Raw genomic sequence first — 111337 nt, 5'->3', positions numbered from 1 at the left:
CGTCGAAAAGAGGCACGACCTCGGCCTGGTTTTCAGGCGGCATCGCGCTCGTCGCGCTCATGACGACGCTGGCGCTCTATCCCTTCGTCACCGAGGGCGGTGTCCTGCGGCAGAGCTTCGCATGGATGCCCTCGCTCGGGCTCGACCTGTCGCTGCGCCTCGACGGCCTATCCTGGATGTTCGCGGTGCTGATAACGGCGATTGGCCTGCTGGTCGTCATCTATGCGCGCTACTACATGTCGGCCGCCGATCCGGTGCCGCGCTTCTTCTCGCTGTTCCTCTCCTTCATGGGCGCGATGCTCGGCCTGGTAATGGCGGGCAACCTCATCCTGCTTGCCGTCTTCTGGGAACTGACCAGCATCGTCTCCTTCCTGCTGATCGGCTACTGGCACCAGAACGCGGCGGCCCGCGACGGCGCGCGCATGTCGCTGACGGTGACGGCGACCGGCGGCCTGTCGATGTTCCTCGGCTTCATCTTGCTCGGCCACATCGTCGGCAGCTACGATCTCGACACGGTGCTCGCCTCCGGCAGCATCATTCGTTCGCATGCGCTCTACGTGCCGGCCCTCGTGCTGATCCTGCTCGGCGCGCTGACGAAGAGCGCGCAGTTCCCCTTCCATTTCTGGCTGCCGCACGCCATGGCGGCGCCGACGCCCGTCTCCGCCTACCTGCATTCGGCGACCATGGTGAAGGCCGGCATCTTCCTGATGATCCGCCTCTGGCCGGTGATGTCGGGAACGGAAGCCTGGTTCTGGATGCTCGGGCTCGCCGGTCTCTCGACGCTGGCGCTCGGCGCCTATTTCGCCATCTTCCAGCAGGACCTCAAAGGCCTGCTCGCCTATTCGACCATCAGCCATCTCGGCCTGATCATGGCGCTCCTGTCGCTCGGCAGCCCGCTCGCCGCGGTGGCGGCGATCTTCCACACGATGAACCACGCCACCTTCAAGGCCTCGCTGTTCATGGCGGCCGGCATCATCGACCACGAGACGGGAACGCGCGACATGCGCCGGCTGGGCGGCCTCTACCGCGCCATGCCCTTCACCGCGACGCTCGCCATGGTCGCGAGCGCGGCCATGGCCGGCGTGCCGCTGCTGAACGGCTTCCTGTCGAAGGAGATGTTCTTCGCCGAGGCGATCGAGACGCACCAGCTGAACATCCTCGACAGCGTGACCCCTTACGTCGCGACGCTGGCGGGCCTCTTCGCCGTCACCTATTCGCTGCGCTTCATCCACAGCGTCTTCTTCGGCCGGCCCGCGACCGACCTGCCGAAAGCGCCGCACGAGCCGCCGCCCTTCATGCTGGCGCCGGTCGCCTTCCTGGTCTTCGCCTGCCTCGTCGTCGGCATCGTGCCGGGCCTGACGGTCGGCCCCTTCCTGCATGCCGCCGTCGTCGCCGTCCTCGGGCTCGCCACGCCCGACTACAGCCTCGCCGTCTGGCACGGCTGGAACCTGCCGCTGATCATGAGCATCGTCGCCCTCGTCGGCGGGATCGTCCTCTACCTCTTCCTGAAGCCCTATCTCGCCAACAGCGTCGAGGGCCCGCCGATCTTCCGCAAGCTGGAAGGACAGCGCATCTTCGAGCGCGTCCTCGTCACGCTGTCGTGGAAATGGGCACGCTCGATCGAGAAGCATGCCTCGACCCGCCGCCTGCAGCCGCAGATGCGGCTCCTCTTCGCCGTCGCCCTCTTCGCGGGCGCGGCACCGCTGCTGATCGCCGGCTTCCAACCGGCGCCGCTTCGGCTTGGGACGATCGATCCCGCCTTCGCGCTCCTCTGGACGGTTGGCATCCTCTGCGCCGCCGGCGCCGCCTACCAGGCGAAGTTCCACCGGCTGGTCGCCCTTGTGCTGCTCGGCGGCGCCGGGCTCTGCACCTGCCTGACCTTCGTCTGGCTGTCGGCGCCCGACCTCGCCGTCACCCAGCTCCTCGTCGAGATCGTCACCACCGTGCTGATCCTGCTCGGCCTGCGCTGGCTGCCGAAGCGCATCGAGGCCGGCGAGGAGCGGGAAAGGATGACGCTTCCGATCAGGCTCAGGCGCCTGCGCGACTTCGCGCTCGCCGTCGCCGCCGGCATCGCCACCATGCTCGTCTCCTACACGGTGATGAGCGGCGCGCGGCTCGAGACGATCTCGCGCTTCTTCCTGGAAAACGCCTACAGCAAGGGCGGCGGCACCAATACGGTGAACGTCATCCTCGTCGACTTCCGCGGCTTCGACACGCTCGGCGAGATCGCGGTTCTCTGCATCGTGGCGCTGACCGTCTTCGCGCTCCTGCGCCGCTTCCGCCCGGCGGAGGACAGCCTGCAGCTTCCGGAGCAGCAGCAGGTGCAGAACGCCTTCGACGACCGCCATCCCGACCGCAGCAAGGGCGACAGCATCGCCGAATATCTCCGCCTGCCCTCGATCATCATGCGCTGGATGTTCCCGGTCATCGCCATGCTCGCCACCTTCCTCTTCCTGCGCGGCCACGACCAGCCGGGCGGAGGCTTCGCCGCCGGCATCGCCATGTCGATCGGCTTCATCCTGCAATACATGGCCGGCGGCACGCGCTGGGTGGAGGAGCGGCTGCGCATCCATCCGCTGCGCTGGATGTCGATCGGCCTTGTGATGGCGATCGCCACCGGGCTCGGCTCCTGGCTGTTCTCGCGCCCCTTCCTGACGAGCTATTTCCGCTATGCGGAACTGCCCGTCTTCGGCAAGATTCCGGTCGCGAGCGCGCTGATCTTCGATCTCGGCGTCTTCGCCCTCGTGCTCGGGGCGACCGTCCTCATCCTGATCGCGCTCGCCCACCAGTCCGTGCGCACGCCGCGCGCCCAGGCCCGCGCGGCCCGGGCCGCCGAAAGGGAGATCGGCTGATGGAACTCATCCTCTCGATCGCGATCGGCGTCCTGACCGCGTCCGGCGTCTGGCTGCTTCTGCGTCCGCGCACCTACCAGCTCGTCATCGGCCTCGGCCTGCTCTCCTATGCCGTCAACCTGTTCATCTTCGGCATGGGCGGCCTCAGGGTCAACGCGCCGCCGGTGCTCGACAAGGACGGCACCGTCTATCCCTGGCTCTACACCGACCCCGTGCCGCAGGCGCTGGTGTTGACCGCCATCGTCATCGGCTTCGCCATGACCGCCCTCTTCCTCGTCGTGCTGCTCGCCTCGCGCGGGTTCACCGGCACCGACCATGTCGACGGGAGGGAATAGGTGCAGGGCTGGATCCAGAACCTCGTCATCGTCCCGGTGCTGCTGCCGCTCGTCGCCGGCGCGGCGATGATCCCGTTCGACGAGCGCAACCGCAACGTCAAGGGCGTCATAGGCTTCACCGCGACGGCGATCGTCTTCTTCGTGTCGCTGTTCCTCATCGCCGTCGCCTCAGCCGACGGCGCCGTCGCCACGACCGTCGGCAACTGGCCGGCGCCCTTCGGCATCGTGCTGGTCCTCGACCATTTCTCCGCCATGATGCTGGCGCTGGCGAGCCTGCTCGGGCTTGCCGCCCAGGTCTTCGCCATCGCCCGCTGGCACACGGCCGGCTATCATTTCCACTCGCTGTTCCAGCTCCTCCTCGCCGGCGTCAACGGCGCCTTCCTCACCGGCGACCTCTTCAACCTCTTCGTCTTCTTCGAGATGATGCTGGCGGCCTCCTACGGCCTGCTGCTGCACGGCTCGGGGCCGGTGCGCGTCAAGGCCGGGCTCCATTATGTCGCGATCAACCTCGCCGCGTCCTTCCTCTTCCTGATCGGCGTAAGCCTGATCTACGGGGCGACGGGAACGCTGAACATGGCCGACCTCGCCAGCAAGATCGCGGGCCTCTCGGATCGCGACCGGATGCTGATGGAGGCCGGCGCGGCCGTGCTCGGCACGGCCTTCCTGGTCAAGGCCGGCATGTGGCCGCTCGGCTTCTGGCTGCCGCCCGCCTATGCGGCGGCCACTCCGCCCTCGGCGGCGATCTTCGCGCTTTTGACCAAGGTCGGGATCTACGTCATCCTGCGCCTGTCGCTGCTGGTCTTCGGCGCGGACGCCGGCGAATCGACCGGCTTCGGCCGCGACCTCCTCTATTACGGCGGCATGCTCACCATCGCCTTCGGCGCCATCGGCGTGCTCGCCTCGCAGGCGATCGGCCGGCTCGCCGGCTATTGCGTGCTCGTGTCCTCGGGCACGCTGCTCGCCGCGATCGGCCTCGGCCAGGCCTCCATGCTCGGCGGCATCCTGTTCTACACCGTCGTCTCGACAATCACCGTCTCGGCCTTCTTCCTGCTGATCGAACTCGTCGAGCGCGGCCGCGATGCCGGTGCCGACGTTCTCGCCGTGACGATGGAGGCCTATGGTGACTTCGACGAGGACGAGCCGGAGGAGGAGGTGGGAACCCTGGTTCCCGGCACGATGGCGGTGCTCGGCCTCTGCTTCATCGCCTGCGGCATGCTGCTTTCCGGCCTGCCGCCGCTGCCCGGCTTCCTCGCCAAGTTCGCGCTGCTGCACGGGCTCTTTTCCGGCGCGCGGGCGACCGACCTCGCCTCCTATCCGCCGGGCGCGCTCGCCTATGCCGCCATGCTGATCCTCTCCGGCCTCGCCGCCATGATCGCCATGAACCGGATCGGCATCCGCACCTTCTGGGCCTCGATCGAGGGCACGATCCCGCGCGTCCGGCTGATCGAGATCACGCCGATCCTCGTCCTGATCGGCGCGACCGTCCTGCTCAGCATCAAGGCCGGGCTGGCGATCGGCTACATGGAGGCGACCGCCGCGAGCCTCGTCGATCCCTCCGCCTATATCCGCGCGGTGCTCCCGCCGGCCGCCGGCACGGAAGGGGGCTGACGATGCGCTACTGGTTTCCCCATCCGATCCTCTCCCTCTGCCTGATGATGATGTGGCTGCTGCTCAACCGGTCGCTGTCGCCGGGCCACATCGCGCTCGGCGCGACGCTCGGCACCGTCTTCGCCTGGGTCATGGTCAATCTCGAGCCGCGCACGGTCGCCTTCGGCCGCATCGCCGCCGTCTTCACGCTGGCCGGACGGGTGTTCGTCGACGTCCTCGTCTCGCATGTCAACGTCACCAAGGTGATCTTCACCGGGCGCGGCCGCGTCCCCGCCGATGGCTTCCTGACGATCAGGCTGCGGATCGAGGACGAGAACGCGCTCGCCTGCCTGTCGCTGATCCTGACGCTGACGCCGGGCACGGCCTGGCTCGAATACGACCCGCGCGACGGCACGCTGCTGATGCATGCGCTCGACCTCGAGACGTCCCGCCACATCGAGGACATGATCCATCAACGCTACGAAGGCCCGCTGCGGGAGATTTTCCAATGATGACGCTCGTGATCCTCTGGTCGATCCTCGCCGCCCAGGTCATGCTCGGCCTTGCCATGGCCTGCGCCTTCTACCGCATGCTGCGCGGGCCCCGGGCCCAGGACCGCATCCTCGGCCTCGACACCTTCTACCTCGCCGCCATGCTGATGCTCGTCGTCTTCGGCATCCGCACCTCCAATTCGATCTATTTCGAGACAGCGCTGATCATCGCCCTGCTCGGCTTCGTCGCCACCGTCGCCTTCTCGAAATTCCTGATGCGCGGCGAGGTGATCGAATGAGCCAGATCACCGATCTTCCGGCCTGGGCGGCGATCCCCGTCTGCCTGCTGCTCCTCGGCGGCGCGGCGCTGACGCTGATCGGCGCGGCGGGCCTCGTGCGCTTCGAGACCTTCTACCGGCGCCTGCACACGCCGGGCCTCGCCGCGATCGGCGGGACGGCGATGATCTGTGCCGCTTCGGCCCTCACCTTCCTGATGCTCGAAGGGCGCTGGATCGTGCACGAGATCCTGATCGTGGTGTTCGTCGCGCTGACGACGCCCGTCGCCATGGTGATGCTGGCGGCGGCGGCCCTTTACCGCGACCGCAGCGAGCGCCGCGACGACGTTCCCGCCAAGGTCGTCCGCCACGGCCCACCGGACGCCCCGACGGCGGCCGAACCGATCGATCCGCGCTGATCCATCAGTCGCGACCGCGAAAGCGCCGCTGGTAGGCGGCGTCGTAGAGCGCGCTTTCCCGGAAATCCTCCGCCGCAAGGCCGGGGCCGACGAAGATCAGCGCGGTGCGCTCGATCGGCGCGGCGGCGACCTGCGCCTCGATGTCGGCGAGCGTGCCCTTCAGCACCCGCTCGTCCGGCCAGGAGGCCTTGACGACGATCGCGACCGGGCAGTCGGCGCCGTAGAGGGGAAGAAGCTCGGCGACGATGCGCGGCAGGGCGTGGATCGCCAGATGGATCGCGAGCGTCGCGCCGGTCGCGCCGAAGCCGGAGAGCGTCTCGCCTTCTGGCATCGGCGATGCCCTGCCGGACACGCGGGTGAGAACCAGGCTCTGGGCGAGGCCCGGCAACGTCAGTTCCCGCTCCAGCGCCGCCGCTGCCGCCGCGAAGGAGGGAACGCCCGGCGTCATCGTATAGGCGATGCCGCGCGCCTTCAGCCTACGGATCTGTTCGGCGACCGCGCTCCAGACCGAGAGGTCGCCGGAGTGGAGCCGCGCCACATCCTCGCCGGCCTCCGCCGCCCGCAGATATTCCGCCTCGATCTCGTCGAGCGACATCGGCGCGGTGTCGACGATCCGCGCCCCGTCCGGGCAATAGGCAAGCAGGTCCGGCGAGACGATCGAACCGGCATAGAGGCAGACGGGAGAAGTCTCGATCAGCCGGCGGCCGCGCACGGTGATGAGATCCGCGGCCCCCGGCCCCGCGCCGATAAAATGAACCGTCATCTGTCCTCTTCCTTTCTCTCGAACATGCTCCGGTGAACACCGGATCGCCGGATAGGCTCTGTCGTCCGCTTTTCCGGCGTCTCGGCCGCAAACGCCGTCGCCCGCGGGCATGTCGCGGATCGTCCGCAGTCGCGCCCGTGCACCAGGCCCCTGTCTCGACGCCTGTCTTTCCGCAAGCGAGACATGCGTCAGAGGCCCCGCGTCCAGGACCATTGCGTCACCGGCATGGCCGGCCGCCAGCCGGTCATGCCGCCGACCGGCGCGGCGCGGGCGATGTCGATGCGGATCAGGCTGCCGCCAAGCCGTGCATGGTGGTCGAGAAGCACCGCCTCCATCTCGACCGTCACCGCATTGGCGACGACGCGCCCGCCCGGCTTCAGCGCGGCAAGAATCGCGGACATCACGCCGGGCACGCTGCCGCCGCCGCCGATGAACACGGCATCCGGCGCCTCGAGCCCGGCAAGCACGTCCGGCGCCCGGCCCTCGACCACCACGAGGCCCGGCACCCCGAAGGCGGAGGCGTTGCGGGCGATGCGGGCGGCACGCTCCGGCGCCTGCTCGACGGCGACCGCCCGCATCGCCGGATCGGCGAGAAGCCATTCGACGGCGATCGAGCCGGAGCCGGCGCCGATGTCCCAGAGCAGTTCGCCGCGCCTCGGCGCGAGCGTCGACAGCGTCACGGCGCGAACCTCGCGCTTGGTGATCTGCCCGTCATGCTCGAACAGGCCGTCGTCGCGCCCGCTTGCCAGCGGCAGGACGCGCGCATCCGCCCCGGCCGCGACCTCGACGGCACAAAGGTTCAGCGCGTGGAAGGCGATCGGCGGCAAAGTGTCGGCGCGGGCGCGGGTGATGCGCTCCTGCGGTCCGCCGAGCGCTTCGAGCACGATCAAGGCGGAGCCGCCGAAGCCGGTCCGTGTCAAAAGCGCGGAAAGCGCCGCCGGACCCGCGCCGTCCGAGGTCAGCGCGAGGATCCTTGCGCCCGGCTGGAGATTGGGGCGGATCAGGTCGTCCGGCCGGCCGTGCAGCGACACGGTCGCCACCTCCTGCAGCTGCCAGCCGAGCCGCGAAGCCGCGAGACTGAAGGCGGAGGGCGCCGGCAGGGTGAGGATTTCGGACGGATCGATCCGGCGCGACAGCGTCGCGCCGACGCCATGGAGGAAAGGGTCGCCGGAGGCGAGCACGACGGCCGTCCGCCCGCGCGCGGCGATCACCGCCGCGACGGAGCGCTCGAACGGGCTCAGCCAGGCATGGCGCTCCCCTGCGATCAGCGGCTCGGCCAGCAAGAGGTGCCGGGCGCCGCCGAAGACGATCTCGGCCGAGGCGATGCGCCGCTTGGCCTCGTCGCCCAATCCGGCTAGACCGTCCTCGCCGATGCCGACGATCGTCAGCCACGGCGGAACCGCTGCGGAGCCCTCATCCATGCGATGCCCCCTCATCCTGGTCCTCGGCGGCACGACCGAGGCACGCGCCCTCGCCGAGGCGCTGGCGGCGATGCCCGGCATAAAGGCGCGGCTGTCGCTCGCCGGCCGCACGGCCGACCCGCGCCCGCAGCCGCTGCCCGTCGTCAGCGGCGGCTTCGGCGGCGCGGAGGGTCTTGCCCGCTATCTCGCTGCGGAACGGATCGATGTCCTCATCGACGCGACCCATCCCTTCGCCGCACGCATGTCGGAAAACGCCGCCGCCGCCGCTGCCGCCCGGGGCATCCCGCTCATCGCCCTTCGCCGCCCCGAATGGCGCGCAGAGCCCGGTGACCGCTGGACGCATGTGACCGGCATGGCGGAGGCTGTGACGGCGCTCGGCGCGGCACCGCGCCGTGTCTTCCTCGCCATCGGTCGCCAGCAGGCGCCGGCCTTCGAAGCGGCACCCCAGCATCACTACCTGCTGCGCAGCGTCGATCCCGTGACGTTGGAGGTTCCCTCGATCGACTATCTTCTCGATCACGGGCCGTTCACGCTCGACGGCGAGACCGAGCTTCTCCTCGGCCACCGCATCGACGTTATCGTCACGAAGAACAGCGGCGGCACGGCGACGCAGGCGAAGCTCGTCGCAGCGCGCAGGCTCGGCCTGCCGGTGATCATGGTCGCGCGCCAGGCCCCGCCCGCGGGCGTCGCCGAGGTCGGCACGGTGGAGGAGGCGCTCGCTTGTCTGGCTCATCGGCTGGCGGGCGCGGAAAAGCGCGGCGTGTAGACGAGCGGCGACCGGCCCGGCCGCGCGACGATGCGCGTTTCCGGCGAGCCGATCATCACGCAGGTCGCCATATCGGCATCGCCCGCATCCGCCTCGGCCAGCGGGACGATGCGGATGCGTTCGTCCGGCCGTCCGGCGGCGCGGCCGAAGATCACTGGCGTCGTCGCCGGCAGGATGCCGCGCAGCAGGGCGAAGGCCTCGCCGAGCTGCCAGGGTCGCGCCTTGCTGATCGGATTGTAGAGAGCGATGACGAAGCCCGCCTCGGCCGCGAGCCGGAGCCTCCGGGTGATCACCTCCCAGGGCTTCAGATTGTCCGAGAGCGAGAGCGCGCAGAAGTCGTGGCCGAGCGGCGCGCCGATGCGGGCGGCGACCGCCAGCATGGCGGTGACGCCCGGCACGACGACGAGGTCGACCGCGCGCCAGTCGTCCGGGCCCGCCTCGATCGCCTCGCAGACGGCCGCCGCCATGGCGAAGACGCCGGGATCGCCGCCCGAGACGACGCAGACCCGCGCGCCGGCGGCGGCCTGCGCAAGCGCGGCCCGGGCGCGGCCGAGTTCCTCGCGATTGTCCGAGGCGATGCGGCGCTGGTGGGGGCCGAGCGCCAGCCGGTCGAGATAGGGGCCGTAGCCGAAGAAGACCTCGGCATCGGAAACGGCGGCGGCGGCTTCGGGCGTCATCTGGCGCGGATCGCCCGGGCCGGTGCCGATCACGGAGAGGATGCCGCTCATGCCCTGCCCTTCCAGCCGGGCACGAGGATCAGCGAGAAATAGGGTGCGGCGTCGTCCGCCTTCTCGGCGAGCGCGACCATCCCGCCGTTCGCCATCGTGCCGCGCTCGACATAGACGGCATCGGCGAGGCGGCCGGCCTCATGCAGCGCGCGGCGGATCTTCGGCAGGTTGCGGCCAACCTTCATGATCACCGCCGCTTCGGTGTCGGCGAGGCGGCGGACGAGTTCGCCCTCCTCCATCGTGCCGGGCAGGACGGAGAGCACGTCGTCGCCCTGCACGATCGGCAGTCCGGCCATCGACCAGCACCCCGACATGGCGGTCACGCCCGGAATGACCTCGGTCGGATAGAGGGCGGACAGGCGGACATGCAGATGCATGTAGGAGCCGTAGAACAGCGGATCGCCCTCGCTGAGCACCGCCACCGTCCGCCCGGCATCGAGATGGGCGGCAAGCGCCGCGGCGCTCTCGTCGTAGAAGCCGGTGATCTGGCGGCGGTATTCGTCGTCGTGCCGGTGGATTTCCGTCGTCACCGGATAATGGAGCGGATGCTCGATCGCGCCCGGCCGCACCAGGCCCTCGACGATGGCCCGGCCATTGCCGCCGCCGCCGCGCTTGGCGAACCAGGCGAGCACGTCCGTCCCGGCCAGCGCCTTCACGGCCTTGACCGTCAGAAGGCCCGGATCGCCCGGCCCCGTGCCGACGCCGATCAGCCGTCCCGTCGCGCTCAAAGGCCCGGCCTCGCCAGCGCGTTGACGGCCGCCGCCGTCATGGCGCTGCCGCCGAGGCGGCCGCGCACGACGGCATAGGGGATGCCGAACGGGTTCTCCGCCAGCGCATCTTTCGATTCCGCCGCGCCGACGAAACCGACCGGCATGCCGACGATCGCGGCCGGACGCGGCGCGCCGTCGCGGAGCATTTCGAGCAGGTAGAAGAGTGCGGTCGGGGCGTTGCCGATCGCGACGACGGCACCCTCCATCCGCGCGCCCCAGAGCTTCAGCGCCGCGGCCGAACGCGTGTTGCCGATCGCAGCGGCAAGCGACACGGTCGCGGGGTCGCGCAGCGTGCAGATCACCTCGTTCTGCGCGGGAAGCCGCGCGCGCGTGATCCCGTGCGCCACCATTTCCGCATCGCAGAAAATCGGACGGCCGGCGGCAAGGGCCGCACGGGCGGCTGCGACGAAGCCGTCGGAAAACGCGAAGGACGCCGCCGCCTCGACCATGCCGCAGGCATGGATCATCCGGATGGCGATGTCCGCTTCCTCCGGGCCGAAGCGATCGAGATCGGCCTCCGCCCGGATGATCGCGAAGGATTTCTCGTAGATCGCGTTTCCGTCGCGGATGTAGTCGTCGTCCGGCATGGTTACGTCCGTTCGGTGGCAAGGGCGGCGAGCGCCGCCGGATCAAGGCGTGTTAGGCAGGCGCGTGCCGATTCGCCAGAGCGTTTCTCGGCGGCGACGAAGGCCTCGAGCCGCGCGGCGACCCGGTCCGCCGCCGCTTCGGCGAAGATCACCAGCGGCGGAGCCGACGGTTTCGCGTCGCGCAGCAGGGCGCAGCCCTCCGGCATGCCGACAAGGACGAGATCGGCCGGCGACGGGCGGGCGCAGCCCTTGGCGCAGCCCGAGACATGCAGGCGCAGCGATCCGTCGAAGAGCACGGGCGCGGCGCGCCGGATGCGGTCGGCCAGGGCATGGGTGTCGAGATGGGCCGAGGCGCAGCCTCTCCGGCCGGCGCAGGCATCGATCCGGTTGGCGGGATCGTCGGCGTCGACGCGCAGGCCGAGCCCGGCGGCGACCGCACGAAGGGCGGCGATGTCCGTTCCCCCGCGACAGGGCACGAGCAGCGCGCGGCCGGGCGAAAGGCGGATCTCGTCGTTGCCGGAGGCCCTGACCGCTTCGGCAAGGGCCGCAAGGTCTTCGGCCGCCACTTGCCCATAGGCCGGCCCAGCCCCGAGCGCCGCGCCCCCGGCGCCGAGCGGATGCAGGCCGACCGGCTGGAACGCCGGTCCGGGACGATATTTTTCCGCCTCGATCCCCGGCAGGCCGGCAAGGACGGCGGACACCGCGGCCGGATCGAGATCGCGGCCGCGCGCGGTCGGTCCCATCGCCGAAAGGCGCAGCAGCAGCGCGACAAGCGCACGCGGTGCCATGCCGGCATCGAAGGTTCCGCCGGGGCGCGCCGTCACCGCCGTGCCGTCGATCATCAGCTGCCACGCGCCGCCCGCGCCGGCGGGCAGCGCGCGCAGGCGGAGGTCGGCGCTGACCGCATCGAGTGAAGAGAGGCCGCCGCCGTCGACGATCACGGAGAGTTTTGGTGCAAGCGTCGGGGAGAGGCCGGAAAGGGCACGGCGGAGACGCTCCGCCATTGCGAGGCTGTCGCCGGTCTCCGCCGGATCGAGCCCGGCGAGCGGCGGCGTCTCGATCGACACTCCGGCCTGGAAAGCAATGTCCTCGGCCTCGAGGAACTGGCGCAGCCTCCCGGCCGAGGCCTCCGTCAGGCCGCGGACCTGCAGGTTGCCGCGCGCCGTCACGTCGAGGAGGCCGTTTCCGAACCGACGCGCCGCGTCCGCAAGCACGCGCGTTTCCCGGACGGTGAAACCCGGCGCGGCGGGGCGAAGGCGCACGAGCAGGCCGTCGCCGGTCAACATCGGCGCGGCGAGCGAAGGGCAGGCACCCCGGCGCGATGCCACCGGGGCGGATGGCGCCGGCAGCGCGTCCTCGGGCCGTGTCGGTATCGCCCCTCCCCTCATTCCTCGAAATCCGCTCCCTTGGTCATCAGATAGATGTCCATGATCCAGCCGTGGCGCGCCCGTGCCTCGGCACGCGCCGCCAGTATCGCCCCCTTCACCTCGGCGAGCCGGCCTGACAGCGTAATCTCCATGTCGGTCCCGAGATAGGCGCCCCAGTAGATCAGGACGTCGGGATCATCGATTTCCATGAAGGCCTGGACACCGTCGAGCATCACCACCGCCGTCTGGATCCGCCCGGGAAAATTGTCGGCAAGCCGCCGCCCCGTGGTGATCTCCACCGGACGGCCGACCCGGTTCAGCGCAATGCGATGCCGGGCGGCGAGCGCCTGGATGCTGGTGATGCCGGGTACGACCGTGACCTCGAAGGCGACCCGCCCGCCCGTCTTCACCCGGTCGAGGATGCGGATCGTGCTGTCGTAGAGCATCGGATCGCCCCAGACGAGGAAGGCGCCTGTGCCGTCCTCGCCGAGTTCGTCCCGGATCAGCCGTTCGTAGATCGTTGCGATCGCCGCATGCCACTCGTCGACGCCCACCAGGTAGCCGAGATCGGAGCGGCGCACCGGCACGGCGAAATCGACCGTCCGGCTCGACGGATTGGTGACATGGCGGGCGCAAAGCGCACGGCGCTGCGCGGCAAGCGCCGCCTTTTCCTCGCCCTTGTCGGGGATGAACAGCACGTCGGCATCGTTCAGCACCCGGATCGCCTCCAGGGTGATCTGCTCGGGATGGCCGGCGCCGATGCCGACGATCGAAATTGTCCTCATGTCACCCGCACTCCCCGGCGGCAGGCTTTGACGGAAGCCATGCCCGGATGCAAGCCCTATTCGGGGGTCTCCGGCAGCCGCCAGTCGATCGGTGCAAGGCCGTTCTTCTCGAGGAAGGCGTTGGCTTTCGAAAAATGCCGGCAGCCGAAGAAGCCGTTATGGGCGGAGAGCGGCGAGGGATGCGGCGCCTTTAGCACCAGATGGCGCTTCGCATCGACGAAGGCCGCCTTCTTCTGCGCATAGGAGCCCCAGAGCAGGAAGACCGCCGGCGTCTCCTGCGCGTTGACGGCGCGGATCACCGCATCGGTGAAGGTCTCCCAGCCCTGCCCCTGATGCGAGGCGGCCTGGCCGCGCTCGACGGTGAGAACGCTGTTGAGGAGCAGCACGCCCTGCCGCGCCCAGCTTTCAAGAAAACCGTGCCGGGCCGGCGGAATGCCGAGGTCCTCCTGCATCTCCTTGTAGATATTGACGAGCGAGGGCGGGATGCGGACGCCGGGCCGGACACTGAAGCAGAGGCCATGCGCCTGCCCGTCGCCGTGATAGGGATCCTGGCCGAGGATGACGACGCGCACCGCGCCGAGCGGCGTCAGGTCGAGGGCGCGGAAATATTCCGAGCCCTTCGGGAAGATCACCCTGCCCTCCTCGCGGCGCTCCATGAGGAATGCCTTCAGCGCCGCCATGTACGGCTTCGAAAACTCCGGCGCCAGACTGGCCTTCCAGCTCTCCTCCAGCCTGATCTCCGTCATCGCCTGTCCTTTCGGTCGCTTGAATGGGCGCGACCTTGCCGCCTCGGTTGCTCGATCTCAATATATTTCTTTGAACATAGCGCTGGCGAAGGCGATGCGATCGATATATTCAGAAAAATACAACCGATCCGGCCAAGGGGAGATGACGATGCTGAGACGTGCGGTTCTTCGGGGGATTCTGGCGTGGGGGCTGCGGGCGGGCGCGCTCGCCATCGCGATGGTGGGGCTCGCCGGCCTTGCCGCGCCGGCCGTCGCCGAGCCTGTGACCGTCTTTGCCGCCGCCAGCCTCAAGAACGCGCTGGACGACATCAACGCCACCTGGAAAACGGAGAGCGGCAAGGAGGCCGTCTCCTCCTATGCCGCAAGCTCGGCGCTCGCCAAGCAGATCGAATCCGGCGCCCCGGCCGATGTCTTCATCTCCGCCGATCTCGCCTGGATGGACTATGTCGCCGAGCGCAAACTGATCAGGGACGACAGCCGCGCCGATCTCCTCGGCAATTCGATCGTCCTCGTCGGAGCACCCGACGCCAAGCCGGTCGAGATCGGCGCCGCGCTCGACCTCGCCGGCCTGCTGAACGGCGGGAGGCTGGCCATGGGCGCGGTCGATTCCGTGCCGGCCGGAAAATACGGCAAGGCGGCGCTGGAAAAGCTTGGGCTCTGGGCCTCCGTCGAAAAGCAGGTCGCCGGCGCCGAGAATGTCCGGGCCGCCCTTCTCCTCGTCTCACGCGGCGAGGCGCCGCTCGGCATCGTCTACAAGACCGATGCCGCGACCGACAAGGAGGTCGCGATCCTGGGCACCTTCCCGGACGACAGCCACCCGCCGATCGTCTATCCGGTCGCCGTCACCGCCGAAGCAAAGAGCCCGGACGCGGCGGCCTACGTCGCCTATCTGAGGACGCCGGCCGCCGCGGCCGTGTTCGAGCGATACGGCTTCACCGTGCTGAAGTGATCCGTTAACCTCCGCCGGCCCATGCTTGGGCCGGGCGGCGGAAAGGCGCGGGCAGACGGAACGGCGGATTTGGACGGGCTCACCCTCTCGGATGCGGAATGGACGGCGATCCGGCTCAGCCTGCGCGTCGCCACTGTGGCGACGATCGCGAGCCTGCCGGTCGCGATTTTTATCGCCTGGCTTCTGGCGCGCGGCCGGTTCTGGGGCAAGTCCGCGCTCAACGGTGTCGTCCACCTGCCGCTGATCCTGCCGCCCGTCGTCACCGGCTATCTGCTCCTGATCCTGTTCGGCCGGCGCGGGCCGATCGGCGCCTTCCTCGACGCGCATTTCGGCATCGTGCTTTCCTTCCGCTGGACGGGCGCGGCGCTCGCCTGCGCCATCATGGGCTTTCCGCTGATGGTACGCAGCATCCGGCTTTCGATCGAGGCGGTCGACGAGAAGCTCGAACAGGCGGCCGCGACGCTCGGCGCGGCACCCGTGCTGGTTTTCCTGACGGTGACGCTGCCGCTCGTGCTGCCGGGCATCATCGCCGGCATGATCCTCTCCTTCGCCAAGGCGATGGGAGAATTCGGCGCGACCATCACCTTCGTTTCCAACATCCCCGGCGAAACGCAGACGCTCTCGGCGGCGATCTACACCTTCACACAGGTGCCCGGCGGCGATGCCGGCGCCCTCAGGCTGACGCTGATCTCGGTCGCGCTGTCGATGGCGGCGCTGATCCTCTCGGAACTGATGGCGACGCGGGTCGCGAGACGGGTGGGCGGAGGATGAGCCTCGACGTCTCCGTGACCCACCGCCAGGGCGCCTTCACGCTTGAGGCGGCATTCTCCTCGACGGGGGGCGTCACCGCGCTCTTCGGCCGTTCCGGCTCCGGCAAGACGACGCTCGTCAACATCATCGCCGGCCTTGTCCGCCCCGCGACGGCGCGCATCGCGCTCGACGGCGACACGCTCCTCGACACCGCGCAGCGCATCGACGTCCCCGTCCATCGCCGGCGCTTCGGCTATGTCTTCCAGGAGGCACGGCTGTTCCCGCATCTCAGCGTCCGGCGCAATCTTCTCTACGGCCGCTGGCTGGCGGGCCTTGGCGGCTCGGGGCCGGAGGTCGACCGCATCGTCGACATGCTCGACATCGCACCTCTGCTCGCGCGCCGGCCGGCCGGGCTCTCCGGCGGCGAGAAGCAGCGCGTCGCCCTCGGCCGGGCGCTTCTGAGCGCGCCGCGCCTGATGCTGATGGACGAGCCGCTGGCGGCGCTCGACGAGGCGCGCAAGCAGGAGATCCTCCCCTATCTCGAACGCCTGCGCGACGAAACGGCGATCCCGATCGTCTATGTCAGCCATTCCGTGGCGGAAGTCGCGCGGCTCGCAAGCCGCGTCGTCATGATCGAGGCCGGCCGCGTCGCCGCCTCGGGCGATCCCGCCTCGGTGCTGAGCCAGCCGTCGCCCGCGATCGACCGGCGCGAGGCCGGAACGGTGCTCGACGGCGTGGCGGGCGAGCGCCATGCCGGCCTCGCCACCGTCGCAAGCGGGCCGCTCGTCTTCCGCGTTCCCGACCCGTCGCTCGACCCCGGCCGCGCCGTCCGCCTGCACATCGCCGCCCGCGACGTGATGCTGGCGATCCGCGAGCCCGAGGGACTGAGCGCGCTCAACATCTTTGCGGGACGCGTCGCCGACATCCGAATTCTGGGCGAGGAGGCCGACGTGATCGTCGACTGCGGCGGCACGATGCTCACCGCCCGGATCACCCGGCTCTCGCGCGACCTGCTGGCGCTGGTGCCGGGCCTTGCCGTGCACGCGATCGTCAAGAGCGTCGCGCTCGACCGGTAGGCCTCAGTCCGGCAGGCGGCGATGGGCTTCGAGCCAGTCGAGATCGGCGGCAAGCGCCGCGCCGGCTGCCGCCTCCATCGCACGGAAGCGCCGGATCAGGTCCTCGCCGAACGGCGTGACCGAGGCACCGCCGCCGCGGCTGCCGCCGCGCTGCGGCGCGACGACGGGCCTGGCGAACATCGTGTTGAGCGCGTTCACCAGTTGCCAGGCGCGGCGGTAGGACATGTCCATCGCCCGGCCGGCGGCGGAAATCGACCCGGTCTCGCGGATGTGCTCCAGAAGCAGGATCTTGCCCCGGCCGAGCCGGTCGGCGCCGGGAAAATCGATGCGCAGGACAGGCCGGAGATCCGGAGCGTCCGTCATCGCGTCACAGGCTCATGCCGCCGTCGATGACATGCACCTGGCCGGTCGTATAGGCGGCATGGTCGCTGCCGAGATAGACGGCGAGCGCCGCGATCTCGTCCGGCGTGCCGAGCCGGCCCATCGGCTGGCGGGCGATGAAGGCGGCGCGCGCCTCCTCATAATTGCCCTGCGCGCGCATGCGCTCCTCAAGCGACGGCGACTGCACCGTGCCCGGCGCGATCGCGTTGCAGCGGATGCCCTGCTTGATGTAGTCGGTGGCGACCGACTTGGTCAGCCCGATCACGGCCGCCTTGCTCGCCGAATAGACGAAGCGGTTGGCGACCCCCTTCGGCACGCCGGCGACCGAGGCCATGTTGACGATCGAGCCGCCGCCTTTGGCCAGCATGCCCGGCAGGAAGGCCTGGATCAGCCGCATCATCGAGCGCACGTTGAGATCGAAGGCGAAATCGAAATCGGCATCCGTGGCGTCGAGGATCGTCCCGGCATGGACGACGCCGGCGCAGTTGAACAGCACGTCGACCGGGCCGGTGCGCTCGGCGAAGGCGGCGATGTCGGCGGCGTTCAGCACGTTGAGCGTCTCGACCGCCATGCCGAGATCCGCGAGTTCGCCGAGCTTTTCCGCGTTGATGTCGGTCGCGGTGACCACCGCGCCCTCACGATGGAACGCCTCGGCCGCCGCCCGGCCGATGCCCTGCGCCGCCGCCGTGATCACCGCCCGCTTGCCGGCCAGAAGTCCCGCCATGTCATCCTCCGATGCGGCCCGCGGCCGCGTGTGTCGTTGCGTCAGGCATATCGCCGCAAAGACGGATGTCAAGCGAACGAGAGGGCTTTCCGCGCGGCGCCATTCCGCGCTAGAGAGAGTGTAGACACTTTTTCACCGGAACGCCCGCCATGCCCGGACCGCAGCTCGACCCGACAGTGACATCCTCCTCGATCCCGCCCAGCGCCGACGTCGTCATCGTCGGCGGCGGCGTGATCGGCGCGTCCACCGCGCTCTTCCTCGCCGAGCGCGGCGTCAACGTGGTGCTGTGCGAGAAGGGCGTGCTCGCCGGCGAACAATCGAGCCGCAACTGGGGCTGGGTGCGCGTCATGGGCCGCGACCCGCGCGAGATCCCGCTCGCCATGGCATCGCTGCGCCTCTGGGACGGGCTCGACACCCGCATCGGCGGGGAGACCGGCTATCGCCGCGCCGGCATCCTCTATATTTCCGAAACGCCGCAGGACGTCGCCAGCCATCGGCAATGGCTGGTTCACGCGGCGGCGAACGGCCTCGACAGCCGGGAGGTCGGCGCGGACGAGGCGCTCGGCCTGATGCCGGGCGCCACACGCCGCTATCTCGGCGGCATGGTGACGCCGAGCGACGCGCGGGCCGAGCCGCAGAAGGCCGTTCCGGCGATCGCGAAGGGGGCGATCGCGAAGGGCGCGGTGATCGTCACCGGCTGCGCCGTGCGCGGCATCGAGACGAGCGGCGGACGCGTCAGCGGCGTCGTCACGGAGAAGGGACGGATCGCCGCCTCGACCGTGGTGGTCGCCGGCGGGGCTTGGTCGCGGCTGCTGCTGAAGGGGATCGGCATCCGCCTGCCGCAGCTCAAGGTGCGCAACACCGTTTTGCGGACCGGACCGGTCGCAGGCGGACCGGAAGGCGCCGGGGCGACGGCGACCTATGCCTACCGCAAGCGCCTCGACGGCGGCTACACGATCGCCCATGGCGCGGTCAACGTGCACGGCATCGTGCCAGACAGCTTCACCTTCTTCCGCGATTTCCAGCCGGCCCGCAAGGCGCAGGGCGATGCCGTGCAACTGCGGCTGACCGCCCGCAGCCTCGAGGAACTGTTCGAGATCGGCACGGTGGCGCTCGACCGGCCCGGCGCCTTCGAGCGCCACCGCATCCTCGATCCGAAGCCGGACGGTTCGGCGCTGGCGGCGCTCAAGGCGGCGGCCGAGGTGTTCCCGATGCTGAAGGCGGCCGTGCCGCAGCAGGTCTGGGCCGGGCTCATCGACGTGACGCCGGACGCGGTGCCGGTGATCTCCACCGTCGAGGACATGCCCGGCCTCGTCGTCTCGACCGGCTATTCCGGCCACGGCTTTGGCATCGGCCCCGGCGCCGGCCATCTGACGGCCGACATCGTCACCGGCGCCGATCCGATCGTCGATCCGGCGCCGTTCCGCTATTCCCGCTTCATCGACGGCACCCCGATGACGATCGCGGCACCGGTCTCCGCCGCGGTCGGGCCTCAGCCCATCCGCTCGGACGCGTAGGAGCCGGGGCTCGCCGGGAAGACGATGGTCTTGTTGCCGTTCATGAACACCCGGTGGTGGATATGGGCGTGCACGGCGCGGGCGAGCACCTGGCTTTCCACGTCGCGGCCGATCGAGACGTAATCCTCGGACGATTGCGCATGGGTGATGCGGGCGACGTCCTGCTCGATGATCGGGCCTTCGTCGAGATCGGCGGTGACGTAGTGCGCCGTCGCGCCGATCAGCTTCACGCCGCGCTCGAAGGCCTGCTTGTAGGGGTTGGCGCCCTTGAAGGACGGCAGGAAGGAATGGTGGATGTTGATGATCCGGCCCGACATCTTCTTGCAGACGGCGTCGGAGAGGACCTGCATGTAGCGCGCGAGCACGATCAGCTCGGCGCCGGACTGCTCGACCACGTCCATCAGCCGGGCTTCCGCCTGCGGCTTGTTCTCCTTCGTCACCTTGATATGGTGGAAGGGGATGTCGTGGTTGACGACGACCTTCTGGTAGTCGAAATGATTGGAGACGACGCCGACGATCTCGATCGGCAGCGCGCCGATCTTCCAGCGGTAGAGCAGGTCGTTGAGGCAGTGGCCGAAGCGCGACACCATCAAGAGCACCTTCATCCGGTGCGCGGAATCGTGGATTTCCCAGGTCATGCCGAACCGTGTCGCGGCCGGTTCGAAGCCCGCCTTGAGCACGTCGAGCGCGATGCCTTCCTGGCTGATGAAGGTCAGCCGCATGAAGAACAGGCCGGTCTCCAGGTCGTCGAACTGCGAACTGTCGGAAATGTAGCAACCCTTCTCGGCGAGGTAACCGGTGATCGCGGCGACGATGCCGCGCGTGGACTGGCAGGAAACGGTCAGAACGTAGCTCGTCATCGGTTTGATCCCTCGTTTGAGATGCGACCCCGACGCTCTACTCTCGCGGAAAGCCGACTGTCGATCCAATCCGCGACATTCCCTAGAGCGCGGAGAGACAAATTCGGCTATTTGCCCTCAAGCGAAGGCCGCGTGTAGCGCCGGTCCTCGCGCGGCGTCAGCGAAAAGGCCTCGCGATAGGCGCGCGAGAACTGGCCGGCGCTGGAAAAGCCCGTGGCGAAGGCGATCTCGGAAATCGACAGAGGGCTCTGGCGCAGCAGCCGGCGGGCATGGTCGAGCCTTAAGGTTCGGTATTCCTTCTGGTAGGAGGAGGCGAGGTTCACGGAAAACAGCCGGTCGAGATGGCGCGTCGAAATGCCGGCGAACGCCGCCATCACCGAGCGCGGCAGCGGCGCCTCGACGGTCGCCGCCATCTTGTCGAGCACGGCGAGGAGTGCCGGATGGCGCACGCCGTAGCGTTCCGTCAGCGACGCCCGCTGCGGCGCACCGGAGCTCTCGACATGGGAATGCAGGAACCAGTCGCTGACCTTCATGGCGAAATCCGGCCCCATGCGCTCGGAAATCAGCGCATGCATGAGATCGAGCGGCGCCACGCCGCCGCCGCAGGTGATGCGGCCGGGCGCGAGCACATAGCGGGCCTGCCGCGGCTCGAGCCCGGGAAAGGCCTCGATCAGCGCCGGCGCGTGTTCCCAGTGGATGGTGAAATCCCGGCCCTCCAGCAGGCCGGCGGCCGCCATCAGGTAGGGCCCGCCGGAGATGCCGCCGATGCGGATCCCCTCGCGGGCAAGCTGGCGCAGGCAGGCAAGGACCGGCGCCACGTTCCAGTCGGACGGGCTGCCGCCGGCGCAGACGAAGACCGTGTGCAGATCGCCCGCCTTCGACGGCAGGCCTGACGCCGGCACGAGGACGCCGCCGGAGGCGGCCGCCGGCGCGCCGTCGAGCGAGAAGGCCTCGACGCGGTAGAGGTCGCGGCCCGCCAGCAGGTTCGCCGCCCGGAGCGGCTCGACGGCAGACGCATAGGACATCAGCGCGAAGCCGGGGACGAGGATGAAGCCGAACGTCTGCGACGGCGCCTGCGAAGCATTGCTCATGTCTCATGGCTATCATTGAATGTCCTTCACGCACAAGTTTTCCGCGACACACCTGTCATGATCAACTCATCGACAAGGACCGCCTCGCCATGCGCTACTCCGCATTTTCCGTCTTCCTCAACGCGCTGAAGGGCAACAGGGGCTGGGCGCCGGCCTGGCGCAGCCCGCAGCCCAAGACCCGTTACGACGTGGTGATCGTCGGCGGCGGCGGCCACGGGCTGGCGACCGCCTATTACCTCGCCAAGGACTTCGGCATCACCAACGTCGCGGTGCTGGAGAAGGGCTATATCGGCTCCGGCAATGTCGGCCGCAACACGACGATCATCCGCTCCAATTACCTGCTGCCCGGCAACAACCCCTTCTACGAACTGTCGATGAAGCTCTGGGAGGGGCTGGAGCAGGATTTCAACTACAATGCCATGGTGTCGCAGCGCGGCGTGCTCAACCTCTACCACACCGACGCGCAGCGCGACGCCTATACGCGACGCGGGAATGCCATGCGGCTGCACGGCGTCGATTCGGAGCTCCTCGACAGGGCGAAGGTGCGCGAGATGCTGCCCTTCCTCGATTTCGACAATGCCCGCTTCCCGATCCAGGGTGGTCTGTTCCAGGCCCGCGGCGGCACCGCGCGCCATGACGGGGTGGCGTGGGGCTATGCGCGCGGCGCCGACATGCGCGGCGTCGACATCATCCAGAACTGCGAGGTGACCGGCATCCGCCGCGAGCAAGGCCGCGTCACCGGCGTCGAGACCAGCCAGGGCTTTATCGCCTGCGGCAAGCTGGCGCTCGCCGCCGCCGGCCATTCGACCGTGGTTGCCGCGATGGCCGATCTTCGCCTGCCGATCGAGAGCCATGTGCTGCAGGCCTTCGTCTCGGAAGGCTTGAAACCCTTCATCGACACCGTCGTCACCTTCGGCGCCGGCCATTTCTACGTCTCCCAGTCCGACAAGGGCGGCCTCGTCTTCGGCGGCGACATCGACGGCTACAATTCCTATGCCCAGCGCGGCAATCTCGCCACCGTCGAGCATGTGGCGGAGGCGGGCGTGGCGATGATCCCGGCGCTGTCGCGCGTCCGGGTGCTGCGCGCCTGGGGCGGCGTCATGGACATGAGCGCCGACGGCTCGCCGATCATCGACAGGACGCCGGTCGAGGGGCTCTATATCAATGCCGGCTGGTGTTACGGCGGCTTCAAGGCGACGCCGGCATCGGGCTATTGCTACGCCCACCTGATCGCCCGCGACGTGGCCCAGGAAACCGCCCGCGCCTTCCGCCTCGATCGCTTCGCACGCGGGCGGATGATCGACGAAAAGGGCGTCGGCGCCCAGCACAACCTTCACTAGAGACAGTCAGGGTCATCATGAACCTGACATTCATTCGATTCTCTGTTGTCGTTTGTCTCTTCGGGATAACCGGATTCCACTTAATCCCGGACAAACTTTAAGGACCGCCCATGGCCAGCCTGATCTCCTGCCCGCATTGCGGCCCCCGCCCCAAGGAAGAATTCGGCATCCGCGGCGCGGCCGTTCTCCGTCCCGCCGCCGATGCCGCGCCGGAGGACTGGTTCGCCTATGTCTACCTGCGCGACAATCCGAGGGGGCGGCTTGCCGAATACTGGCACCATGCGTCCGGATGCCGGCGCTGGCTGGTGGTCGAGCGCGACACCGCCACCCACGAGATCCACTCCGTCCGCGACGCGGCCGCACGGGGAGACGCGGCATGACGCCCTATCGCCTCGCGACCGGCGGCCGCATCGACCGGACCGCGCCGCTTTCCTTCACCTTCGACGGTGCGCCGATGACCGGCCTTTCCGGCGACACGGTCGCCTCGGCGCTGCTTGCCAATGGCCGCCTGCTCGTCGGCCGCAGCTTCAAGTATCACCGCCCGCGCGGCATCCTGACGGCGGGCGCCGCCGAACCGAACGCGCTTCTCACCATCGGCACCGGCGGCAGGCGGGAGCCGAACACCCGCGCCACCGTCGCCGAGCTCCATGACGGGCTGGTGGCGGAAAGCCAGAACCGCTGGCCCTCGCTTGAATTCGACATCGGCGCCGTCAACGGCCTGCTGTCGCCCTTCCTCTCCGCCGGCTTCTACTACAAGACCTTCATGTGGCCCGCCGTCTTTTGGGAGCGGGTCTACGAACCCTTCATCCGCAAGGCCGCCGGCCTCGGGCGCGCGACCTACGAGGCCGACCCGGACGCCTACGACAAATGCTGGGCCCATTGCGACCTGCTCGTCGTCGGCAGCGGCCCGGCGGGCCTCGCCGCCGCGCTGACGGCGGGCCGCGCCGGTGCCCGCGTCCTCCTCGCAGACGAGGGCTTTGAAGGAGGCGGGTCGCTGCTCTGCGAGACGACGCCCATCGGCGAGACACCGGCCCCGGATCTGCTCTCCGGCATGCTTGCCGAGCTCGACACGCTGCCCAACGTCACGCGCCTCCAGCGCACCACCGTCTTCGGCTGGTACGACGACAATGTCTTCGGTGCCGTCGAGCGCGTGCAGAAGCATGTCGCGGCGATCGATCCGGACAGGCCGGTCGAGCGGCTGTGGCGCATCGCCGCCCGCCACGCGATCGTCGCGGCCGGTGCGGAGGAACGCCCGCTCGTCTTCGGCGGCAACGACATTCCCGGCGTGATGATGGCCGGCGCCATGCGCAGCTACCTGAACCGGCAGGCGATCGCCCCCGGCCGCGCCGCCGTCGTCTTCACCGCCACCGACAGCGGCTATGCGACCGCCGCCGATCTGGAGGCGCGCGGCGTCAGCGTCGAGGCGATCGTCGACAGCCGCGAGCATCCGCCGGCATGGACCGGCCGGGCGCCGGTGTTCAAGGGCGCCGTCGTCAGCGAAGCCCATGGCGGCAAGGCGTTGAAAGGCGTCACCATTTCCTGGAACGGCGGCAGCACCCGTGTCGCGGCGGACGCGCTGGCGATCTGCGGCGGCCACAGCCCGGTCATCCACCTCGCCTGCCAGCGCGGCGGCAAGCCGCAATGGTCGGACGGCGCCTCAGCCTTCCTCGCGCCCGAAGTCCGTGGCCTCACCCTCGCCGGTTCGGCCGCCGGCCTCGCGAGCATTGCCGCCTGCCTCGGCGACGGCGCGGCAAAGGCCGCGGCCGCCCTCGACGGACTCGGACTCGGCCTCGGCAAGGCCGCGCCCGCCTTCGCCGCCGTCGACGACGACACCCCTCTACGAAAGAGCATGTGGGCGGTGACCGGCAGCAGGGGCAAGGCCTTCGTCGACTTCCAGAACGACGTGCATGTCAGGGACCTGAACCTCGCCGTCGGCGAGGGCTACGGCCATGTCGAACTGGCGAAACGCTACACGACCAACGGCATGGCGACCGACCAGGGCAAGACGTCGAATGTCAACGCCATCGGCATCATCGCGGACGCGCGCCGCATCTCGCCCGCGGATGTCGGCACCACCACCTTCCGCCCCTTCTACACCCCCGTCAGTTTCGGTGCGCTGACCGGCAGCCATAAGGGAAGACACTTCCAGCCGGTGCGCCGCTCGCCGCTGCACGGCTGGGCGGAGAAGCAGGGTGCCGTCTTCGTCGAGACCGGTCTCTGGTACCGTTCCGCCTGGTTCCCGCGCGCCGGCGAGACCGGCTGGCGCGACAGCGTCGACCGCGAGGTGTTGAACGTGCGCGAAAATGCCGGGATCTGCGACGTCTCGACGCTCGGCAAGATCGAGATCTTCGGGCCCGATGCCGCCGAGTTCATCAACCGCGTCTACTGCAACGCCTTCCTGAAAATCCCCGTGGGCAAGGCGCGCTACGGCATCATGCTGCGCGAGGACGGCTTCATCTATGACGACGGCACGACGAGCCGGCTTTCCGACGACCACTTCTTCATGACGACGACCACCGCGCTCGCCGCCGGCGTGATGACGCATCTCGAATTCTGCGCCCAGGCGCTGTGGCCGGAACTCGACGTGCAGATCGCCTCCGTCACCGACCAGTGGGCGCAGATGGCGGTCGCCGGCCCGAAGGCGCGCGCGATCCTCGAAACGATCGTCGACGCGGACATCTCCGATGCCGCCTTCCCCTATCTCGCCGCCCGCGAGGTCTCGCTTGGCAGCGGCGCGCTTGAAGGGCGCCTGTTCCGCATCTCGTTCTCCGGCGAACTCGCCTACGAGCTCGCCGTCCCCGCCGGGTATGGCGAGGCGGTCGCCGATCTCATCCTTTCGGCGGGCAAGCAGCACGGCATCATGCCCTACGGCACGGAGGCGCTCGGCGTGCTCCGCATCGAGAAGGGCCATGTCACCCATGCCGAGATCAACGGCACGGTGACGCCGGGCGACCTCGGCTTCGGTCGCATGGTGTCGGCGCCGAAGACGGACTTCATCGGCAAGGCGATGCTCGCCCGCGAGGGGTTGCAGGATCCGGACCGGCCGAAACTCGTCGGCGTGCGGCCGCTAAACCCGAAGGACACGTTCCGCACCGGCGCGCATATCCTGAAGGAAGGCGCCGCCGCGACGCTCGAGAACGACCAGGGCTATGTCACCTCCAGCGCCTATTCTCCCCATGCGGGCTCGACCATCGGCCTAGCACTGGTGAAGCACGGGCCGGAACGCATCGGCGAGACGGTCGTCCTCTGGAATTCGCTGCGCGGCGAGATCGTCAGGGGCGTCCTCTGCGATCCCGTCTTCGTCGACCCTGACCATCGGAGGCTCCATGGCTGAGACCGTTCTTCATCGCCGCGCCGCCCTCGACGGCGTCCGCCACGGCGCTTTCGGCCCCGGCGGCGCGGATGGCCCGGGCGTGACGCTCGCCGCCCTGCCCGAGGGCACCGTGCTGCATGTGCTTGGAACGCGCGCGGCCGTGCCGGCGGAGATCGCCGCCCTGATGGCCGCGGAAGAGCTCGACCTGCGTGACGCAGCCCCTTCGCAATGGTTCGCCGTCGGCGACCGGCCGCTGCCGGCAGGACGTCTCGCCGCACTCAATGCGGCGCTGGCCGGACGTGCCCTGGCGATCGACCAGAGCCACGGCCGCGTGCGCATCGCGCTCGGGGGGCGCGCGGTACGGCGGACGCTCGCCAAGGGCACCGCGCTCGACCTCGATCCGGTCGCCTTCGCGACGGGCGCCTCGGCCACGACCCTTGTCGGCCATCTGACCGTTCACCTGACGCGGGTCGCCGACGAGCGCTTCGAACTGATGGTCCTGCGCGGCTTCGCCGCGAATCTCTTCGAGGATCTTTGCGGGATGGCGCGCGAATTCGGCCTTGTCGCGACGGGTGCGGAAGGCTGAGGGCCGGGGCATCCGCCCGAGGCACGTACCTCGAAAATTCCCCCGACATTTCAATCGTTTGAAGATTCGCGCCTGCGTCATTTTCGCACGCCGCGCGGTTGCCAAAGCACGGCCATGAAGTATTGTGCGGGCGGCTTCGCATGCCGGGGCCCGACGCATGGTCGCCGCGTCCCACGCGGTTCAGCGTTCATCGTCACGATTTGATCAACGGTCTGCCGCCTTGACCGGGCGGGAGACTGCGCGCACCCTCATGCCCTGCCCGCGCGGCAGGCCACAGGAATGGAGCAGGGGAGACTTCACGATGGCACTCATCACACTTCGGCAACTACTCGACCATGCGGCGGAGAACGACTACGCGCTGCCCGCGTTCAACGTGAACAACCTCGAATATATCCAGGCCGTCATGCGCGCAGCGGATGCAACCGACAGCCCGGTCATCCTGCAGGCGAGCCGCGGCGCGCGCTCCTATGCCGGCGATGCGTTCCTGCGCCACCTGATCCTCGGCGCGGCGGAAGAATATCCCCACATCCCCGTCTGCCTGCATCTCGACCATGGCGACCAGGCCTCCACCTGCATCTCGGCGATCACCAACGGTTTCACCTCCGTGATGATGGACGGCTCGCTCGAAGCCGACGGCAAGACGGTGGCGAGCTACGACTACAACGTCGCGGTCACGGCCGAAGTGGTGAAGATCGCCCATGCGGCCGGCGTCTCTGTCGAGGGCGAACTCGGTTGTCTCGGCAATCTCGAGACCGGCGCCGGCGACAAGGAGGACGGCCACGGCTTCGAGGGCAAGCTCTCGCGCGAGGATCTCCTGACCGACCCGGACCAGGCGCTGGATTTCGTCACCCGGACCGGCGTCGACGCGCTCGCGGTCGCCATCGGCACCAGCCACGGCGCCTACAAGTTCACCCGCGCCCCGGACGGCGACATCCTGTCGATCGAGACGATCGCGAAGATCCACGCCAAGCTGCCGAACACCCATCTCGTCATGCACGGTTCCTCCTCCGTGCCGCAGGACCTGCAGGACCTGTTCACCGCCAATGGCGGCCAGATGAAGCAGACCTGGGGCGTGCCGGTCGAGGAGATCCAGAAGGGCATCCCGCTCGGCGTGCGCAAGGTCAATATCGATACCGACCTGCGGCTCGCCTTCACCGGCACGATCCGCAACCACTTCCTGACCCATGCCGACAATTTCGACCCGCGCAACTATCTGAAGCCGGCGACGGCGCGCATGGTCGAGGTGTGCAAGGAGCGCTTCGTCGCCTTCCGCACCGCCGGCCAGGCCTCGAAGATCCGCGTCAAGCGCCTGCCGGACATGGCGAAAGCCTATGCCAAGGCGGCGTGACAGGCCGGCGTGATTGCCGTACATAACAGCCGGCAAGACACCGGCTGTTATGGAGGACGATCATGAAACTGCTGCGTTACGGGCCACCGGGCACGGAAAAGCCGGGGCTCCTCGACGCTGACGGCGCGATCCGCGACCTGTCCGGCGTCATCGCCGATGTCGCGGGCGACGCTATTGCCGATTTCGGCTGGGCGAACGGTCTCGACATCGCCGCCCTGCCGGTCGTCTCCGGCACTCCGCGCCTCGGCGCCTGCGTCGCCGGCACGGGCAAGTTCATCTGCATCGGGCTCAACTATGCCGACCATGCCGCCGAGAGCGGCATGGCCGTCCCGCCCGAGCCCGTCATCTTCATGAAGGCGACCTCGGCCATCGTCGGCCCGAACGACGACGTCGCCATTCCGCGCGGCTCGGTGGCGACCGACTGGGAGGTCGAACTCGGCGTCGTCATCGGCAAGACCGCCAAGTATGTCTCCGAGGCCGAGGCGCTCGGCCATGTCGCCGGCTACTGCGTCATCAACGACGTCTCCGAGCGCGACTTCCAGATCAGGCGCGCCGGCCAGTGGACCAAGGGCAAGTCCTGCGACACGTTCGGCCCGACCGGCCCCTGGCTGGTGACGACCGACGAGGTCACCGACCCGCAGAACCTGAAGATGTGGCTGACGGTCAACGGCGAGAAGAAACAGGACGGCGCGACGACCACCATGGTCTATGGCGTTGCCCATGTGGTGAGCTATCTCTCGCAGTTCATGTCGCTGCATCCGGGCGACATCATCTCGACCGGCACGCCGCCCGGCGTCGGCATGGGCTTCAAGCCGCCGCAATACCTGAAGGCCGGCGACGTCATCGAGCTCGGCATCGAGGGGCTGGGAACGCAGAGGCAGACCGTCGTCGCCGACTGAGGATCGCCGCCTAGAGCATGTCCGGTGATCACGGGATCGCCGGAGATGCTCTAAATCGTTCTTTTTGTCGCATTCTCCGACGCCGAAGCGATCACGCTTCGGCTGGAAATGCTCCAGCACGAATAAAAGAACCCGCCGGACAAGGTTCCGGCGGGTTCTTCTATTGAGGCTGTGGCGAAAGCGGATCAGAAGTCCATATCGCCCATGTCGTCCATGCCGCCGCCGGCATCCTCGGCGGCGGGTGCCTCCGTCGCGCCGGTTTCGGCGGCATTGGCCTCGTCACCGGAAAACATCCCGGCGATCGCATTGCCGAGCAGGACGCCGCCGGCGACACCCATCGCCGTCTGCGCCGCGCCGGCGAGGAAACCGCCGCCACCGCCGGAGCGCTGGAAGCCCTGCTGGGCCGCCGGCTGCTGTCCCCAGGGGCTCGCCGCGCCGACCGGCGGACGGGTGCCGGGAACGGGCCGCGGCGGCGCCGGCTGGCGGCTGCCGCCGAAGAGGCTGGAAAGCAGCCCGCCGCCGGAGGATTGCGAACGGTTGGCGGCCTCGTATTCGAGTTCCTCGATCCGCTGCTGCGCCGCGTTCAGCGCCTGTTCCTGCACGACGATGGTCTGGGCCATGTAGTAGGGGGCAGACGGCTGCCCGGCGATCCGCTCCTTGATGAAGCCCTCGGCCGCGGTGTCACGGCCGCCGCCCGATTGCCGTTCCACCTCGGAAAGCTTGCTGAACAAGCCCTCGATCGCCTGACGGTCATTGCTGTCCATGGTCTTGATGCTCCGTTTCTCGGTGTGCGGCGCGACTACTCGCGCTCGCCGGTGAAGCTCAGCAGCAGCTGGAAGATGTTGACGAAGTTCAGGTAGAGCGACAGCGCGCCGAAGACGGCCATCTTCTGCTGCGATTCCTGGTCGATGTTTTCCGCATACTGCTGCTTGATGTTCTGCGTGTCCCAGGCGGTCAGGCCGACGAAGACGACGATGCCGATGACCGAGATCGCGAACTGCAGGGCCGACGAGCCGAGGAAGATGTTGACGATCGAGGCGATGATCACGCCGATCAGGCCCATGATCATGAACGAGCCGAACTGCGCCAGATCCCGCTTCGTCACATAGCCGTAGAGGCTGGTGGCGCCGAACATGGTGGCGGCGATGAAGAAGGTGCGGGCGATGCTCGTGCCGGTGAAGACGAGGAAGACCGAGGCGAGCGACAGGCCCATCACGGCGCAGAAGGCCCAGAAGGTCGCCTGCGCGGCCGATGCCGACATGGTGTGGATGCGGAAGGAGAAGAAGAAGACGAAGGCAAGCGGCGCCAGCATCACCACCCATTTCAGCGGCGTCTGGAAGATCGGCACGTAGAGCGCCGGCGTCGAGCCGACGATGAAGGCGACGAGGCCGGTGATGACGAGGCCGGCGCCCATGTAGTTATAGACGCGCAGCATGTGCTGGCGCAGGCCCTCGTCGAAGAGCGCGGCCTGTTGCGCCGAGGCGCCGTAGCCGAAGCGCGGGTTCGTCATGTTCATTCGGAACACTCCTGTTTCAGGGTTGGTCAAAGGGTTCAGTAAAGGGTGCGGGCGAGCCGGACGGCCTCCTGGTCGAGCCGGCTCACCTGCGGTTTCGTCTCCGCCGCATCGGCCTCGTGGTCCGAGACGAGCGCATAGGCGACCTCGCCGATCTGCCAGTACACGGCGTCGACGCCGCCACTTTCGTAGTGGCTGACATTGCGCACGGCGAAGGTGCCGGGTCGCACGGCGAAGAGCGACAGCCGCCGCCCCTCCTCCGGCGTGATCGCCACCTCGACGCTCGGGCCGAAATCGGACGGGAAGATCTGCACGTCCGAGACGCGCCAGCTTTCGGGAAGATCCGGCAGCACGATCGCCGTCGCCGCGCGGATGTCGTCGGCGTCGAGCATTGCCGCCGGCGCCTGCGAGGCCATCGTGCCGCGCAGCGCCTCGGTGCGGTGGGCGCGGATCGCCTCCTCGACATAGGCCGGAACCGGCGTGGAGGCGACGACCTCCGTGGCATGGAAGGGCTGGAACGTCGCGTTCGCCACCCATCCCGCCGTCACCAGCGCCGCGACCGCCGCGATCCGCCGCAGCATCGACAGCATGCGGCCCTGCGACAGGCCGCGTTCGAGGCGCCGCGCTGCGTCGCGCGTCGCGGGCTGGACGAGGGTCGCCTGGTTGGCAAGCGCCAGGCGCAGCTCTCCGCGGATGCTCAAGTCCGCCATGACGCGCGCCGCGCCCTCCGGGTTCATCGACAGATGGGCCTCGACGGCGATGCGCCTTGCAAGGTCGAGCTGGTCGTCGACATAGGCGTCGAGGTCGCTTTCGAGGATCGGATCGGTCGCCGCGCCGGTCTCATTCCGTGTCATGCTGCGTCCCTCCGACGATTTTCAGGCGTGGCGCCATCGCCGCGCCGTCCTCGATGCTGCGCAGCCGCTGGCGCGCGCGCGAGATGCGCGACATCAGCGTCCCGACCGGGATGCCGAGCGCATCGGCCGCCTCCTGGTAGGAAAGGTCCTCGATCGCCACGAGATGCAGCGCCACGCGCTGCTCCTCTGGCAATGCATAGAAGGCCTCGCGCACCTGGGCGAGACGGACGGCGTGATCCTGTCCGGCCTCGATCGCCGCGCCCGCGAGCGCCTCGGCCGCATCGTCGTCGCGCCGGCGGTCGGCAAGGCGCTTGCGCAGCCGGTCGACATGGGTGTTGTGCAGGATCGAGAACAGCCAGGTGCGCACGCTGCCGCCTTCGCGGAAGGTCGAGCGGCGCTCATAGGCCTTGACCAGCGCATCATGCACCAGATCCTCGGCATCGTCCGGGCTGCGGACGAGCGAGCGGGCGTAACGCCGCAGCGAGGCGAGCTGGCCGATGACGTCGAACGGGCGGTCCTTCTGTTCCATGCCCCTGTATACGACGCCGCCTGCGGCTCCATTCCATCGCGCGGAAAAGTTTTTTTGCCGAAGCGCGGGCCGCCGTCGTCAGGCGGTTCCGCATCCGCGCCGGATGCGATAGCGTCGCGCCCGCGGCCGTCAACGGGAGGAAAAGGCATGCACGTACTGATCATCGGCGCGGACGGCATGCTGGGCCGCAAGCTCGCGGCGGCGCTCGCCGCCCCGGCAAGCCCGCTCGGCGCGATCGACAGGCTGAAGCTCGTCGACATTGCGAGCCCCCCGGCACCGGCCGGCCTGTCCGCCGTCACCGCGTCGGAGGCGGTGGATCTCTCCACGAAAGGCGCAACTGAGATGCTGATCGCCACCCGGCCGGATGTGATCTTCCATCTCGCCGCCGTCGTCTCCGGCGAGGCCGAGGTCGATTTCGACAAGGGCTACCGGGTCAATCTCGACGGAACCCGCGCGCTGTTCGAGGCGATCCGGCACGAGGGGCTGGAGCGCCCCTACCGCCCGCGCGTCGTCTTCGCCTCTTCCGCCGCGGTCTTCGGCGCGCCCTTTCCCGAGCGGCTCGACGACGACTGCGCCACGGCACCCCTGACGAGCTACGGTACGCAGAAGGCGATCTGCGAACTGCTGCTCGCGGATTATTCGCGACGGCGCATCCTCGACGGCATCGGCCTCAGGCTGCCGACGATCTGCATCCGGCCGGGCACGCCGAACCGGGCCGCCTCGGGCTTCTTCTCGAACATCCTGCGCGAACCGCTCGCGGGGCAGGAGGCGGTGCTGCCGGTCGCCGACGACGTGCGCCACTGGTTCGCAAGCCCGCGCGCGGCGGTCGGCTTCTTCCTCCACGCCGCGACCCTCGACCTCGAGACCGTCGGCCATCGCCGCAGCCTGATCATGCCCGGACTGTCCGCGACCGTCGGCGACGAGATCGAGGCGCTGCGGCGCCTTTCGGGCGAGGCCGCCGTCCGGCTGATCCGCCGCGAACCCGATCCGCTGATCGAGCGGATCGTCAGCGGCTGGGCGGAGCGCTTCGACGCGGGACGAGCGCTCGCCCTCGGCTTCACGGCGGAGGCGACCTTCGACGAGATTCTCCGCGTCCATGTCGAGGACGAACTCGGCGGCAGGGCGTAAGCCTTTCCCGGGCGGCGGGCGTCTCTGCGCAAAACCTTGCTGAGCGCGGCACGATGTAACCCATTTGGGTGATGCGCCGTTTCGGAGCAATGCTTAGCCTGTCCTGAAACAAGGATAGGTGAACCATGCCGCACATGGAACTGGAGGATGTCCGTCCCGGGTTCAACATTCACGGAGGCGACGCGATCGAGCAATGCGACCGGCTGACATCCGACCTTCTCGACCGCTGGCAGCCGCTGGCCGACTGGGCCCAGGCGCGGGCGGAAAGCCATCTCGATCTGAGCTTCAAATCGGCGGCGACCGGAATTGCGCCGCGCATCGCCGGCCATGACCTGCTCGGCCGGCGCATCGCCGGCCTCAATTTCGCCTCCCACGACGCGCTCGCCTTCTCCTCCGATCCGCGCGTGGTGGCGGCCTGCTGCCGGGCCGCGGAAATCCACGGCGTGCATTCCGCCGGGTCCGCCGCGCAGATGGGCCTGACCGGCATCACGCTCGAACTGGAGCGGCGGATGGCGGCGTTCCTCGGCATGGCGGAGGCGATCCTCTTTCCGACGGGATGGAGCGCCGGCCAGGGCACGCTGCGCACGCTGGTCGGGCCCGAGGACCACGTGGTGATCGACAGCCTGACGGAAGCCGGCCTGATCGACGCGGCGATGGCGGCGACGCCGAACGTCCACCGTTTCCCCCACCGCTCGAACGCGGCGGTGGAGCGCAGGCTCGAGGCGATCCGCCGCGGCCGCTCCAATGCCGGCATTCTCGTCGTCACCCAGGCGCTGTCGCCGCATGAGGGCACAAGCCCGGACGTCGCGGCGCTGCAGGCGATCTGCCGGCGCCACGGCGCCATTCTCCTCGTCGACGTCGCCCACGATCTCGGCTCGCTCGGCGAGACGGGGCGCGGCGTACTGGAGGAACAGGGAATGGTCGGCAAGGTCGACGTGGTCATCGGAACGCTGTCGCGCGCCTTTGCCTCCAATGGTGGCTTCGCCGCGAGCAACCATCCCGGTCTCAAGGCGGCGCTGAAGGTGCATGCCTGGCCGATCGCCGCGAGTTCGGCGCTGGCGCCGATGCAGGCCGCCGCCGCCGTCCAGTCCCTGGCGATCGCCGCAAGCGCGGAGGGCCGGACATTGCGCGAACGGCTGAGGATCAATGCGGTTCGCCTGCGCGAGGGATTGATCGGCCACGGGTTCAAGGTGCTTGGCCGTCCGGCCGCGACGATCCCGGTCGTCCTCGGCGACAATGCGCTGGCGCGGCAGATGACGAGCACGCTGGTGGCGAACGGCGGCATCATCAACCTGCTCGAAGCGCCGGCGGTGCCGCGCGACAAGGCGCGCTGGGTGATCCAGATGATGGCGAGCCACGAGGATGCGGACATCGACCAGTTCGTCGCCCTTGCCGTCGAGGCCCGCGCCCATGCGCAGATGAAGGTTTTCGGGCGCCTCGGCTATCTGCGGTAGCCGGCCGCGCGCCTCAGCCCTCCTCCCGGCGCAGCGCCGGGTGCACCACGGGTTCCTTGCGACGGAAGGCAAAGGCGCGTGCGATCTCGAAATAGTTGCGGAACACGTAGCCGCCGCTCATCGCCCGCCACTCCTGCCGCCGCTCGGCATAAAGCGCCGGCAGCCGGTACCAGGGGGCCGCCGGCATCCGGTGATGCACCAGATGCAGGTTGTTGTTGAGGAAGAGCAGCGCCAACGGCGAGCGCTCGACGATGATCGTCCGCCCGTCCGGACGCTCCGACCACTGGTGCTCGCAATAGGAGCGGACGGCGATCAGCGACAGGCCCCAATAGGCGGCCGTCAGCGCGTAGAGCCAGACGGGAACGCCGAAGAGGGCGTGGACGAGGAACACCACCACCGCAAGCCCGGCGAGATGCAGGAGCCAGGCGCGCCGCACGGCACGATCCCGCGCGATGAGCGGCAGGTCGTTGACGAGGAACCCGACGACGCTTAGCGCCGGGCCGACGACGAGCCGTCCGACGAAGGTGTTGTTGACCTCCAGGAGGCGCTTCAACGTCTCCGGCAGCAGCGCGTGGTCGCCGAGCGCCCTGTAATAGCTCTCCGGATCGTCATAAGGATCGGTCAGCCGCTCGTCGGCGTGGTGTTTCAGGTGCAGCACCTTGTAGCGGCGATAGGGATAGAACAGCCCGATCGGCAGGCCGACCAGCATCTCGTTGAGATGGCGGTTGCGGGTCGGATGGCCGTGCAGCGCCTCGTGCTGCAGCGAGGAATGCAAGGCGATGGCGACGGCGAAGAGCGCCATCGCCAATAGCGGCTCGACCGGATAGACGACGAGCCCGGCGAGAAACCACAGCGCATAGCAGGCGGCGATGAGGCCGAGCGTCGGCCATTCGATCGCCCACCGTTTCCGCCGTCGCGCGCCTTGCCTCACCGTCGTCGTCCCATCCATCTGATTCCCGTGCGCCGAGCCTTGCAAGGCGCGGCGCGCGGCGGCAAGGCGACAATGGAGAGATTCTGTTGATCTTGATCATCAAACACTGCATGTGATGATGATTGTCACCATCGGGGTGAAACATGGACAAGCGCGAACTTTCCCGACGTTTCCAGCAACGGCTGAAAACCCTGCTCCTGCGCGACGGCACCAGCCAGTCGGCCTTCGCATCCGCCGTCGGCATCGACCGGTCGGCGCTGTCACAGCTTCTTGCCGGCCCCTCGGCGCGCTTGCCGCGCGTCGAGACGCTGCTCAACATCGCCGAGCATCACGGCGTCTCCCTCGACTGGCTGCTGGGATTGAGCGAAGACGAGGGCGTCACGGGAAAACTGCGGCCGAGCTTCGAGATCGAGGAGGTCGAGCAGTCCGCCCTCGGCGAAACGCTGCTGATGACATGGCATGCCGAGGCGGAAGGATCGAAGATCCGCTACGTGCCGCAACGCATCCCCGACCTCGTGCGCACGGAAGAGACGATCACCTATGAGACCCGCCTCGCCGGGCGCAAGCCGGACGCGCAGCGCAACGAAACCGCCTTCCGCCTCGACTACAACCGTCAGCCGGGAACGGACATGGAGGTCTGCATGCCCGTGCAGACGCTGGAGGATTTCGCCGCCGGCAACAACATCTGGGGCGGCATGTCGCGGGAAAGCCGCCGCCGGCAGCTTCGCCACATGGCGGCCCTGGTCGACGAACTCTATCCCTCCTTCCGCCTCTACCTCTTCGACGGGCGGCAGCGCTTCTCGATCCCCTATACGGTCTTCGGCCCCTATCGTGCCGCGATCTTTGCCGGGGAGATGTATCTCGTGCTGAACGCCAAGGAATCGGTCATGTCCATGCAGCGGCATTTCGACGGCCTCATCCGCGTCGCCACCGTGAATGCGCACGAGACGGCGGGCTTCACGGCATCGCTCGCCGAGCGGCTCTGACCATCGATCGCTCGGGCAAGACGGAAAGGGCCGGCGCGGAAAACCCGCGCCGGCCCTGGAAGAACGGGGAAGAGAAAGGACGCTACTCCGTGCCGAACTTCTTCACTTCCATGAAATTGACGGCCGTGCCGCTGAAGCGGCCCGTGTCCATCGTCGCCGGGCCGGAGGAGAAACCCGCGGCATAGACCGTCGTCGGCGCGGCGCGCATCGAGCGGCTGACGAAGCGCGGCGCCTTGACCGGCTTCGACAGGCTGGCCATCCGGCCGGTCGAGAGCGCCCATTCCGAAATGATCTTCTCGGTCAGCACCGGTTCGGCCGTGCGCGCCGTAGCCGGCGCCGTCGCGGCGGCATCCTTGCCCGTCGGACGCGTCGCCTTGGTCACGGCCTTGCGGCCGGTGTCGAAGGCATCGTCGAAGACCATCGCGCGGGCATCGGCGCTCTTCTGCGGCGCGAAAGACGCCATTTCGACCGGCGGGGTGAAGCGCTCGCGCGGCTTCTCGACAGGAGTGGCGAGCGCCACGCGGGTCGAGGCGGCCGTCGGCTGGGCCGCGGGCTCGTCGGCGACGGCAACCGCGGTCGGGTCCGGGGAAAGATCGGCGGCGGCCGTCGCGGCGGAGCGGTCGGCGAAGGAAGGGATCGCCACGTTCGCCTCGGCGACGGCGAGCAACGTTGCCTCCGCCACCGGCCGCATCGCCGGCACCGGAACATGGGCAAGCTCGGCGGCAGCCTCGGGAACGACGGCGGGCATGGCCTCCGGCGTCAGCGCGGCGGTCTCCACAGCGGTTCCGAGCGTCTCGACGCGACGATCGCGCAGCGAGGGCACGGGAATGGCCGAGGTCGCGACGCCGTTGAACTGCTGTTCCATGGCGGAGGTCTGCGGCAGGGCCGCGGCGATCGCCTCGGCGGCGGCATTGCGCCGCTGCTCGACAAGCGCCACTTCGGTCGGCGTGTCGGCCGGCAGGGCCCGTGCGGTCAGCACCGGACGGTTCGCCGGAACGGGCGCGGCGAAGGACGGCGTTTCGGCGGGCGCGACGGCGGCGACCACCGGCTCGGCCTCGGCCTGCCGGATCGTCGCGCGGTTGCGCGGTGCGGGCTTCTCGGCGACGACGGTTTCGCCGCTCGAGATCGCATTGGGCTCCTCGTCCTCGTCGCCACCGGCGCCGAAGAGCATGGCGAAGAGGTTCGGACGCTTCTTCTCGACGTCGCCCGGACCCTTGGCGCCGCCGCCGGCAACCTGGATCGCATCGGCGCCGACGCGGCGCTTGTAGTCGGCCACCGCCTGGTCATAACCCGGCAGCGGCTTGCCGTCGGAGGGAAGATGCAGCGTCTTGCCGTCCGGGAAGAGCCGGACGAGTTCGGTGCGGCTCATGCGCGGCCAGGCACGAACACCGCCGACATCCATGTGCACGAAGGGCGAGCCGGAGGTCGGATAATAGCCGACGCCGCCCACCTGGAACTTCATGCCGATCTCGCGCAGCGTCTTCAGCTTGACGTCGGGAATGTAGAAATCCATCGCCTTGCCGAGCATGTGCTGGCTCTTCTTGGCGACGCCCTTCGAGCGCGAGCGCAGCATGCCGTTCGTCTCGGGCGACCGGTAGGCGGAGACGACGTGGATGTAATCGCGCGAGCCGCTCTTCTGGTAGACCTCCCAGACGAGATCGAGCAGGCGCGGGTCCATGCGGGTCGGCTCGTTGCGGCGCCAGTCGCGCAGGAACTGGCCGATCTGCTGCAGACCCTTCTGGTCGTAGCGGCCGTTGCGCTTGAAGGTGATCGCCGCCTTCTCGCGCGTGTGGATGAAGTAGAGCTTGAGGGTGCGGGTCTGTCCCGCGGCCTCCGCCGGCGGGGCCACCGGCGGCAGCACCGCCGTCAGCGCGATGAGAAGGGATGCGAGAAATCTCGGCACCTTGCGAACCAGTGCGGCCCGACCGGTATCACGACCGTGGCCGCCTGCGTTTTTCAGTCCGAACAATGTTTGCAACTCTATCCCCGTCCGATGGTCGACATCGCGTGCCGCCCCAATGACCGTCAATTGCGGTAACACAATGACATTTATGCCACAGTCGCTGCCTTTCCTTATAATATAGTGAACAGCTCACTAACAAGGTCTAAACGACACGCGGCACCAAACGGGGAGTTTGGGGCAAGTTTCAGGCTTTTCGGCGGTATTTCCCTCGGATCATGGCGGCAATCAGGCGGCATCGCGCAAAGGATCGTCGGGATCGATCCCGTAATCCTTCAGCTTGCGATAGAGGGTCGAGCGGCCGATTCCGAGCTTGCGCGCCACCTGGCTCATCTGCCCGCGATAGAGCTTCAGCGCGAAACGGATCAGTTCCTCCTCGACATCGGCGATCGTTCGCACGTCGCCCTCCTCGCCGATCGTGGCGATGGCCATGTCGACATGGGGTGCCGCGCGCTGAGCCGGGCTCGCGGCGGGCGGCGGCGCAACCGCCTCGGGAACCGGCGGCACGAGAACCGGACCCGACGGGACGGCCGCCGCCTCCGCCGTGTCGTTCCAGACGATCTGGTCGCGGCCGGCGCTGGCAAAGCCCGGCACCTGGGCCGCGATCTGCGGGAAATCCTTGACCGTCAGTTCCGGCCCGTCGGCAAGGATGACGGCGCGGAACAGGGCGTTCTCGAGCTGGCGGATGTTGCCCGGCCAGTCATAGGCGGTCAGAAGCGCCATCGCGCCGTTCGAGACGCCGACCGGCCCGGCCATGCGCTGCTCGGCGGCGAAGCGCTCGACGAAGGAGCGCACGAGCACGGGAATGTCCTCCTTGCGCCGGCGCAGCGCCGGGATGGCGATCGGGTAGACATTGAGGCGGTAATAGAGGTCCTCGCGGAAGCGGCCCTCCCGCACCTCGTTGATCAGGTCCTTGTTGGTGGCCGAGATCAGCCGCACGTTGACCTTCACCGCATGGCGGGCGCCGATCGTCTCGATCTCGCCCTGCTGGACGGCGCGCAGGAGCTTCACCTGCACGTCGAGCGGCAGGTCGCCGATCTCGTCGAGGAACAGCGTGCCGCCGTCGGCCTCGGCGAACTTGCCGGTGTGCTTCTCCGTCGCCCCGGTGAACGCACCCTTTTCGTGGCCGAACAGGATGCTTTCGACCAGATTGTGCGGGATCGCCCCGCAGTTGACCGTGACGAAGGGCCGGCTCGACCGTTCGCTCGCCGACTGGATCGCACGCGCCACCATTTCCTTGCCGACGCCCGATTCGCCCTCGAGCACGACCGGTATGTTCGATTGCGACGCGCGCCGGGCGAGGTCGATGACGCGGATCATCGCTGGGCTCGCCGAGACGATGTCGTCGAAGCCGGTGGAGGCGGAGCGGGCGCGGCGCGGCGCGCGCAGGCGCCCCTCGCGCTGCTCGAGCTTCAGCGCATTGCCGATGGCGACCGAGAGCCGTTCGGGCGAGACCGGCTTGACGACGAAATCGAAGGCGCCGGCCTGCATCGCCCGCACCACCGTCTCGATGCCGCCCTGACCGGTCTGGACGATGGCCGGCGTCTCGATCTGCCGTTCGGCCAGCGCCTCCAGGAAAGCGTGGCCGTTCATCTCCGGCATCATCAGGTCGAGCAGGATGACGCTGATCAGTCCCGGCCGGCGCTCGAGCATGTCGAGGCCCAGGCGCCCGTTCTCGGCGGCATGGGGCACATGGCCGAGACGCTCGATCATGTTCGTCAGCAGACGGCGCTGCACCGGATCGTCATCGATGACGAGAATATGGGATCCCATGTAGCCTCCTGCTTGAATGCTGCCCATGCTCCACCATTTCGAAGCGGACCATGCCGATGATTCCTGTCACGAAGGCCTGAAAATCCTCTTTTGAGAAAGACTTGCATTTTACGCTTTCTCAACGTTACCAGAGGACGGGGATGCGGATGCCGCAAGGCACGGCCGGTCCCAAAGGAGATGCCGATGTTCCGTTCCTGCCCGCCGCCCGATCGTTTCACGCCCGTTTCCGCTCCGGCGGCGGAGGGCGCGTCCACTGCCGCGCTCGGCGAACTGCCGGTCTGGCGCCTTGACGATCTCTATCCCGCCCCGGATTCCGCCGCGTTCCGCGACGATCTCGCGACGGCCGAGGAGGAGGCCCGCGCCTTCGAGGCGCGCTGGAAGGGGTGGCTTGCGGAGGCTGCGACGCGGATCGGCGAGGAGGGCCTCGGCGCGGCGATCCGCGCCTTCGAGGCGCTGGAGGACCGGACCGGGCGGATCGCCTCCTTCGCCGGCCTCACCTATTTCTCCAACACGGCCGACCCCGCGAACGGCAAGTTCTACGGCGACGTCCAGGCAAGACTTACGGATCTGTCGAGCCACCTCCTGTTCTTCGCGCTGGAACTCAACAGGATCGAGGATGCGCTGATCGAGGCCGCCGTCGCGAACGATCCGCTGGTCGCCCATTACCGGCCGTGGATCGCCGATCTCCGGCTCGAGAAACCCTATCAGCTCGACGACCGCATCGAGCAGCTCTTCCTCGAGAAGTCGATGACGGGGGCCGCCGCCTTCAACCGGCTGTTCGACGAAACGCTCGCCGCGCTCACCTTCGAGGTCGACGACAGGACCCTCGGCCTCGAACAGACGCTGAACCTGCTGCAGGATGCGGCCCCCGCGACGCGCAGGACCGCGGCAATGGCGCTGGCGAAAACCTTCCGCGCGAATGCGCGCATCTTCACGCTGGTCACCAACACGCTCGCCAAGGACAAGGAAATCTTCGACCGCTGGCACGGTTTCGAGGACATCGCCGACAGCCGGCACCTTTCCAACCGCGTCGAGCGCCCGGTCGTCGAGGCGCTGGCGAAGGCGGTGATGGAGGCCTGCCCGCGCCTGTCGCACCGCTACTATGCGATGAAGGCGCGCTGGCTCGGCGTCGAGGCGCTCGACTTCTGGGACCGCAATGCGCCACTGCCCGAGGCCGACGACCGGCTGATCCCCTGGGACGAGGCGCGTCGCACCGTGCTCTCCGCCTATGGCGCCTTCTCGCCGGAGATGGCCGAGATCGCCGGCCGTTTCTTCGACCGCGGCTGGATCGACGCGCCGGTGCGTCCCGGCAAGGCGCCGGGCGCCTTCGCCCATCCGACCGTGCCCTCGGCCCACCCTTACGTCCTCGTCAACTACATGGGCAAGCCGCGCGACGTGATGACGCTCGCCCACGAGCTCGGCCACGGCGTGCACCAGGTGCTCGCCGGTGGCCAGGGCGCGCTGATGGCCTCGACGCCGCTGACGCTTGCCGAGACCGCCTCCGTCTTCGGCGAGATGCTGACCTTCCGTGCCCTCCTCGACCAGACGACCGACCGGCGCACGCGCAAGGCCATGCTCGCCCAGAAGGTCGAGGACATGCTGAACACGGTGGTGCGCCAGATCGCCTTCTACGAATTCGAGCGCCGCCTCCACACCGCGCGCCGCGAGGGAGAACTGACAAGCGAGGACATCGGCGCCCTCTGGCTGTCGGTTCAGGGAGAGAGCCTCGGGCCGGCGATCCGGATCAGCGAGGGCTACGAGACCTACTGGTCCTACATCCCCCACTTCATCCATTCGCCCTTCTACGTCTACGCCTATGCCTTCGGCGACTGCCTGGTCAATTCGCTCTATGCGGTCTACCAGAACAGCGAGGCGGGCTTTCAGGCGAAGTATTTCGACCTGCTGAAGGCGGGCGGATCGAAGCACCATTCGCAAGTGCTGGCGCCCTTCGGGCTCGATGCCGCCGATCCGTCGTTCTGGGGCCGGGGCCTGTCGATGATAGAAGGGCTGATCGACGAGCTGGAAGCGTTGGATAAAGGCTGATCCGAGAGAGGCCGGGAGACCCTTGCCGACCATGCGCGAAAGCCCGCCCTATGTGCTCTTCCGCGACGACCGCGCCGGCGAGACGACGCTTTTCGCCGCGCCGGAGGAAATCGTCACCGTGCGCCGCGCCGCGGATTTCGCCGACGGCCTTCGCCGGATCGAGGCGGCTAGGGATGCGGGAAAATGGATCGCCGGCTTCATGGCCTACGAGGCCGGGCATCTGTTCGAACCGAAGCTCGCTCCACTTACGGTCGACGATCGCGAAACGCCGCTGATGTCCTTCGGCGTCTTTTCCGGCCCGGCAGCCGGCGACCATCCGCTGGCGCAACCGCGGCAGCGGACGGAAAACGCGCCCCTTCTCACCGAGGCCGTCGCCGCCTGGGATTTTCCGGCCTATGAGCGCCGTTTCGCCCGGCTGCACCGCCACCTGCGCGAGGGCGACTGCTACCAGGCGAACCTGACCATGCCGGTCCACGCCCGCTGGACCGGCGACCCGCGCGCCGCCTTCTGGTCGCTGATCGAGCGGCAGCCGGTTCGCTACGGCGCGCTCGTCCACCTGGACGGCCCGATCCTCCTGTCGCGCTCGCCGGAGCTCTTCTTCTCGGTCGACGCCGAGCGCATGATCGAGACCCATCCGATGAAGGGCACCGCGCCGCGCGGCGCCACGCCGGAAGAAGACGTCCGCATCGTCCGCGCACTGCGCGAGGACCCGAAATCGCAGGCCGAGAACCGCATGATCGTCGACCTCCTACGCAACGATGTCTCGCGCATCAGCGAAGTCGGGACGCTCGACGTGCCGGCGCTCTTTGCCGTCGAGGCCTATCCGACCGTGCACCAGATGGTCAGCCATGTCCGCGCCCGTCTCGAGGACGGCGTCGGCATCACCGACATCTTCCGCGCGCTCTTTCCCTGCGGCTCCGTCACCGGCGCGCCGAAGATGCGGGCGATGGAGATTCTGCACGCGCTGGAAGAGGGTCCGCGCGACGCCTATTGCGGCGCGATCGGCGTCATCGCGCCGGACGGGCGCATGCGCTTTTCCGTCGCCATCCGCACGATCTCGCTGTTTGACGACGGGCGTGCCGTCTTCAATGTCGGCGGCGGCATCGTCTTCGATTCCGACGCGCGGGCGGAATATGCGGAATGCCTGCTGAAGGCGCGCTTCGCCGTCGGTGACGCGACGATCGCGCCATGACCGCCTTCGACCTGATCGAGACGATGCGGTTCTCGCCGGACGCCGGCATCGTCCGGCTGCGGCTGCATCTCGAACGGCTGCGGCGGTCGGCGAGACGGCTCGGCTTTGAAGAAGCCGAGGCGGCCGAGGCGCGGCTTGCGGAAGCGCTCGGCCTCCCGGTCGCCGCACTGTGGCAGGGCACGGCCGATAGGGGCGGAGAGGAACTGCGCGTGCGGCTCACCCTGTCGCGCGAGGGCGCCATCGCTGTGACCAGCGCACCCTTCACGCCGCTTACCGGCGATGCGGCGTGGAGCGTGGCGATCGCGCAGACGAGGCTCGGTTCCGGCGACCGGCTGCTCCGCCACAAGACCACGCGCCGCGCCGTCTATGAGCGCGCGCGCGCCGAGCGGCCGGCATCGGAGGCCGACGAGATGATCCTCCTCAACGAGCGCGGCGAGGTCTGCGAGGGCACGATCACCTCGGTCTTCCTCGACGACGGCTCCGGATGGCTCAAAACGCCGCCGATCGCCTGCGGCCTGCTCGCGGGCGTCTTACGCACCGAGCTCATCTGCGCGCGGCGCGCCCGCACCGGACGCATCCTGCCGGGCGACCTTGCCGGCGGCCGGCTTTTCGTCGGAAACTCGCTGCGCGGGCTGATCCCGGCACGCCTCGTTTCGGCCTGAGCCGCCGATCGCCACCGGCCGGGCCTTTATTGTGACAGCAATCTGTGCTCTAGCCCTTCGCGAACGAAACCGCATGCCCAGCATGGCTTCAGACAATGGAACGGAGATCCGGCAGAAAATGAACGAGACCACCTATCCGGTATATGGCGAAATCACCGGCCCGGTCGTGATGATCGGCTTCGGCTCGATCGGCCGCGGCACGCTGCCGCTCATCGAACGGCATTTCACCTACGACAAGAGCCGGATGGTCGTCATCGATCCGCGCGAGGACGCCGCCGACACCGAGATCCTCGAACGCCACGGCGTGCGCCACATCCGCGCCCACGTGACGAAGGACAACTACAAGGACCTGCTCGAGCCGCTGCTGACCGAAGGCGAGGGCCAGGGCTTCTGCGTCAACCTCTCGGTCGACACCTCCTCGCTCGACCTGATGAAGTTCTGCCGCAAGCTGGACGTGCTCTACATCGACACGGTCGTCGAGCCCTGGCTCGGCTTCTACTTCGACAAGGACATGAAGAACGCCGAGCGCACCAACTATGCGCTCCGCGAGACCGTGCGCCACGAGAAGAAGAAGCATCCGGGCGGCACCACCGCCGTCTCCTGCTGCGGCGCCAATCCGGGCATGGTCTCCTGGTTCGTCAAGCAGGCGCTGGTCAACCTCGCCACCGACCTCGAACTGAAATTCGACGAGCCGGCCCAGGAAGACCGCGAAGGCTGGGCGAAGCTGATGAAGAAGGTCGGCGTCAAGGGCATCCACATTGCCGAGCGCGACACCCAGCGCACGATCAACCCGAAGCCGCTCGACGTCTTCTGGAACACCTGGTCGGTCGAGGGCTTCATCTCCGAAGGCCTGCAGCCCTCCGAACTCGGCTGGGGCACGCACGAGACCTGGAAGCCGAAGAACGCCAAGGAGCACAAGAAGGGCTGCAAGGCTGCGATCTATCTGGAACAGCCCGGCGCCAACACCCGCGTGCGCACCTGGTGCCCGACGCCCGGCCCGCAATACGGCTTCCTCGTCACCCACAACGAGTCGATCTCGATCGCCGACTACTTTACCGTCCACGACAAGGACGGCGACGCCAGCTACCGTCCGACCTGCCATTACGCCTATCATCCGGCCAATGACGCCGTGCTGTCGCTGCATGAAATGTTCGGCAATGGCGGCAAGGCGCAGCCGGTGCTCCACGTGCTCGACGAGCACGAGCTGGTCGACGGCATCGACGAGCTCGGCGTGCTGCTCTACGGCCATGACAAGAATGCCTACTGGTACGGATCGCGCCTGTCGCTGGAGGAAACCCGCCGCATCGCCCCCTACCAGAACGCGACCGGCCTGCAGGTGACCTCGGCCGTGCTCGCCGGCATGGTCTGGGCGCTGGAGAATCCGAAGGCCGGCATCGTCGAGGCCGACGAAATGGACTACCGGCGCTGCCTCGAGGTCCAGCGCCCCTATCTGGGCCCGGTCGAGGGACACTATACCGACTGGACCCCGCTCGAAGGTCGCCCGGGCCTGTTCCCGGAGGACATCGACGAGAAGGATCCGTGGCAGTTCCGCAACATCCTGGTGCGTTGATCGCGCATCGACCCGCCGTTTTGGAAACGCCCGGCCCGGCCGGGCGTTTTGCCGTTCGGGGACGGACCCCGCCGTTGCGCGCCGCGCCCTTGCTTTCGGGGCGCGATCGCGGCATGGTTTCGACACCTCGGCCGGCAACCGTTGCGACGGCCGGCCGCGACAGACAGTCCAGGGATGCGTTCATGAAGCCTTTCGCCGTGCTCACCGTTCTTGCCGCCGCCGGCAGCCTTGCCGCCTGCCAGTCGGCGCCGATCCGCGAGATCGACCGCCCGGCGCCGGTGCGCGCCGCGCCGACGGTCGAGGGGTCCTGGGTCGACCCGAACGGCATCGTCTCGACCTTTGCCGGCGGCACCTTCAACACCCGCACCACCGACACCAACCAGCTGCTTGCCTCCGGCAACTACATCCATGTGTCGCCACAGCTCGTCGAGATCAACATGACCTCGCTCGTGCGCAAGACGCAGCAGAAGGTCGCCTGCCAGCTCGTCACCGCGTCACAATTGAACTGTACGACGGCCGCCGGCGCCCAGTTCTCGCTGGCGCGCCGGGCGTAGCCGTCGCCGGGGCTTTCCGCCCTTTTCGCAAGGCCTTGTCCGATGGCCGGCGCCGCATAGATAGTCCGTTACGAAGCAGGCGCGACCGGCCCGGCCCGCGCGCCTGCCTTGGGCCCAACCATCGGAGACAGTCATGGCCAGAAGTTTCGCATCCGGATTGATCGGCGCGTTCGCGCTCGCCCTTTCCGCCGGCACCGCGCTTGCGGACTACGAGCTCAACATCCTGCACATCAACGACTTCCATTCGCGCATCGAGTCGATCAACACGTACGATTCGACCTGCTCGGCCGAGGAGGAAGGCAAGAACGCGTGCTTCGGCGGCGCCGCGCGGCTGAAGACGCTGATCGACCAACGCCGCGCCGCACTTTCCGGCAAGAACGTGCTTCTCCTGAACGGCGGCGACAATTTCCAAGGATCGCTGTTCTACACGACCTACAAGGGCGTGGCGGAGGCCGAATTCCTCAACCTGATGAAGTTCGACGCGATGACCGTCGGCAACCACGAATTCGACGACAGCGAGGACGGCCTGGCCGGCTTCCTCGACAAGGTCGCCTTCCCCGTCGTCACCGCCAATGTGCTGGCCGGCTACGAATCGAAGCTCGGCGACCGGGTCAAGCCTTTCGTCATCCTCGATGTCGGCGGAGAAAAGATCGGCATCGTCGGCGCGGTCGCCAACGACACGCCGGAACTCGCCTCGCCCGGACCGAACGTGCTGATCGGCGACGACGTCGCTTCGATCACCGCCGCGATCGAAGAGGTGAAGAAGCAGGGCGCCAACAAGATCGTCGCGCTGACCCATGTCGGCTATCCGCGCGACCTCGCGGCGATCGCGAAGATCCCCGACGTCGACGTGGTCGTCGGCGGCCATTCGCACAGCCTGCTCTCCAACACGGACGAGAAGGCGGAAGGCCCCTATCCGACGATGGTCGACAATCCCGGCGGCTACAAGGTGCCGGTGGTGCAGGCCGGCGCCTATGGCAAGTATCTGGGCGACCTCGTCGTCACCTTCGACGACGCCGGCGTGGTGAAGGCGGCGACCGGCGCGCCGATCCTGGTCGACGGGTCGGTGACGCCGGACGAGGCGGTGCTCGCCCGCATTGCCGAGCTCGGCAAGCCGATCGAGGCGCTGCGCGCAAAAGTCATCGGCCGCAGCGAGGCGCCGATCGACGGCGGGCGCGACACCTGCCGCGCGCAGGAATGCGAGATGGGCAACCTCGTCGCCGACGCGACGCTCGACCGCGTCAAGGGCCAGGGAATCACCATCGCCTTCGCCAATGGCGGCGGCCTGCGCGCCTCGATCGATGCGGGCGACGTGTCGATGGGCGAGGTGCTGACCGTGCTGCCCTTCCAGAACACGGTCGCGACCTTCCAGCTGACCGGCGCGGACATCATCGCGGCGCTTGAAAATGGTGTCAGCCAGATCGACGAGGGCGCCGGGCGCTTCCTGCAGGTGGCGGGGCTCAAATATTCCTTCGACCGGTCGAAGCCCGCCGGCGGGCGCATCCTGTCGGTCGAAGTCAGCGAAGGCGACGGCTTCGTGCCGCTCGATCCGGCCAAGACCTACGGCGTCGCCGCCAACAACTACCTCCGCTCGGGCGGCGACGGCTTCTCGGTGTTCGCGGAAAAGGCCCGCAACGCCTATGACTATGGCCCGAGCCTCGAGATCGCCGTCGCCGACTACCTGACGGCGCACACTCCCTACAAGCCCTTCACCGACAGCCGCATCACGGAAGTGAAGGAATCGACGACGCCGGCGGCGGAAATGACGCCCGAGGCCGCGGCCGAGGCGAGCACGCCCGTGACGGAAGCGCCTGCGACGTCCGAGCCCGCAGCCGCACCGTCGAACGACGAGGCGACCGCGCCGGCGACGGCACCGGAGGCAGGCGCGGCCGACACGCCGGCGGAAATGGCGCCCGAGCCCGGGACCGCAAGCCCAGCAACCGAGGAGCCGGCAGCCGCGACCCCGTCGACGACCGCACCGTCGACGCCGGAGCCTCAGACCGCGGACCCCTCGGCCACAACGCCCGCCGGCGAGGCGGCAACGCCTCCGGCCGCGACCACCACCACCGAGCCGCAGGCGACCACCACCGAGCCGCAGGCGACCACCACCGAGCCGCAGGCGACCACCACCGAGCCGCAGGCGGCAAGCCCGACGACGGAGCCTGCGGCCGACACCGCCACGGCGGACCAGCCGGCCGACCTGAAGCATGTCATCGCTGCCGGCGATACGCTCTGGGATCTCGCCGTCCGCTTCTATGGCGACGGCACGCTCTGGCCGACGATCTCGGAGGCGAACGGCAAGCCGGAACCGCGCCGCCTGCCGATCGGCGCGGAACTCGACATCCCGGCACGGTGACGGGGTTTGTCGACGGGTTTTGTCGACGGGGCTTTTTCCGGGACATTATGTCCCGCCGCTTCGGCCGGCGCGGGGTTTCCCGCGCCGGTTTTTCTTTCTAGATAGCATAAACCGCCGCCGCCATCGCACGTAGAAGGCGGCGAACCCCGTCCACCACCGGAAGCCCGCCATGCAGCCGAATGCCGAGATGATCGCCGTCAACCACCCGCCCGTCGCCTTCGGCAAGGTCGGCGTGCTGCTCGTCAACCTCGGCACGCCGGACGGAACCGACCCCGTGTCGATGCGGCGCTACCTGCGCGAATTCCTGACCGACGGCCGTGTCATCGAATGGCCGAAATATCTCTGGTATCCGATCCTTTTCGGCATCGTGCTTCGCACCCGACCCGCCAAGGTCGGCAAGGCCTACCAGTCGATCTGGAACACCGACCGGAACGAGAGCTACCTGCGCACCCATACCCGCAGCCAGGCGGAGAAGATGGCGGCGTCGCTCGCCGGCCATCCCCATGTCGTCGTCGACTGGGCGATGCGCTACGGCCAGCCCTCGATCGCGTCGCGGATCGACGCCCTGCACAAGGCGGGATGCGAGCGCATCCTGCTCTTCCCGCTCTATCCGCAATATGCGGCGGCGACGACCGCCACCGTCAACGACAAGGCCTTCGAGGCGCTTCTGAAAATGCGCTGGCAGCCGGCGCTGCGCACCGTGCCGCCCTATCACGACGATCCCGTCTATATCGACGCGCTGGCGAGATCGATCACCGCCCACCTCGCCACGCTCGACTGGGAGCCGGAGGTGGTGCTGACCTCGTTCCATGGCATTCCGAAATCCTATTTCACCAAGGGCGATCCCTATCACTGCCAGTGCATGAAGACGGCGCGGCTCCTGCGCGAGCGGCTCGGCTGGACGAAGGAAAAGCTGATGGTCACCTTCCAGTCGCGCTTCGGGCCGGAGGAGTGGCTGCAGCCCTACACCGACAAGACGGTGGAGAAACTCGCAACGGACGGGGTGAAGCGCATCGCCGTCATCAATCCCGGCTTCGTTTCGGACTGTCTCGAGACGCTGGAGGAGATCGCGGTCGCCGCCGGAGAGACCTTCCATCATGCCGGCGGGGAGAAATTCACCCATATCCCCTGCCTCAACGACGGGCCGGACGGGATGCGCGTGCTCGAACATGTCGTGCGCCGCGAACTGCAAGGCTGGGTGTAAAAAGGCAGCAGGCGCGAAATTTCCCGGAAGGACAGGAAATAATCCGGCCGGCCGGACCGTTCTGTCCCTAGCGTGTGCCGGAGATACGGGAGATCCGTTTATCCCGGGAAGACAAACGACAACAAAAGACGATAGGGTCTGTCCGGTTCAGAACGAGCCTGGCAGATCCTCGATTGGTGCTGCCAGCGACTCCCGTGGAAGAAGGGAAAGACCATGCCGTTTGCCGGACTCGACATCGTCGTCATCGCCTTTGTCGTCGTCGTCGTCCTCGTGCTCTTCGCCGGCATCAAGACGGTGCCGCAGGGCTTTCGCTTCACCGTCGAGCGCTTCGGCCGCTACACCCGGACGCTTGAGCCGGGCCTCAACCTCATCGTCCCCTTCATCGACCGCATCGGCGCCAAGATGAACGTGATGGAACAGGTGCTCGACGTGCCGACGCAGGAGGTGATCACCCGCGACAATGCCAGCGTCTCCGCCGATGCCGTCGCCTTCTACCAAGTGCTGAACCCGGCCCAGGCCGCCTATCAGGTCTCCGACCTGCAGAATGCCATCCTCAACCTGACCATGACCAACATCCGCTCGGTCATGGGCTCGATGGACCTCGATGAACTTCTCTCGAACCGCGAGGCGATCAACGACCGGCTGCTGCATGTCGTCGACGATGCGGCGAACCCGTGGGGCATCAAGATCACCCGCGTCGAGATCAAGGACATCCAGCCGCCGAAGGATCTGGTCGACGCCATGGCGCGGCAGATGAAGGCCGAGCGCGAGAAGCGTGCGCTAGTGCTCGAAGCCGAGGGCGCGCGCAATGCGCAGATCCTGCGGGCCGAGGGCGCCAAGCAGTCGGCGATCCTCCAGGCCGAAGGCCAGCGCGAGGCCGCCTTCCGCGACGCCGAGGCACGCGAGCGGCTGGCCGAAGCGGAAGCCAAGGCGACGCGCATGGTCTCCGAGGCGATCGTCGACGGCGACGTGCAGGCGATCAACTACTTCGTCGCGCAGAAATATGCCGAAACGCTGTCGGCGATCGGCAGCGCGCCGAACAGCAAGGTGGTGCTGATGCCGGTCGAGGCGTCCTCGCTGATCGGCTCGCTCGGCGGCATTGCCGCCATCGCCCGGGAAGTGTTCGACGGCGATGCGCCGGCAGCGCAGACAAGGCGCCGGGCCGCGGCCACGCCCGAGATACGCCGGCCGATCGACCCGACGCAGTCGGGCGCCTGACATGGTCGAACGGATCGCTCTCGAACTCGGCCCCTGGACCTGGTGGGTGCTCGGCCTCGTGCTGCTCGCCGCCGAGATCGTCGTGCCCGGCGTCTTCCTGATCTGGATCGGCATCGCCGCCATCCTCGTCGGCGTCCTCTCGCTGATGCTCTGGGATGCCGGCCTCTGGAGCTGGCAGGTGCAGCTCCTCGTCTTCGCCCTGCTCGCCGTCGCGACCACGCTGGTCGCCCGCCGGCTGATGGCGCGCGACACGACGGCGACCGACGAGCCCTTTCTCAACCGCCGCGCCGACAGCCTCGTCGGCCGCACCGCCGTGCTCGGCGAACCGCTGGCCGAGGGGCGCGGCCGCATTCGCCTCGACGATTCGGTCTGGATCGTCGAGGGGCCGGACCTGCCAGCGGGCACCCGCGTGCGCGTCGTCTCCGGCAAGGGGCCGCATCTGCAGGTCGAGCCGGCAAACCTCTGATCCGGACCGCATTTTCCCCGCTGGTCGCCCTGCTGCCGCCCTCTCCGAAAGGATTGGTTAACCACGACGGTTTACATTCGGGCAATCTTTCGCAGGGGCATTCGGCACATGGCGCCAGCAGATTCAGGCAGGTTGGACCGGCACAGCCGCCGTCCCGCCCGGGCGGCATGGCTGCTCGTCGCCGCCGGCTGCGCGCTCGGGCCGGTCCCGGACGCCCTTGCCCAGAGCGTTGACGGCACGACCGGCAGCGTCGCCGCCACGCCGCTCTCCGCCGGCGAGGATACGTTGCGCGGCCCGGTGGAGGAGACCGCCGCAACGGCGGCGATCCCCGCCGACGACGGCCTTGATGTCGACCTGCTGCCGGAGGATGTCGGCCGCATCAACCGGGCGGAAGGCACGGTCGACGGCCTGCGCCCGCGCTTCGGCGACGATGGCAGCGACGCCCCCGGCATCCGCCTCGGCAGCTTCACGCTGAAGCCGTCGCTGAGCCAGACCGTCAATCACGAAAGCCGGCGCAGCGGCGGTTCGCGCACGAGCCGCAGCTATCTCGAAACCGGCCTCAAGGGCACGCTCACCTCTGACTGGTCGCGCCACGCGCTTTCCGTCACCGGCGAGGGCTTCTACCAGCGCAATGTCGCCGGCAGGGGCGAGACCGATCCGCGCGCCAGCATCGACGCGGCGCTGCGCCTCGACATCAGCCGCGACACGACGGCGACGCTGAAGGCCGGCTACGATTTCGAGCGCGAGGATTCGACCGATCCGAACGCGATTTCCGGCGCCAGCGTCCAGTCCGGCATCCACACCTACAGCCTCGGCGCCGACATCACCCGCGACTTCGGCCTGCTGCGCGGCACGGCCGGCGTCGATTTCGAGCGTTCCCTCTATGGCAATGCGAAGCTCTCCGACGGCTCGACCCTGTCGCTCGCCGACCGCGACCGGGCCACGGGGACGCTGCGCGGCCGGATCGGCTACGAGATCTCGCCCGCCCTCATCCCCTTCCTCGAAGCCTCCCTCGGTGCGTCGCGCTACGACCTTCGCCGCGACGCGCTCGGCTTCGAGCGCTCCTACCGGACCTATGCCGGGCGCGGCGGCGTAGAGATCGACCTCGGCGAGAAGCTGCGCGGCGAATTCGCGCTCGGCTACGAGACGGTCCGCTTCGAGGATGCGCGGCTGAAGGACCTGAAAGGCCTGACCTTCGACAGCCGCATCGACTGGTCGCCGCGCCGGGGTACGGACCTGTCGCTGAACCTGATCACAGCGGTGGAGCCGTCGACGACGGCGGGCGAAAGCGGCGCGCTCGCCTATACGCTGCGCAGCGGCCTCGCGCACGAGCTGCGCTCCGCGCTCGTCGCCCGGCTGACCAACAGCTTCACCTTCCGCGATTATCCCTCGGGCGGCACGCTTGCCGACGAAACGGTCTGGTCGGTCGGCGCCGGCCTCACCTGGGACCTCAACCGCTATTTGGCGCTGACCGGTGACGTCTCCTTCGAGCGCACCAAGCCCTCCGGTGGCTCGGCGAGCGACGTCGCCCGCATCGGCGTCGGCCTGACGCTGCGGCGCTGAGACGGCTCAGCCGCCGATCATCAGCTTGACGACCTCGTCATGGGTGGTCTCGGAGATGTTGCGCTCGCCGGCGACGATGCCGCGCCGAAGCACGACGATCCGGTCGGACACGGCGAAAATGTCCTGAAGGTTGTGGGAAATGAAGACGACGCCGCGCCCCTGCGCCTTCAGCGACTTGATCAGCGAGACGACCTTGCGCTGTTCCGGCACGCCGAGCGCGGCGGTCGGCTCGTCCATGATCAGGATGCGCGCGTTCCAGTAGACGGCGCGGCCGATGGCGACCGCCTGGCGCTGGCCGCCGGAGAAATTGCTGACCGGCGCGTCGAGCCGCTTCACATGGAAGTCGAGCATCGCCATCGTCTGGCGCGCGGCCTCGGCCATCGCCTTGCGGTCGATGACGGGCAGGAAGCCGAAGACCTTCTTCATCGGCTCGCGGCCGAGGAAGATGTTGGCGCCGATCGTCAGATTGTCGGCGAGCGCCAGATCCTGGTAGATCGTCTCGATGCCCTTCTCGCGCGCGTCCTGCGGCGAGGAGAAGGTGACCGGCTGGCCCTCGATCAGGATCTCGCCCGATGTCGGCGGATAGACGCCGGAGATCGCCTTGATCATCGTCGTCTTGCCGGCGCCGTTGTCGCCGGCGAGCGCCACGACCTCGCCGGGACGCACGACCATCGAGCAGTCGTCGAGCGCGCGCACCGCGCCGAAATGACGGGAAAGGTTGCGGACCTCGAGCAGCGGCGTGACGGAACTATTCATCTTGCTTGGCTCCGCTGAACCGGCGCTGCGCCTGGTCGATGAGAACGGAAATGATGATGACGACGCCGACGGCGATGAACTGCCAGAAGGGTTCGACGTCGAGGAAAACCAGGCCGTACTGGATGACGGCGATGACGAGCGCGCCGGCGACGGTGCCGAGGATCGAGCCGGAACCGCCGAAGAGGCTGGCGCCGCCGATGACGACCGCCGCGACGCAGTCAAGCAGCAGCGGCTCGCCCGCCTGCGCCGCGCCGGCGGTGAAGCGGGCGGCATAGAGCGCGCCGCCGAGGCCGGCACAGACGGCGGAGAGAACGTAGAGCCTCAGCAGGTGACGCTTGATGTCGATGCCGGCCCGGCGCGCCGCCTGCTGGTTGGCGCCGATCGCGTAATTGTGCTGGCCGAAGCGTGTCTGGCTGAGCAGGTAATGCATGACGAGCACGAAGAGCGCGGTGACGATGACGAGATACGGCACGCCGAGGAAACGGCCGTTGCCGAGCATGGCGAAATATTCGTTCTTCACCGGCACCGTCGTGCCGCCGGCGAGCAGGAAGGCGGTGCCGCGCGCCACGCCGAACATGCCGAGCGTCCCGATGAAGGGGGGCACCTTCAGGCGCGAGATCAGCAGGCCGTTGATCATGCCGGGAATGGTCGCGACCAGCATAGCGACCAGGATGCCGAACAGCATGGCCATCGGCAGCGGCATATAGAGGCCGGCGACATTGGTCATGTGCGCGGCGACGACGGCGGCGAGCCCCATGATGAAGCCGAGCGACAGATCGATGCCGCCGGAGATGATGACGAAGGTCTGCCCGACGGCGAGCAGCAGCGGCGCGACGGCGAAGATGGCGATCGACTGCCAGTTGAAGGAGGAAAAGACAAAGGTGGCGCCGAAGGCGGCGCGGGCCCAGATCTCGAAGATCACGACGAGGGCCGCGAGGAACAGCCAGGCCCGCAACTGCGCGATGCGCGCGATCAGGGTCTTCGTCTGGTCGGCATGGTCGGCCTGCGGGGCGACATGCGCCTCCGTCCTTGCGGTCTCCGCCTTCGGCGGCTCGGCAGCGGTGCTTGTCATGGCTCGTCCGGAAATGTGACGGCATGCGCGGCGTCCCGCCGCGACAGGCCCTTCAAGATGTTCACGAAGGCGGAAACGGCCTCGGCGAGGCCATGGCCGGCGTCCGTCGCGGGACGCCGGCCATGGTCAGGATCAATCCGAATAGATGTACTTCGCCACGTTCGGATCGGCGACATTGCCCTTGTCGATCACCGTGAAGCCGGTGCCGATTGCCGTCGGGATCGAGTTGCCGGTCAGGTGGGCATAGGCCGACATCACGCCGAAATAGCCGATCTCGGCCGGATGCTGCGCGATCGCGACGTCGACGAGGCCGGTGTTGATGTTGTCGACGATGCTGGTCGGCGCGTCGAAGGCGACGACGCGGATCTTGCCGCTCTGGCCGGCCTGCTGCACGCCGTTCGCGGCACCGAGCGCCGAGAACAGGTTGGCGCCGAACACGCCGACGAGGTCGTAATTGCGGGCGAAGACGGCCTGCAACTGAGAGGCCGCCTTGTTCGCGTCGTTCTCGTTGTACTGGGTCTCCAGAACCTCGATGCCCGGATGGTTGGCGGCGAGCTCTTTCTTGAAGCCCTCCTCGCGCTGGTCGGTCGTCGAGATGCCCGGCTTGACGTTCGAGACATAGACCTTGCCCTTGCCGCCGACGGCGGTCGACAGGGCGCGGGCCGCCATCTCGCCGCCGAGTACGTTGTCGGAGGCGATATAGGCGAGCGGGAAGTCGGCGTCGCCGGCACCGGTCTGGTAGACGCCCGAGCCGATGAAGGTGTCGACGGTGATGACCGGGATGCCGGCATCGGCCGCCTTCTTCAGCGGCTGGATCAGCTGGTCCTTGTCGGTCGGCGCGATCAGGATCGCATCCGGCTTCTTGGCGATGACCGCGTCCAGCACAGGGACCTGCGTCACCGGGTTGAAGTCGGGCGCACCCTGGAAGACGAGATCGGCGCCGACAGCCTTGGCAGCGGCTTCCGCGCCCTTGCGCATGGTGATGTAGAAGGCGTCGGTGGTCAGCCCCGGAATCAGGGCGATCGTAAATTTCTTGTCCTGCGCGACGGCCTGGCCGGCCATCGACACGGTTGTGATCAGCGGCAAGGCCGCGGCGGCCTTGAGCAGTGAACGGCGCTCCATGTGGTTCTCCTCCCTCTGAGAGCATGTTCGGAAATCGGGCCGGCTCCACCTCCATAGCGCCGGGTACGCACATCATCGCGGCGACGGCATCGCTCCGTCAAGCGCAATTTCTTCCAGAAAAAAATTTCTTGCTTCGGAACACATGTCCCCGCGCTGTTCAGCATCCCCCGCGGCACGAATCACGCGTCTGACAGACGGGAACGCATGTCCTCCTCATGCGAGGGCAATTAAAACGTTATAAACGCCGAACCTGTCAAGAGACCGGTCAACGGATTTCCTTTAATCATTACAAATAACTGTTTTAAAAGGATGTTCTTGGATATCTTCCGCTATACCGACCGTGTGCGGCGCAATATTTAAAACGTTTGCAATTTGCCGCCGGCGCGCTAGCCTGCCGCAGCCGAGCCCGAGAGAGGACAGCGTGACGCGAGCGCCAAAATCCAGGAGATCCTTTGAGACGACGATGGTCGAGGCCGGCGGCAAGCCGACGCTACGCACCATCGCCGCCCTCACCGGCCTTGCGGTGCCGACCGTCTCGCGCGCGCTCGCCAATGCGCCGCAGCTCGCCCAGGAGACCCGCGACCTCGTGCGCAGGGTCGCCGAGGAGGTCGGCTACATGCCAGACCGCGCCGCCCAGCGCCTGCGGACCGGGCGCACCAACGTCATCAGCCTGCTGCTCGACGCGCATGAGGAAATCCTCGGCTTCGGCACCTCGATGCTGCAGGGCCTGACGCGCGCGCTCGGCGGCACGCCCTACCACCTGATCGTCACGCCGAATTTCCCCTCGGACGGGCCGACCGATCCGCTCGCCTTCATCCTGCGCAACCGGCTGGCCGACGGCGTCATCTTCACCCGGACCGAGCACTTCGATGCACGGGTGCGCCTCCTGCTTGAGCGCGGCTTTCCCTTCGTCACCCACGGGCGCACCGAGTTCACCACGCCCCATGCTTTGGTCGATTTCGACAATTCCGCCTTCGCCTACGAGGCGACACGCCGCCTGATCGGCCGGGGGCGGCGCAAGATCATGATCATCCTGCCGCCGACACGGCTGATGTTCGGCCAGCACCTGATGCACGGTTTCATGCGCGCGGTGCGCGAGGCGGGCGTTTCGCACGAGATCGCCGAGGCGGTGACGCTCGACAGTCCGGCCGGCGCGATCCGCGCCTTCGTCAAGCAGCGCCTTGCCGGCCTCGATCCGCCGGACGCGCTGGTCTGCGGCGGCGAGGTCTCGGCGCTGGCCGCGATCGCCGGCATCGGCGATCTCGGCATGGGCCTCGGCCGGGAATTCGACATCATCGCCAAGCAAACCTCGCGCCTGCTCAGCGAAATCCACCCGGGCGTCGAGACGATCTACGAGGATCTGGCCGCCGCCGGCGAGGCGATGGGCACGCTGCTTTTGCGCCAGATCGGCGGCGAGCCGGTGGACGGGCTGCAACAGATCCTGGCGCCGCGCTTCGACATTCCCGCCGACTGAGCGCTCGCGCTCGGGCTGCCCCGGAAATCAGCGTCCGAGCGCGGCGAGATACCCCTTCACCGCCGCCGGGAAGCCCACCAGCAGCGCGTCGGCGGTCAGCGCATGGCCGATCGAGACCTCGGCAAGGTCGGGGATCGCCGCCTTCAGGCCGGGAAGGTTCTGCATCGTCAGGTCGTGCCCCGCATTGACGGCGAGACCGGCCGACAGGGCCGCGTCGGCCGTCTTCGTCAGCGCCTCGATATGCGGGCGGATCGCCTCGGGCGTGAAGGCGCCGCCATAGGGGGCGGTGTAGAGCTCGACCCGGTCGGCCCCGACCTCGCGGGCGAGCGGCGGCACGGCGGGATCCTCGTCGATGAACAGCGAGACGCGGATGCCGAGCGCCTTCATCCGGTCGACGGCCGGGATCAGGATGGCGCGGTTGGCGGCGACGTCCCAGCCATGGTCGGACGTCGCCTGCTCGGGACTGTCCGGCACGAAGGTCACCTGATCGGGCTTCGCCTGCTCGACGAGATCGAGGAAATCGGCGCTCGGATAGCCCTCGATATTGTATTCGATGCCGGGAAAGTCGCCGCGCAGCATCGCCTCGAGCTCGAAGACATCGGTGCGGCGCACATGCCGCTCATCCGGGCGCGGATGCACCGTGATCCCGTCGGCGCCGGCCTCGAGCACCAGCCGCGAAATGCCGGTCACGCTCGGCCAGGGCAGATCGCGCCGGTTGCGCAGCTGGGCGACGGCATTGACGTTGACGGACAGATGGGTCTTCACGGCCTGATGCTCCGATGGATGGACGGGCACAGATGTATCGGCGGAAGGCACGGAAAAGCAAGCCGTTTCAGGCGGATTTCGCCTCCGGCGGCGCCAGCCGGTCAAGGATGGCGCGGGCCGTCGCCGCATCGGTGACGAGCGCGTTCACCATGCCCGAACGCACCGCGCCGATGATGCCCGCCGCCTTCTCCGGCGTCGCCGCGACGGCGATGACGAGCGGCGTGCGGCGCAGCTGCTCGGGCGAGGCGGCGATCATCGCCGCCTGCCCCTCCCAGGTGAGGATCGCGCCGTCCTCGTCGACGTAATGGCGGATGACGTCGCCCTTCGCCCGCTTCAGCGCCTGCTCGCCCGGCGTCGCCGCGCTCGCCTCCGGCGGATTGACCGCATGGGTCAGGCCGACGCCGACGATCGCCGCATCGAGCCGGTCCCACAGCGACAGCGTCTCCCTGACGCTCGCATCGGCGAGAAAGGCCTCGCGCAGCTCGGGCGAGGACATGTAGGGTGCATGCAGGAAATGCGGCGTGCCGCCGGTCTGCTCGGCGGCGAGCCGTACGAATTCGTTGATCTGGAAATGGGCGGCGGCCATCTGCATCCCGCCCGTCATCGGCACGGTGACGATGCCGGGCAGGCGCGGCAGTCCGGCGAGCACCGTCTCGCGCACCGCCCTGCCCCAGCCGATGCCGAGCACCGAACCGGCCGACAGTCCCGCGTCCCGCAACATCTGTGAGACGGGCGCCCCGAGCGCCCCGAGACCGCCCGCCTGCGGCAGATCGACCACCGACGCCTTCCTGAGCCCGAGCCGCGCGACCAGCTCGTCGCTGATCTCCTCCGGCAACGCCAGATCGATCACCTCGATGCGGACGATGCCGACCGCGCGCGCCTTCTGCAGCATGCGCGAGATCGTCGCCGTCGAGACGCCGAGGCGCCGGGCGATGTCGACCTGCGACATCTCCGCCTCGTAGTGCAGCTTGGCGACCATGTGCAGCATGGCGCGCGAGGCGGCATTTTCCTGGCTGGGCGGCACGGACAGCTTGCAATTCCTTTCTGCAATGTGTTACATCATCGCCATCGGCAGGGCCTTTGTCCCCCAGAATTCCCAAAACCGCAATGCGGCGCAAGGATGGCCGGCGCGTTTTCGCGCATTTCCGGCGGCCGCTCATCGGCGGGCCCGGACGCGACACTGAGGGGGCATGCCCTGCGGGACGCGCAACGCGACCCCGGCGAGGCCTTGCACGATGACAGGAAGACCGGCAGACGGGTGCGGATCGCGCGCCGGCCGGATCAAGGATGCCCGGCCTCTCCCGGGCCGAGAGACCAGGAACGGAACAATGGCACGGATGACGACGGCCGAACGACGCGGCTACCAGCAGATCTGCGGCGCGGACGGCGCGATGATGGTGATCGCCTGCGACCAGCGCGGCAGCATGCGCACGCTGCTCTCCTCCGATCCGGAGGAACAGGCGAGGATCTCCAACGACATGCTCGGCGACACCAAGGCCGACATCACCCGCTATCTGGCGAGCAAGGCTTCCTGCGTGCTCGTCGATCCGGTATGCGCCGTCCCGAAACTCGTCGACGACGGCCTGATCGCCCGCGACACCGCGCTCCTGATCGGCCTCGACGCGTCCGGCTGGGACACCTCGCCCGAGGGCTACCGCCTCTCGAAACTCGTGCCCGGCATCACGGCGCGCAAGGTGCGCGAACTGGGCGGCACCGGCGGCAAGATCATGGTCTACCTGCGCGGCGACCTGCCGGCGGCCAACAGCCACAATCTCGACATCCTGCGCCGGTGCATCGCCGATTTCGACGCCGAGGACCTGCTGCTCGTCGTCGAGTTTCTGACCTACCAGGTCGAGGGCGAGACCAAGGACGACTACAAGGCGAAGGTTCCAAGCCTGATCGAGGACGGCGTGCGGCTCTCGCTCGACTGCGGCGCGAAGGTGCTGAAGATCCCCTATCCCGGCACGCCGGAGGCCTGCGCCGCCGTGACGCATCTGGCCGGCGACGTGCCCTGGGCGGTGCTCTCGGCCGGCGTCGACCACGAAACTTTCCTCGGCCAGGTCGAGATCGCCATGCGCAACGGCGCCTCCGGCGTCATCGCCGGCCGCTCGCTGTGGAAGGACTGCATCTCGCTCGACCGCGCCGTGACGAAGGAGAGGCTGGAGACGGTCGCCGTCTCCCGGCTGAGGGAGATCCAGGCGGTCATCGCCCGCTACCGTACCGTCCGCAACGCCGCCTGAGGACCGACGACGATGGCGGCGATCGGCATCGACATCGGCGGCACCAACATCCGTGCCGCCCGCGTCTCCGCCGAAGGGACAATTCTCGCCAAGGTCTCGGCGCCGAGCGGACCGGATGCAGCGCGCGCCGTCGACAGGATCCTTTCCCTGATCGCCGACATCGATGCGCCGGAGGTCAGGGCGATCGGCATCGGCGTGCCGGGCCGCGTCGACCCGCACCGGCGGAGGGTGCTGTCCGGCGGCTATCTCGACCTGTCGACGCTCGACCTCGCCGGCATGGTCGAGGAGCGGACCGGACGGCCCGTCCACATCGACAATGACTGCAGCATGGCGCTCGTCGCCGAAATGGCCGTGGGCGTGGCGCGCGGGCGCGGCGAGGTGGCGATGCTGACGATCGGCACCGGCATCGGCGGCGCGCTGGCGAGCGGCGGGCGCATCCTGCGCGGCAGCCGCACCGCGGGCCAGCTCGGCCACATCACCATCGACATTCACGGACAGGAATGCCTGTGCGGGCGGAGGGGCTGCGTCGAGACGACCAGTTCCGGCACGGCGCTGCGGCGGCGCATCACGCAGGCCGGGCTGGCGCGGGAGACGACCGCCGGCGATCTGATGGCGCACGCCGCCGCCGGAGACGCGGTGGCGCAGGCGATCCTGACGGACTGGGCCGCGCCCCTGCGCGCCGCGATCGACACGCTTTCGGCAAGCGTCGATCCGGAACTGGTGCTGCTCGGCGGCGGTCTCGGCCGCGAAGCCGCCAGCGCCCTCGAACGGATACCGGCCGGCTCGGGCTGGTTCCGCCCGCAGATAGAAGCCGCCGCCCTCGGCGACGACGCCGGCGTCATCGGCGCGGCCCTTGCGGCGCTCGGGTCCATCCGTCCCGCCGGAAAGCGCGCGGTGCTCGTCAACGGCGTCCCCGCCGCCGGCAAGAGCGGCGTCGCCGGTGCCCTCGCGCGGGCGACCGGCTGGCCGGTGCTGGCACTCGACACGGTCAAGAACCCCTTCCTAAAGGAACTCGGCGGCGGCGACCGCGCCTTCAATCGCACCCTCGGCCGGGCGAGCTACGCGGCGATCTTCTCGATCCTGCGGGATGCGCCGGACGGCACAACCGTCATCATCGACGCCTGGTTCGGCTTCCAGCCGATTGAGACGCTGCGATCCCACCTGGAGACGGCCGGCGTAACGGCGATCGCCGAACTCTGGTGCCACGCGCCGCCCGAGGTGCTGGCCGAACGCTATGCCGCCCGGCTCGACAGCCGCCCGGCCGGCCATCCGGGCGCGGACTATATTCCGGAACTCGTGGCGCTTGCCGGACGCGCCGCACCGACCGGCCTTGCCGACGCCTTCGCGATCGACACGACGGAGACATTCGCGCTCGACCCCGTCCTTGCCTTCGTCCACGCCCGCCTCGGGGCCTGAGCGCGGCCCCTCCCGCCCCCGCGCACACGCACGGGGCAGACGAGAAGCGCCCAATAAGTCGCGTTGCGAAAAGGCACAATTTCAGCTATTTGCGATATGTTCATAACCGCCATGCGATGGTCGGACGCACCGCCGCTTGCCGGCGGCGACGGACGTCGGGCAGGGCAACCGAATTTTGACATGATTGTCGCATGGATGTGCGTCGACGGCCGGGCAAGGGATGGGCGCCGGCATATTTCAGAAACAGTCGGTTGAGACGTATGCGTCCGTCCTCGACGCGGGGCTTCATTCAAGGGTTCATGCCGTGAGCTATTTTTCCAAGAAGACGACCTCGGATTCCGATCCCGGTCAGGCGCTGCGCTCCTGCTGGTCGGCCTTCGTCGGGGTCTTCATTGCCAGCGTACTGATCAATATCCTCTATCTCACCGGCTCCTTCTACATGCTGGAGGTCTACGACCGCGTCCTGCCGAGCGGCAGTATCCCGACGCTGATCGCGCTCAGCATCCTGGCCCTCCTCCTCTATGGCTTCCAGGGCGCCTTCGAGATGGTGCGCGGCCGCATGCTGGTGCGCATCGCCGGGGCGCTGGACGAGGTGATGGGGCAGCGCATCTACCGCGCCGTCGTCCAGTCGCCGCTGAAACTCAAGACGCAGGGCGACGGGCTGCAGGCGCTGCGCGACTTCGACCAGGTGCGCGCCTTCCTGTCGAGCACCGGTCCGGGCGCCTTCTTCGACGCCCCCTGGCTGCCCTTCTACATCCTGATCTGCTTCCTGTTCCATCCCTGGATCGGCATCGTCGCGATCTGCGGCACGGTGATCCTGATCGCCCTCACCTTCCTCACCAATCGCGGCACCGCGGGCCCCTCCAAGCTCGCCGCCGAGACCGGCAGCCACCGCAATGCCTTTGCCCAGGCCTCGCAGCGCAACGCCGAGGTGATGCAGGCGATGGGCATGATGGGCCGCATGTCGGCGATCTGGGAGAAGCGAAACGGCGCCTATCGCGAACAGAACCGCGTCACCTCCGACGTCGGCAACGGCTATGGCGCGGTGTCGAAGGTGTTCCGCATGGCGCTGCAATCCGGCGTGCTCGCGACCGGCGCGCTGCTCGTCATCGAGGGGCAGGCCTCCCCGGGCATCATCATCGCCGGCTCGATCCTGACGGCGCGGGCGCTCGCGCCGGTGGAACTGGCGATCGGCAACTGGCGCAGCTTCGTCTCGGCCCGGCAGAGCTGGGCGCGGCTGAAGGACCTGCTGAAGGCGCTGCCCGAAAAGGAAAAGCCGCTTGCCCTGCCTGCGCCCGGCGACCGGTTGAGCGTGGAAGCGATCGCGAGCGGACCGCCGGCGGCGCAGAAGCTGACCATCGCCGAGGTGAGCTTCTCGGTGCGAGCCGGCAGCGCGCTCGGCGTCATCGGCCCGAGCGCCTCGGGCAAGAGCACGCTCGCCCGCGTCATCATCGGCGTCTGGCCCGCCTATCGCGGCTCGGTGCGCCTCGACGGCGCCGCGCTCGACCAGTGGGACCCGGATATCCTCGGCCAGCATATCGGCTACCTGCCGCAGGATGTCGAGCTCTTCGCCGGCACCGTGGCGCAGAACATTTCCCGCTTCATCGATGATCCGGACGCAGACACGGTCGTCGCCGCCGCCAAGGCCGCCCGGGTGCACGACCTGATCCTCAAGCTTCCGAACGGCTACGAGACCGACATCGGCGACGGCGGCGCGGCCCTTTCGGCCGGCCAGCGCCAGCGCGTCGCACTTGCCCGCGCCCTCTTCGGCAACCCCTTCCTCGTCGTGCTCGACGAACCGAACTCCAACCTCGACGCCGAGGGCGAGCAGGCGCTCGCCGAGGCGATCATGGGCGTGCGCATGCGCGGCGGCATCGTCGTCGTCATCGCCCACCGGCCGAGCGCGCTCGCCAGCGCCGACATGGTGCTGATGATGCAGGACGGCCGCGTGCAGGCCTTCGGCCCGAAGGAAGAGGTTCTGGCGCAGGTGCTGCGCCGCGACAACCAGGCCGTTCCCGGCCCCCGCGCCGCGCCGCTGAAGGTCGTCGGCGAGGGACAACAGGAAGCAGCGCAATGACGAAGACAATCGAAGGCGACACCCGCACCCGCGCCTCGCGCCGGTCGCTCGGCCGCCACATGCTGGCCGTGACGGTTCTTGCCGGCGCGCTGGTGCTCGGCATCGGCGGCTGGGCGGTCACTTCCGAGCTTTCGAGCGCCGTCGTCGCCCCCGGCACGGTGATCGTCGAAAGCAATGTCAAGAAGGTGCAGCACCTCTCGGGCGGCATCGTCGGCAAGCTCTTCGTCAAGGAGGGCGACCGCGTCACGGCAGGCCAGGTGCTGCTCACCCTCGATGCGACGACGGTTGCGGCGAACCTGTCGATCGTCGAGAACACGCTTGCCCAGCTCTATGCCCGGCGGGCGCGGCTGACGGCCGAGCGCGTCGAGTCGACGGATTTCACCATCCCCGAGAACCTCGCCGACCTGACATCGGCCGAGAATGTCGAGAAACTGGTCGAAAGCGAGCACAAGCTCTTCGACAGCAAGCTCAGCGCGCTTGCCGGCATGCGCAGCCAGCTGGTGGCGCGCAAGGCGCAGCTCGTCACCGAGGCCGAGGGCCAGACGGTGCAGATCACCGCGATCGAGGCTTCGCTGACGCTGATCGACGAGGAACTGACGGGCGTCGATTCGCTCTATTCCAAGGGGCTCGTCGCCTTCCAGCGCGTCACCAGCCTGAAGCGTCAGAAGGCCGAGCTCGAGGGCGAGCGCGGCGCGCGCATCGCCGCCCGCGCCCAGGCCGCCGGCCGCTCCTCAGAGATCGACCTGCAGATCCTGCAGCTCAACGAGGACCGGCGCGAGGAGGCGGCGAAGGAGCTGACCGAGGTCGAGGGCCGGATCGCCGAATACGAGGACCGGCGCATCGCCGCGCAGGACCAGATGCGCCGCCTCGACATCCGCGCGCCGATCAGCGGCCGGGTCTACCAGCTCGCGGTCCATACCGTCGAGGGTGTCATCAATCCGGGCGAGACGCTGATGCTGGTCGTTCCGGAGGCCGACAACCTCACCGTCGAGGCCAAGATCGCCACGCACGACATCGACCAGATCCGCATCGGCCAGCCGGTCGAGATCCGCTTCAGCGCCTTCAATCAGCGCACGACGCCGGTGATCGACGGAGAGGTCGTCAACATCGCGCCCGATCTCGTCACCGACCAGCGCAGCGGCATCAGCTACTATCCGCTCCGCATCCAGCCGAAGCCGGAGAGCCTCGCCAAGCTCAAGGGCCTGGCGCTCTATCCGGGCATGCCGGCCGAGGTCTTCATCAAGATCGCCGACCGGACGGTGATCTCCTACTTCGCCAAGCCGCTGACCGAGCAGATGCACCACGCCTTCCGCGGAGAGTGATCCTGCCTCGAAGATGGAACCTGACATGAAAACGGGCCCGATCGGGCCCGTTTTCATGTCGCGGATGGCGTCGGACGGTCAGAGACCGCCGACGAGATCCTTGAGAGGCGCCTCGACCAGCGCGCGGATATCCTCGCGCTCCAGCGCGAAGGCGACATTGGCCAGGATGAAGCCGTCCTTGGCGCCGCAGTCATAGGTCGTGCCACGGAAATGATAGGCGGCGAACTGCTGCCATTCGGAGAGCTTCAGCATGCCGTCGGTCAGCTGGATCTCGTTGCCGGCGCCGCGCTCCTGGGTGGCCAGAATCGGGAAGATCTCCGGCTGCAGGATGTAGCGGCCGTTGATGAAGAAGTTGGACGGCGCCGTGCCCTTGGCCGGCTTCTCGACCATTTTGGTGATGCGGAAGCCGTCGCCGATGCGGTCGCCGACACCGACGATGCCGTATTTGTGCGCCTGGTCCGGCGCGCACTCCTCGACGGCGATGACGTTGCCGCCGCTCTGCGCGTAGAGCTCGACCATGCCCTTCAGGCACCCCTTCTCGCCCTTCATGATCATGTCCGGCAGCAATACGGCGAAGGGCTCGTCGCCGACGAGCTCGCGGGCGCACCACACCGCATGTCCAAGCCCCAGCGGCGATTGCTGGCGGGTGAAGCTCGTCGTGCCGGCGGTCGGCAGGATCGTGTCGAGCAGGGTGAGTTCGGCCTGCTTGTTGCGGTCGCGCAGCGTCTGTTCCAGCTCGACCTGGATGTCGAAATAGTCCTCGATCACCGCCTTGGAGCGGCCGGTGACGAAGATCAGGTGCTCGATGCCGGCTTCAAGCGCCTCGTCAACGACATACTGGATCACCGGCTTGTCGACGACGGTCAGCATTTCCTTCGGCACGGCCTTGGTCGCGGGAAGGAACCGGGTTCCAAGACCGGCGACGGGAAACACGGCCTTGCGAACCTTACGCTTGTCACGCATTGACACCTCCATCGGGAAAATTCTGGCATTCATTGCCGTTGCGCACCGCCGGCACGCCCGGAAACTGCTTTAACGGCAATGTGTTCCTTTTTTACCAACGCAGACAGCGGCGCCGGCGCATGGTAAAGAGTTTGTTGACTCCGTTTAGGTAACCTGACGACATCGGCTGTATTTTCGAGTGCCGCCGGAATCGACCGAGATCTGACGAAGATCTTTCAATGTGTGCGCGATGGACCACAGACAGCCATCGATTGCGCGGAGAAAAGGAACCGAGAACCGATGAACACGAACCGTCATTTTCGTCTTCGCAGCACGCTGGCTGCCCTGGTGATCGGCGCGGGCGCGCTTCTGATGTCCTCCCCGTCCCGGGCCGACCCGGATTTCCAGCAATGGATCAACAGTTTCTATACGACCGCGGCGAAGAGCGGCATCAGCGAGGCGACCTACCGCAAGGCCTTTGCCGGGGTCAAGTCGCCCGATCCGGATGTGCTTGAAAAAGCACGCTACCAGCCCGAATTCAAGCACAAGATCTGGGAGTATGTCGATTCCCGCGTCAATCCCTACACCCGCGGCGTCGGCCAGCAGATGGCGGAAAAGCACCAGCGCACACTCGCCGCGCTGGAGCGGCATTTCGGCGTCGACCGCTCGATCCTGCTGGCGATCTGGTCGATGGAATCGAACTACGGCGCCGTGCTGGAGAAGACCGAGCGCCTGCATTACGTGCCCCGGGCGCTGGCAACCCTTGCCTATGCCGACAAGAAGCGGGCGAAATATGCGCGCACCCAGCTGATCGCCGCGCTGAAGATCCTGCAGAGCGGCGACATCACGCCGCGCGAACTCACCGGCTCCTGGGCCGGCGCCATGGGTCACACCCAGTTCATCCCGACGAGCTACCTGCTCTATGCCGTCGATGCCGACGGCAACGGCCATCGCGACATCTGGAACTCCGTCCCGGACGCGCTGGCGACGGCCGCCAACCTGCTGAAGAAGAACGGCTGGCGGCCCGGAGAGACCTGGGGCTTCGAGGTCGTGCCGCCGCGCGGCGCCGGCGACTATGTCGGCCAGACGAAGACGCTGGCGCAATGGGCCGCGCTCGGCTTCGCGCGGCCGAGCGGCAAGGGGTTTCGCAATGGCGACCAGCGCGCCATGCTGAAGATGCCGGCCGGCGCGAACGGGCCCGGATTCCTGATGACCAAGAACTTCTTCGTCATCAAGAACTACAACAATTCCGACTCCTACGCGCTCGGCGTCGGCCTGCTGGCCGACCAGATCGCCGGCTTCGGCGGCATGGCGCAGCGCTGGCCGCGTCCGGACGGCACGCTCGACATCCACGAGAAGTTCGAGTTGCAGACGCGCCTCAAGGAACTCGGCTACTACAGCGGCGAGGTCGACGGCAATTTCGGCTCCGGCTCGAAGGCGGCGATCCAGACCTTCCAGAACCGCAACGGCCTGCATCCCGACGGCGAGCCGACCCAACTGCTGCTGCGCGCGCTTCGGAACTGAGACCATGGCCTGGCGCAGCGGCCGGCCGGCCGTCAGGCTCGGCCTCGCACTCGCCGCGCTGGCACTCGCCTGCGCGGCGGTCGGTCCCGCCGCCGCCCAGGAGCGCCAGCGCCGCACCCTGCTCGACATCATCTTCGGCGCGCCGAAGCGCGCCGCCGTCTACGAGCAGAACGGGTCCGTCTACGAGGTCGAACCGGCGCCGCAGCCGGAACGGCGCGTGACGCGGCCGCCGCGCAAGAAGACGGCGCCTCCGGCGGCCGCGCCGGTGGCGGTCGAGAAATCGGCGGATGCCCGCGTCGTCCTCGTCGTCGGCGATTTCATCGCCGGCGGACTTGCGGAGGGCCTGACATCGGCCTTCGAGAAGACCGCCGACATCAAGGTGGTCGCCCGCGCCAACGGATCTTCGGGGATCGTCCGCAAGGATTACTACGACTGGCAGGCCAATCTCGCCGACCATATCGCCGCAGAAAATCCTTCCGTGGTCGTCATCAGCCTCGGCGCGAACGACCGGCAGCAGATGCGCGGCGGCGAAAGCCGCGACAAGCCGATGAGCGATGCCTGGATGGCGGAGTACAGGCGGCGCGTCGATGCGCTGATCGGGCTTGCCCATAGCGGCGACCGACCGGTGATCTGGGCAGGACTGCCGCCCTTCCAGTCGCGTGCGATGACCGCCGACATGGTGACGCTGAACGGCGTGTTCCGCACCGAGATGGAGCAGGCCGGCGGCAGTTTCGTCGACATCTGGGACGGTTTCGTCGACGAAAGCGGCGCCTTCGTCTCGACCGGCTCGGACGTCAACGGACAGCAGGTCCGCCTGCGGGCCGCCGACGGCATCAACCTGACGACGGCGGGAAAGCGCAAGCTCGCCTTCTATGTCGAGGGCAAGATCCGCGACCTGCTCGGCGTTGCAGACGGCACAGGTGGGGGCGAGGCGGCAAAGAGAGCGGGCGATGCGGTCGCGGCCGCGCCGTTGCCGAATGAACCGGTGCTCAGGACGCCGCCGATCGACATCGCCGACCCTGAGCTCGACGGCGGCACGGCGCTGCTCGGAGGCACGCCCCTGCCGGTTTCCGCGCAGAAGACCCCGCGCGACATGCTGGTCGAGCGTGGCGATGCGGGCGAGCCGCCCCCGGGCCGGATCGACGATTTCCGCCTGGCGAAGCCGTCAAGCGTGATCAGCAATCCGGTGATCCGCAACTGACGCAGATGAAGGCGCGCTTCGGCATAAAGCCATACGACGCAGGCGGGAAGACGAAGCCGTTTCCGCTCCCGTTCCGTCGTCCGCGCCGACAAATGCTGCCGGCGGATCAGGCCGGCAGAACCGTCGATCCCATCAGCGCCTCGTCGATCGCGCGCGCGGCCTGGCGGCCCTCGCGGATCGCCCAGACCACCAGTGACTGGCCGCGGCGGACATCGCCGGCCGCCCAGAGCTTGTCGACGGAGGTGCGGTAGTCGCGATCATTGGCGATCACGTTCGAGGAACCGCGCTTGTCGGTGTTGATCGACAGGGCCGTGCCGAGATCCTTGAGCACGCTGTTGGTGAAGGGTCCGCGGAAGCCGATGGCGATGAAGGCGAGATCGGCCTTGATGAAGAATTCCGTGCCGGCGACCGGCTTGCGGCGGTCGTCGACCTGGCAGCACTTGACGCCGGTGAGCACGCCGTCCTCGCCGACGAATTCGAGCGTCGCCACCTGGAACTCGCGCACGGCACCCTCGGCCTGGGAGGAGGAGGTGCGCATCTTCGTCGCCCAGAACGGCCAGACGGCGAGCTTGTCCTCCTTTTCCGGCGGCTGCGGGCGGATGTCGAGCTGGGTCACCTTGACGGCGCCCTGGCGGAAGGCGGTGCCGACGCAGTCGGATGCCGTATCGCCGCCGCCGACGACGACGACATGCTTGCCGCCGGCGAGGATCGGATCGGACGGCCAGCCGACGCTGTCGATGTTCTCGCGCCCGACGCGGCGGTTCTGCTGGACGAGATAGGGCATGGCGTCATGCACGCCGAAGAAATCGACGCCCGGGATGCCGGCATCGCGCGGCGTCTCGGAGCCGCCGCAATAAAGCACCGCATCATGGCCGGCGATCAGGCTTTCCGTCGTCACGTCGACGCCGACATTGACGCCGCAATGGAAGGTGACGCCCTCGCCCTTCATCTGGGTGACGCGGCGGTCGATGAAGTTCTTCTCCATCTTGAAATCGGGAATGCCGTAGCGCAGCAGGCCGCCTGGCTTGGATTCACGCTCATAGACGTGAACCTCGTGACCGGCGCGGGCGAGCTGCTGCGCCGCCGCCATGCCGGCGGGACCCGAGCCGATGACCGCGACCTTCTTTCCGGTCTTCGTCACCGCCGGCTGCGGCACGATGTAGCCCATCTCATAGGCCTTGTCGGCGATCGCCTGCTCGACCGTCTTGATCGACACCGGCGCATCCTCGAGGTTCAGCGTGCAGGCCTCCTCGCAGGGCGCGGGGCAGACGCGGCCGGTGAATTCGGGGAAATTGTTGGTCGAGTGCAGGTTGCGGATCGCCTCGTCCCAGTTGCCGTTGTAGACGAGGTCGTTCCAGTCCGGGATCTGGTTGTGCACCGGACAGCCGGTCGGGCCGTGGCAATAGGGAATGCCGCAATCCATGCAGCGCGCCGCCTGCTTCTGCACCTCGGCATCCGACATCGGCAGGGTGAATTCGCGAAAATGGCGGATACGGTCGGAGGCCGGCTGATACTTCGCCAGCTGCCGATCGATTTCCATGAAACCCGTGACCTTACCCATACCTGCCCCCTTACCGCACCACCACGGCCGTGCCCGACACCGATACCATCAGCATCGAGCCGCTGGACCCGGTGGAAACTGTCTCATAATCGATGTCGACGCCGACGACGGCATTGGCGCCGAGACGGCGCGCCTCGTCCTCGAGCTCGCGAAAAGCGGTCTCGCGGGCTTCCCGCAGGACCTTCTCATAGGATGCCGAACGGCCGCCGACGATGTCGCGCAGGCCCGCGAAGATATCCCGGAAGATGTTGGTTCCGAGAATGGCCTCGCCGGTGACGACCCCCTTGTAGTCGACGATCGTGCGGCCTTCGATGGTCCCCGTCGTGGTGACGACCAGTCCGCTCATTCAGCCGCCTCTGCCATCTTCATCCGTTCCATGTCTTCCAGCGCGCGGCGATACTCGACCGGCATCACCTTCCGGAATTTCGGCCGGAACTCGGTCCAGTGGTCGAGGATCTCTTTGGCGCGCGGCGAGCCGGTGTAGTGGAGATGGTTGGAGATCAACTGGTAGAGCCGCTCCTCGTCATGACGGGTCATGTCGCCGGAAACGTCCACCATGCCCTTGTGCATCAGATCGCCGCCGTGATGGTGCAGCTTCTCCAGCATGTCGTCCTCTTCCGGCACCGGCTGCAATTCGACCATGGCCATGTTGCAACGGCGGGCGAAATCGCCCTCCTCGTCCAGCACATAGGCGACGCCGCCCGACATGCCCGCCGCGAAGTTGCGGCCCGTCTGGCCGATGACGACGACGACGCCGCCGGTCATGTATTCGCAGCCATGGTCGCCAACGCCCTCGACGACGGCGATCGCGCCGGAATTGCGCACGGCGAAGCGCTCGCCGGCGACGCCGTTGAAGTAACACTCGCCCGAAATCGCGCCGTAGAGCACCGTATTGCCGACGATGATCGATTCGTGCGGCACGGTGACCGCTGCCTCCGGCTGGCGGATGATGATCCGCCCGCCCGAAAGCCCCTTGCCGACATAGTCGTTGCCGGCGCCGATCAGCGTGAAGGTCACGCCGCGCGCGAGGAAGGCGCCGAAGGACTGGCCGGCCGTGCCGCGCAGCGTCACGGAGATCGTGTCGTCCTTCAGGCCCTTGTGCCGGTAGCGCTTCGCCACCTCGCCCGACAGCATCGCGCCGGCCGAGCGGTCGATGTTCTTGATCTCGACGTCGATCGCAACGGGCGTCTTGTTCTCGAGCGCCGGCATGGCTTCCGCGATCAGCCTGCGGTCGAGGATGTCGACGATCGGATGGTTCTGCCGCTCGGTCCAGTAGGTCGCCTCCTTCGGCGCATCGACCTTGTGGAAGATGCGGGAGAAATCGAGGCCATTCGCCTTCCAGTGCGAGATCAGCCGGTCCTTTTCGAGCAGTTCGGACTGGCCGATGATCTCGTCGAGCTTGCGGACGCCGAGCGAGGCGAGGATCTCGCGCACTTCCTCGGCGATGAAGAAGAAGTAGTTGACCACATGCTCGGGCGAGCCCTTGAAGCGCTTGCGCAGCACCGGGTCCTGCGTCGCCACGCCGACCGGACAGGTGTTCAGGTGGCACTTGCGCATCATGATGCAGCCGGCGGCGATCAGCGGCGCGGTCGAGAAGCCGAATTCGTCGGCGCCGAGCAGCGCGCCGATGATGACGTCGCGGCCGGTCTTCAGGCCGCCGTCGACCTGCAGCGCGATGCGCGAGCGCAGGCCGTTCAGCACCAGCGTCTGGTGCGTCTCGGCAAGGCCGATCTCCCACGGAGAGCCTGCATGCTTCAGCGAGGTCAGCGGCGAGGCGCCGGTGCCGCCGTCGAAGCCGGCGATGGTGATATGATCGGCGCGCGCCTTGGCGACGCCGGCGGCGACCGTGCCGACGCCGACCTCCGAGACGAGCTTGACCGAGATGTCGGCCACCGGATTGACGTTCTTCAGATCGTAGATCAGCTGTGCCAGATCCTCGATCGAATAGATGTCATGGTGCGGCGGCGGCGAGATCAGGCCGACGCCGGGCGTCGAATGCCGGGTCTTGGCGACGGTCGCGTCGACCTTGTGGCCGGGCAACTGGCCGCCCTCTCCGGGCTTTGCGCCTTGCGCCACCTTGATCTGCAGCATGTCGCCGTTGACGAGGTATTCCGCCGTGACGCCGAAGCGGCCGGAGGCCACCTGCTTGATCGCCGAACGCTCGGGGTTCGGCGAGCCGTCATAGAGCGGGAAGTAGCGGTCGCTCTCCTCGCCGCCCTCGCCGGTGTTCGACTTGCCGCCGATGCGGTTCATGGCGACGGCGAGCGTCGTATGCGCCTCGCGCGAGATCGAGCCGAAGGACATGGCCCCGGTCGAGAAGCGCTTGACGATGTCGGCGGCCGGCTCCACCTCGTCGATCGGGATCGGCTTGCGGCCGAGCGCCTCCGCCCCCTTGATCGAGAACAGGCCGCGGATCGTGTTCATCCTGAGCGAGGTGGTGTTCACCATCTCGGCGAATTCGCGATAGCGGTCCTGCGCATTGCCGCGCACGGCATGCTGGAGCGAGGCGATCGCATCCGGGGTCCAGGCATGGCCCTCGCCGCGCATGCGATAGGCATATTCGCCGCCAATGTCGAGCGTATGCGCCAGAACGGGATCGCTGCCGAAGGCGGCCTTGTGGCGCTCGAACGTCTCGCGGGCGATCTCCGTCAGGCCGACGCCTTCGATCTGGGTGGCGGTGCCGAAGAAATACTTGTCGACGAACGCGGAGGAGAGCCCGATCGCGTCGAAGATCTGGCCGCCGCAATAGGACTGGTAGGTCGAGATGCCCATCTTGGACATGACCTTGAGGATGCCCTTGCCGACGGCCTTGATGTAGCGGTAGACGACCTCGCTGCCGTCGACCTCCTTCGGGAATTCGCCGCGCTTGTGCATGTCGGTCAGCGTGTCGAAGGCGAGGTAGGGGTTGATCGCCTCGGCGCCATAGCCGGCAAGCAGGCAGAAATGGTGGATCTCGCGCGGTTCGCCGGATTCGACGACGAGGCCGACCGAGGTGCGCAGGCCCTTGCGGATCAGGTGGTGGTGCACGGCCGCCGTCGCCAGCAGCGCGGGAATGGCGATCCGGTCCGGCCCGATCTGCCGGTCGGAGAGCACGATGATGTTGTAGCCGCCCTTGACCGCCGCTTCCGCCCGCTCGCAGAGACGGTCTAGGATGTCCGGCATGCCTTCGGCGCCGCGCTCGACATCATAGGTGAAGTCGAGCGTCTTGGTGTCGAACCGGTCTTCCGTATGCCCGATGGAGCGGATCTTCTCGAGATCGCCGTTCGTCAGGATCGGCTGGCGCACCTCCAGCCGCTTGGCATGCGCCGCGCCCTCGTGGTCGAGGATGTTCGGGCGCGGTCCGATGAAGGAGACGAGGCTCATCACCAGCTCCTCGCGGATCGGATCGATCGGCGGGTTGGTGACCTGGGCGAAGTTCTGCTTGAAATAGGTGTAGAGCAGCTTCGACTTCGACGACATCGCCGAAATCGGCGTGTCGGTGCCCATCGAGCCGATCGCTTCCTGACCGGTGGTCGCCATCGGCGACATCAGCAGCTTGGTGTCCTCCAGCGTATAGCCGAAGGCCTGCTGGCGATCGAGCAGGGAGACGTCGCGGCGCAGCGCCCGCGGCTCGACCGGCTTCAGGTCCTCGAGGATGAGCTGGGTATTGGCCAGCCACTTGGCGTAAGGGTGGCGCGCGGCGAGCTGCGACTTCACCTCCTCGTCCGAGATGATGCGGCCTTCCTGCATGTCGATCAGCAGCATCTTGCCGGGCTGGAGCCGCCACTTGCGCACGATCTTCTCCTCCGGAACGACCAGCGTGCCGGCCTCGGAGGCGAGGATGACGCGGTCGTCGTCGGTGACGATGTAGCGGGCGGGCCTGAGGCCGTTGCGGTCCAGCGTCGCGCCGATCTGCCGGCCGTCGGTGAAGCAGACCGCCGCCGGCCCGTCCCACGGCTCCATCAGCGCCGCATGGTATTCGTAGAAGGCCTTGCGCTCGGGCGACATCAGCGTGTTGCCGGCCCAGGCCTCGGGGATCAGCATCATCACCGCATGGGAGAGCGAATAGCCGCCCTGGACGAGGAATTCGAGCGCATTGTCGAAACAGGCGGTGTCCGACTGGCCTTCGTAGGAGATCGGCCAGAGCTTGGAGATGTCGGAGCCGAAGAGCGGCGAGGACACCGAGGCCTGACGCGCCGCCATCCAGTTGACGTTGCCGCGCAGCGTGTTGATCTCGCCGTTATGGGCGACCATGCGGTAGGGATGGGCGAGCTTCCACGACGGGAAGGTGTTGGTCGAGAAGCGCTGGTGCACGAGGGCAACGGCCGACTCGAAGCGCGGGTCGGAAAGGTCCCTGTAATAGGCGCCTACCTGATAGGCGAGGAACATGCCCTTGTAGACGATCGTCGAGGACGACAGCGACACGGGATAGAAGCTGCTCTCCTCGCCCTTGTACTCGTCATAGATGCGGTTGGAGATCACCTTGCGCAGCGTGAAGAGGCGCCGCTCGAACTCCGCATTGGTCGCCGCATCGCGGCCGGCGCCGATGAAGATCTGCACATGGCGCGGCTCGGTCGCGGCGATGTCGGGCGCCTTGGAGAGCGACGAATTGTCGACCGGCACGTCGCGGAAGCCGAGCAGGACCTGGCCCTCCTCCTGCACCACGGCACGGATCACCTCCTTGAAATGGGCGATCCGCGTCTCGTCCTGCGGCATGAAAATGTGGCCGACGGCATATTCGCCCGCCTTCGGCAGGACGACGCCCTGGGCCGCCATCTCCTCGCGGAAGAAGCGGTCGGGGATCTGCACGAGGATGCCCGCGCCGTCGCCCATCAGCGGATCGGCGCCGACGGCGCCGCGATGGGTAAGGTTTTCAAGGATGAACAGGCCGTCCTTGACGATCTGGTGCGACTTCTGCCCCTTCATATGGGCGACGAAGCCGACGCCGCAGGCATCGTGCTCGTTCCTCGGATCGTAGAGCCCCTGGCGCACCGGCAGGCCGGAGGCGGAAACGGGGGCTTTGTCCGCCGTCGCTTCGCGCGTCGCAGACCGAACGTCCCCATCCCGTGATGGCGTCATCATCGTCATCATGTCTCTCCTTCTTCCCGAACCCGCGCGGACGGTGCTCGCCGTCGGCATGGGCGCCCTGGCGCGGTCGCAGCCCCGCCTTTCCAATCGTCATCGTTGCATGAACCGGATCGCGCCGCAAATGCTGCGTTGCCGCAATTACCGAATTTTCCGCGGGCGCGCCGCGCCCCGCACGCATGCCAAACGGCCGTGTCGGCCGGACAGCGGACGGAGCCTCGCATCCTGACGGAAGCCTCCCTGCGTCTCGATCAAAATAGGACAGTCTTGCTGTCCTATTTCTCGGGTTCTATGCCAGAAACCGTTTGCCGCCGCAAGGGCGCGCAAGAAAAATATTCAGCGCGAAACGATCGAACATTACGTAATATTCTCTTGAATTGAAATAATATGTCGCAAACTGCGCTCTCTCTTTCATTTGCTTTCAAAGGATCGCGATCCTTGGACGGGGCCGTACCCGCCGATGCGCCTTCCCCGCGGCAAAATTCCTTCCGCTGCGGCGACGAATGCTCTAGGGTCGCGCCCGCCCGGCGGAGCCATGTTTCCCCGACCAATCGCAGGACCTTCCATGATCTTCTCTTCCGACAACTGGGCGGGCGCCGATCCCGTCATCGCCGAGCGCCTGGCGGCAGCGGCGTCCGGCTACCAGCCGGCCTATGGCACGGGCCCGCTCGACCGCAAGGTCGAGGCGACCTTCTCGGAGATCTTCGAGCGCGAGGTGGCGATCTTCTTCGTCGGCACCGGTACTGCGGCCAACTCCCTGGCGCTCGCCAGCGTCAACCGGCCCGGCGGGCAGGTGTTCTGCCACCGCGAGGCGCATGTGGCCGTCGACGAATGCGGCGCGCCGGAATTCTTCTCGACCGGCAGCCGTCTGGTCGGCATCGACGGCGCTTTCGGCAGGATGGATCCGGCGGCACTCGACGCGGCCGCGCGGCGCGCGGCGGCCGGCTCGGTGCACAACGGGCAGGCGATGGCGATCACCCTGACCCAGGCGACGGAAGCCGGCACGACCTACACGCTCGACGACATCGCCACGATCGGAGCGATCGCCCGGGACCACGGCCTGCCGCTGCACATGGACGGCGCGCGCTTCGCCAACGCCCTCGTCCATCTCGGCACGACACCGGCGGAGATGACCTGGAAACGCGGCGTCGACCTCCTCTCCTTCGGCGCCACCAAGAACGGCTGCTGGTGCGCCGAAGCGCTCGTCGTCTTCGATCCGGCCAAGGCGGCGCCGCTGCACTACCTGCGCAAGCGCTCCGCCCAGCTCTTCTCCAAATCCCGCTTCATCGCCGCCCAGTTCGACGCCTATTTCGAGGACGGACGCTGGCTGAGGCTGGCCGCCCACGCCAATGCGATGGCCGCACGGCTGGCCGACGGCATCGCCGCCGCCGATGCGGCCCGGCTCGCCTGGCCGACCGGCTCGAACGAGGTCTTCGCCATCCTGTCGCAGGCGGCGGCGGAAGGACTGCGGGCCCGGGGCGCGGTCTTCTACGACTGGCCGGCGCCGCACGGCGTCGTGATCGGCGCGGACGAGGTGATGATCCGGCTGGTCACCAGCTTCGCCATGCAGCCGGCCGATGTCGACGCCTTCATCGCCGGCCTCTGAGCAAACGGAAAACGGCGCCCCGGGGACGGGACGCCGCTTCTTGACATCAGACTGTTCCTGGACCGCGATCCGTCAGAGCGCGCTGGCCTCGATCTGGCGGGCCTGCGAGGAGGCGGCGACGATCTCGATGCGGCGCGGCTTGGCGGCTTCCGGGATCTCGCGCAGGAGATCGATATGCAGGAGGCCGTTCTTCAGCGACGCCGCCTGGATCTCGACATGGTCGGCAAGCTGGAAGCGGCGCTCGAAGGCGCGCTTGGCGATGCCGCGATAGAGGAACTGGCTTTCCTCGGTCTTGTCCTCGGACTTTTCACCCTTCACCGTCAGCGTGTGCTCGCGCGCCTCGATGGAGAGTTCGCTCTCGTCGAAGCCGGCGACGGCCATGGTGATGCGGTAGGTGTTCTCGCCCGTCCGCTCGATGTTGTAGGGCGGATAGGTCTGGGACTGGTCGGGCTGGCCGAGGCTGTCGAGCATGGTGAAGAGGCGGTCGAAGCCGACGGTGGAACGATAGAGGGGAGAGAAATCAACGTGACGCATGGTGTCCTCCTTGGAGCAACGGTTGCGATGGTCATCAGCCCTGCCGCCCCGCTCGTTCGGCGGCGGCCCGGGCGCTGCACGGGCCCGTCATCGGCGCCCGTGACAGGGAAATGGGAACGCCGTTTGCCCGCTTCAAGACCCCGACGGCACGACCGCCGCCGGATTTTCGTCCCCCGCTGAACCGGACATGAACGGCGCGTTCCGGCTGCGTTCAACGGCCCCGTCCTATCACGCCGACAAGGGGACATCCCCGGCGCCTTCAAGGGAGCGACGTCCCTTCTCCCGACAGGGGCGCGCCGGAAGGGGCGAAATGTTCATGGTCGCCCCTTCCGGCATTTTTCCTTAACCGGACCCGTGCGACATTCGAGGCGGCGCGTCCATTAAGCGGGCGCAGGGCAGGAGAAGCGAGGAGCGGGACAGTGCAGGACGTTTCCGACGTCGCGGCGCGCGCGGCGGCTCTTCACGCCACCCCGGACAATCCGGTGCCCTCGGGGGCAGCGCCCGGGCGCTTCTTCGGCGAAGGCGGCCTCAGCATCCGCCACGCGATCTTCCGTCCGGCTCTTTCCCGCGCCCTCGGCACCGTCGTGCTGCTGCAGGGCCGCAACGAGACGATCGAGAAATATTACGAGACCATCGCCGAGTTGACCGCGGCCGGCCTTTGCGTCGCCACCTTCGACTGGCGCGGACAGGGCGGCTCGGGCCGCCTGCTGCGCAGCCTCAGGCGCGGCCATGTCCGCCGTTTCGCCGACTACGAGCGCGACCTCGTCACCTTCCTCGACACGATCGTGCTGCCGGACACGCCGCCGCCCTATTTCATCCTCGCCCATTCGATGGGCGGGCTGATCGCCCTGTCGCTCGCGCCGATGCTCGCCTCGCGCATCGAGCGCATGGTGCTGGCGGCGCCCTTCACCGGGCTCGGGGCGCAGATCCTCGGCGAGCGGATGATCCGCAGCCTCGCCGGGACCGCGACGCTTGCCGGCCTCGGCATGCTGCCGCTGACGCCCGATCGGGCCCAACGCGGTTTCGAGGTCAACCTTTTGACCTCCGACCGGCGCCGCTTCGAGCGCAACCTGGCGATCTTCGCCGCCCATCCGGAACTGGCGCTCGGACCCCCGACCGCCCGCTGGCTGCACGAGACCTTCGGCGCCATGCGCCGGGTGCTGCAGCGCGAGCACCTGCACCGCATCACCATCCCGACGCTGATCCTCGCGCCCTCGGCCGACCTGCTGGTGCCGCATGCCAGCACGCTCGCCCTCGCCGAGCGGTTCCGCGCCGGGCATCTCGTCGTCATCGACGGCGCCCGCCACGAGCTTCTCCAGGAGGCGGACCGCTATCGCGCCCCGGCGATGGCCGGCATTCTCTCCTTCATCCCGGGAAGCGACGCGCCGCCGGAAACGCTCGAGGCCTGACCTCAGCCGGAAAGCACCGCCAGCGCCGCCGCATGCAGGGCGGGATTGGCGGCGGCGACGACGTTGCCGCCCATCTCGGCCCGGCCGCCGCTCCAGTCGGTGAAGACGCCGCCCGCCTGCTCGACGATCGGGATCAATCCGCCGACATCATAGGCCTGCACGCCCGACTCGACGACGAGATCGACATGGCCGGCGGCCAGCAGCGCGAAGGCATAGCAGTCGCAGCCGTAGCGGGTCAGGCGCACCTGATGTCTGAGCGCATCGAAGCGCTGCCGCGCCTCGCCCTTGTGCAGATGCGGCGAGGTGCTGAACAGGATGGCATCGGCCAAGGCCGTCACGGCGCTGCTGCGCAACCGCCGTTCGCCCTCCGGCCCGCGATAGACGGCGCCCTCCCCGTCGGCGAAGTAGCGCTCCCCGGTGAAGGGCTGGTCCATCAGGCCCATGACGGCGCGGCCCTTGTGATAAAGGCCGATCAGCGTGCCCCACATCGGCACGCCGGAGATGAAGGCGCGGGTCCCGTCGATCGGATCGATCACCCAGACGTGATCGCGCTCGAGACCCGTCGATCCGTATTCCTCGCCGAGGATGCCGTGATCGGGAAAGGTGTCGCCGATCAGGGCGCGGATCGCCGCCTCGGCGGCCCGGTCGCCCTCCGTGACCGGGTCGAAGCCGCCCGCCTCCTTGTTGACGATGCCCGTGCCGCTGCGAAAACGCGGCAGGGTTTCCTTGCCGGCCGCATCCGCGAGCCGGTCGAAAAACAGTCGATCAGGTCTCATGCCGGTCCGTCTCCGCATCCGTGATGTTCGGCCTGATATCCGCTATAGCAGAATTGTGTCCGCGCGCCATCCAGCGCGCCGCAGCGCCCCGCACTGCGGAAAGTGAACAGAATTTCATCGCCGTCGCGATGATTTTGGAGGCACGTGCCTCAGGGATAGGCAAAAGAATATCCTGTTTTGTTTCAGGGACTTCGACGAAAGTCGCAAGATCAGATCCCTCGGACGCCGAGCAAAAGCTCTTGACAATTGTGCGTCGCAGCAATACAGTCGGGCTACAGTCACTTGTGGCTGTAAATACCCTCCTTGGGTGTTTCCTCCCTAGACTTGGCCGCGCCCAAAGGCGCGGTTTTTTTTGGCGGCGGACGGGCGACGACGATCTGGAGAGAGGCCTATTCGGCGGCGAGCGGCAGATAGGCGCCATAGGCGCTGACATGCTCGGCGAGGTCAACCATGAAGCCGGTGAGGATGCGGGCGAGATCGTCGAATTGCGGCTTCTTCCGGAAGGTCACCTCGTCGATATAGAGGCTCCGGTTGATCTCGATCTGCAGCGCGTGCAGCCCGCGCGCCGGACGGCCGTAATGTTCGGTGATGAAGCCGCCTGCATAGGGCTTGTTGCGGGCGACCGCGAAGCCCTGGCCCTCCAGGAGCCCGATCGCCGTCTCGGAAAGCTGGGTCGCGGCGCTGGTGCCGTAGCGATCGCCGATGATGAAATCGGGTCGCTGGCCGGAGCCGGACAGGCGGATGTTGCCGGGCATCGAATGGCAGTCGACCAGAATGGCGAGCCCGAACTGGACATGGGTGCGGGCGATCAGCCGGCGCAGGCAAGCGTGATAGGGCTTGTAGATCGTCTCGACCCGCTCGAGCGCCTCCTCGACGGGAAAGCGGCGGGCATAGATCTCCATGTTTTCCGCCACGAGGCGCGGCACCGTGCCGAGGCCGCCCGCGACGCGCATCGAACTGATATTGGCATGCGGCGGCAGGTGCCCGTCGAACATGCGCGGATCGAGTTCGTAAGGCTCGCGATTGACGTCGAGATAGGCACGCGGGAAATGGGCAAGCAGCAGCGGCGCGCCAAGGTCGGGAGCGGCGGCGAAGAGTTCGTCGACGAAGAGATCCTCGGAGCGGCGAATCGACAGGGCGTCGAGCCGAGACTGGTCGAGGAAATGCTTCGGGTAGGAACGGCCGCTGTGAGGCGAATTGAAGACAAGCGGGATGGTCTGCGTTTGCGGTTCCTTAACCTCGAACAGACCTTGCGCCGCGCCGATCCCCTCCATTTCCGCCCTTGTTCCGTTCTCGGCCGCCATCCGTTGATGCAGCCATGTTGCCAGTTGGCCGATGCTGTGTCCATAGTCTCGCGGCGTGAGCTTGCGCGGGGTTGACCCGGCCTGTTCACGGGATATTTACCCCCCTGTAGCTTTATGGAAAGCTGAACTCTCAAGGGTACAGAAGTCAGAATCTATGGCCGACAACATGACTGTGAAAATCCTCCTCGCGGAAGACGACAACGACATGCGCCGCTTCCTCGTGAAGGCGCTGGAAAAGGCCGGCTACAAGGTCTCGTCCTATGACAATGGCGCGAGCGCCTATGACCGGCTGCGCGAGGAACCCTTCTCGCTGCTCCTCACCGACATCGTCATGCCGGAGATGGACGGCATCGAGCTCGCCCGCCGGGCGACCGAACTCGACCCCGATCTCAAGGTGATGTTCATCACCGGCTTTGCCGCGGTGGCGCTCAATCCGGATTCGAAGGCGCCGCGCGACGCGAAGGTGCTGTCGAAGCCCTTCCACCTTCGCGATCTGGTCGACGAAGTCAATAAAATGCTTGCCGCATAAGCACTTGACAGGTTTCCGGCCCCGATTGAAAAAATCCGTCAGAAACCTGTTGACGCCGCGGCGCATTCTATGGTCTATGCCGCGTCACTGGATGGGCGTGTAGCTCAGCGGGAGAGCACTACGTTGACATCGTAGGGGTCACAGGTTCAATCCCTGTCACGCCCACCATTCGAACCCCTGATAACGTTGAAAAATCCGCTTCGGCGGGTTTTTTCGTTTCAGGAGGGTAACACGCTACTGACACGCTGGTGAGCGTCGGGACCGTGTAGGACAGGTTCAATTCCTTGAAGTAGGCGTCGATGGCCTGCCTGCCCTTGGACAGGTAATCCGGATCGTACTCGGCGTAGTCCTCGGTGACGCCCGGTATCTTGTGGCCCAGCATCCCCTTCACTTCCCATGCAGGGACAGCACGCTTGCGAAGCTCCTTCGCCATCGTGTGCCGAAGGCTATAGGGCGTGATCTCGGATGACAGCCCTGCCCGCTCCACAGCTTTCTCAAAGGTCTTCTTCACGCTCTTCACGGGTCTGCCGTTCCACATGACGAAGGCCGGGACATTCATAGCCCGAACGAACGGCAGGAGCGTGTCGGTCAAGGGCACGGTCGGGCGGTACTTCTTCGTCTGCTTTCTGCCCTTCGGGTTCAGCCGCACAAGCCTGTCCTCAATGTTGATCTGGGCCGGGGTAAGCTCAAGCACGGCTTCCGGTCGGGACAGGGTGTTCAACATGATCATGCTGAAAGTGAAGACGTGCGGCCACTGCTGAACCTTCGTGAGGAACCGGCGCATTTCGCTCTGGCTAAGGCGATATGGTTCCTTGGCATCGCTGCGGTCGGATACGGTCATGATGTGCGGCGCTGATTTGATCTCACCACGCTTCCACGCCCTGTTTACGGCGGCGCTGCCTACCGACAACACGCGGCTGACATAGCTTTGCTTGAAGCCCTTGGCCCGCATCCACGCAACGAACTCTTCCTGCCGTTCGATAGCCAGTTCGGAAACCATGGACGGCCCCCAGAAGTCGAGCCAATGAACAAGGGCATGGCGTGCGGCTTCTTCGGACGGAAGGTTGATGGCGTGCTGCTCGTAGTACCGGGTCAGGACCGTTCCTAGCGGCATGTCTGCCGTGTCGAAGTCCTTCGGCTTCATACGAGCCTGAACGAACTCGTAGAGAGCTATTTTTGCTTCTTCAAGGTCTTTAGTGCGTAGTGATGCGCGGCGTGTTTGTCCAGTTTCAGGGTCAAACCATCCGGCTTTGTAGACGGGGGAACTGCTGTGGAGAGTGAGGAAGTATTCTCCGATTTGGAACCGTTCTTCGGCCATGACGCTAAACTCTCTCTGTAGGCTTCAAGTTGTTCAATGCTGTATTGGTATCCGCCGCCGATCTTGTAGAAGCCGATTTCGCCGCGCTTCCTGATCCGGGCTAGGGTGAACTTCGAGACGCCTAGCCATGCAGCGGCCTGCTTCTCACTGCGCATGTGGGCCGATCCGGGCTTGTAGGGCGGGTCTGCCGATTGCTGGGCCATCTTGGCGAACTGAAGCCCCTTCTTCGGGGGGGTCTGGGGCGGGAACTTCGATAGGGTGCTTTCAGGCATCGCGGGTGCCTTCAAGCAACGGCGTGTTGCCGGAAACTCCAGATGGATTGGCGAACTTTTCAAAGCCGCTGCCGGTCTTCTCGCCTTCGCGAATGGCTGACAGAATAGCGACAATCTCTGCGCTCATGGAGCGGTGATTGCGGATCGAACGATTTCCGGCCCACTCTTTGATTTCCATGGGAAGACGGATGCTTGTTGAATGGCGGTTGCTCATGCTGATAACTCCGGTATGAGAGTGTATTACATTTGAATACCTGTAATCATATGCATTCAAATGCATCACACATCAAGAGGGACTTGTGCCTTGGCTGAAAAACTATCCGACGCCACAAGCATGCGTTTGCCTGTCAGTCTCCGCGAGAAGCTGGAAAGGGCCGCAAAACGGGGCGGGCGATCAATGAACGCTGAAATCAGACTGCGACTAGAACAGAGCTTTGGAAAAGCATCGGGGGAAGGCACGGAAAGCGCTGCCGATTGGGAACTCGGTGAGCTGCGGGCTGAACTGGTCAGCGTCAAAGCGCAACTGGCGACATTGACCAATCGTGTGGACCGGATCGACAAGTCCGATCATTAAAATTTTCGTCAAATACGAGATGTGCAATTAGTTGCAATTGGGAACTAAGCGAGATGACGGTGCGAACGTGTCGTGCACCTACTCTCTATCCCCGAGCTGCCGCATGCCTTTGGCCCCTTGCCGCGCCCATTCGTCCCAATAAGGAAAGCGTTGCTTCAGGAAATTTTTCCGTTCATCGGACACGTATGGAGTAAGCGAGACCGCATCCTCTTTGCCCGTGATAGATAGTCTGTACTCCGCGTGTGACGGACCTAGTTCAATTGTTGGTGGCATCGACACGGCTCTAAATCGCGTGCCATCGAATTTCACGGTCATGTATTGCTCATGATCCTTGATCGGGCGAAGGCGATCAAAAGTCATATAATACTCATTTGACCGCTGAAGTCGTGGGCGCTTTGCGGCCAAGTCGTCCTGTCCTTCAAACTCTGCACGCCGACCGAATATAAGGACGTACTGCGGGAGGAAGGTGCGGCGATGGAAATAAGACGGACCACAATAGTGTTCTAAGAACGCATCCTGATTTCGTGGCTTCTCGAACCACATACGCCACTCGGTTAGCTGATTTTGTGCCTGCGTAAACGCGGCTGTTGGCTGTCCATCTTTGCGAAACCAACGTTTGGATGGTGCTTCGATCTCAATAACCACGGCGTAGGTAGTGCCGCTATCCGTCGCGACCCACATGAAATCCGGTATGCGTGAATTGAAGCCGGGAAGTTTCGGCTGAGCGATCAGTGCGCAAGGGTAACAAGAATGCCCCGAAGGTCCGGACATGCTTTGTCCGCCCGGAACCATACAAGGGTGCCGTTCCAAGAACGCCTGAATGTTCGCTTCAACTTGACCTTCGGGAGAGTTTAAAAGCTCGTGCCACTCCCGCTCTACAATTTGGGCGTATTCATCCCAATGCATAGCGGATGCGGGTGGCGTGGCCATTTCATAAGTTTTTGCGAAGACAAGAGCCATTCATGTTGAATACTCACAATGTCAACCTTTGTCATCCGTTTCGGCTCCCGGCCCCGCGGAGGTCTCAGGCAAGCTGGGCGAGCTTTTGGCCTTCGGTTCGCCAGAACCTCTCTGGACGCTGAAGGGCAGCATCAACGGCAGACGCGACATGTTGTTCTCAGTCCGCTCTTGCCGAGGGCAGCCAACAGCCGCAAACAACCGATGCGGCGCATATTTATTGGATAGAACTTTGACCACCGAAGCAAATCGGATAGGCATCATTCCTGTAAACTTGGGGGACGATGCGGACTTATGCCGACACTGCGATGGTTGACGAGGGAAGATGACATCAGGGCTGCCGGGGCAGTGCCCTACCGGCTGCTAGAGGAAGTCGCCAATCTCGGCTACGGCGACCGCGATAACGGCAATATGCTTATTCAGGGCGATAACCTCGACGCCTTGAAGGCGCTGCTGCCCTTTTACGCCGGGCAGGTGAAGTGCATCTACATCGATCCGCCCTATAATACCCGCTCGGCCTTTGAGCATTACGACGACAATCTGGAACACAGCCAATGGCTGGCGATGATCTGGCCTCGGCTGGAGTTGCTGCGCGAGTTGCTGGCCGAAGATGGCAGCATCTGGGTCAGCATCGACGATAATGAGGGACATTACCTCAAGGTCGTGATGGACGAGGTGTTCGGGCGGCGGAACTTCGTTACCACGGTCATTTGGCACAAGATGTTCTCGGTCAAGAACTCGGCGCAGTATTTTTCCGAAGACCACGATTATGTGTCGGTCTATGCGCGCAACAAAGACATCTGGCGCCCAAACGAGCTTCCACGCTCCGAGAAGCAAGATGCGATGTATAAAAATCCGGATAACGACCCTCGCGGCCCTTGGACCTCCGGCGACTTCTCGGCTCGAAACTTCTATGGGGCAGGAACCTACCCTATCACCAATCCTGCGGGTCGCGTGATCGCGGGTCCACCGCCGGGCATGTATTGGCGCTTCTCAAAGGAGAAGCTGGCTGAACTTGACGCAGACAATCGCATCTGGTGGGGAAAAGATGGAAACGGCGTGCCTCGCTTGAAGCGGTTTCTCTCCGAAGTGAAAGGTGGCCGGGTTCCGCAAACCATTTGGCAACACGCGGAAGTAGGACACACCCAAGAGGCGAAGAAGGAAGTCGTGGCTCTGGACGCTGACGACGTTTTCACAACTCCGAAGCCGGAGCGATTGCTTCAGCGCGTGCTGACCATCGCTACTAAGCCCGGCGATCTCGTGCTGGACAGCTTCCTCGGCTCAGGCACGACGGCGGCAGTCGCGCATAAGATGGGCCGTCGCTACATCGGTATCGAGATGGGCGATCATGCCGCGACCCATTGTCAGCCGCGCTTGAAAAAGGTCGTAGACGGCGAACAGGGGGGTATCTCGAAGGCAGTGAACTGGCAGGGCGGCGGCGGCTTTCGCTATTTCCGGCTCGGCGCGTCGGTGTTTGACGAGACCGGGCAGATACGCCCCGACATCGAGTTTCCCGTACTCGCGGCGCATGTGTGGTTCTCGGAAACACGGCAACCGTGGTCCCGGCCCGATCCGCTGTCGCCCGTTCTCGGCGTCCATGACGGGCGGGCCTATGCTCTGCTCTACAACGGCATTCTGGGCGACAAGTCAGTGAGCGGCGGCAATGTGCTGACCCGCAAGACGCTGGCCGTGATCCGTGCCGCGCTGCCGGAGGGCTTCTCCGGTCCCGTCACCGTCTATGGCGAACGATCCGCGCTGTCCGACACCACGCTGGCGAGCGAGCAGATCAGCTTCAAGCAAACCCCTTATGATGTGAAGGCGCGGGCGTGATGGAACTCAAGACCTACCAGACCCAGACGCTCGCAACTTTGCGCAAGTTCCTTGAACAGGCTCGCGTGGTAGGCCCCGGAGCGGCCTACGAGGCCATCGTCGCCGAACCCGAAATGGCGAAACGGCTGAAAGGCTTTGCAGGCTCATACAAGGCTTTGAACGGCTCGGGCGAGACGCCCTATGTCTGCCTGCGGCTGCCCACCGGCGGCGGCAAGACCGTGCTCGCAGCTCACGCCGTCAACATCGCCAAGGAGACGTGGATCGAACGCGACTTTCCGCTGGTGCTGTGGCTGGTGCCCACGACCACGATCCGCAAGCAGACCGTGGATGCGCTTAAAAATCCCCGCCATCCATATCGCGCTGCGCTGGACGATGCATTCGCCGGTCGCGTCCGCGTGTTCGACATCGGCGATTTCACACAACTCCTGCCGCATGACCTGCGCTCGAACTGCTGCGTCGTCGTCGCCACGATCCAGACGCTGCGCGTCAAGGACACCGAGGGCCGTAAGGTCTACGCCCACCACGAAATGCTGGAACCGCATTTCACCGGCGTACCCGACAGGATGCCGGGGCTGGAGTTAATCGAAGATGGCAGGGGCGCGGGTACGATCAAGTTCTCCTTCGCCAATTTGATGCACCTGCACCAACCGCTGATGATCGTTGACGAGGCGCACAAGGCTGTTACTGGACTGTCGCGGGAAATGCAGAGCCGCGTGAACCCGACCGCCATCATCGAGTTCACCGCGACCCCGCGCACCAACTCCAACATCCTGCATTCGGTCTCAGCTCAGGAACTCAAAGACGAGGAAATGATCAAGCTGCCGGTCATGCTCGCCGAGCATCAGACATGGCAGGCTGCCGTCACCGGCGCAATCTCGAAGCGGGCCGAACTTGCAGAGGATGCCAGCCGGGAACGTGACTACATTCGTCCCATCGTCCTGTTTCAGGCCCAGAACAAGGATGAGGAAGTCACCGTCGCCGTGCTCAGGCAGCACCTGATCGATGTGGAGGGTATCGAGGAGCACCGTATCGCTGTTGCCACCGGCGACCAGCGTGAGCTTGATGGCATCAACCTGTTCGATCCCGACTGTGAGATAGATTTCATCATCACGGTCGAGGCGCTGAAGGAAGGCTGGGACTGCTCCTTCGCCTACGTGTTCTGCTCAGTCGCCAACATCCACAGCGCCACCGACGCCGAGCAACTACTGGGGCGCGTGCTGCGTATGCCCTACGCCAAGCGGCGGTCGGTTCCGTCGCTCAACCGTGCCTATGCCAATCTGACCTCGAAATCGTTCTCGGAGGCCGCTTATGCCCTGCGCGACAGGCTCGTCGCAATGGGTTTCGAGGAAGGCGAGGCCGAGGACAACATTCTGCCGGAGCAGCTTGACCTCAATGAAGGTCTGTTCGGCCATGCTCGCCGCCCGCAGCCGAGCGTTGCCGTATCACTCGACGCCCTTCCCGCCGCCGTGAAGGAACTGGAAGCTGCCGCGCCGTCCAAGGTCCGCGTCACTGCCGGGGAGGATGGCAAGGCCGTAGTGAAAATCACCGGCTTCCTCAGCCCTGCCGAGAAACAGAAGTTGATCGCGGCATTGCCCAAGGCGGAAGCGGGAGGCTTCTCCGAACAGATTGCCAGTTACGAGGCGGAGCACCTGCATCAAGCCTCGCCTGCCGAGCGGGGCGAGACCTTCATCGTCCCGGCGCTGATGGCATGGGTACAGGGTGAGCTTGAACTCGCCGACACCGACATCCTCATGGAGTATCACGACTGGTCGCTCGCCGACCATTCGCCAAAGCTGGAGGCCAAGGACTTCGCCATTCAGGCGACGGCGGACACATTCGAGATCGACATCGACCAGCAGCGGCTGTTCGTGAAGCACGCCGACCAGAGCGCCCAGCTTCTGCTCGACATCCCTGTCGAAGGCTGGAGCGAACAGACGCTTGTGCTGTTCCTCGACCGGCAGGTGCGAGACAAGTTTATCGGTCAGGGGGAACTGGTCCGCTGGTTGACCGAGTTGGTGAACTGCCTGACCGGGCCGCGCAACATCCCGTTGTCGGCGCTGATGCAGTGCAAGTATCCGCTCGCCCGCAAGGTCAAGGAGCGTATCACCGAAATCCGCGCCAAGGAACGCGAGGGCGTCTATCAACGCTCGCTGTTCGCGCCGGAGGCCAAACCCGAAATCTCCTTCGACAGCGGCTTCGTATTCGCCGACGACATGTTCGCGGGCGTCCGCACCTATCGCGGCTCCTATCGCTTCTCGAAACACTTCACCGGCTGGGATCAGGTCGCAGCCTTCGATGGTGCCGACGATGGCGAAGAACTGAACTGCGCCAAGCTGCTCGACAGTTTGCCCGCGGTGAAGCACTGGATCAGGAACGTGCCGAAGCATCCCGCCGCGTTCTGGCTACCCACCGCATCGGGCAAGTTCTACCCGGACTTCGTGGCTGAACTGACTGATGGCCGTATCCTCGTGGTTGAATACAAAGGTGCGCATCTGACCGATGCCGCCGACACGGACGAGAAACGCGCCATCGGGGCGCTGTGGGAGAAGGCCAGTGACGGCAAGGGGCTGTTTCTCATGGCCGAGAAGCAGGTGGACGGGAAGGACGTGCGGGGGCAGATGTTGGCGAAGGTTCGCTAGGTCACATTCGCGGTGCAGCTAAATCCTTTACCTCAACGACCATGCGACAGCATTTTTACTTGTAGCTGGCCAGCGATGTAAGTCCGCTCAACTTCATGCACCATTAAAGTGCTTATCCGGGACGCTCACTATTTTTCCAAAATTGAAAGCTAGCCTGAGAAACGCTAGAAAAGACCATAGGAAGATAGTGAACCAGACCGCGACGGCCCGGTACCCCCAACTGTCGCCAGAAATCAGTCCCGGCTCGGTGACAATTAAAGGTATCGTTGCAAAGGTTAGAATGAAGCCCGAATAGATCGCTCGTTTGATGTAGCCTATGAACAAGCGCATCGCACGGGTTCCGCGAAGCGCCGCAATGAAGCCGTCGCTCTTGCCAACAACGAAGCCATAAACCGCGAATGCAAAGCCCGTCTGTATGGCAGCCCAGCCAAAAATAGCACCATACAGCCCTTGACTTTTCCAGCGACCAGATGCGAATTCCCCCGAAATTCCACCTGAAAACACGAACAAGAGAAAGCCCCCCACGAGTGCAAAGCCTAGTGGCGACCATTGTTCAAAAAGTAGGCTGAACGATAGCTTGCTATCATTCTGTTGGTTATCTGGCATTTAAGACTTGCCTTAAGATGCCCGCTCGGACCTGATAGTTTCTTTCTGGATCATTGCGTGGAAGGTCTGTTTCGCGCCGCTCCGAAAGTACTTCGTCAATAAGGTTGATGTCTTCGACAGGTTCGTCATCGTCAGTTTTCACAGATGCCCGCAGTGACCGAACATCACCCCCGCCGCCTTGGAAGAGACCAAAAAATGCGGTTGCGAGCTCTTTTGCCGCAGGTCCAAGCGACCCCTTATTATTACCCATGCCCATTTCAATTGTGATGACTGGTGCGTTGTAGGCTTCACCGAGCTGTTGGAACGTCTGAGCTACCGACGCCCCCTGTGGCTCGATTGCTCCTAAATGGTTTGGGCTTGCGATCCCGATACGCAATTTTCGTACTGGACTTTCGAGAAACTTCTCCCAGTTTTCGGCATCAAGCTGCGGCGTGATACGATATGCAAATCGTCCGTCGATTTGGAGAAGGTAGTCCATCACTCGACCCGGCGATACGATCCGCGTGTCGTATTGGATCGCCAACGTATGGTCGTTCGGTCGAAATCGGAATGCAACACCGCTACCTAGGGGGTTGTCAATCTCCAACCCTCTCACGCCATCCTGTCGAACCTCAAACGGGAAGTTCGTGTCACTGACACGAATGAACTCTCCTTGAACCTCACCACCAGCATCAACTGCATGTCGCTCAAGGCGAACTACATATCCTTGGCCGACTTGAATTTGGCGCTGTGGGTAGTCACGAGCATTGATTTCGGCCAATGCGTCAACGAGCATCGGCACGTTGCCGTTCATCCGTTCGACAGTATAGAAGCGAAATGACAGTTTATTCGACATAAAGGCCCCTCCCGATGTGACACTACGGCGGCAGTTGGATGCTCGTCAAACGGGAAATATGAAGAAAGCATAACGGCATTGATAACTTTCCCACACTAATCGAGAAGTTCTACGCTTATGTTCCGGCAGTCACTTGTTGCACCTTTCATCATGCTCAACGAGAGCCTCGGCGCGTCCGACCTGTCAGGAAGCCCGATGTGCAGGAATGCCATGAAGGTGCTTGGCCGAGCCAGTGAGGATGGCGGCATCCTGCTCACCAAGTCCGGTGCGTTCAATCGCAAGTTCGTCACCTGGGCGGCGGAGGATTTCCGCTGGCCCGGCTTTGAGGCGGAGCAGCTCTATGTCGTCAACAAGGTGCTGAACGAGCAGGACTTCCCACCCCTTGCCATCATGCACGAGCTTCTGGTCGGCGCACGGCTGATCCGCCGCTACAAAGGCAAGGCGCTGCCGACAAAGGCGGGCAAAACGTTGCTCGGCGACCCCGGCGCATTGCAGGCCGAACTGTTCGACACCTATTTCACCGGCTACGATTTTCTCGGCCACGAACGGTTCCCCATCGACCACGACGACGCCGACTTCGTGCATTTCCTCGGGGTGATAAAGAACCGGCTCGATGACTGGATGCCGATGACGGAGCTGGCGGGCTGGTGCTTGCCGCTCGACCTCATCACCAACTATCGGTTCAGCCCGCTGGAGGATGCCTGCTACTACCTTCTGTCCCGCCTCATGCGCCCGCTTCTGTGGCTGGGCATGATCGAGCGCCATCCCGATACCGAGAGATATGGCAGCATCTATGACCGCCGCTATCGCAAGACGCCGCTCTTTGGCCGTTTCCTGCATTTCAATTTCACAAGGGCGACGAGCGGGACCGTCCATTGACGCCATCACGACGGGGCAGCAACCATGACCACGAAGGGAGCCGCAACATGAAATTCATTTTGACCGCACTGGCATTGGTCGTCGCCGCTATGCAGTGCAGTCATCGACGATCCTACAGCCCCAGGCGCTTTTTGGCCGCGCTCTGGTCTTTCACGCATTGCTCGACACCTTCCCAATAGTCGCCAAACGCCTGTCTGCAGAACTGCATGATGGGATCGGCTACGGTAGCCTGGCGCGCAATCTCCTCGTTCTTCTGCCCGAAAACGAACTTGGTGCCGCTCTTCTGAAGGACGGCGCAATCCAGCGCCGCAGTTTTTGTCGTCTCCTTCACGCACACGCTCATCACGTTCTTTTTCCATTGCTGCGCATACTGGTCAGCAAGGCCGGGTTCGTTCTCCGGAAGAAGTTCGCTCTTTCGAAAGCCGGTTTCATGGATTTCAGAAAAGCAGGTCAGGGCGCTCTCGATGCTGGACATCTTCACACAGAGTTTCGCGAGGCGCTCGACATCATACTGAATGCAGCAGTCGGCGTCCTTGGCGAAAATCTTCCGGCATTCCGCAGCCACAGGCCGGTCTCCAAGGACCGCTTCGCAGGTGCGTTGCTGGTCCTCGCGCTGATTTTGCTGGGCAAGGGTAGGGTCGGCCATGAACGCGAACGCCAATACCAAAAGCCATTTCATCAATGCCATCACGTCTCTCTTTCGCCTGTTTTGAAGCCTGTCGCGCCGACTGCAACCTTGCCGTTAGCACCCGTTAATAGGGAATTATACCCGCTGAGACTGACTGCAATTACCTCGCCATAACGATACACGTCACTCAATACCGATAGCATTCCAGCCCCGCTTGGTGCGGAAGGTGCGGTGGCTGGTGAAGGCAGTGATCATCTTGCCATTGGCGTTCACGTACCGGACTTCGATAGCCGAGTAGAGCGTTTTGATCTGCTCGACCTCGATGGGCCTGTCAATCACGACGCAGCCACCGATCTGCTCGATCAGGTGAGCGCGGTTCGTATCCAGTAGCCCGCGAGCGTTCTCCACGTCGGACGGGAAACGGCACAGGAAACCGGTGCGGGCATTGTACAGGTTGTAGCCGACCTTTGGCGTGAAGCCCGATACCTTCTCGATCTTCGGCTGCGGCTTGTCCACCTTGTTGGCGTTGTAGAGCTGGACCTCCATGTATTCACGCATTTCACGGCCTTCCTGACCGGCCTTCAGTATCTCGGTCCAGCAAGCAGCGTCTGCGCTCTGGGTCGCTTCCTTCAGGTTCTGTTCGGACACGCCCACGCGGTCGAGGTAGGACGTCGCCGCTTTGCTCCAGCAGTTTTCCAACTGCTCGGTCTCGGATGCCTGCGCCGCGCCGATCATCGTGGCCGTCGCCAGCAGGGCTGCTGCAATCAGTTTCATCGTAATCGTCTCGCAAATGGTTTAATCGGTTTTCTCAGCAAAAACCGTACAACTATCCGAGTTTATATTTGCTTTCGCATTAAGGTCGGTTTGCAGCTTTCGACCCGTATTTCACTACGGGTCTATGGACACCAAGACGAGGTTGGGCCTCCGGCTCAAGGCAATCCGTAAAGAGAAGAAGCTGACCCAGGACGAACTGGCCGCACGTATGGGGCGTTCGGTCGATGCCTTGTCCAACCTTGAGCGTGGCAAAAGCCTGCCGAACTTCACCACCATTGAGCTGCTATGTCAGGCTCTCGACATTCCCCTCAAGAGCCTGTTCGATTTCGAGGAAGCGGGCCTCTCCAGACGAAAAGCGCAGCTTCTCGAAGAGCTCCAGTCGATTGCGCGGGGCCTGTCCGATGCTGATCTGGAACTGGCGATTGAGCAAATCAGGGCGCTCAGTCGGCGCGGCAAATGACAGGACTATAGCACTCGGGCGGCAGCATTGTCGGCGAACAGGTCGGCGTCCCTGATATAACGTGCAAGGCTGGCCTCGGATCGATGGCCCGTCACCTGTCGGATTTTGTAGGTCGATGCCCCAGCTTGCGCCGCCGAGGTCGCAAAGCCCGCTCGCAGCGAATGGCCCGAGAACAGGGTGGGATCATATCCTGCCGCCGCGATACGGGTCTTGACGACATAGTTCACGCCCTCGCCGGAAATTCGCCAACTGCTGAGATTTCCATGCTTGTCGATGAAGGAGAAGATCGGCCCTTCGTCGCGCCCGGCCAGCACCAACCAGTCCTTCAGGGCAGTCACGGGGCAGTGACGGGTTCGACCGAACGGAACCGCGATGGTGCGTCCTTGCGCTTCCTGATCGGTTTTCGAGCGGCGGATGGTGACGATCACTCCCTTGGCGACGAATTCCACGTCGGCCACATCGAGCGCGGCAAGCTCTGATCGGCGCATGGCGGTGGCGAAGCCGAGCAGGAGCAGCGCCCGGTCCCGGACATCCTTCGGTCGGTCGCCGAGCTTGTCGAGGGCCGCGAACAGATCGTCGCGCAACAGCGCCTTTGCTTGCCGCTGGGCGACACCGAATGTCCGCCTGATGCCTCGGATGGTGGATTTGACCAACTCGGACTTTACCGGGTCACGAGCGCCGATTGCACGGTGAGCCTTGGAGATCGCGGCGAGATGCCGCCGTAATGTGGCGACCGCGTAGATACCGGCCTTCTCGGCGAGGTATTCAGCAACATCCTGCGGGGAGGAAGGGATTTGCCGCCCAGACGCTGCATAGACTGCCAGATCGGCAGCATAGGCGCGTTTTGTTGCCGGAGCGATAGAATAGGAGAGGAGATCGTGAACAGGCGTGGAAAGCCCTTGGAAAGGCTGGCCCACGAAATTGCAATTAATTGCACAAAGTTCATCTATGCGCCGGGCTGTGCAATTAATTGCAATTTTATCGCCGCCCGTCTTTCCATCTGATGAAGCCATCATGTCGGATTTTACGGAACGGGCGATTTCGCCGTCTCGGTCTTCCCCATCATGACATGCTACGCGGCGGCTGCCGCCGTAAGTGTCTGCCGGGACTGCGACATCATCTTTTGAGAAGACTGGTGTGAAACGGTCGGATTTCATTTGCCCACTCCCAGCTTGCGGGCTTGCAGACGATACGCCGCACTGAGGCGTTCGGCACGAGTACGGAAGAGATCGCCACCGCCACCCCACTTCGCCAACAATCTATCTTCCGTGTCTTCGTGGGGCTCGATCTGGCCATCCCGCTGGATATGGGCGACGTGCGCACCGTGACGTTCGACCAGGTGGCGGGCAACGAGCAGGCAGCGGTGGCATTCGAGAGGTTCATGCTCCGCGCACATGAGGGCCGGGCGGCACCTGCCAGCGATCTCCAGCACCTTGGCAATTCCGTCGAGGAAAAGAGCCGTCGTTGCCATCGCCTCGTAGTCGGCGACACCACTGGCTGGACGGCCCCCGAGTTGGTCGCCCAGATGCAGGTAGCTGATCCCGATGGAATTCAGTCGATAGCGCAGCTCCGGCTTGTTGAAGTAATGCAAGCGCGACCGAGGGCTGGAGCGGACATCCAGCACGACGCCGATGTTGGGAGCCTCGATCAACGACCGGAAATGGTCCCATGAGTGCGAAGAATGGCCAAGGCTGAAAATCGTGTTTTGCAAGCGGATACCTCCTTATATGAGGTAACTTTGCATACAGACGTCATTAATAACACCAATATATCATGTACTTAACTCATATTTCTGCACAGGCGAGTTGCTAAATTAAGACGAACGCAGCTCTTCATTCCCCTCCATCGGCCAAAGTGACCTCCTACTGTGTCCCGATCACATGCCGCTATTCTCCAGCCATTCCGAATTGGCGGCCATTGCTGTCTGATAACCAGCTTCAACCTCTTCGTCAGACAGATCAGCAATTGCCATGTAGCTCTTGCCGAAGCCGGTTGCCTTCGCCTTGGCGGCGTCGTTGTAGTTCTTCACGTAATGCTTATACGTTTCATAGAGCTTAGCCTGAACTTGAACGGAATAATTTGGCCACTTCGGGAACTTCTCAGATGGATGCTTTACCTTGACTTCATGCGGACCCTTCAGCTTAGGAAAGTGCTTCAGGGAATTTTCCGTTTGTTTCGCCTTGAAGGCTGCATACTGCTGATCGAAATCGTCTTCCGGGTCAGGTTTCGGATTGCTCTTCACTTTGAGTTTTTTCTTCACGCCAGCATTCTCCCCGGCCTTTCCTTTCCCTTCCTCGTACGAGTGCGGGGAAGCCTGTGGGCTCGTAGGAGAGTTGGAATGTAGGAGAGAAGGAAAGGAAGTGTAATCGGTTGGAGCGCCGGTTGGAGCAGTAGAAGGAGCAACCGTAGGCGCAACCGTAGGCGCATCCGTTGGTGCAAGGCTATTCTCCAAACGCTTCTTGTCCTGCGGCCTGCCCATGTATTCGAGGGCCTGCTTCGTGGGCTGCAAATAGGGACGGACTTCGGTTCCGGCGAACCTGTGGCGCTCGCGAAGAATGAAGCCATCCAAGACCAGTAGGCGAAGCGCCCGCTTTACCTGATCACGAGAAAGCCCGGTCCACTCCGCCCAATTGTTGAGCGGGTACGCAGCCCATTTTCCAGGCTTGCCACGAGCACGGGCAGACGATCCCCGCCAGCGGTAGATGACTTCTTTCAGGAGCTTCGCGGCATTCGGTTCCTGCAACACCCATACTTTGAAGTCGGCATGGTCCTGCAGGTGATAGGATTTTGGATCATTAGTCATTCTTCAGTCCAATTCCGACGGTCGCGATTGCGGAGCACAAAACGATGATAGCGAGCGCCGAATGGCGCTCCGTCGGTGCTCAAAGAGTTTGTCAGCAGTCCACTTGTCGCATCGAGCGATGACGATCGCCACGAGATCATGTCGATCATGGGCGATCCTCCCTGTGGCACGGGACTGACACGCTGCTGACACGTGACTGTTGATTTTCCACTGAGAATACAGGGTTTGGGATGACCGCTGCTGGTAACATGTGCTAACTCCCAACCACCGATTGCTTTCGGTTCAGGGGCCTTGACATCGTAGGGGTCACAAGTTCGATCCTTGTCACGCCCACCATCCTTTCAAGCACTTACGTGCAGCCCACAAAGTTCTCCATAGGTTCGATGAACCTTGGAGGACCAAGCGGAAGGATAAGGCCGCTTTGCGCGGATCCAATTTCCCACAAGGTGCGACTATGGCGGTCCTTACTGAGAGGGCACGGTCATGAATTTATTTGTCTGCGGCGGTCGAGAATACCGAGACCGCGCTTCCCTCTATGCTAAGCGGGACGCGCTGCATCTAAGGATGACCGCGCTGATGTGCGGCGGCGCCCGAGGTGCAGATAACCTGGCCTACGACCGGGATCTTTCACGCAAGTTCCATTGCGAGCGCTCTTTCTTGATCAGCCACCCCTGATATTCGACCGGCCTGACTCTGTCTTGACGTCGCAGGCGCGGTATGCGGTTTTCAGGGATTAACCGTCGGCGGCCGGCGCTTGCTGGTCTCAACCTGACCGTCTCCCCGGCGATGCAGCCCCTCATTTTCAAGATCGAACCAGCCGCCATCCGGGTTGAGGCTCCAGCGCATTGCGAGAACCGCTTTATGCCGGGTGGCCGTGGAGAGCGCGATCGGGATGAAGCGGTCAACATGGTCGGATGGGCGAAACATCCGCCCCCCATTCACCGGCCTGCGCAACTCCGCGCCAAAGGCGGTCGCGACGACACCGAGCGGGCCGGCGATCAACAGCGCCGCCTCCGGACGCGCCGGTTCCGCTCGGCACGCCTCCGAAATCAGACGACCGCCCAAAACGCGGCCCTTTCCGCATCAGCCGTCAGATCCCGTCAACCCTCTCGAACGCTCCCTGAACGGCATGGCGAAGGATCGTGCCGAGCGCCCCGGCGAGATCTTCGACCTTGTCGGGCGCCATCAGCGAACCGCCAAGCCGGGGGTTCATCTCGAGGATCTTCAGAGCGCCCGTGGCGGAGAAGCGATGGTCGATCGCCACGGGTCCATCATAGCCGAGCGGCGCGAGAACGCGTGCGAATGCCGCAAGCGTCGCATCCGTCGCCGCTGCGGTGCCGCGGGCGACGGCGTTTCCAGGTCGCTGGATCGCCTGAGGCTCCGCAAGTTCGCAGGTATAGGTACGATGCCAGAGGATTTCGCCGTCGCGGCAGACGGCATGGGTGACATGGTCGAAGGCGCTGGCAACGAGTTCCTGGAGGATGAAAGGCCGGTCACGCCACGGATCGATGCAGAGGAGGTCGCGAAGATGATCCGCCGAACGCACGATCGTGACCCCCGCGCTCGCGTTCAGGTCCGTTCGTTTCAGAACGCAGGGAAAGACAGGCGCTTCGGCCGCATAGGTCCGAGGACAGAGATCGCCCAAACCGTGTTCATCGACATAATCGGCAAAGCGGCCCTTGTCGCCGAGCGTGTCGACGGCGGTGAGCGAGGGAAACAGCGACCGACAGTCGCGCGGGCAGAGGCGCGCATGCGCCTCCATCAACGGGATGACGACTGCGTTCCGCCGCTGCTTCAGGAGCGCCCGCAAAGCCTGCGGATCGTCGCCCGGAAGCGTGCGGACATCGCCGATACCGATGTGCTGCCAGACGGGCGCGGAGCGCGACAAGGCACGGACCCAGCTTCGCGAATGGGTTCCGAACATGACCACCGTTTCCGGCGGCGCGGATCCGGCGAAAATCGACATGGCGCTCCGTCTTGCAAGGGAAGGATCATCGCCTGAGGGGCAGATGGTCTTCGGGACTGCGTTTGCGGCCGGCGCCTGCCCTCCTATACGAAATAAGGCAGACCCGGCACGACCGGGCGCGGCTTACACAGTCCCCGCGCCGATCTCAAGAGGCAGTGACGCTTCCCCCACGCTGCGCGCGCGGCCCTGGCGGTCCGGTGGCGCATTCACGCGGATCTGGCGGGTGCCGGCGTGGTCTGCGCCACGGTCTCCTCCCGCGCTTCGGCCGCCGCATAGGCCTGCGCCAGGAGGGCGCAGGCGAAGAGCTGGATCTGGTGAAACAGCATCAGCGGCAGCACGATCAACGCCATGGAGGGACCGGAAAAAAGAATGCCCGCCATTGGAATTCCGGTGGCAAGGCTCTTCTTCGAACCGCAGAAGAGGATGGCGATCCGGTCGGGGCGGCTGAAGCCGAGAACGCGCGCAGAAACGGAAACGACCCCCATGACGGCGGCCAGGAGCACGACGCAGAAGCCGAAGACCCAGACGAGATCGAGGGGGGCGACCCGCGACCAGATGCCCTCCACCACGCCCTCGCTGAAGGCGGCGTAAACCGTCAGCACGATCGCGCCGCGATCGACGAAGGAGGTCAACCGCTTCCGCCCTGCCAGCCAGGAGCCGATCAGGGGGCGGAAAAGCTGTCCCGCAAGGAAGGGCAGGAGGATCTGCGCGGCGATGTCGAGGACCGCGCGCGCGTCGAAGCCGCCGGTGGCGCCGGTCAGAAGCAGCGCCACGAGGAGCGGTGTCACGACGACGCCGAGAAGGTTCGAGAGGCTGGCACTGGTCAGCGCCGCCGCGACATTGCCCCGCGCGATCGACGTGAAGGCGATCGACGACTGCACCGTCGAGGGCAGCAGGCTGAGATAGAGGAGGCCGGTGCGAAGGTCCGGCGGCAGAACGGGCGCGGAGAGCGCGGCGACGGCACATCCGAGCAGGGGGAACAGCGCATAGGTGGACAGGAACACCGTGCCCTGCAGACGCCAGTGGGAAAGCCCGTCGAGCACTGCCTTCGGCGAGAGCCGGGCACCGTAAAGGAAGAACAGCAGCCCGATCGCCGCGCTGACGAGATAGCCGAAGGCTTGAGCCGCCGCGCCGCTCACCGGCAGAACGGCAGCGAAGGCAATGGTGGCGATCAGGACGAGGATATAGGGATCGAAACGGACACGCGGCAGGTTCGGCATGAAAGAACTCCGGAAACGGGCCGCACGATGGCGTGTTCGCGACGCGGATGGAAGACGGCCTCCTCGACGTACAGTCATCGTGGTTCGTGATGAGCACAAGTCCTGCCCGCCCCTTGTCGGAACGCTCCGGTCGGTGCCGAAGCCCGCCGGATGTGTCGACCAGCAGGCCGCGCCCGCATCCTTGCGCCGCGTCCATGAAAGGCACTATGCTCGTGCAACCCGCATCCGCCATCATGGATCGTGAATTGCCGAAGTCGATCGATCCCGCGCTGATCCTGTCGCTGGTCACCGTTGCCGAAAAGCGCAGCTTCACGCTGGCGGCCGAGCGTCTCGGCCTGCGCCAGTCGACCGTCAGCCAGCATGTCAGACGGCTGGAGACGCTGCTCGGGCGGCCGTTGCTCAGGCGCGACACCCATTCGGTGGCGACGACCCCGGACGGCGACGTCGTCCTCGAACTCGGGCGGGACCTGCTCAAGGCGCAGGCGCGCATCCTCCAGCACGCAGAAGGAGCCGCCCTGCAGGGCAGCCTGCGGGTCGGGGCGTCGGAGGATCTCGCCTTTTCCCTTCTGCCGCGCGTGCTCGCCCGCTTCGCCCACGCCCATCCGGCGGTGTCGCTCGAACTGACGGTCGGGCTCAGCGGGCCGCTCTACGACGCCTTCGACGCGGGCCGCCTCGACGTCATCTTCGTCAAGCGGCGGGGCGGCGACCGCCGGGGCGAGGTCGCCTGGAGCGAGGACCTCGCCTGGATCGCCGCGCCCGGCACCGCGCCCGATCCGGCAACGCCACTGCCGCTGGTGCTCTATCCGCCGCCGAGCATCACCCGGACCGCCGCGCTCTCGGCGCTGGAGAAAGCGGGCCGCCGCTGGCATGTCGCCTGCACCTGCGCCAGCCTCAATGCGCTACGCGCCGCCGCGATCGCGGGCCTCGGCGTCGTGCCGCATTCGGCGCGCCTCATTCCCGAAGGCCTCGTCGTCGTCGCGCCGGTCGAGGGGCTGCCGCCGCTCGGGCGGATCGAATTCGTCGTCATCGGCCCCGGGCGCCACGATCGCCTCGCAAGCGCGCTGGCCGACACGTTTCTTGAGGCGTCGAAGGGCGAGATCTCCTCGCCTTAAAGCGTGTCTCGCAAAGGTTCGCAGCGGTTTTGCGAAAAGACACGCGTAAAAACAAAGACCTGAAGCGTAGGGGCGAATCTGAAAGATCGCGACACGCCTTAGGCCGCAGGCTCACAGAAAGAAATCCGCCGTGCGCAGCACCGCCGTTCCGTTCAGCATCAGGCTGATGTCGGCGACGCCGTCGCCATCGAGGTCGCCCTCGACCAGCGTCTTGCCGGACTGGCGGGAAAAACGCAGCTCTCCGGCAGCACCGCTGAAGACCTTGTAGCCGATCGGGTCGAAGGCCTGGTCGCCGGAAAGCGTCAGGTCGGCGTCGATGCCGCGAAGGTCGATGCGGTCTTTCTCGGCGCGGCGGAAATCGACGATCAGGTCGGTCTCGAGCGGCGTCGACGCCGCCGCATCGCCGAAGACGAACACGTCGGCGCCGCGGCCGCCGGTCAGCTTGTCGGCGCCCAAATCGCCGGACAGCCGGTCGTCGCCGGCATCGCCGCGCAGGATGTCGCGGCCGTTGCCGCCCTTCAGCACGTCCCTGCCCTCGCCGCCGATCAGCGTGTCGTTGCCGTCGCCGCCCGACAAAAGGTCGTTGCCCTTGCCGGTCATCACCTTGTCCTTGCCGGCCCGCGCATCGACAACGTCGTCGTAGCGGCTCGCGGTGATCACGTCGTCGAGGTCGGTACCGGCCAGTGTCTCGACATCGGTGTCGCCATAATATTTGCGCATCAGCGCATAGGCGAGAGGATCGTAGCTCCTCAGTTCCGTGCGCGTGTCGGGCTGGCCGGGAAAATAGGCCTTGTCGCGCTCGACGTTGAAATAGCGCTGCGTCATCTCCGCCCAGTATTCCTGGCGATTCGTCATCGCATAGAGGCCTTCCCAGAGGCCCTTGGCCCTGGCATTGGCGAAGGCGCGGTCGATCTCGCGGGCGGCGCCGGCACCGGTGTCGACGGCGAGGTTCATGACGCCATGGCCGAACTCGTGGACGAGGATGCTCTCCATGCCGCCATAGGGATCGGAGGGCAGCTTCAGGAGATTCGCCTCGCTGGTCGAGGACATCGGCCGGCCGAGGACGCCGCCGACGCCGGCATAGCTGTCCCAGTCCGTCCCCGGGAAACGACTGTAGAGATCGCGATAGTCCGGCAACTGGGTCAGGCGCTCGCCTTCCGCGATGATGCCGATCTTGGCGCCGTTGCGCACCAGCGCCTTCAGAAGCTGATCATTGCCCTGCAGCATGTCGACGACGATGTTGTAGGCAAGCTGGAAGGCCGCCTTGTCGACCTGGCGCGAGCCGAGGATCGGGATGCCTCCGGCATCGACGTAGTATTTGTAGAAGCCGCCGCCGCTGAGCTTCGAGGGCGGCGCCTTGACCGTTACGGTTCCATTCTTCAAGGCCATCGCCCGCTCCCCTTCCCCATCCGCTTGCTCCGGCGGGAAAAGCGCCGTTGCGGCACGATCGTGGCCCGGCAAGGCTGCCGGAACCAAGCGCCATTTTTGGTCGCAATACCATTCCCGTCGAAAACGGGAGAATAGTTGACTAGGAAACCAAATACGACTAGTTTCCTAGTCAACAAAAGGAGCCTGCATGGCGACGGACGAAGAGATCGCACCCCTGACGCGCCACACAGGCTATTGGCTGCGCCTCGTCTCGAACCACGTCTCCCAGGCCTTTGCCCGCCGCGTGGAGGAGCGCGGCGTGACGGTGGCGGAATGGGTGGTGCTGCGCGATCTCTTCGACCACGGGGCGCTGGCGCCCGGGCATCTCGCCGTCAAGATCGGCTGGACCCGGGGGGCGATCAGCAAGCTCGCCGACCGGCTTCTCGCCAAGGGCCTGATCCACCGCCAGGCCGACCCGCAGGACGGCCGCGGCCAGATCCTGTCACTGACGGCGGCGGGCCGGGCGCTGGTGCCGGACCTCGCCCGGTGCGCGGACGAGAACGATGCCGCCTTCTTCGGTCATCTCACCGTAGAAGACCGGCAGTTGCTCGATCGGCTCCTGAAAGACCTGTCTGCCCGGCACGGGCCGAACGCCACCCCGGTCGACTGACCGACGTTGAGGACGAGAAGACGATGATCGAGAGCAAGACCAGAGACACCATCCACGCCTGCCACATCGCCACCGACACGGATGCGATGGATTTTCCCGAGATCGTCGGCCGGCTGATCTCAGCCGGCGTCGAAAGCTATGCCGTCGATTTCCGCCGCCGCAGCAAGACCTATTACCTTCCGGACGGCGACAGCCTCGTGCTCGAAAGCCCGGCCCATGACGGGTTCGTCGCGGCGCGTTTCGACGCGGGCGCGATCGAGGCCGCCGTCAGGGAGGCGCAAGCCAAACTTCCGGGCTACAGCTATGCCGGCTTCTGCGGGAAGGTAATGGCGGCGGGCTGCGCCGGCTACATCGTCTCGTTTCCGGGACGCCGCGCCGTCTATCTCGGGCGGACGGCGGAAACGCATGTGGAGCATTTTCCGCCGGCGCCGTGAGAAGGGCTCAGGCAAGCCTGTCAAGATCCTGCCAGAAGGCCTCCGGGATCGGGGCAGACGACCAGGCCAGATTTTCCGCCACCCGCCCGACGCGGCTCATGCCGAGAACGGCGGCGGAGACCTGGGGATGGCGAAGCGGAAACTGGATTGCGGCGGCCTGAAGCGGCACGCCGTGTTCCGCGGCGAGCGCGGCGATGCGCCGGGCCCGCGCGACGATCTCGGGCGGCGGCGCGCCATAATCATAGGTGGCAGCCGCAGCATCCGGCCCTGATGCGAGGATGCCGGAATTGAACACGCCGGCGACGACGATCTCCGTCCCCTTGCGCGCCGCAGCCGGGAAGAGATCGGCTTCCGCCCGCCGGTCGAGCAGCGTGTAGCGCCCGGCCATCATCACCGCGTCGAAATCGCCGGCCTCGACGAAGCGGGTGGCGACGTCGCTCTCGTTGACGCCGACGCCGATGGCGCGGACATGGCCGGCCTTGCGCAGGTCGGCAAGCGCCCGGTAGCTGCCCTCCATCGCCTCGTGGAAGCGACGCTCATAGGCATCGCCATGGGTGAAGCGGTCGACGTCGTGGATATAGACGAGATCGATCGCGGCGATGCCGAGCCGGTTCGCCGACTGTTCGAGCGCGCGCATCGTGCCGGCATAGCCGTAGTCGACCACGGGCTTCAGCCGGAGGGGGGCCGCCCAGTTGCCATAATCGACGGCCTCGCCATAGGGCAGCACCATGTACCGGCCGACCTTGGTGGAGAGCGTGAACGTATCGCGCGGCACGCTGCGCAGGAACTGGCCGAGGCGCAGTTCGCTGAGACCATAGCCGTAGAACGGCGCGGTATCGAAATAGCGCAGGCCGGCCGCATAGGCTTCACGGAGCACCGCGCGGGCGGCGTCCTCGGAGACATCGCGATAGAGCGTGCCGATGCCGCTGGCGCCGAAGCCGAGGCGGGAGGCGAAACCGATGCGCGCGCGGGAGGGCTGGTCGAGTGTCATCGCCCCATCTCCTCAGCCGGAAAATCCCGGCAGCCGGTAGGCCTCGACCGCGTTCAGGCCGAAGATCTTCGCGCGGTCGGCCTCGGAAAGATCCGTCAGGCATTCCTTCAGCGCGTCGATCACGCGGTCATACTCCGCGGCGACGAGGCAGACCGGCCAGTCGGTGCCGAACAGGCAGCGGTCGACGCCGAAGATGTCGAGAACCTCGTGCACATAGGGTTTCAGGTCCTGCGGCGTCCAGCTCTGCCAGTCGGCCTCGGTCACCATGCCGGACAGCTTGCACCAGACATGGCCGCGCTCGGCGCGAAAGCCGCGCATCGTGCGCGACCATTCGGAGAAATCCCGCTCGCGGATGTTCGGCTTGGAAATATGGTCGAGGACGAAGCGCAGTCCCGGAAAGGCCTCCGCCGTGCGGACGCAGGCGCGCAATTGCGGCATGTTCGGCACGAAATCGTAGACGAGGCCGGCAGCCTCGACCGCCTTGAGGCCGGCGACCACGTCGTCGCGCAGCAGCCAGTCCGGGTCCTCCTCGAGCTGGATCAGGTGGCGGATGCCGACCAGCCATTGTCCCTGCGGGCTTGCCTGCAGTTCGGCAAGCGTCTCCCCGACCTTCGGATCGGTGAGGTCGACCCAGCCGACAACGCCGGCGACAAAATCGGTTTCCTCGGCCGTGCGGATAAAGTCCCACGTCTCCGACAAGCCGTTCCACGTCTGCACCAGCACGGTGCCGGTAACGCCATTGGCACCGAGCTCCGGGCGCAGGTCGCCGGGCGCGAAGACGCGGTCGAGGGCCGCGAAGGGTCCGCTCAGCCACGCATAATGCTCCTCCCCGGCCGGCGCCCAGAAATGCTGATGCGAATCGATAACAGGTGATGCCATGCCGGTTCCTCCGAAAGGCAGCAGGGAGCAGCGGACGGGATGCCTGCGCACCCCGTCCCAGACGGTCCCCATGGATGATGATCAGGCCGGCGGCCGGGAGGCCTGCCAGCCGAAGGCTGTCACCATTTCTGGTGGACGTGCGGGCGGATGTCTGCGTCGTAGATGCGGACGATCTCGTCCATGACCTCCTTCGGCAGGGCCGGCAGGGTGGCCGCCTCGGCGTTCGACTGCGCCTGCGCCGGGTTGCGCGCGCCGGGGATCGCGACCGTCACGGCGTCGAACATCAGGATCCAGCGCAGGGCGAATTTCGCCATGGTCGTATCGCCGGAGACGAGCGGGCGGATGCGCTCGACCGCATCGAGCCCGACCTCGTAGGGCACGCCGGAGAAGGTCTCGCCGACGTCGAAGGCCTCGCCGTTGCGGTTGAACAGCCGGTGGTCCGTTGCCTCGAAGGTGGTATCCCGTTTGAACTTGCCGGAGAGCAGACCGCTCGCCAGCGGCACGCGGGCGATGATCGCCACGTTTTTCTCAAGCGCCCGCGGAAAGAAATGCTCGGCCGGCCGCTGGCGGAAGGCATTGAAGATGATCTGCACGCTGACGACGCCCGGATATTCGATCGCCTTCAGCGCCTCCTCGACCCGCTCGACGCTGACGCCGTAATGGCGGATCTTGCCGGATTCGACCAGCCGGTCGAGCCGCTCGAACACCTCCGGGTGGTAGTAGAGGTCGGTCGGGGGGCAGTGGAGCTGGACGAGGTCGAGCGTGTCGACCTGAAGGTTCTTCAGGCTCCGGTCGATGAAGGTGCCGAGATTCTCGGCGCTGTAGCCTCCGACCGTCTGCTCCGGCAGGCGCCGTCCGGCCTTGGTGGCGACATAGGGCCGCTCCCCGCCGCGCTCCTTCAGCGCCCTGGCGATCAGCCGCTCCGAATGGCCGTCGCCATAGACGTCGGCCGTGTCGATGAAGGTGACGCCGCTGTCGAGCGCGGCATGGAGTGCGGCGATCGCCTCGCCGTCATCGACCTTGCCCCAGGCCGAGCCGATGGCCCAGGCGCCGAAGCCGATCTCGCTGACCGTTCTTCCCGTCCGTCCGAATTCCCGTGATCGCATTCCGTCCTCCCGCTCGGCGACTGCCGCCGATGTCCTGATCGTCAACTTGCCCGTCCCGCTGCCGCTTGACAAGCTCCGGCCATGCTATTATCAGCAAACAGGGTTGTACGACAACCCGGTAAGAGGTTAAAATCTTCATCGGGAGGATGAGAGATGGCACGTTATTGGGGAGGCGCGGCCCTCGCGCTCGGCCTTGGCGCCATGATGCCGGCGGCATCGGCGCAGGATGCCGGAAACACGATCAAGATCGGCGTCGTCGCCGCAGAATCCGGCGCCTTCGTCTCCGCCGGCCACACGCTGCCGGCCGGCGTCGGGCTCGCCGTCCAGCAGGTCAACGACAAGGGCGGCATCACCGTCGGCGGCAAGACCTACACGCTCGAAATGGTCAAGCGCGACGACCGCACCGACATCGCGACCGCCATCGCCGCGACGCAGGAACTGGTGCGCGACGAGAAGGTCGCCGCGATCTTCGGTTCGGAATCGCACGACTTCACCCTGGCCATGGCCAAGATCACCCAGCCGGCCAAGGTCATCCATTTCGCCGGCAACTCGACGCTCGGCAAGGTGCTGACGAGCGACGGCGTCAAGCCCGGCGGCGACGTCCACTACCTCTTCCAGTCCGAGCCGCAGGAATTCCAGCGCTCCGGCTCGACCGCGCGCGGCGTGCTGTCGCTGCTCGAACCGCTTCTCGGCCACAAGCCGACGAAATCGGTGATGATCGTCGGCAACGACGCCACCGGCCAGTTCCTCTCCTCCTTCTACCTGACGGCCCTGAAGGCCGAGGGGCAGGAGGTGCCGGACATCATCTTCTATCCGCCGGAGACCACCGATTTCTCGCCCTTCCTCACCAAGGCGAAGAGCTTCGATCCCGACATCATTCACTTCTGGTACAATGGCGACTCGACCCTGACCGCCCTGCCGCAGGCGCTGGAACTCGGCGCCGCCAAGAGCTATTTCCTCTTCGGCGTCGATCCCGGCATCTGGAAAGAGCGCGGGCTGACCGCCGACGTTCCGGTGTCGATGAGCTGCGTGCCGGTCTGCTGGGGCGCCTCGTCGAACCCGAACTCGAAGGCCTATTTCGACGCCTATTTCGCCGCCGGCGCGCCGCACGGCGTCACCTCCTCGGTCTCGCTGCTCTACCACGACTACGTCCACTTCCTCGCGGAAGCCTGGGAGAAGGCCGGCAGCTTCGATCCCGACAAGACGGTCGAGGCGCTGATGTCGATCAAGCATTCCGGCGTCGTCTCCGACAGCCTCGCCTTCAACGCGACGCACCAGGTCACCCATGCGACGGAAGTCTGCGCGGCTGCGCCCGGCGGCGACATCACCTGCTCGATGCAGCAGCCGCCGGAAAAGGCGCCGGAATAAGGCTTCGCCTTTTCCCGATGGCGGCCCGGCCGCCGTCACGATCCGCCGGAGACCTCCCCGGCGGATCGCTCCGTCCAACATGCCCCTGGGTGAAACGACCGTGGACATTCTCCTGCAACAGATCCTCAACGGGCTGTCGATCGCCAGCGTCATCACGCTGATCGCCGTCGGCGTCACGCTGATCTTCGGGCTCACCGGCATCATCAATTTCGCCCACGGCGAATTCCTGATGGTCGGCAGCATCGTCACCTGGCTCGGCGTCGGCGCCGGCTTGAGCTTTCCCCTCGCGCTGATCCTCGGCGTCGCCGCCGTCGCGCTGATGGGCTACGGGCTGGAACGCGCCATCTTCCGCTTCACGCTGGAACGGCCGACCAACGGCTTCATCGTCTCGCTCGGCCTGATCGTCGTGCTCCAGCACGTCGTCATCCTGTTCTTCGACCCGAACCAGAAAAGCATCCCGCGGCCGCTCACCACCGTCTGGGAGATCGGCGGCGTGCGGATCGCCTCGGTGCGGCTGATGGTGATCCTAATGACCATCGCCGTCGTCGCCGCCACCTATCTGATGATCACCCGCAGCCGCTACGGGCGGGCGTTGCGGGCGAGCGTCGAGGACCGCGACACGGCTGCGCTGATGGGCATTCCGGTGCGCCGCTACATCACCGGCGTCTTCGTCCTCGGCAGCGCGCTCGCCGGCCTCGGCGGCGGGCTGCTGATCGCGCTCTTCCCCGTCACGCCCTTCACCGGCGGCACCATGGTGATGAAGGGGTTTGCCGTCGCCCTGATCGGCGGGCTCGGCAATCTCTCCGGCGCCGTCGCCGCCGGCCTGATCCTCGGCATCGTCGAGGGGTTTTCCGCCGGCTACGGCTTCTCCGAATGGACCGACGCCTATTCCTTCGCCCTGATGATCCTCGTCCTGCTCTTCCGACCGCACGGCCTCTTCGGCGGCACCAGCGGCCCGAAGATGGCCTGACATGTCACCCCTTCCCGCATGAAACAGAACGGCGCCTTGCCATGACGCATACCGAAACACCGCTTCGCTCGCTCTTCACCGTGCTGGCGATCCTCGTCCTGATCGCGCTGGTGCCGCTGCTCTCCCCCGGCAACCGCTTCCTGTCGCTGGCGATCTCGGCCGGCATCAACGTCATCGCGCTTTACGGCCTGTCGGTGCTCTTCGGCCAGACGGGGATCCTCTCGATGGGCCATGCGGCGCTGGTCGGCGTCGGCGCCTATGCGGCGGCGATGCTCGCCCGCGACCTCGGCATCGGCTTCTGGCTGGCGCTGCCGGCCGGCGGCCTCCTCGCGGCGATCGCCGCCGCGATCATCGGCATCCCGTCGCTGCGCGTCAGCGGCCACCACTTCGTCATCATGACCTTCGCTTTCGGGCAACTCCTCACTATCGTTCTCACCAATGGCGGCGAGGTCACGGGCGCTGCCTCCGGTCTCGACCTGCAGCAGCCGGTCAGCCTCTTCGGCGCCGATCTCGGCGGGCTCGAACGTTATTACCTGCTCGTCGTCGCCTTCGTCGCGCTTGCCGTTGTCGCCAGCTGGGCGATCATCCATTCGCCCTATGGCCGGACGCTCAGGGCGATCCGCGAGAACGAGAAGCTTGCGGCGGCGCTCGGCATCGATGTCGGCCGCCACAAGATCGGCGCCTTCGTCGTCTCGGGCGTCTTCGCCGGCGTCTCCGGCGTGCTGCTCGCCTATTTCCTCCGCCACATCTCGCCGGGCCAGTTTTCCTCCTTCCCGAGCATCTACCTGGCGCTGATGGTGATGATCGGCGGCGCGCGGCTGCTCTCCGGGCCGCTTGCCGGCGGCATTCTCGTCGCCTTCCTACCGGAAGTGCTGAACCTCGATCCGGTGCAGTCGCGCATCCTTTACGGCGCCTGCCTCGTCGCCGTCATCCTGTTCCTGCCGAACGGCCTCATCGCCGGGATCGGCGACGGCTGGACGGCGCTTGGCAGGCGTATCGGTGGCGCGACGCCGGCAAGGAAGGCGGAGGCCGGCCGATGAGCGCGCTTCTCGACATCCGGGGCCTGAAAAAACAGTTCGGCGGCGTCACGGCCCTTTCCGGCGTCGACCTCGCCATCGACGAGGGCGAGATCCTCGGCGTCGTCGGCCCGAACGGCTCCGGCAAGACGACGCTGTTCAACGTCGTCACCGGCGTCTACCGGCCGACGGCGGGCAGCGTCACGCTGCGCGGCAGGGACATCACCGGCATCCCCGCCCATGCGATCTCGCAGCACGGCATCGGCTACACCTTCCAGCAGGCCATGGCCTTTCCCGGCCTCAGCGTGATGGAGAACGTGCGGATCGCCGTCGAGCACTGCCGCCGCACCGCGCGGCGCGACGACGACTGGGCCTCGCCCGGCGCGCTCCTCGATTTCGTCGGCATCGGCCATCTCGCGCCGGAGCGCGCCGGCGTCCTTCCCTTCGGCAGCCTGCGCCTTCTCGGCCTCGCGCTGGCGCTCGCGACCCGTCCGACGCTGCTCCTGCTCGACGAGCCCGCCGCCGGCCTCAACGACCGCGAGACGACGGCGCTGGTGCGCCTCGTCGAGCAGTTCCCGGACCGCGGCATCACGGTCTGCGTCATCGACCACGACATGAAGCTGATGCAGATGCTCTGCCGGCGCCTCGCCGTGCTCGACTTCGGCGCCAAGATCGCCGATGGGCCGACGGCCGACGTCCTCAACGATCCGAAAGTGCTGGACGTCTATCTCGGAGGCCATGTCTGATGCTGCTCGCCGTCTCGAACGTTACCAACGGCTACGGCCCGACCACCGTCAACCGCGACGTCTCGCTGACGCTCGACCGGGACGAGATCGTCACCATCCTCGGGCCGAACGGCGCCGGCAAGTCGACGCTGCTGCGCACCATCGCCGGCCTCGTCCGGCCGCGCGACGGCCGCATCCTGTTCGACGGCGAGGACGTGACCGGCGCGCCGCCGGACCGGATGGCGCGGCGCGGCGTGGTGCTGGTGCCGGAGGGCCGGCGCATCTTCGCCGACATGAGCGTCGAGGAAAACCTGCGGCTCGGCGCCTATGCGCGGACGGACCGCGACGCGATCGAGGCGGACGTGAAGACCATGGAGGCCTTCTTCCCGATCCTCGCCGTCAAGCGGCGCGAACGCGGCGGGGCGCTGTCGGGCGGCCAGCAGCAGATGCTGGCGATCGCGCGCGGCCTGATGGCGCGGCCGAAGGTGCTGCTGCTCGACGAGCCCTCGCTCGGCCTCTCGCCACTGCTCGTCAGGGAGATCAAGGCGATCATCCTCGACATCGGCCGGACGTTCGGCGCCTCGGTGCTGCTGGTCGAGCAGAATGCCGGCCTCGCTTTGTCCGTTGCCGGGCGCGGCTACCTGATGCAGAATGGCCGCATCGCCCTCGCCGGACCCATCTCCGACCTGAAGGACATGTCGCTGATGCGCGAGCTTTATCTCGGCGGGATCAAGGAGGAGGCATGATGGGACGGGACGCGATCGCGATTTCCTACGGGCGGGGACATCTGCCGCTGGCGCTGCCCGAAGGTGCCGAGGCGACCGTGATCCGTAAGCGTCCGCTTCCGAAGATCGCCGATCCGGCCACGGCGATCCGCGAGGCGCTGGAGCAACCGATCGCGGCCGCGCCCCTGTCGAAACTGGCACGCGGGCGGAAAAGTGCCTGCATCCTGATCTGCGACATTACGAGGCCCGTACCGAACCGGCTGTTCCTACGGCCGATGATCGAGACGATGGTCGCCTCCGGCATTCCGCTCGACCGGATTTCGATTCTCGTCGCAACCGGCCTGCACCGCCCCAACCTCGGCGACGAGCTCGCCGAACTCGTCGGCGACCCCTGGGTGCTGGAACATGTCGAGATCCGCAACCACGACGCCCGCAACGAGGACGACCATGTCAATCTCGGCGTCACGCCGACACGCGCCACGCCGGTCAGGCTCGACCGGCTGTTCGTCGAGGCCGACCTCAGGATCGCCACCGGCCTCGTCGAGCCGCATTTCATGGCCGGCTGGTCGGGCGGGCGCAAGGTGATCGCGCCGGGCGTCGCCCATCACGAGACGATCCGCACTTTCCATTCCGCCCGTTTCATGGAGGATCCGCTCGCCGTCCAGTGCAATCTCGTCGGCAACCCGCTGCACGAGGAGCAGCTTCAAATCGTCCGGATGCTCGGTGAGGTCTATGCGCTGAACACGGTGCTGGACGAGGACCGCGACCTCGTCTGCGTCACCTTCGGCGAGATCGTCCAGAGCCACCAGGCGGCCGTCGATTTCGTCAGCGACGCG

105 protein-coding genes and 1 tRNA gene (2 of these 106 only partly in view) are annotated in these 111337 nt (G+C 66.3%); 56 read left to right on the top strand and 50 right to left on the bottom strand.

Annotated elements, in window-relative coordinates; all coding sequences use genetic code 11:
* The 6 genes in view from ACEVQ6_RS04015 to mnhG are tightly spaced (at most 2 nt apart) and all read left to right on the top strand, a layout consistent with a single transcriptional unit that may run on beyond the window.
* On the top strand, window positions 1–2852 hold the 3' portion of the coding sequence (locus ACEVQ6_RS04015) for a monovalent cation/H+ antiporter subunit A (RefSeq protein ID WP_374887798.1). Its footprint begins 76 nt before the window's first position; 2852 of the gene's 2928 nt are visible here — the last part of the coding sequence; its start codon lies beyond the left edge, outside the window; it ends in the stop codon at window positions 2850–2852.
* Window positions 2852–3187: a Na+/H+ antiporter subunit C gene (locus ACEVQ6_RS04010; RefSeq protein WP_374887611.1), complete on the top strand. Its 336-nt coding sequence runs from the start codon at window positions 2852–2854 to the stop codon at window positions 3185–3187. Before ACEVQ6_RS04015 ends, ACEVQ6_RS04010 begins: the two co-directional genes overlap by 1 nt.
* Window positions 3188–4795 carry a monovalent cation/H+ antiporter subunit D gene (locus ACEVQ6_RS04005; RefSeq protein ID WP_374887610.1) on the top strand — a complete coding sequence of 536 codons (1608 nt, stop codon included), beginning with the start codon at window positions 3188–3190 and terminating at the stop codon, window positions 4793–4795.
* Between the two features lie 2 nt (window positions 4796–4797).
* Window positions 4798–5286, top strand: a complete 489-nt coding sequence (locus tag ACEVQ6_RS04000; protein WP_374887609.1) for a Na+/H+ antiporter subunit E — start codon at window positions 4798–4800, stop codon at window positions 5284–5286.
* Entirely contained in the window at window positions 5283–5564 is a 282-nt protein-coding gene (locus tag ACEVQ6_RS03995; protein ID WP_374887608.1) for a K+/H+ antiporter subunit F, read from the top strand. Before ACEVQ6_RS04000 ends, ACEVQ6_RS03995 begins: the two co-directional genes overlap by 4 nt.
* Window positions 5561–5959, top strand: coding sequence for a monovalent cation/H(+) antiporter subunit G (gene mnhG, locus ACEVQ6_RS03990; RefSeq protein WP_374887607.1), 399 nt, complete (start codon window positions 5561–5563; stop codon window positions 5957–5959). The genes ACEVQ6_RS03995 and mnhG overlap by 4 nt, the downstream gene beginning before the upstream one ends.
* Window positions 5960–5963: 4 nt before the next feature.
* On the opposite strand, the gene cobM is transcribed toward mnhG, so the two are convergent.
* Both cobM and cbiE read right to left on the bottom strand, forming a co-directional pair.
* Entirely contained in the window at window positions 5964–6722 is a 759-nt protein-coding gene (gene cobM / locus ACEVQ6_RS03985) for a precorrin-4 C(11)-methyltransferase (protein WP_374887606.1), read from the bottom strand.
* Between the two features lie 188 nt (window positions 6723–6910).
* Window positions 6911–8143, bottom strand: coding sequence for a precorrin-6y C5,15-methyltransferase (decarboxylating) subunit CbiE (gene cbiE, locus ACEVQ6_RS03980; RefSeq protein ID WP_374887605.1), 1233 nt, complete (start codon window positions 8141–8143; stop codon window positions 6911–6913).
* Between cbiE and ACEVQ6_RS03975 the strand changes: the two genes are divergently transcribed.
* Window positions 8142–8909 carry a cobalt-precorrin-6A reductase gene (locus ACEVQ6_RS03975; RefSeq protein WP_374887604.1) on the top strand — a complete coding sequence of 256 codons (768 nt, stop codon included), beginning with the start codon at window positions 8142–8144 and terminating at the stop codon, window positions 8907–8909. The genes cbiE and ACEVQ6_RS03975 overlap by 2 nt on opposite strands.
* On the opposite strand, the gene ACEVQ6_RS03970 is transcribed toward ACEVQ6_RS03975, so the two are convergent.
* The 6 genes from ACEVQ6_RS03970 to ung are packed head-to-tail and all read right to left on the bottom strand — an operon-like array spanning window position 8873 to window position 13892.
* The gene (locus ACEVQ6_RS03970; protein ID WP_374887603.1) at window positions 8873–9637 is read right to left on the bottom strand and encodes a precorrin-3B C(17)-methyltransferase; all 765 of its coding nucleotides are present in this window, start codon (window positions 9635–9637) and stop codon (window positions 8873–8875) included. The two genes, ACEVQ6_RS03975 and ACEVQ6_RS03970, sit on opposite strands and share 37 nt — an antisense overlap.
* Window positions 9634–10365 (bottom strand): precorrin-2 C(20)-methyltransferase, encoded by a 732-nt coding sequence (locus ACEVQ6_RS03965; protein WP_374887602.1) that lies wholly within the window; start codon window positions 10363–10365, stop codon window positions 9634–9636. The genes ACEVQ6_RS03970 and ACEVQ6_RS03965 overlap by 4 nt, the downstream gene beginning before the upstream one ends.
* The gene (locus tag ACEVQ6_RS03960; protein ID WP_374887601.1) at window positions 10362–10994 is read right to left on the bottom strand and encodes a precorrin-8X methylmutase; all 633 of its coding nucleotides are present in this window, start codon (window positions 10992–10994) and stop codon (window positions 10362–10364) included. Before ACEVQ6_RS03960 ends, ACEVQ6_RS03965 begins: the two co-directional genes overlap by 4 nt.
* A 2-nt stretch (window positions 10995–10996) precedes the next feature.
* Window positions 10997–12382, bottom strand: coding sequence for a precorrin-3B synthase (cobG, locus tag ACEVQ6_RS03955; RefSeq protein ID WP_374887600.1), 1386 nt, complete (start codon window positions 12380–12382; stop codon window positions 10997–10999).
* The gene (gene cobF, locus ACEVQ6_RS03950) at window positions 12379–13146 is read right to left on the bottom strand and encodes a precorrin-6A synthase (deacetylating) (RefSeq protein ID WP_374887599.1); all 768 of its coding nucleotides are present in this window, start codon (window positions 13144–13146) and stop codon (window positions 12379–12381) included. Before cobF ends, cobG begins: the two co-directional genes overlap by 4 nt.
* A 56-nt stretch (window positions 13147–13202) precedes the next feature.
* On the bottom strand, window positions 13203–13892 hold the full coding sequence (gene ung, locus ACEVQ6_RS03945) for a uracil-DNA glycosylase (RefSeq protein WP_374887598.1): 690 nt from the start codon (window positions 13890–13892) through the stop codon (window positions 13203–13205).
* 217 nt (window positions 13893–14109) lie between these two features.
* Here ung and modA point away from each other — a divergent pair, with 217 nt between their 5' ends.
* The 3 genes from modA (at window position 14110) to modC (ending at window position 16667) form a co-directional block, all read left to right on the top strand.
* Window positions 14110–14841: a molybdate ABC transporter substrate-binding protein gene (gene modA, locus ACEVQ6_RS03940; RefSeq protein WP_374887797.1), complete on the top strand. Its 732-nt coding sequence runs from the start codon at window positions 14110–14112 to the stop codon at window positions 14839–14841.
* Window positions 14842–14910: 69 nt separating this feature from the next.
* Window positions 14911–15612, top strand: a complete 702-nt coding sequence (gene modB / locus ACEVQ6_RS03935) for a molybdate ABC transporter permease subunit (RefSeq protein WP_374887597.1) — start codon at window positions 14911–14913, stop codon at window positions 15610–15612.
* Window positions 15609–16667: a molybdenum ABC transporter ATP-binding protein gene (modC, locus tag ACEVQ6_RS03930; RefSeq protein WP_374887596.1), complete on the top strand. Its 1059-nt coding sequence runs from the start codon at window positions 15609–15611 to the stop codon at window positions 16665–16667. The genes modB and modC overlap by 4 nt, the downstream gene beginning before the upstream one ends.
* A 3-nt stretch (window positions 16668–16670) precedes the next feature.
* Here modC and ACEVQ6_RS03925 read toward each other — a convergent pair whose 3' ends face one another.
* The gene (locus tag ACEVQ6_RS03925; protein WP_374887595.1) at window positions 16671–17030 is read right to left on the bottom strand and encodes a winged helix-turn-helix domain-containing protein; all 360 of its coding nucleotides are present in this window, start codon (window positions 17028–17030) and stop codon (window positions 16671–16673) included.
* A gap of 4 nt (window positions 17031–17034) precedes the next feature.
* Complete coding sequence (locus ACEVQ6_RS03920) at window positions 17035–17772, bottom strand: SDR family oxidoreductase (RefSeq protein WP_374887594.1); 738 nt, start codon at window positions 17770–17772, stop codon at window positions 17035–17037.
* A gap of 149 nt (window positions 17773–17921) precedes the next feature.
* On the opposite strand from ACEVQ6_RS03920, the gene ACEVQ6_RS03915 reads away from it, so the two are divergent.
* Complete coding sequence (locus ACEVQ6_RS03915) at window positions 17922–19289, top strand: NAD(P)/FAD-dependent oxidoreductase (protein WP_374887593.1); 1368 nt, start codon at window positions 17922–17924, stop codon at window positions 19287–19289.
* On the opposite strand, the gene purU is transcribed toward ACEVQ6_RS03915, so the two are convergent.
* Together purU and ACEVQ6_RS03905 are read right to left on the bottom strand one after the other, a co-directional pair.
* The gene (gene purU, locus ACEVQ6_RS03910) at window positions 19265–20149 is read right to left on the bottom strand and encodes a formyltetrahydrofolate deformylase (RefSeq protein ID WP_374887592.1); all 885 of its coding nucleotides are present in this window, start codon (window positions 20147–20149) and stop codon (window positions 19265–19267) included. The genes ACEVQ6_RS03915 and purU overlap by 25 nt on opposite strands.
* Window positions 20150–20256: 107 nt before the next feature.
* The gene (locus tag ACEVQ6_RS03905; protein ID WP_374887591.1) at window positions 20257–21240 is read right to left on the bottom strand and encodes a GlxA family transcriptional regulator; all 984 of its coding nucleotides are present in this window, start codon (window positions 21238–21240) and stop codon (window positions 20257–20259) included.
* Window positions 21241–21329: 89 nt separating this feature from the next.
* Here ACEVQ6_RS03905 and ACEVQ6_RS03900 point away from each other — a divergent pair, with 89 nt between their 5' ends.
* The 6 genes from ACEVQ6_RS03900 (at window position 21330) to ACEVQ6_RS03875 (ending at window position 28726) form a co-directional block, all read left to right on the top strand.
* Complete coding sequence (locus ACEVQ6_RS03900; protein ID WP_374887590.1) at window positions 21330–22580, top strand: sarcosine oxidase subunit beta family protein; 1251 nt, start codon at window positions 21330–21332, stop codon at window positions 22578–22580.
* Window positions 22581–22690: 110 nt separating this feature from the next.
* Window positions 22691–22960: a sarcosine oxidase subunit delta gene (locus tag ACEVQ6_RS03895; protein WP_374887589.1), complete on the top strand. Its 270-nt coding sequence runs from the start codon at window positions 22691–22693 to the stop codon at window positions 22958–22960.
* Window positions 22957–25914 carry a sarcosine oxidase subunit alpha family protein gene (locus ACEVQ6_RS03890; RefSeq protein WP_374887588.1) on the top strand — a complete coding sequence of 986 codons (2958 nt, stop codon included), beginning with the start codon at window positions 22957–22959 and terminating at the stop codon, window positions 25912–25914. The genes ACEVQ6_RS03895 and ACEVQ6_RS03890 overlap by 4 nt, the downstream gene beginning before the upstream one ends.
* The gene (locus ACEVQ6_RS03885; RefSeq protein WP_374887587.1) at window positions 25907–26479 is read left to right on the top strand and encodes a sarcosine oxidase subunit gamma family protein; all 573 of its coding nucleotides are present in this window, start codon (window positions 25907–25909) and stop codon (window positions 26477–26479) included. Before ACEVQ6_RS03890 ends, ACEVQ6_RS03885 begins: the two co-directional genes overlap by 8 nt.
* A 301-nt stretch (window positions 26480–26780) precedes the next feature.
* The gene (gene fba, locus ACEVQ6_RS03880) at window positions 26781–27827 is read left to right on the top strand and encodes a class II fructose-bisphosphate aldolase (RefSeq protein ID WP_374887586.1); all 1047 of its coding nucleotides are present in this window, start codon (window positions 26781–26783) and stop codon (window positions 27825–27827) included.
* Between the two features lie 62 nt (window positions 27828–27889).
* Window positions 27890–28726 (top strand): fumarylacetoacetate hydrolase family protein, encoded by an 837-nt coding sequence (locus ACEVQ6_RS03875; protein ID WP_374887585.1) that lies wholly within the window; start codon window positions 27890–27892, stop codon window positions 28724–28726.
* Between the two features lie 185 nt (window positions 28727–28911).
* Here the strand turns inward: ACEVQ6_RS03875 and ACEVQ6_RS03870 are convergent, their stop codons facing one another.
* The 4 genes from ACEVQ6_RS03870 to ACEVQ6_RS03855 are packed head-to-tail and all read right to left on the bottom strand — an operon-like array spanning window position 28912 to window position 31622.
* Window positions 28912–29490, bottom strand: a complete 579-nt coding sequence (locus tag ACEVQ6_RS03870) for a DUF2076 domain-containing protein (RefSeq protein WP_374887584.1) — start codon at window positions 29488–29490, stop codon at window positions 28912–28914.
* 35 nt (window positions 29491–29525) lie between these two features.
* The gene (locus ACEVQ6_RS03865; protein ID WP_374887583.1) at window positions 29526–30242 is read right to left on the bottom strand and encodes a Bax inhibitor-1/YccA family protein; all 717 of its coding nucleotides are present in this window, start codon (window positions 30240–30242) and stop codon (window positions 29526–29528) included.
* Between the two features lie 35 nt (window positions 30243–30277).
* Complete coding sequence (locus ACEVQ6_RS03860; RefSeq protein ID WP_374887582.1) at window positions 30278–31093, bottom strand: anti-sigma factor family protein; 816 nt, start codon at window positions 31091–31093, stop codon at window positions 30278–30280.
* Window positions 31080–31622: a sigma-70 family RNA polymerase sigma factor gene (locus ACEVQ6_RS03855; RefSeq protein ID WP_374887581.1), complete on the bottom strand. Its 543-nt coding sequence runs from the start codon at window positions 31620–31622 to the stop codon at window positions 31080–31082. Before ACEVQ6_RS03855 ends, ACEVQ6_RS03860 begins: the two co-directional genes overlap by 14 nt.
* Before the next feature lie 147 nt (window positions 31623–31769).
* Between ACEVQ6_RS03855 and denD the strand changes: the two genes are divergently transcribed.
* The gene (denD, locus tag ACEVQ6_RS03850) at window positions 31770–32750 is read left to right on the top strand and encodes a D-erythronate dehydrogenase (protein ID WP_374887580.1); all 981 of its coding nucleotides are present in this window, start codon (window positions 31770–31772) and stop codon (window positions 32748–32750) included.
* 125 nt (window positions 32751–32875) lie between these two features.
* Window positions 32876–34204 carry an aminotransferase class I/II-fold pyridoxal phosphate-dependent enzyme gene (locus tag ACEVQ6_RS03845; RefSeq protein WP_374887579.1) on the top strand — a complete coding sequence of 443 codons (1329 nt, stop codon included), beginning with the start codon at window positions 32876–32878 and terminating at the stop codon, window positions 34202–34204.
* 13 nt (window positions 34205–34217) lie between these two features.
* Here ACEVQ6_RS03845 and ACEVQ6_RS03840 read toward each other — a convergent pair whose 3' ends face one another.
* Entirely contained in the window at window positions 34218–35153 is a 936-nt protein-coding gene (locus ACEVQ6_RS03840) for a fatty acid desaturase (RefSeq protein ID WP_374887578.1), read from the bottom strand.
* Window positions 35154–35278: 125 nt separating this feature from the next.
* On the opposite strand from ACEVQ6_RS03840, the gene ACEVQ6_RS03835 reads away from it, so the two are divergent.
* On the top strand, window positions 35279–36121 hold the full coding sequence (locus ACEVQ6_RS03835; RefSeq protein ID WP_374887577.1) for a helix-turn-helix domain-containing protein: 843 nt from the start codon (window positions 35279–35281) through the stop codon (window positions 36119–36121).
* 82 nt (window positions 36122–36203) lie between these two features.
* Here the strand turns inward: ACEVQ6_RS03835 and ACEVQ6_RS03830 are convergent, their stop codons facing one another.
* Window positions 36204–38099, bottom strand: a complete 1896-nt coding sequence (locus ACEVQ6_RS03830; RefSeq protein ID WP_374887576.1) for a DUF882 domain-containing protein — start codon at window positions 38097–38099, stop codon at window positions 36204–36206.
* A gap of 210 nt (window positions 38100–38309) precedes the next feature.
* Complete coding sequence (locus ACEVQ6_RS03825) at window positions 38310–39854, bottom strand: sigma-54-dependent transcriptional regulator (protein ID WP_374887575.1); 1545 nt, start codon at window positions 39852–39854, stop codon at window positions 38310–38312.
* Between the two features lie 183 nt (window positions 39855–40037).
* On the opposite strand from ACEVQ6_RS03825, the gene ACEVQ6_RS03820 reads away from it, so the two are divergent.
* From ACEVQ6_RS03820 to ACEVQ6_RS03775, 10 genes are all read left to right on the top strand, one after another.
* Complete coding sequence (locus ACEVQ6_RS03820) at window positions 40038–41897, top strand: M3 family oligoendopeptidase (RefSeq protein WP_374887574.1); 1860 nt, start codon at window positions 40038–40040, stop codon at window positions 41895–41897.
* Window positions 41898–41928: 31 nt separating this feature from the next.
* Window positions 41929–43089, top strand: coding sequence for an aminodeoxychorismate synthase component I (locus ACEVQ6_RS03815; protein WP_374887573.1), 1161 nt, complete (start codon window positions 41929–41931; stop codon window positions 43087–43089).
* Complete coding sequence (locus ACEVQ6_RS03810) at window positions 43086–43751, top strand: aminotransferase class IV family protein (protein ID WP_374887572.1); 666 nt, start codon at window positions 43086–43088, stop codon at window positions 43749–43751. The genes ACEVQ6_RS03815 and ACEVQ6_RS03810 overlap by 4 nt, the downstream gene beginning before the upstream one ends.
* A 118-nt stretch (window positions 43752–43869) precedes the next feature.
* Window positions 43870–45321, top strand: coding sequence for a homospermidine synthase (locus ACEVQ6_RS03805; protein ID WP_374887571.1), 1452 nt, complete (start codon window positions 43870–43872; stop codon window positions 45319–45321).
* Window positions 45322–45503: 182 nt separating this feature from the next.
* Complete coding sequence (gene omp10, locus ACEVQ6_RS03800; protein ID WP_374887570.1) at window positions 45504–45875, top strand: outer membrane lipoprotein Omp10; 372 nt, start codon at window positions 45504–45506, stop codon at window positions 45873–45875.
* A 133-nt stretch (window positions 45876–46008) separates the two neighbouring features.
* Window positions 46009–48231 (top strand): 5'-nucleotidase C-terminal domain-containing protein, encoded by a 2223-nt coding sequence (locus tag ACEVQ6_RS03795; RefSeq protein WP_374887569.1) that lies wholly within the window; start codon window positions 46009–46011, stop codon window positions 48229–48231.
* Window positions 48232–48400: 169 nt separating this feature from the next.
* Complete coding sequence (gene hemH / locus ACEVQ6_RS03790) at window positions 48401–49435, top strand: ferrochelatase (protein ID WP_374887568.1); 1035 nt, start codon at window positions 48401–48403, stop codon at window positions 49433–49435.
* 213 nt (window positions 49436–49648) lie between these two features.
* Entirely contained in the window at window positions 49649–50653 is a 1005-nt protein-coding gene (locus ACEVQ6_RS03785; protein WP_374887567.1) for an SPFH domain-containing protein, read from the top strand.
* A 1-nt stretch (window position 50654) separates the two neighbouring features.
* Window positions 50655–51119: an NfeD family protein gene (locus ACEVQ6_RS03780; protein ID WP_374887566.1), complete on the top strand. Its 465-nt coding sequence runs from the start codon at window positions 50655–50657 to the stop codon at window positions 51117–51119.
* Between the two features lie 108 nt (window positions 51120–51227).
* Window positions 51228–52682, top strand: coding sequence for an outer membrane beta-barrel protein (locus tag ACEVQ6_RS03775; RefSeq protein ID WP_374887565.1), 1455 nt, complete (start codon window positions 51228–51230; stop codon window positions 52680–52682).
* Window positions 52683–52688: 6 nt separating this feature from the next.
* On the opposite strand, the gene ACEVQ6_RS03770 is transcribed toward ACEVQ6_RS03775, so the two are convergent.
* The 3 genes from ACEVQ6_RS03770 to ACEVQ6_RS03760 form a co-directional block, all read right to left on the bottom strand.
* Window positions 52689–53438 (bottom strand): ATP-binding cassette domain-containing protein, encoded by a 750-nt coding sequence (locus ACEVQ6_RS03770; RefSeq protein ID WP_374887564.1) that lies wholly within the window; start codon window positions 53436–53438, stop codon window positions 52689–52691.
* Window positions 53431–54510, bottom strand: coding sequence for an ABC transporter permease subunit (locus ACEVQ6_RS03765; RefSeq protein WP_374887563.1), 1080 nt, complete (start codon window positions 54508–54510; stop codon window positions 53431–53433). The genes ACEVQ6_RS03770 and ACEVQ6_RS03765 overlap by 8 nt, the downstream gene beginning before the upstream one ends.
* A gap of 132 nt (window positions 54511–54642) precedes the next feature.
* Window positions 54643–55632 (bottom strand): ABC transporter substrate-binding protein, encoded by a 990-nt coding sequence (locus ACEVQ6_RS03760; RefSeq protein ID WP_374887562.1) that lies wholly within the window; start codon window positions 55630–55632, stop codon window positions 54643–54645.
* Window positions 55633–56053: 421 nt separating this feature from the next.
* Between ACEVQ6_RS03760 and ACEVQ6_RS03755 the strand changes: the two genes are divergently transcribed.
* Window positions 56054–57106 (top strand): LacI family transcriptional regulator, encoded by a 1053-nt coding sequence (locus ACEVQ6_RS03755; RefSeq protein WP_374887561.1) that lies wholly within the window; start codon window positions 56054–56056, stop codon window positions 57104–57106.
* 27 nt (window positions 57107–57133) lie between these two features.
* Here ACEVQ6_RS03755 and ACEVQ6_RS03750 read toward each other — a convergent pair whose 3' ends face one another.
* Window positions 57134–57871, bottom strand: a complete 738-nt coding sequence (locus ACEVQ6_RS03750; protein WP_374887560.1) for a pyridoxine 5'-phosphate synthase — start codon at window positions 57869–57871, stop codon at window positions 57134–57136.
* A gap of 67 nt (window positions 57872–57938) precedes the next feature.
* Complete coding sequence (locus ACEVQ6_RS03745; RefSeq protein ID WP_374887796.1) at window positions 57939–58859, bottom strand: sugar-binding transcriptional regulator; 921 nt, start codon at window positions 58857–58859, stop codon at window positions 57939–57941.
* A gap of 340 nt (window positions 58860–59199) precedes the next feature.
* Between ACEVQ6_RS03745 and ACEVQ6_RS03740 the strand changes: the two genes are divergently transcribed.
* From ACEVQ6_RS03740 to ACEVQ6_RS03725, 4 genes are all read left to right on the top strand, one after another.
* Complete coding sequence (locus ACEVQ6_RS03740) at window positions 59200–60111, top strand: tagatose-bisphosphate aldolase (RefSeq protein ID WP_374887559.1); 912 nt, start codon at window positions 59200–59202, stop codon at window positions 60109–60111.
* 12 nt (window positions 60112–60123) lie between these two features.
* Window positions 60124–61527 carry an ROK family protein gene (locus ACEVQ6_RS03735; RefSeq protein ID WP_374887558.1) on the top strand — a complete coding sequence of 468 codons (1404 nt, stop codon included), beginning with the start codon at window positions 60124–60126 and terminating at the stop codon, window positions 61525–61527.
* 304 nt (window positions 61528–61831) lie between these two features.
* On the top strand, window positions 61832–63604 hold the full coding sequence (locus ACEVQ6_RS03730; RefSeq protein WP_374887557.1) for a type I secretion system permease/ATPase: 1773 nt from the start codon (window positions 61832–61834) through the stop codon (window positions 63602–63604).
* Complete coding sequence (locus tag ACEVQ6_RS03725) at window positions 63601–64926, top strand: HlyD family type I secretion periplasmic adaptor subunit (RefSeq protein ID WP_374887556.1); 1326 nt, start codon at window positions 63601–63603, stop codon at window positions 64924–64926. The genes ACEVQ6_RS03730 and ACEVQ6_RS03725 overlap by 4 nt, the downstream gene beginning before the upstream one ends.
* Before the next feature lie 78 nt (window positions 64927–65004).
* On the opposite strand, the gene galU is transcribed toward ACEVQ6_RS03725, so the two are convergent.
* The gene (galU, locus tag ACEVQ6_RS03720; RefSeq protein ID WP_374887555.1) at window positions 65005–65889 is read right to left on the bottom strand and encodes a UTP--glucose-1-phosphate uridylyltransferase GalU; all 885 of its coding nucleotides are present in this window, start codon (window positions 65887–65889) and stop codon (window positions 65005–65007) included.
* A 279-nt stretch (window positions 65890–66168) separates the two neighbouring features.
* Here galU and ACEVQ6_RS03715 point away from each other — a divergent pair, with 279 nt between their 5' ends.
* Complete coding sequence (locus tag ACEVQ6_RS03715) at window positions 66169–67392, top strand: lytic murein transglycosylase (protein ID WP_374887554.1); 1224 nt, start codon at window positions 66169–66171, stop codon at window positions 67390–67392.
* Window positions 67393–67396: 4 nt separating this feature from the next.
* Window positions 67397–68593 carry an SGNH/GDSL hydrolase family protein gene (locus ACEVQ6_RS03710; protein ID WP_374887553.1) on the top strand — a complete coding sequence of 399 codons (1197 nt, stop codon included), beginning with the start codon at window positions 67397–67399 and terminating at the stop codon, window positions 68591–68593.
* Window positions 68594–68699: 106 nt separating this feature from the next.
* Here the strand turns inward: ACEVQ6_RS03710 and ACEVQ6_RS03705 are convergent, their stop codons facing one another.
* The 3 genes from ACEVQ6_RS03705 to gltB are packed head-to-tail and all read right to left on the bottom strand — an operon-like array spanning window position 68700 to window position 75221.
* Window positions 68700–70154, bottom strand: coding sequence for a glutamate synthase subunit beta (locus tag ACEVQ6_RS03705; protein ID WP_374887552.1), 1455 nt, complete (start codon window positions 70152–70154; stop codon window positions 68700–68702).
* A 10-nt stretch (window positions 70155–70164) separates the two neighbouring features.
* Entirely contained in the window at window positions 70165–70491 is a 327-nt protein-coding gene (locus ACEVQ6_RS03700) for a heavy metal-binding domain-containing protein (protein ID WP_374887795.1), read from the bottom strand.
* Between the two features lie 5 nt (window positions 70492–70496).
* The gene (gene gltB / locus ACEVQ6_RS03695) at window positions 70497–75221 is read right to left on the bottom strand and encodes a glutamate synthase large subunit (RefSeq protein WP_374887551.1); all 4725 of its coding nucleotides are present in this window, start codon (window positions 75219–75221) and stop codon (window positions 70497–70499) included.
* A gap of 562 nt (window positions 75222–75783) precedes the next feature.
* Here gltB and ACEVQ6_RS03690 point away from each other — a divergent pair.
* A complete protein-coding gene (locus tag ACEVQ6_RS03690; protein ID WP_374887550.1) occupies window positions 75784–76824 on the top strand; it encodes a threonine aldolase family protein in 1041 nt (346 codons plus the stop codon).
* A gap of 72 nt (window positions 76825–76896) precedes the next feature.
* Here the strand turns inward: ACEVQ6_RS03690 and ACEVQ6_RS03685 are convergent, their stop codons facing one another.
* Entirely contained in the window at window positions 76897–77358 is a 462-nt protein-coding gene (locus tag ACEVQ6_RS03685) for an Hsp20 family protein (protein WP_374887549.1), read from the bottom strand.
* A gap of 419 nt (window positions 77359–77777) precedes the next feature.
* Between ACEVQ6_RS03685 and ACEVQ6_RS03680 the strand changes: the two genes are divergently transcribed.
* The gene (locus ACEVQ6_RS03680) at window positions 77778–78767 is read left to right on the top strand and encodes an alpha/beta fold hydrolase (RefSeq protein WP_374887548.1); all 990 of its coding nucleotides are present in this window, start codon (window positions 77778–77780) and stop codon (window positions 78765–78767) included.
* 2 nt (window positions 78768–78769) lie between these two features.
* Here the strand turns inward: ACEVQ6_RS03680 and hisN are convergent, their stop codons facing one another.
* Both hisN and ACEVQ6_RS03670 read right to left on the bottom strand, forming a co-directional pair.
* Window positions 78770–79543, bottom strand: coding sequence for a histidinol-phosphatase (gene hisN / locus ACEVQ6_RS03675; RefSeq protein ID WP_374887547.1), 774 nt, complete (start codon window positions 79541–79543; stop codon window positions 78770–78772).
* A 389-nt stretch (window positions 79544–79932) separates the two neighbouring features.
* Complete coding sequence (locus ACEVQ6_RS03670) at window positions 79933–80817, bottom strand: N-formylglutamate amidohydrolase (protein WP_374887546.1); 885 nt, start codon at window positions 80815–80817, stop codon at window positions 79933–79935.
* A gap of 196 nt (window positions 80818–81013) precedes the next feature.
* Between ACEVQ6_RS03670 and cpdR1 the strand changes: the two genes are divergently transcribed.
* A complete protein-coding gene (gene cpdR1, locus ACEVQ6_RS03665) occupies window positions 81014–81376 on the top strand; it encodes a response regulator CpdR1 (RefSeq protein ID WP_374887545.1) in 363 nt (120 codons plus the stop codon).
* A gap of 93 nt (window positions 81377–81469) precedes the next feature.
* A tRNA-Val gene (locus ACEVQ6_RS03660) sits at window positions 81470–81544 on the top strand.
* On the opposite strand, the gene ACEVQ6_RS03655 is transcribed toward ACEVQ6_RS03660, so the two are convergent.
* From ACEVQ6_RS03655 to ACEVQ6_RS03645, 3 genes are all read right to left on the bottom strand, one after another.
* On the bottom strand, window positions 81495–82160 hold the full coding sequence (locus ACEVQ6_RS03655; RefSeq protein WP_374887794.1) for a site-specific integrase: 666 nt from the start codon (window positions 82158–82160) through the stop codon (window positions 81495–81497). The genes ACEVQ6_RS03660 and ACEVQ6_RS03655 overlap by 50 nt on opposite strands.
* Before the next feature lie 386 nt (window positions 82161–82546).
* Entirely contained in the window at window positions 82547–82966 is a 420-nt protein-coding gene (locus ACEVQ6_RS03650; RefSeq protein ID WP_374887544.1) for a helix-turn-helix domain-containing protein, read from the bottom strand.
* Window positions 82959–83180: an Arc family DNA-binding protein gene (locus tag ACEVQ6_RS03645; protein ID WP_374887543.1), complete on the bottom strand. Its 222-nt coding sequence runs from the start codon at window positions 83178–83180 to the stop codon at window positions 82959–82961. Before ACEVQ6_RS03645 ends, ACEVQ6_RS03650 begins: the two co-directional genes overlap by 8 nt.
* 90 nt (window positions 83181–83270) lie before the next feature.
* On the opposite strand from ACEVQ6_RS03645, the gene ACEVQ6_RS03640 reads away from it, so the two are divergent.
* Complete coding sequence (locus ACEVQ6_RS03640; RefSeq protein WP_374887542.1) at window positions 83271–83540, top strand: Arc family DNA-binding protein; 270 nt, start codon at window positions 83271–83273, stop codon at window positions 83538–83540.
* A 78-nt stretch (window positions 83541–83618) separates the two neighbouring features.
* On the opposite strand, the gene ACEVQ6_RS03635 is transcribed toward ACEVQ6_RS03640, so the two are convergent.
* The gene (locus tag ACEVQ6_RS03635) at window positions 83619–84500 is read right to left on the bottom strand and encodes a Shedu anti-phage system protein SduA domain-containing protein (RefSeq protein WP_374887541.1); all 882 of its coding nucleotides are present in this window, start codon (window positions 84498–84500) and stop codon (window positions 83619–83621) included.
* 291 nt (window positions 84501–84791) lie between these two features.
* Between ACEVQ6_RS03635 and ACEVQ6_RS03630 the strand changes: the two genes are divergently transcribed.
* Both ACEVQ6_RS03630 and ACEVQ6_RS03625 read left to right on the top strand, forming a co-directional pair.
* The gene (locus ACEVQ6_RS03630; RefSeq protein ID WP_374887540.1) at window positions 84792–86327 is read left to right on the top strand and encodes a site-specific DNA-methyltransferase; all 1536 of its coding nucleotides are present in this window, start codon (window positions 84792–84794) and stop codon (window positions 86325–86327) included.
* Window positions 86327–88966, top strand: coding sequence for a DEAD/DEAH box helicase (locus ACEVQ6_RS03625; RefSeq protein WP_374887539.1), 2640 nt, complete (start codon window positions 86327–86329; stop codon window positions 88964–88966). Before ACEVQ6_RS03630 ends, ACEVQ6_RS03625 begins: the two co-directional genes overlap by 1 nt.
* 93 nt (window positions 88967–89059) lie before the next feature.
* On the opposite strand, the gene ACEVQ6_RS03620 is transcribed toward ACEVQ6_RS03625, so the two are convergent.
* The gene (locus tag ACEVQ6_RS03620; RefSeq protein ID WP_374887538.1) at window positions 89060–89572 is read right to left on the bottom strand and encodes a hypothetical protein; all 513 of its coding nucleotides are present in this window, start codon (window positions 89570–89572) and stop codon (window positions 89060–89062) included.
* Complete coding sequence (locus ACEVQ6_RS03615) at window positions 89562–90407, bottom strand: hypothetical protein (protein WP_374887537.1); 846 nt, start codon at window positions 90405–90407, stop codon at window positions 89562–89564. The genes ACEVQ6_RS03620 and ACEVQ6_RS03615 overlap by 11 nt, the downstream gene beginning before the upstream one ends.
* A 210-nt stretch (window positions 90408–90617) precedes the next feature.
* Between ACEVQ6_RS03615 and ACEVQ6_RS03610 the strand changes: the two genes are divergently transcribed.
* On the top strand, window positions 90618–91286 hold the full coding sequence (locus tag ACEVQ6_RS03610) for a hypothetical protein (RefSeq protein ID WP_374887536.1): 669 nt from the start codon (window positions 90618–90620) through the stop codon (window positions 91284–91286).
* A gap of 112 nt (window positions 91287–91398) precedes the next feature.
* On the opposite strand, the gene ACEVQ6_RS03605 is transcribed toward ACEVQ6_RS03610, so the two are convergent.
* Both ACEVQ6_RS03605 and ACEVQ6_RS03600 read right to left on the bottom strand, forming a co-directional pair.
* Complete coding sequence (locus tag ACEVQ6_RS03605) at window positions 91399–91974, bottom strand: hypothetical protein (RefSeq protein ID WP_374887535.1); 576 nt, start codon at window positions 91972–91974, stop codon at window positions 91399–91401.
* A 123-nt stretch (window positions 91975–92097) separates the two neighbouring features.
* Window positions 92098–92688: a hypothetical protein gene (locus ACEVQ6_RS03600; RefSeq protein WP_374887534.1), complete on the bottom strand. Its 591-nt coding sequence runs from the start codon at window positions 92686–92688 to the stop codon at window positions 92098–92100.
* A 124-nt stretch (window positions 92689–92812) separates the two neighbouring features.
* Between ACEVQ6_RS03600 and ACEVQ6_RS03595 the strand changes: the two genes are divergently transcribed.
* Entirely contained in the window at window positions 92813–93148 is a 336-nt protein-coding gene (locus ACEVQ6_RS03595) for a helix-turn-helix domain-containing protein (RefSeq protein WP_374887533.1), read from the top strand.
* A gap of 5 nt (window positions 93149–93153) precedes the next feature.
* On the opposite strand, the gene ACEVQ6_RS03590 is transcribed toward ACEVQ6_RS03595, so the two are convergent.
* From ACEVQ6_RS03590 to ACEVQ6_RS03575, 4 genes are all read right to left on the bottom strand, one after another.
* Entirely contained in the window at window positions 93154–94305 is a 1152-nt protein-coding gene (locus ACEVQ6_RS03590) for a site-specific integrase (RefSeq protein ID WP_374887532.1), read from the bottom strand.
* Window positions 94302–94859, bottom strand: a complete 558-nt coding sequence (locus tag ACEVQ6_RS03585) for a DUF488 domain-containing protein (RefSeq protein ID WP_374887531.1) — start codon at window positions 94857–94859, stop codon at window positions 94302–94304. Before ACEVQ6_RS03585 ends, ACEVQ6_RS03590 begins: the two co-directional genes overlap by 4 nt.
* Window positions 94860–95024: 165 nt before the next feature.
* A complete protein-coding gene (locus ACEVQ6_RS03580) occupies window positions 95025–95951 on the bottom strand; it encodes a hypothetical protein (RefSeq protein ID WP_374887530.1) in 927 nt (308 codons plus the stop codon).
* Window positions 95948–96100: a hypothetical protein gene (locus ACEVQ6_RS03575; protein ID WP_374887529.1), complete on the bottom strand. Its 153-nt coding sequence runs from the start codon at window positions 96098–96100 to the stop codon at window positions 95948–95950. The genes ACEVQ6_RS03580 and ACEVQ6_RS03575 overlap by 4 nt, the downstream gene beginning before the upstream one ends.
* A gap of 334 nt (window positions 96101–96434) precedes the next feature.
* Between ACEVQ6_RS03575 and ACEVQ6_RS03570 the strand changes: the two genes are divergently transcribed.
* Window positions 96435–96626 (top strand): SLOG family protein, encoded by a 192-nt coding sequence (locus tag ACEVQ6_RS03570; RefSeq protein WP_374887528.1) that lies wholly within the window; start codon window positions 96435–96437, stop codon window positions 96624–96626.
* Window positions 96627–96677: 51 nt separating this feature from the next.
* Here ACEVQ6_RS03570 and ACEVQ6_RS03565 read toward each other — a convergent pair whose 3' ends face one another.
* The 3 genes from ACEVQ6_RS03565 to ACEVQ6_RS03555 form a co-directional block, all read right to left on the bottom strand.
* Window positions 96678–96953, bottom strand: coding sequence for a hypothetical protein (locus ACEVQ6_RS03565; protein ID WP_374887527.1), 276 nt, complete (start codon window positions 96951–96953; stop codon window positions 96678–96680).
* An 88-nt stretch (window positions 96954–97041) separates the two neighbouring features.
* Window positions 97042–97875 (bottom strand): hypothetical protein, encoded by an 834-nt coding sequence (locus ACEVQ6_RS03560; RefSeq protein ID WP_374887526.1) that lies wholly within the window; start codon window positions 97873–97875, stop codon window positions 97042–97044.
* Window positions 97876–98123: 248 nt separating this feature from the next.
* The gene (locus ACEVQ6_RS03555) at window positions 98124–99128 is read right to left on the bottom strand and encodes a bile acid:sodium symporter family protein (protein ID WP_374887793.1); all 1005 of its coding nucleotides are present in this window, start codon (window positions 99126–99128) and stop codon (window positions 98124–98126) included.
* Between the two features lie 242 nt (window positions 99129–99370).
* Here ACEVQ6_RS03555 and ACEVQ6_RS03550 point away from each other — a divergent pair, with 242 nt between their 5' ends.
* Window positions 99371–100249, top strand: a complete 879-nt coding sequence (locus ACEVQ6_RS03550) for a LysR family transcriptional regulator (protein WP_374887791.1) — start codon at window positions 99371–99373, stop codon at window positions 100247–100249.
* A gap of 111 nt (window positions 100250–100360) precedes the next feature.
* Here the strand turns inward: ACEVQ6_RS03550 and ACEVQ6_RS03545 are convergent, their stop codons facing one another.
* Window positions 100361–101638, bottom strand: coding sequence for a M10 family metallopeptidase C-terminal domain-containing protein (locus ACEVQ6_RS03545; RefSeq protein ID WP_374887525.1), 1278 nt, complete (start codon window positions 101636–101638; stop codon window positions 100361–100363).
* A 187-nt stretch (window positions 101639–101825) separates the two neighbouring features.
* On the opposite strand from ACEVQ6_RS03545, the gene ACEVQ6_RS03540 reads away from it, so the two are divergent.
* Window positions 101826–102287, top strand: a complete 462-nt coding sequence (locus ACEVQ6_RS03540; RefSeq protein ID WP_374887524.1) for a MarR family winged helix-turn-helix transcriptional regulator — start codon at window positions 101826–101828, stop codon at window positions 102285–102287.
* A gap of 23 nt (window positions 102288–102310) precedes the next feature.
* Window positions 102311–102721, top strand: a complete 411-nt coding sequence (locus ACEVQ6_RS03535; RefSeq protein WP_374887523.1) for a DUF1398 domain-containing protein — start codon at window positions 102311–102313, stop codon at window positions 102719–102721.
* Window positions 102722–102728: 7 nt separating this feature from the next.
* Here the strand turns inward: ACEVQ6_RS03535 and ACEVQ6_RS03530 are convergent, their stop codons facing one another.
* From ACEVQ6_RS03530 to ACEVQ6_RS03520, 3 genes are all read right to left on the bottom strand, one after another.
* A complete protein-coding gene (locus tag ACEVQ6_RS03530; protein WP_374887522.1) occupies window positions 102729–103712 on the bottom strand; it encodes an aldo/keto reductase in 984 nt (327 codons plus the stop codon).
* Between the two features lie 12 nt (window positions 103713–103724).
* Window positions 103725–104591 carry an amidohydrolase family protein gene (locus ACEVQ6_RS03525; protein ID WP_374887521.1) on the bottom strand — a complete coding sequence of 289 codons (867 nt, stop codon included), beginning with the start codon at window positions 104589–104591 and terminating at the stop codon, window positions 103725–103727.
* 119 nt (window positions 104592–104710) lie between these two features.
* Window positions 104711–105697, bottom strand: coding sequence for an aldo/keto reductase (locus ACEVQ6_RS03520; protein ID WP_374887520.1), 987 nt, complete (start codon window positions 105695–105697; stop codon window positions 104711–104713).
* Window positions 105698–105850: 153 nt separating this feature from the next.
* Here ACEVQ6_RS03520 and ACEVQ6_RS03515 point away from each other — a divergent pair, with 153 nt between their 5' ends.
* The 6 genes from ACEVQ6_RS03515 to larA form a co-directional block, all read left to right on the top strand.
* Window positions 105851–107065 (top strand): ABC transporter substrate-binding protein, encoded by a 1215-nt coding sequence (locus ACEVQ6_RS03515; RefSeq protein WP_374887519.1) that lies wholly within the window; start codon window positions 105851–105853, stop codon window positions 107063–107065.
* 79 nt (window positions 107066–107144) lie between these two features.
* Window positions 107145–108035, top strand: a complete 891-nt coding sequence (locus tag ACEVQ6_RS03510; RefSeq protein ID WP_374887518.1) for a branched-chain amino acid ABC transporter permease — start codon at window positions 107145–107147, stop codon at window positions 108033–108035.
* A gap of 41 nt (window positions 108036–108076) precedes the next feature.
* Complete coding sequence (locus ACEVQ6_RS03505) at window positions 108077–109075, top strand: branched-chain amino acid ABC transporter permease (RefSeq protein WP_374887517.1); 999 nt, start codon at window positions 108077–108079, stop codon at window positions 109073–109075.
* The gene (locus ACEVQ6_RS03500; RefSeq protein WP_374887516.1) at window positions 109072–109797 is read left to right on the top strand and encodes an ABC transporter ATP-binding protein; all 726 of its coding nucleotides are present in this window, start codon (window positions 109072–109074) and stop codon (window positions 109795–109797) included. Before ACEVQ6_RS03505 ends, ACEVQ6_RS03500 begins: the two co-directional genes overlap by 4 nt.
* Entirely contained in the window at window positions 109797–110522 is a 726-nt protein-coding gene (locus tag ACEVQ6_RS03495) for an ABC transporter ATP-binding protein (RefSeq protein WP_374887515.1), read from the top strand. Before ACEVQ6_RS03500 ends, ACEVQ6_RS03495 begins: the two co-directional genes overlap by 1 nt.
* Window positions 110519–111337, top strand: partial view of a nickel-dependent lactate racemase gene (gene larA, locus ACEVQ6_RS03490; protein WP_374887514.1) — the 5' portion only. Its footprint extends 477 nt past the window's final position; 819 of the gene's 1296 nt are visible here — the first part of the coding sequence; the start codon lies at window positions 110519–110521; its stop codon lies off the right edge, out of view. The genes ACEVQ6_RS03495 and larA overlap by 4 nt, the downstream gene beginning before the upstream one ends.

The organism is Ensifer soli (assembly GCF_041928815.1).
GTDB lineage: Bacteria > Pseudomonadota > Alphaproteobacteria > Rhizobiales > Rhizobiaceae > JBHFEI01.
Note: the sequence above shows the minus strand (reverse complement) of the source record. Positions and strands in the feature narration are given on the sequence as shown.

Bases quoted from the DNA above. Each gene is read 5' to 3' on its own strand.
- ACEVQ6_RS04010 (WP_374887611.1), top strand. From the start codon at position 2,852: ATGGAACTCATCCTCTCGATCGCGATCGGCGTCCTGACCGCGTCCGGC.
- ACEVQ6_RS04000 (WP_374887609.1), top strand. From the start codon at position 4,798: ATGCGCTACTGGTTTCCCCATCCGATCCTCTCCCTCTGCCTGATGATG.
- ACEVQ6_RS03995 (WP_374887608.1), top strand. From the start codon at position 5,283: ATGATGACGCTCGTGATCCTCTGGTCGATCCTCGCCGCCCAGGTCATG.
- mnhG (WP_374887607.1), top strand. From the start codon at position 5,561: ATGAGCCAGATCACCGATCTTCCGGCCTGGGCGGCGATCCCCGTCTGC.
- cobM (WP_374887606.1), bottom strand. From the start codon at position 6,722: ATGACGGTTCATTTTATCGGCGCGGGGCCGGGGGCCGCGGATCTCATC.
- ACEVQ6_RS03975 (WP_374887604.1), top strand. From the start codon at position 8,142: ATGCGATGCCCCCTCATCCTGGTCCTCGGCGGCACGACCGAGGCACGC.
- cbiE (WP_374887605.1), bottom strand. From the start codon at position 8,143: ATGGATGAGGGCTCCGCAGCGGTTCCGCCGTGGCTGACGATCGTCGGC.
- ACEVQ6_RS03970 (WP_374887603.1), bottom strand. From the start codon at position 9,637: ATGAGCGGCATCCTCTCCGTGATCGGCACCGGCCCGGGCGATCCGCGC.
- ACEVQ6_RS03960 (WP_374887601.1), bottom strand. From the start codon at position 10,994: ATGCCGGACGACGACTACATCCGCGACGGAAACGCGATCTACGAGAAA.
- cobG (WP_374887600.1), bottom strand. From the start codon at position 12,382: ATGAGGGGAGGGGCGATACCGACACGGCCCGAGGACGCGCTGCCGGCG.
- cobF (WP_374887599.1), bottom strand. From the start codon at position 13,146: ATGAGGACAATTTCGATCGTCGGCATCGGCGCCGGCCATCCCGAGCAG.
- ung (WP_374887598.1), bottom strand. From the start codon at position 13,892: ATGACGGAGATCAGGCTGGAGGAGAGCTGGAAGGCCAGTCTGGCGCCG.
- modA (WP_374887797.1), top strand. From the start codon at position 14,110: ATGGTGGGGCTCGCCGGCCTTGCCGCGCCGGCCGTCGCCGAGCCTGTG.
- modC (WP_374887596.1), top strand. From the start codon at position 15,609: ATGAGCCTCGACGTCTCCGTGACCCACCGCCAGGGCGCCTTCACGCTT.
- ACEVQ6_RS03925 (WP_374887595.1), bottom strand. From the start codon at position 17,030: ATGACGGACGCTCCGGATCTCCGGCCTGTCCTGCGCATCGATTTTCCC.
- ACEVQ6_RS03920 (WP_374887594.1), bottom strand. From the start codon at position 17,772: ATGGCGGGACTTCTGGCCGGCAAGCGGGCGGTGATCACGGCGGCGGCG.
- ACEVQ6_RS03915 (WP_374887593.1), top strand. From the start codon at position 17,922: ATGCCCGGACCGCAGCTCGACCCGACAGTGACATCCTCCTCGATCCCG.
- purU (WP_374887592.1), bottom strand. From the start codon at position 20,149: ATGACGAGCTACGTTCTGACCGTTTCCTGCCAGTCCACGCGCGGCATC.
- ACEVQ6_RS03905 (WP_374887591.1), bottom strand. From the start codon at position 21,240: ATGAGCAATGCTTCGCAGGCGCCGTCGCAGACGTTCGGCTTCATCCTC.
- ACEVQ6_RS03900 (WP_374887590.1), top strand. From the start codon at position 21,330: ATGCGCTACTCCGCATTTTCCGTCTTCCTCAACGCGCTGAAGGGCAAC.
- ACEVQ6_RS03895 (WP_374887589.1), top strand. From the start codon at position 22,691: ATGGCCAGCCTGATCTCCTGCCCGCATTGCGGCCCCCGCCCCAAGGAA.
- ACEVQ6_RS03890 (WP_374887588.1), top strand. From the start codon at position 22,957: ATGACGCCCTATCGCCTCGCGACCGGCGGCCGCATCGACCGGACCGCG.
- ACEVQ6_RS03885 (WP_374887587.1), top strand. From the start codon at position 25,907: ATGGCTGAGACCGTTCTTCATCGCCGCGCCGCCCTCGACGGCGTCCGC.
- fba (WP_374887586.1), top strand. From the start codon at position 26,781: ATGGCACTCATCACACTTCGGCAACTACTCGACCATGCGGCGGAGAAC.
- ACEVQ6_RS03875 (WP_374887585.1), top strand. From the start codon at position 27,890: ATGAAACTGCTGCGTTACGGGCCACCGGGCACGGAAAAGCCGGGGCTC.
- ACEVQ6_RS03870 (WP_374887584.1), bottom strand. From the start codon at position 29,490: ATGGACAGCAATGACCGTCAGGCGATCGAGGGCTTGTTCAGCAAGCTT.
- ACEVQ6_RS03865 (WP_374887583.1), bottom strand. From the start codon at position 30,242: ATGAACATGACGAACCCGCGCTTCGGCTACGGCGCCTCGGCGCAACAG.
- ACEVQ6_RS03860 (WP_374887582.1), bottom strand. From the start codon at position 31,093: ATGACACGGAATGAGACCGGCGCGGCGACCGATCCGATCCTCGAAAGC.
- ACEVQ6_RS03855 (WP_374887581.1), bottom strand. From the start codon at position 31,622: ATGGAACAGAAGGACCGCCCGTTCGACGTCATCGGCCAGCTCGCCTCG.
- denD (WP_374887580.1), top strand. From the start codon at position 31,770: ATGCACGTACTGATCATCGGCGCGGACGGCATGCTGGGCCGCAAGCTC.
- ACEVQ6_RS03845 (WP_374887579.1), top strand. From the start codon at position 32,876: ATGCCGCACATGGAACTGGAGGATGTCCGTCCCGGGTTCAACATTCAC.
- ACEVQ6_RS03840 (WP_374887578.1), bottom strand. From the start codon at position 35,153: ATGGATGGGACGACGACGGTGAGGCAAGGCGCGCGACGGCGGAAACGG.
- ACEVQ6_RS03835 (WP_374887577.1), top strand. From the start codon at position 35,279: ATGGACAAGCGCGAACTTTCCCGACGTTTCCAGCAACGGCTGAAAACC.
- ACEVQ6_RS03825 (WP_374887575.1), bottom strand. From the start codon at position 39,854: ATGGGATCCCATATTCTCGTCATCGATGACGATCCGGTGCAGCGCCGT.
- ACEVQ6_RS03820 (WP_374887574.1), top strand. From the start codon at position 40,038: ATGTTCCGTTCCTGCCCGCCGCCCGATCGTTTCACGCCCGTTTCCGCT.
- ACEVQ6_RS03815 (WP_374887573.1), top strand. From the start codon at position 41,929: ATGCGCGAAAGCCCGCCCTATGTGCTCTTCCGCGACGACCGCGCCGGC.
- ACEVQ6_RS03810 (WP_374887572.1), top strand. From the start codon at position 43,086: ATGACCGCCTTCGACCTGATCGAGACGATGCGGTTCTCGCCGGACGCC.
- ACEVQ6_RS03805 (WP_374887571.1), top strand. From the start codon at position 43,870: ATGAACGAGACCACCTATCCGGTATATGGCGAAATCACCGGCCCGGTC.
- omp10 (WP_374887570.1), top strand. From the start codon at position 45,504: ATGAAGCCTTTCGCCGTGCTCACCGTTCTTGCCGCCGCCGGCAGCCTT.
- ACEVQ6_RS03795 (WP_374887569.1), top strand. From the start codon at position 46,009: ATGGCCAGAAGTTTCGCATCCGGATTGATCGGCGCGTTCGCGCTCGCC.
- hemH (WP_374887568.1), top strand. From the start codon at position 48,401: ATGCAGCCGAATGCCGAGATGATCGCCGTCAACCACCCGCCCGTCGCC.
- ACEVQ6_RS03785 (WP_374887567.1), top strand. From the start codon at position 49,649: ATGCCGTTTGCCGGACTCGACATCGTCGTCATCGCCTTTGTCGTCGTC.
- ACEVQ6_RS03780 (WP_374887566.1), top strand. From the start codon at position 50,655: ATGGTCGAACGGATCGCTCTCGAACTCGGCCCCTGGACCTGGTGGGTG.
- ACEVQ6_RS03775 (WP_374887565.1), top strand. From the start codon at position 51,228: ATGGCGCCAGCAGATTCAGGCAGGTTGGACCGGCACAGCCGCCGTCCC.
- ACEVQ6_RS03770 (WP_374887564.1), bottom strand. From the start codon at position 53,438: ATGAATAGTTCCGTCACGCCGCTGCTCGAGGTCCGCAACCTTTCCCGT.
- ACEVQ6_RS03765 (WP_374887563.1), bottom strand. From the start codon at position 54,510: ATGACAAGCACCGCTGCCGAGCCGCCGAAGGCGGAGACCGCAAGGACG.
- ACEVQ6_RS03760 (WP_374887562.1), bottom strand. From the start codon at position 55,632: ATGGAGCGCCGTTCACTGCTCAAGGCCGCCGCGGCCTTGCCGCTGATC.
- ACEVQ6_RS03745 (WP_374887796.1), bottom strand. From the start codon at position 58,859: ATGCTGCACATGGTCGCCAAGCTGCACTACGAGGCGGAGATGTCGCAG.
- ACEVQ6_RS03740 (WP_374887559.1), top strand. From the start codon at position 59,200: ATGGCACGGATGACGACGGCCGAACGACGCGGCTACCAGCAGATCTGC.
- ACEVQ6_RS03735 (WP_374887558.1), top strand. From the start codon at position 60,124: ATGGCGGCGATCGGCATCGACATCGGCGGCACCAACATCCGTGCCGCC.
- ACEVQ6_RS03725 (WP_374887556.1), top strand. From the start codon at position 63,601: ATGACGAAGACAATCGAAGGCGACACCCGCACCCGCGCCTCGCGCCGG.
- galU (WP_374887555.1), bottom strand. From the start codon at position 65,889: ATGCGTGACAAGCGTAAGGTTCGCAAGGCCGTGTTTCCCGTCGCCGGT.
- ACEVQ6_RS03715 (WP_374887554.1), top strand. From the start codon at position 66,169: ATGAACACGAACCGTCATTTTCGTCTTCGCAGCACGCTGGCTGCCCTG.
- ACEVQ6_RS03710 (WP_374887553.1), top strand. From the start codon at position 67,397: ATGGCCTGGCGCAGCGGCCGGCCGGCCGTCAGGCTCGGCCTCGCACTC.
- ACEVQ6_RS03705 (WP_374887552.1), bottom strand. From the start codon at position 70,154: ATGGGTAAGGTCACGGGTTTCATGGAAATCGATCGGCAGCTGGCGAAG.
- gltB (WP_374887551.1), bottom strand. From the start codon at position 75,221: ATGACGATGATGACGCCATCACGGGATGGGGACGTTCGGTCTGCGACG.
- ACEVQ6_RS03690 (WP_374887550.1), top strand. From the start codon at position 75,784: ATGATCTTCTCTTCCGACAACTGGGCGGGCGCCGATCCCGTCATCGCC.
- ACEVQ6_RS03685 (WP_374887549.1), bottom strand. From the start codon at position 77,358: ATGCGTCACGTTGATTTCTCTCCCCTCTATCGTTCCACCGTCGGCTTC.
- hisN (WP_374887547.1), bottom strand. From the start codon at position 79,543: ATGAGACCTGATCGACTGTTTTTCGACCGGCTCGCGGATGCGGCCGGC.
- ACEVQ6_RS03670 (WP_374887546.1), bottom strand. From the start codon at position 80,817: ATGGAGGGGATCGGCGCGGCGCAAGGTCTGTTCGAGGTTAAGGAACCG.
- cpdR1 (WP_374887545.1), top strand. From the start codon at position 81,014: ATGACTGTGAAAATCCTCCTCGCGGAAGACGACAACGACATGCGCCGC.
- ACEVQ6_RS03655 (WP_374887794.1), bottom strand. From the start codon at position 82,160: ATGCGCCGGTTCCTCACGAAGGTTCAGCAGTGGCCGCACGTCTTCACT.
- ACEVQ6_RS03650 (WP_374887544.1), bottom strand. From the start codon at position 82,966: ATGCCTGAAAGCACCCTATCGAAGTTCCCGCCCCAGACCCCCCCGAAG.
- ACEVQ6_RS03645 (WP_374887543.1), bottom strand. From the start codon at position 83,180: ATGAGCAACCGCCATTCAACAAGCATCCGTCTTCCCATGGAAATCAAA.
- ACEVQ6_RS03635 (WP_374887541.1), bottom strand. From the start codon at position 84,500: ATGGCTCTTGTCTTCGCAAAAACTTATGAAATGGCCACGCCACCCGCA.
- ACEVQ6_RS03630 (WP_374887540.1), top strand. From the start codon at position 84,792: ATGCCGACACTGCGATGGTTGACGAGGGAAGATGACATCAGGGCTGCC.
- ACEVQ6_RS03625 (WP_374887539.1), top strand. From the start codon at position 86,327: ATGGAACTCAAGACCTACCAGACCCAGACGCTCGCAACTTTGCGCAAG.
- ACEVQ6_RS03620 (WP_374887538.1), bottom strand. From the start codon at position 89,572: ATGCCAGATAACCAACAGAATGATAGCAAGCTATCGTTCAGCCTACTT.
- ACEVQ6_RS03615 (WP_374887537.1), bottom strand. From the start codon at position 90,407: ATGTCGAATAAACTGTCATTTCGCTTCTATACTGTCGAACGGATGAAC.
- ACEVQ6_RS03610 (WP_374887536.1), top strand. From the start codon at position 90,618: ATGAAGGTGCTTGGCCGAGCCAGTGAGGATGGCGGCATCCTGCTCACC.
- ACEVQ6_RS03605 (WP_374887535.1), bottom strand. From the start codon at position 91,974: ATGGCATTGATGAAATGGCTTTTGGTATTGGCGTTCGCGTTCATGGCC.
- ACEVQ6_RS03600 (WP_374887534.1), bottom strand. From the start codon at position 92,688: ATGAAACTGATTGCAGCAGCCCTGCTGGCGACGGCCACGATGATCGGC.
- ACEVQ6_RS03595 (WP_374887533.1), top strand. From the start codon at position 92,813: ATGGACACCAAGACGAGGTTGGGCCTCCGGCTCAAGGCAATCCGTAAA.
- ACEVQ6_RS03590 (WP_374887532.1), bottom strand. From the start codon at position 94,305: ATGAAATCCGACCGTTTCACACCAGTCTTCTCAAAAGATGATGTCGCA.
- ACEVQ6_RS03580 (WP_374887530.1), bottom strand. From the start codon at position 95,951: ATGACTAATGATCCAAAATCCTATCACCTGCAGGACCATGCCGACTTC.
- ACEVQ6_RS03575 (WP_374887529.1), bottom strand. From the start codon at position 96,100: ATGATCGACATGATCTCGTGGCGATCGTCATCGCTCGATGCGACAAGT.
- ACEVQ6_RS03570 (WP_374887528.1), top strand. From the start codon at position 96,435: ATGAATTTATTTGTCTGCGGCGGTCGAGAATACCGAGACCGCGCTTCC.
- ACEVQ6_RS03560 (WP_374887526.1), bottom strand. From the start codon at position 97,875: ATGTTCGGAACCCATTCGCGAAGCTGGGTCCGTGCCTTGTCGCGCTCC.
- ACEVQ6_RS03550 (WP_374887791.1), top strand. From the start codon at position 99,371: ATGGATCGTGAATTGCCGAAGTCGATCGATCCCGCGCTGATCCTGTCG.
- ACEVQ6_RS03545 (WP_374887525.1), bottom strand. From the start codon at position 101,638: ATGGCCTTGAAGAATGGAACCGTAACGGTCAAGGCGCCGCCCTCGAAG.
- ACEVQ6_RS03540 (WP_374887524.1), top strand. From the start codon at position 101,826: ATGGCGACGGACGAAGAGATCGCACCCCTGACGCGCCACACAGGCTAT.
- ACEVQ6_RS03535 (WP_374887523.1), top strand. From the start codon at position 102,311: ATGATCGAGAGCAAGACCAGAGACACCATCCACGCCTGCCACATCGCC.
- ACEVQ6_RS03530 (WP_374887522.1), bottom strand. From the start codon at position 103,712: ATGACACTCGACCAGCCCTCCCGCGCGCGCATCGGTTTCGCCTCCCGC.
- ACEVQ6_RS03525 (WP_374887521.1), bottom strand. From the start codon at position 104,591: ATGGCATCACCTGTTATCGATTCGCATCAGCATTTCTGGGCGCCGGCC.
- ACEVQ6_RS03520 (WP_374887520.1), bottom strand. From the start codon at position 105,697: ATGCGATCACGGGAATTCGGACGGACGGGAAGAACGGTCAGCGAGATC.
- ACEVQ6_RS03515 (WP_374887519.1), top strand. From the start codon at position 105,851: ATGGCACGTTATTGGGGAGGCGCGGCCCTCGCGCTCGGCCTTGGCGCC.
- ACEVQ6_RS03510 (WP_374887518.1), top strand. From the start codon at position 107,145: ATGCCCCTGGGTGAAACGACCGTGGACATTCTCCTGCAACAGATCCTC.
- ACEVQ6_RS03505 (WP_374887517.1), top strand. From the start codon at position 108,077: ATGACGCATACCGAAACACCGCTTCGCTCGCTCTTCACCGTGCTGGCG.
- ACEVQ6_RS03500 (WP_374887516.1), top strand. From the start codon at position 109,072: ATGAGCGCGCTTCTCGACATCCGGGGCCTGAAAAAACAGTTCGGCGGC.
- ACEVQ6_RS03495 (WP_374887515.1), top strand. From the start codon at position 109,797: ATGCTGCTCGCCGTCTCGAACGTTACCAACGGCTACGGCCCGACCACC.